The organism is Ruegeria sp. CH10 (genome assembly GCF_056537125.1).
This window is the reverse complement of record NZ_JBQFQY010000002.1, coordinates 167,463-279,180: the sequence shown is the minus strand read 5'-3', so window position 1 is coordinate 279,180 and position 111,718 is coordinate 167,463. Positions and strand designations below refer to the sequence as shown.

General features: G+C 60.2%; 113 protein-coding genes and 1 tRNA gene (1 of these 114 running past the window's edge). 64 read left to right on the top strand and 50 right to left on the bottom strand.

Annotation, left to right across the window (positions count from 1 at the left end; all coding sequences use genetic code 11):
- The 6 genes from fabG to mltG all read left to right on the top strand — a co-directional run bounded on the left by fabG (position 1) and on the right by mltG (position 5,354).
- Positions 1 to 738, top strand: a complete 738-nt coding sequence (gene fabG, locus ACRZ94_RS07680) for a 3-oxoacyl-[acyl-carrier-protein] reductase (protein WP_480797046.1) — start codon at positions 1 to 3, stop codon at positions 736 to 738.
- Between the two features lie 209 nt (positions 739 to 947).
- Positions 948 to 1,181 carry an acyl carrier protein gene (locus tag ACRZ94_RS07675; RefSeq protein WP_008756330.1) on the top strand — a complete coding sequence of 78 codons (234 nt, stop codon included), beginning with the start codon at positions 948 to 950 and terminating at the stop codon, positions 1,179 to 1,181.
- Positions 1,182 to 1,319: 138 nt separating this feature from the next.
- A complete protein-coding gene (locus ACRZ94_RS07670; RefSeq protein WP_480651956.1) occupies positions 1,320 to 1,859 on the top strand; it encodes a GNAT family N-acetyltransferase in 540 nt (179 codons plus the stop codon).
- Positions 1,860 to 1,979: 120 nt separating this feature from the next.
- The gene (locus tag ACRZ94_RS07665; protein ID WP_480651954.1) at positions 1,980 to 2,723 is read left to right on the top strand and encodes a 1-(5-phosphoribosyl)-5-[(5-phosphoribosylamino)methylideneamino]imidazole-4-carboxamide isomerase; all 744 of its coding nucleotides are present in this window, start codon (positions 1,980 to 1,982) and stop codon (positions 2,721 to 2,723) included.
- Positions 2,724 to 2,927: 204 nt separating this feature from the next.
- A complete protein-coding gene (gene fabF / locus ACRZ94_RS07660; protein ID WP_480651952.1) occupies positions 2,928 to 4,193 on the top strand; it encodes a beta-ketoacyl-ACP synthase II in 1,266 nt (421 codons plus the stop codon).
- Entirely contained in the window at positions 4,194 to 5,354 is a 1,161-nt protein-coding gene (mltG, locus tag ACRZ94_RS07655; RefSeq protein WP_480797045.1) for an endolytic transglycosylase MltG, read from the top strand.
- A gap of 38 nt (positions 5,355 to 5,392) precedes the next feature.
- Here mltG and ACRZ94_RS07650 read toward each other — a convergent pair whose 3' ends face one another.
- Positions 5,393 to 6,652, bottom strand: coding sequence for a DEAD/DEAH box helicase (locus ACRZ94_RS07650; protein ID WP_480797044.1), 1,260 nt, complete (start codon positions 6,650 to 6,652; stop codon positions 5,393 to 5,395).
- A gap of 508 nt (positions 6,653 to 7,160) precedes the next feature.
- Between ACRZ94_RS07650 and ACRZ94_RS07645 the strand changes: the two genes are divergently transcribed.
- From ACRZ94_RS07645 to ACRZ94_RS07555, 19 genes are all read left to right on the top strand, one after another.
- Entirely contained in the window at positions 7,161 to 7,505 is a 345-nt protein-coding gene (locus tag ACRZ94_RS07645; protein WP_480651946.1) for a hypothetical protein, read from the top strand.
- Positions 7,414 to 8,784 (top strand): DNA-packaging protein, encoded by a 1,371-nt coding sequence (locus ACRZ94_RS07640; protein ID WP_480797043.1) that lies wholly within the window; start codon positions 7,414 to 7,416, stop codon positions 8,782 to 8,784. Before ACRZ94_RS07645 ends, ACRZ94_RS07640 begins: the two co-directional genes overlap by 92 nt.
- A 163-nt stretch (positions 8,785 to 8,947) precedes the next feature.
- Positions 8,948 to 9,529, top strand: a complete 582-nt coding sequence (locus ACRZ94_RS07635; RefSeq protein WP_480651942.1) for a hypothetical protein — start codon at positions 8,948 to 8,950, stop codon at positions 9,527 to 9,529.
- Between the two features lie 226 nt (positions 9,530 to 9,755).
- Positions 9,756 to 10,916: a phage portal protein gene (locus ACRZ94_RS07630; RefSeq protein ID WP_480797042.1), complete on the top strand. Its 1,161-nt coding sequence runs from the start codon at positions 9,756 to 9,758 to the stop codon at positions 10,914 to 10,916.
- Positions 10,909 to 11,124 (top strand): GTA head formation protein, RCAP_rcc01685 family, encoded by a 216-nt coding sequence (locus tag ACRZ94_RS07625; RefSeq protein ID WP_480797041.1) that lies wholly within the window; start codon positions 10,909 to 10,911, stop codon positions 11,122 to 11,124. The genes ACRZ94_RS07630 and ACRZ94_RS07625 overlap by 8 nt, the downstream gene beginning before the upstream one ends.
- A gap of 26 nt (positions 11,125 to 11,150) precedes the next feature.
- Positions 11,151 to 11,696 carry an HK97 family phage prohead protease gene (locus ACRZ94_RS07620; RefSeq protein ID WP_480797040.1) on the top strand — a complete coding sequence of 182 codons (546 nt, stop codon included), beginning with the start codon at positions 11,151 to 11,153 and terminating at the stop codon, positions 11,694 to 11,696.
- A gap of 36 nt (positions 11,697 to 11,732) precedes the next feature.
- Positions 11,733 to 12,911: a phage major capsid protein gene (locus tag ACRZ94_RS07615; RefSeq protein WP_480797039.1), complete on the top strand. Its 1,179-nt coding sequence runs from the start codon at positions 11,733 to 11,735 to the stop codon at positions 12,909 to 12,911.
- A gap of 173 nt (positions 12,912 to 13,084) precedes the next feature.
- Positions 13,085 to 13,684 carry a head-tail connector protein gene (locus ACRZ94_RS07610; protein ID WP_480797038.1) on the top strand — a complete coding sequence of 200 codons (600 nt, stop codon included), beginning with the start codon at positions 13,085 to 13,087 and terminating at the stop codon, positions 13,682 to 13,684.
- On the top strand, positions 13,681 to 14,019 hold the full coding sequence (locus ACRZ94_RS07605; RefSeq protein ID WP_480797037.1) for a phage head closure protein: 339 nt from the start codon (positions 13,681 to 13,683) through the stop codon (positions 14,017 to 14,019). Before ACRZ94_RS07610 ends, ACRZ94_RS07605 begins: the two co-directional genes overlap by 4 nt.
- Entirely contained in the window at positions 14,016 to 14,429 is a 414-nt protein-coding gene (locus tag ACRZ94_RS07600) for a DUF3168 domain-containing protein (RefSeq protein WP_480797036.1), read from the top strand. The genes ACRZ94_RS07605 and ACRZ94_RS07600 overlap by 4 nt, the downstream gene beginning before the upstream one ends.
- A gap of 20 nt (positions 14,430 to 14,449) precedes the next feature.
- A complete protein-coding gene (locus ACRZ94_RS07595) occupies positions 14,450 to 14,863 on the top strand; it encodes a phage major tail protein, TP901-1 family (protein ID WP_480797035.1) in 414 nt (137 codons plus the stop codon).
- Between the two features lie 4 nt (positions 14,864 to 14,867).
- Positions 14,868 to 15,185, top strand: coding sequence for a gene transfer agent family protein (locus ACRZ94_RS07590; RefSeq protein WP_480797034.1), 318 nt, complete (start codon positions 14,868 to 14,870; stop codon positions 15,183 to 15,185).
- Positions 15,182 to 15,394 carry a rcc01693 family protein gene (locus ACRZ94_RS07585; RefSeq protein WP_480797033.1) on the top strand — a complete coding sequence of 71 codons (213 nt, stop codon included), beginning with the start codon at positions 15,182 to 15,184 and terminating at the stop codon, positions 15,392 to 15,394. Before ACRZ94_RS07590 ends, ACRZ94_RS07585 begins: the two co-directional genes overlap by 4 nt.
- Positions 15,378 to 16,043 (top strand): phage tail tape measure protein, encoded by a 666-nt coding sequence (locus tag ACRZ94_RS07580; protein WP_480797032.1) that lies wholly within the window; start codon positions 15,378 to 15,380, stop codon positions 16,041 to 16,043. Before ACRZ94_RS07585 ends, ACRZ94_RS07580 begins: the two co-directional genes overlap by 17 nt.
- Before the next feature lie 18 nt (positions 16,044 to 16,061).
- Positions 16,062 to 16,694, top strand: coding sequence for a phage distal tail protein, Rcc01695 family (locus ACRZ94_RS07575; protein WP_480797031.1), 633 nt, complete (start codon positions 16,062 to 16,064; stop codon positions 16,692 to 16,694).
- Positions 16,694 to 17,581, top strand: coding sequence for a DUF2163 domain-containing protein (locus ACRZ94_RS07570; protein ID WP_480797030.1), 888 nt, complete (start codon positions 16,694 to 16,696; stop codon positions 17,579 to 17,581). Before ACRZ94_RS07575 ends, ACRZ94_RS07570 begins: the two co-directional genes overlap by 1 nt.
- A complete protein-coding gene (locus ACRZ94_RS07565; protein WP_480651917.1) occupies positions 17,578 to 18,024 on the top strand; it encodes an NlpC/P60 family protein in 447 nt (148 codons plus the stop codon). The genes ACRZ94_RS07570 and ACRZ94_RS07565 overlap by 4 nt, the downstream gene beginning before the upstream one ends.
- Positions 18,025 to 21,990, top strand: coding sequence for a baseplate multidomain protein megatron (locus ACRZ94_RS07560; RefSeq protein WP_480651915.1), 3,966 nt, complete (start codon positions 18,025 to 18,027; stop codon positions 21,988 to 21,990).
- Positions 21,991 to 21,998: 8 nt separating this feature from the next.
- Complete coding sequence (locus ACRZ94_RS07555; RefSeq protein ID WP_480797029.1) at positions 21,999 to 22,280, top strand: DUF7742 family protein; 282 nt, start codon at positions 21,999 to 22,001, stop codon at positions 22,278 to 22,280.
- Here the strand turns inward: ACRZ94_RS07555 and ACRZ94_RS07550 are convergent.
- Positions 22,261 to 22,599 carry a TraR/DksA family transcriptional regulator gene (locus tag ACRZ94_RS07550; RefSeq protein WP_480797028.1) on the bottom strand — a complete coding sequence of 113 codons (339 nt, stop codon included), beginning with the start codon at positions 22,597 to 22,599 and terminating at the stop codon, positions 22,261 to 22,263. The two genes, ACRZ94_RS07555 and ACRZ94_RS07550, sit on opposite strands and share 20 nt — an antisense overlap.
- A gap of 84 nt (positions 22,600 to 22,683) precedes the next feature.
- On the opposite strand from ACRZ94_RS07550, the gene cysE reads away from it, so the two are divergent.
- On the top strand, positions 22,684 to 23,493 hold the full coding sequence (gene cysE / locus ACRZ94_RS07545) for a serine O-acetyltransferase (RefSeq protein WP_480651909.1): 810 nt from the start codon (positions 22,684 to 22,686) through the stop codon (positions 23,491 to 23,493).
- 5 nt (positions 23,494 to 23,498) lie between these two features.
- On the opposite strand, the gene ACRZ94_RS07540 is transcribed toward cysE, so the two are convergent.
- From ACRZ94_RS07540 to ACRZ94_RS07510, 7 genes are all read right to left on the bottom strand, one after another.
- Positions 23,499 to 23,735, bottom strand: coding sequence for a hypothetical protein (locus ACRZ94_RS07540; RefSeq protein WP_480651907.1), 237 nt, complete (start codon positions 23,733 to 23,735; stop codon positions 23,499 to 23,501).
- Between the two features lie 165 nt (positions 23,736 to 23,900).
- Positions 23,901 to 25,202 (bottom strand): pyruvate dehydrogenase complex dihydrolipoamide acetyltransferase, encoded by a 1,302-nt coding sequence (locus ACRZ94_RS07535; protein ID WP_480651905.1) that lies wholly within the window; start codon positions 25,200 to 25,202, stop codon positions 23,901 to 23,903.
- 1 nt (position 25,203) lies between these two features.
- Positions 25,204 to 25,599 (bottom strand): hypothetical protein, encoded by a 396-nt coding sequence (locus ACRZ94_RS07530; protein ID WP_480651903.1) that lies wholly within the window; start codon positions 25,597 to 25,599, stop codon positions 25,204 to 25,206.
- A 5-nt stretch (positions 25,600 to 25,604) separates the two neighbouring features.
- Positions 25,605 to 26,975: a pyruvate dehydrogenase complex E1 component subunit beta gene (locus tag ACRZ94_RS07525; protein WP_480651901.1), complete on the bottom strand. Its 1,371-nt coding sequence runs from the start codon at positions 26,973 to 26,975 to the stop codon at positions 25,605 to 25,607.
- 15 nt (positions 26,976 to 26,990) lie between these two features.
- Positions 26,991 to 27,980 carry a pyruvate dehydrogenase (acetyl-transferring) E1 component subunit alpha gene (pdhA, locus tag ACRZ94_RS07520; protein WP_480651899.1) on the bottom strand — a complete coding sequence of 330 codons (990 nt, stop codon included), beginning with the start codon at positions 27,978 to 27,980 and terminating at the stop codon, positions 26,991 to 26,993.
- Positions 27,981 to 28,157: 177 nt separating this feature from the next.
- A complete protein-coding gene (locus ACRZ94_RS07515) occupies positions 28,158 to 28,457 on the bottom strand; it encodes an FtsB family cell division protein (protein WP_480797027.1) in 300 nt (99 codons plus the stop codon).
- A 122-nt stretch (positions 28,458 to 28,579) separates the two neighbouring features.
- Positions 28,580 to 29,770 carry a phosphoglycerate kinase gene (locus tag ACRZ94_RS07510; protein ID WP_480797026.1) on the bottom strand — a complete coding sequence of 397 codons (1,191 nt, stop codon included), beginning with the start codon at positions 29,768 to 29,770 and terminating at the stop codon, positions 28,580 to 28,582.
- Between the two features lie 135 nt (positions 29,771 to 29,905).
- On the opposite strand from ACRZ94_RS07510, the gene ACRZ94_RS07505 reads away from it, so the two are divergent.
- A complete protein-coding gene (locus ACRZ94_RS07505) occupies positions 29,906 to 30,412 on the top strand; it encodes a peptidylprolyl isomerase (RefSeq protein WP_480651895.1) in 507 nt (168 codons plus the stop codon).
- Positions 30,405 to 30,953, top strand: a complete 549-nt coding sequence (locus ACRZ94_RS07500) for a peptidylprolyl isomerase (protein ID WP_480651893.1) — start codon at positions 30,405 to 30,407, stop codon at positions 30,951 to 30,953. The genes ACRZ94_RS07505 and ACRZ94_RS07500 overlap by 8 nt, the downstream gene beginning before the upstream one ends.
- Before the next feature lie 40 nt (positions 30,954 to 30,993).
- On the opposite strand, the gene aqpZ is transcribed toward ACRZ94_RS07500, so the two are convergent.
- The 6 genes from aqpZ to ACRZ94_RS07470 all read right to left on the bottom strand — a co-directional run bounded on the left by aqpZ (position 30,994) and on the right by ACRZ94_RS07470 (position 36,031).
- Positions 30,994 to 31,680, bottom strand: coding sequence for an aquaporin Z (aqpZ, locus tag ACRZ94_RS07495; RefSeq protein ID WP_480651891.1), 687 nt, complete (start codon positions 31,678 to 31,680; stop codon positions 30,994 to 30,996).
- A gap of 87 nt (positions 31,681 to 31,767) precedes the next feature.
- Positions 31,768 to 32,577, bottom strand: a complete 810-nt coding sequence (locus ACRZ94_RS07490; RefSeq protein ID WP_480797025.1) for a M90 family metallopeptidase — start codon at positions 32,575 to 32,577, stop codon at positions 31,768 to 31,770.
- A 98-nt stretch (positions 32,578 to 32,675) separates the two neighbouring features.
- Positions 32,676 to 33,176, bottom strand: coding sequence for a bactofilin family protein (locus ACRZ94_RS07485; RefSeq protein ID WP_480651887.1), 501 nt, complete (start codon positions 33,174 to 33,176; stop codon positions 32,676 to 32,678).
- Positions 33,166 to 34,491, bottom strand: coding sequence for a DUF5930 domain-containing protein (locus ACRZ94_RS07480; RefSeq protein WP_480651885.1), 1,326 nt, complete (start codon positions 34,489 to 34,491; stop codon positions 33,166 to 33,168). The genes ACRZ94_RS07485 and ACRZ94_RS07480 overlap by 11 nt, the downstream gene beginning before the upstream one ends.
- A 179-nt stretch (positions 34,492 to 34,670) precedes the next feature.
- Complete coding sequence (locus tag ACRZ94_RS07475; protein ID WP_480652881.1) at positions 34,671 to 35,486, bottom strand: ferritin-like domain-containing protein; 816 nt, start codon at positions 35,484 to 35,486, stop codon at positions 34,671 to 34,673.
- Positions 35,487 to 35,569: 83 nt separating this feature from the next.
- Positions 35,570 to 36,031 (bottom strand): peroxiredoxin, encoded by a 462-nt coding sequence (locus ACRZ94_RS07470; RefSeq protein WP_480651883.1) that lies wholly within the window; start codon positions 36,029 to 36,031, stop codon positions 35,570 to 35,572.
- 185 nt (positions 36,032 to 36,216) lie between these two features.
- Here ACRZ94_RS07470 and ACRZ94_RS07465 point away from each other — a divergent pair, with 185 nt between their 5' ends.
- The 4 genes from ACRZ94_RS07465 to ACRZ94_RS07450 all read left to right on the top strand — a co-directional run bounded on the left by ACRZ94_RS07465 (position 36,217) and on the right by ACRZ94_RS07450 (position 42,637).
- A complete protein-coding gene (locus tag ACRZ94_RS07465) occupies positions 36,217 to 39,486 on the top strand; it encodes a YhdP family protein (RefSeq protein WP_480797024.1) in 3,270 nt (1,089 codons plus the stop codon).
- 31 nt (positions 39,487 to 39,517) lie between these two features.
- Positions 39,518 to 40,564, top strand: coding sequence for a tRNA preQ1(34) S-adenosylmethionine ribosyltransferase-isomerase QueA (queA, locus tag ACRZ94_RS07460; RefSeq protein ID WP_480797023.1), 1,047 nt, complete (start codon positions 39,518 to 39,520; stop codon positions 40,562 to 40,564).
- 112 nt (positions 40,565 to 40,676) lie between these two features.
- Positions 40,677 to 41,957, top strand: a complete 1,281-nt coding sequence (locus ACRZ94_RS07455; RefSeq protein WP_480651878.1) for an MFS transporter — start codon at positions 40,677 to 40,679, stop codon at positions 41,955 to 41,957.
- 101 nt (positions 41,958 to 42,058) lie between these two features.
- Complete coding sequence (locus ACRZ94_RS07450) at positions 42,059 to 42,637, top strand: DUF924 family protein (RefSeq protein ID WP_480651876.1); 579 nt, start codon at positions 42,059 to 42,061, stop codon at positions 42,635 to 42,637.
- Here the strand turns inward: ACRZ94_RS07450 and ACRZ94_RS07445 are convergent.
- The gene (locus ACRZ94_RS07445; protein ID WP_480797022.1) at positions 42,634 to 43,260 is read right to left on the bottom strand and encodes a hypothetical protein; all 627 of its coding nucleotides are present in this window, start codon (positions 43,258 to 43,260) and stop codon (positions 42,634 to 42,636) included. The genes ACRZ94_RS07450 and ACRZ94_RS07445 overlap by 4 nt on opposite strands.
- A gap of 23 nt (positions 43,261 to 43,283) precedes the next feature.
- Here ACRZ94_RS07445 and lpdA point away from each other — a divergent pair, with 23 nt between their 5' ends.
- On the top strand, positions 43,284 to 44,678 hold the full coding sequence (lpdA, locus tag ACRZ94_RS07440; RefSeq protein WP_480797021.1) for a dihydrolipoyl dehydrogenase: 1,395 nt from the start codon (positions 43,284 to 43,286) through the stop codon (positions 44,676 to 44,678).
- 137 nt (positions 44,679 to 44,815) lie between these two features.
- Here lpdA and ACRZ94_RS07435 read toward each other — a convergent pair whose 3' ends face one another.
- Entirely contained in the window at positions 44,816 to 46,201 is a 1,386-nt protein-coding gene (locus tag ACRZ94_RS07435; RefSeq protein ID WP_480797020.1) for a M20/M25/M40 family metallo-hydrolase, read from the bottom strand.
- Between the two features lie 320 nt (positions 46,202 to 46,521).
- On the opposite strand from ACRZ94_RS07435, the gene hemA reads away from it, so the two are divergent.
- Positions 46,522 to 47,745, top strand: coding sequence for a 5-aminolevulinate synthase (gene hemA / locus ACRZ94_RS07430; protein ID WP_480797019.1), 1,224 nt, complete (start codon positions 46,522 to 46,524; stop codon positions 47,743 to 47,745).
- Positions 47,746 to 47,873: 128 nt separating this feature from the next.
- Complete coding sequence (locus ACRZ94_RS07425) at positions 47,874 to 49,085, top strand: helix-turn-helix domain-containing protein (RefSeq protein WP_480651867.1); 1,212 nt, start codon at positions 47,874 to 47,876, stop codon at positions 49,083 to 49,085.
- 154 nt (positions 49,086 to 49,239) lie between these two features.
- On the opposite strand, the gene ACRZ94_RS07420 is transcribed toward ACRZ94_RS07425, so the two are convergent.
- Complete coding sequence (locus ACRZ94_RS07420; protein ID WP_480651865.1) at positions 49,240 to 50,136, bottom strand: FkbM family methyltransferase; 897 nt, start codon at positions 50,134 to 50,136, stop codon at positions 49,240 to 49,242.
- 183 nt (positions 50,137 to 50,319) lie between these two features.
- On the opposite strand from ACRZ94_RS07420, the gene ACRZ94_RS07415 reads away from it, so the two are divergent.
- Positions 50,320 to 50,601, top strand: a complete 282-nt coding sequence (locus tag ACRZ94_RS07415) for a hypothetical protein (RefSeq protein ID WP_480651863.1) — start codon at positions 50,320 to 50,322, stop codon at positions 50,599 to 50,601.
- Between the two features lie 39 nt (positions 50,602 to 50,640).
- On the opposite strand, the gene ACRZ94_RS07410 is transcribed toward ACRZ94_RS07415, so the two are convergent.
- Both ACRZ94_RS07410 and ACRZ94_RS07405 read right to left on the bottom strand, forming a co-directional pair.
- Entirely contained in the window at positions 50,641 to 51,399 is a 759-nt protein-coding gene (locus ACRZ94_RS07410) for a DsbA family protein (protein WP_480651861.1), read from the bottom strand.
- Complete coding sequence (locus tag ACRZ94_RS07405) at positions 51,396 to 52,778, bottom strand: M48 family metalloprotease (RefSeq protein WP_480797018.1); 1,383 nt, start codon at positions 52,776 to 52,778, stop codon at positions 51,396 to 51,398. The genes ACRZ94_RS07410 and ACRZ94_RS07405 overlap by 4 nt, the downstream gene beginning before the upstream one ends.
- Between ACRZ94_RS07405 and ACRZ94_RS07400 the strand changes: the two genes are divergently transcribed.
- From ACRZ94_RS07400 to ACRZ94_RS07375, 6 genes are all read left to right on the top strand, one after another.
- Positions 52,777 to 53,940, top strand: a complete 1,164-nt coding sequence (locus tag ACRZ94_RS07400; RefSeq protein ID WP_480797017.1) for a pyridoxal phosphate-dependent aminotransferase — start codon at positions 52,777 to 52,779, stop codon at positions 53,938 to 53,940. The genes ACRZ94_RS07405 and ACRZ94_RS07400 overlap by 2 nt on opposite strands.
- Positions 53,941 to 54,006: 66 nt before the next feature.
- Positions 54,007 to 55,227, top strand: coding sequence for an N-acetylmuramoyl-L-alanine amidase (locus tag ACRZ94_RS07395; protein ID WP_480797016.1), 1,221 nt, complete (start codon positions 54,007 to 54,009; stop codon positions 55,225 to 55,227).
- 95 nt (positions 55,228 to 55,322) lie between these two features.
- Positions 55,323 to 57,809 (top strand): penicillin-binding protein 1A, encoded by a 2,487-nt coding sequence (locus ACRZ94_RS07390; protein WP_480797015.1) that lies wholly within the window; start codon positions 55,323 to 55,325, stop codon positions 57,807 to 57,809.
- 91 nt (positions 57,810 to 57,900) lie between these two features.
- Complete coding sequence (prfB, locus tag ACRZ94_RS07385) at positions 57,901 to 59,025, top strand: peptide chain release factor 2 (RefSeq protein WP_480651851.1); 1,125 nt, start codon at positions 57,901 to 57,903, stop codon at positions 59,023 to 59,025.
- A 167-nt stretch (positions 59,026 to 59,192) separates the two neighbouring features.
- Positions 59,193 to 60,587: an amidase gene (locus tag ACRZ94_RS07380; RefSeq protein WP_480651849.1), complete on the top strand. Its 1,395-nt coding sequence runs from the start codon at positions 59,193 to 59,195 to the stop codon at positions 60,585 to 60,587.
- Positions 60,588 to 60,617: 30 nt separating this feature from the next.
- Complete coding sequence (locus ACRZ94_RS07375; protein ID WP_480651847.1) at positions 60,618 to 61,388, top strand: DUF2189 domain-containing protein; 771 nt, start codon at positions 60,618 to 60,620, stop codon at positions 61,386 to 61,388.
- A 109-nt stretch (positions 61,389 to 61,497) separates the two neighbouring features.
- On the opposite strand, the gene ACRZ94_RS07370 is transcribed toward ACRZ94_RS07375, so the two are convergent.
- From ACRZ94_RS07370 to ACRZ94_RS07360, 3 genes are all read right to left on the bottom strand, one after another.
- Complete coding sequence (locus tag ACRZ94_RS07370) at positions 61,498 to 62,250, bottom strand: helix-turn-helix domain-containing protein (RefSeq protein WP_480651845.1); 753 nt, start codon at positions 62,248 to 62,250, stop codon at positions 61,498 to 61,500.
- 290 nt (positions 62,251 to 62,540) lie between these two features.
- A complete protein-coding gene (gene ilvN / locus ACRZ94_RS07365; protein ID WP_480651843.1) occupies positions 62,541 to 63,101 on the bottom strand; it encodes an acetolactate synthase small subunit in 561 nt (186 codons plus the stop codon).
- Positions 63,102 to 63,168: 67 nt separating this feature from the next.
- Positions 63,169 to 64,920 (bottom strand): acetolactate synthase 3 large subunit, encoded by a 1,752-nt coding sequence (locus ACRZ94_RS07360; protein ID WP_480651841.1) that lies wholly within the window; start codon positions 64,918 to 64,920, stop codon positions 63,169 to 63,171.
- A 424-nt stretch (positions 64,921 to 65,344) separates the two neighbouring features.
- Between ACRZ94_RS07360 and ACRZ94_RS07355 the strand changes: the two genes are divergently transcribed.
- Together ACRZ94_RS07355 and ACRZ94_RS07350 are read left to right on the top strand one after the other, a co-directional pair.
- A complete protein-coding gene (locus ACRZ94_RS07355) occupies positions 65,345 to 66,190 on the top strand; it encodes a HalD/BesD family halogenase (protein WP_480652879.1) in 846 nt (281 codons plus the stop codon).
- Positions 66,191 to 66,235: 45 nt separating this feature from the next.
- Positions 66,236 to 66,619: a bleomycin resistance protein gene (locus ACRZ94_RS07350; protein WP_480651839.1), complete on the top strand. Its 384-nt coding sequence runs from the start codon at positions 66,236 to 66,238 to the stop codon at positions 66,617 to 66,619.
- An 81-nt stretch (positions 66,620 to 66,700) separates the two neighbouring features.
- Here the strand turns inward: ACRZ94_RS07350 and ACRZ94_RS07345 are convergent, their stop codons facing one another.
- Positions 66,701 to 67,339, bottom strand: a complete 639-nt coding sequence (locus tag ACRZ94_RS07345; protein WP_480651837.1) for a response regulator transcription factor — start codon at positions 67,337 to 67,339, stop codon at positions 66,701 to 66,703.
- Positions 67,336 to 68,769: a cache domain-containing protein gene (locus tag ACRZ94_RS07340; protein ID WP_480797014.1), complete on the bottom strand. Its 1,434-nt coding sequence runs from the start codon at positions 68,767 to 68,769 to the stop codon at positions 67,336 to 67,338. Before ACRZ94_RS07340 ends, ACRZ94_RS07345 begins: the two co-directional genes overlap by 4 nt.
- Before the next feature lie 247 nt (positions 68,770 to 69,016).
- On the opposite strand from ACRZ94_RS07340, the gene ACRZ94_RS07335 reads away from it, so the two are divergent.
- The 3 genes from ACRZ94_RS07335 (at position 69,017) to ACRZ94_RS07325 (ending at position 73,520) form a co-directional block, all read left to right on the top strand.
- Complete coding sequence (locus tag ACRZ94_RS07335) at positions 69,017 to 70,099, top strand: TRAP transporter substrate-binding protein (RefSeq protein WP_480651833.1); 1,083 nt, start codon at positions 69,017 to 69,019, stop codon at positions 70,097 to 70,099.
- A 122-nt stretch (positions 70,100 to 70,221) separates the two neighbouring features.
- On the top strand, positions 70,222 to 71,148 hold the full coding sequence (locus ACRZ94_RS07330; protein WP_480797013.1) for a TRAP transporter small permease subunit: 927 nt from the start codon (positions 70,222 to 70,224) through the stop codon (positions 71,146 to 71,148).
- 17 nt (positions 71,149 to 71,165) lie between these two features.
- Positions 71,166 to 73,520, top strand: coding sequence for a TRAP transporter large permease (locus ACRZ94_RS07325; RefSeq protein ID WP_480797012.1), 2,355 nt, complete (start codon positions 71,166 to 71,168; stop codon positions 73,518 to 73,520).
- A gap of 39 nt (positions 73,521 to 73,559) precedes the next feature.
- Here the strand turns inward: ACRZ94_RS07325 and ACRZ94_RS07320 are convergent, their stop codons facing one another.
- The 4 genes from ACRZ94_RS07320 to ACRZ94_RS07305 all read right to left on the bottom strand — a co-directional run bounded on the left by ACRZ94_RS07320 (position 73,560) and on the right by ACRZ94_RS07305 (position 77,058).
- Positions 73,560 to 74,918: a dicarboxylate/amino acid:cation symporter gene (locus tag ACRZ94_RS07320; RefSeq protein ID WP_480651827.1), complete on the bottom strand. Its 1,359-nt coding sequence runs from the start codon at positions 74,916 to 74,918 to the stop codon at positions 73,560 to 73,562.
- 315 nt (positions 74,919 to 75,233) lie between these two features.
- Entirely contained in the window at positions 75,234 to 76,061 is an 828-nt protein-coding gene (locus ACRZ94_RS07315; protein WP_480651825.1) for an arginyltransferase, read from the bottom strand.
- Positions 76,062 to 76,136: 75 nt separating this feature from the next.
- Positions 76,137 to 76,568, bottom strand: coding sequence for an RDD family protein (locus ACRZ94_RS07310; RefSeq protein ID WP_480651823.1), 432 nt, complete (start codon positions 76,566 to 76,568; stop codon positions 76,137 to 76,139).
- A gap of 67 nt (positions 76,569 to 76,635) precedes the next feature.
- Positions 76,636 to 77,058 carry a DUF2852 domain-containing protein gene (locus ACRZ94_RS07305; RefSeq protein WP_480651821.1) on the bottom strand — a complete coding sequence of 141 codons (423 nt, stop codon included), beginning with the start codon at positions 77,056 to 77,058 and terminating at the stop codon, positions 76,636 to 76,638.
- Between the two features lie 186 nt (positions 77,059 to 77,244).
- Between ACRZ94_RS07305 and ACRZ94_RS07300 the strand changes: the two genes are divergently transcribed.
- From ACRZ94_RS07300 to ACRZ94_RS07285, 4 genes are read left to right on the top strand one after another with little or no spacing between them, the layout of a single operon-like run.
- Positions 77,245 to 80,034, top strand: coding sequence for a [protein-PII] uridylyltransferase family protein (locus ACRZ94_RS07300; protein WP_480797011.1), 2,790 nt, complete (start codon positions 77,245 to 77,247; stop codon positions 80,032 to 80,034).
- A complete protein-coding gene (locus ACRZ94_RS07295; protein WP_480797010.1) occupies positions 80,021 to 80,293 on the top strand; it encodes a hypothetical protein in 273 nt (90 codons plus the stop codon). Before ACRZ94_RS07300 ends, ACRZ94_RS07295 begins: the two co-directional genes overlap by 14 nt.
- A 39-nt stretch (positions 80,294 to 80,332) precedes the next feature.
- Entirely contained in the window at positions 80,333 to 81,535 is a 1,203-nt protein-coding gene (locus ACRZ94_RS07290) for an RSP_2647 family RNA methyltransferase (RefSeq protein WP_480797009.1), read from the top strand.
- Positions 81,532 to 82,074 carry an RSP_2648 family PIN domain-containing protein gene (locus ACRZ94_RS07285; protein WP_480797008.1) on the top strand — a complete coding sequence of 181 codons (543 nt, stop codon included), beginning with the start codon at positions 81,532 to 81,534 and terminating at the stop codon, positions 82,072 to 82,074. Before ACRZ94_RS07290 ends, ACRZ94_RS07285 begins: the two co-directional genes overlap by 4 nt.
- A gap of 71 nt (positions 82,075 to 82,145) precedes the next feature.
- Here the strand turns inward: ACRZ94_RS07285 and ACRZ94_RS07280 are convergent, their stop codons facing one another.
- The 6 genes from ACRZ94_RS07280 to ACRZ94_RS07255 all read right to left on the bottom strand — a co-directional run bounded on the left by ACRZ94_RS07280 (position 82,146) and on the right by ACRZ94_RS07255 (position 87,236).
- Positions 82,146 to 82,835 (bottom strand): M48 family metallopeptidase, encoded by a 690-nt coding sequence (locus tag ACRZ94_RS07280; protein WP_480797007.1) that lies wholly within the window; start codon positions 82,833 to 82,835, stop codon positions 82,146 to 82,148.
- Positions 82,836 to 82,889: 54 nt separating this feature from the next.
- On the bottom strand, positions 82,890 to 83,345 hold the full coding sequence (locus ACRZ94_RS07275; protein WP_480651809.1) for a hypothetical protein: 456 nt from the start codon (positions 83,343 to 83,345) through the stop codon (positions 82,890 to 82,892).
- A 132-nt stretch (positions 83,346 to 83,477) separates the two neighbouring features.
- The gene (locus ACRZ94_RS07270) at positions 83,478 to 84,662 is read right to left on the bottom strand and encodes a vWA domain-containing protein (RefSeq protein WP_480797006.1); all 1,185 of its coding nucleotides are present in this window, start codon (positions 84,660 to 84,662) and stop codon (positions 83,478 to 83,480) included.
- 3 nt (positions 84,663 to 84,665) lie between these two features.
- Positions 84,666 to 84,836, bottom strand: coding sequence for a hypothetical protein (locus tag ACRZ94_RS07265; RefSeq protein ID WP_480651806.1), 171 nt, complete (start codon positions 84,834 to 84,836; stop codon positions 84,666 to 84,668).
- Between the two features lie 3 nt (positions 84,837 to 84,839).
- On the bottom strand, positions 84,840 to 86,204 hold the full coding sequence (locus ACRZ94_RS07260) for a DUF2927 domain-containing protein (protein ID WP_480797005.1): 1,365 nt from the start codon (positions 86,202 to 86,204) through the stop codon (positions 84,840 to 84,842).
- Positions 86,205 to 86,390: 186 nt separating this feature from the next.
- The gene (locus tag ACRZ94_RS07255; protein ID WP_480651802.1) at positions 86,391 to 87,236 is read right to left on the bottom strand and encodes an AAA family ATPase; all 846 of its coding nucleotides are present in this window, start codon (positions 87,234 to 87,236) and stop codon (positions 86,391 to 86,393) included.
- Positions 87,237 to 87,608: 372 nt separating this feature from the next.
- Between ACRZ94_RS07255 and dksA the strand changes: the two genes are divergently transcribed.
- Positions 87,609 to 88,031 carry an RNA polymerase-binding protein DksA gene (dksA, locus tag ACRZ94_RS07250; protein ID WP_480651800.1) on the top strand — a complete coding sequence of 141 codons (423 nt, stop codon included), beginning with the start codon at positions 87,609 to 87,611 and terminating at the stop codon, positions 88,029 to 88,031.
- Between the two features lie 71 nt (positions 88,032 to 88,102).
- Positions 88,103 to 89,254: an FAD-dependent monooxygenase gene (locus ACRZ94_RS07245; RefSeq protein ID WP_480797004.1), complete on the top strand. Its 1,152-nt coding sequence runs from the start codon at positions 88,103 to 88,105 to the stop codon at positions 89,252 to 89,254.
- 4 nt (positions 89,255 to 89,258) lie between these two features.
- Here the strand turns inward: ACRZ94_RS07245 and xth are convergent, their stop codons facing one another.
- Both xth and ACRZ94_RS07235 read right to left on the bottom strand, forming a co-directional pair.
- Complete coding sequence (xth, locus tag ACRZ94_RS07240; protein ID WP_480651796.1) at positions 89,259 to 90,038, bottom strand: exodeoxyribonuclease III; 780 nt, start codon at positions 90,036 to 90,038, stop codon at positions 89,259 to 89,261.
- Positions 90,039 to 90,317: 279 nt separating this feature from the next.
- Complete coding sequence (locus ACRZ94_RS07235) at positions 90,318 to 90,641, bottom strand: HesB/IscA family protein (protein WP_480651795.1); 324 nt, start codon at positions 90,639 to 90,641, stop codon at positions 90,318 to 90,320.
- A gap of 76 nt (positions 90,642 to 90,717) precedes the next feature.
- Here ACRZ94_RS07235 and ACRZ94_RS07230 point away from each other — a divergent pair, with 76 nt between their 5' ends.
- Positions 90,718 to 91,860 carry a deoxyguanosinetriphosphate triphosphohydrolase gene (locus ACRZ94_RS07230; RefSeq protein ID WP_480651793.1) on the top strand — a complete coding sequence of 381 codons (1,143 nt, stop codon included), beginning with the start codon at positions 90,718 to 90,720 and terminating at the stop codon, positions 91,858 to 91,860.
- On the opposite strand, the gene ACRZ94_RS07225 is transcribed toward ACRZ94_RS07230, so the two are convergent.
- Positions 91,861 to 92,412: a putative pterin-binding protein gene (locus ACRZ94_RS07225; protein ID WP_480651791.1), complete on the bottom strand. Its 552-nt coding sequence runs from the start codon at positions 92,410 to 92,412 to the stop codon at positions 91,861 to 91,863.
- Positions 92,413 to 92,545: 133 nt separating this feature from the next.
- On the opposite strand from ACRZ94_RS07225, the gene argS reads away from it, so the two are divergent.
- From argS to ACRZ94_RS07195, 6 genes are all read left to right on the top strand, one after another.
- Positions 92,546 to 94,291, top strand: a complete 1,746-nt coding sequence (argS, locus tag ACRZ94_RS07220; protein ID WP_480651789.1) for an arginine--tRNA ligase — start codon at positions 92,546 to 92,548, stop codon at positions 94,289 to 94,291.
- Positions 94,292 to 94,379: 88 nt separating this feature from the next.
- Positions 94,380 to 95,444 (top strand): SPOR domain-containing protein, encoded by a 1,065-nt coding sequence (locus ACRZ94_RS07215; protein ID WP_480797003.1) that lies wholly within the window; start codon positions 94,380 to 94,382, stop codon positions 95,442 to 95,444.
- On the top strand, positions 95,441 to 96,448 hold the full coding sequence (nagZ, locus tag ACRZ94_RS07210) for a beta-N-acetylhexosaminidase (RefSeq protein WP_480797002.1): 1,008 nt from the start codon (positions 95,441 to 95,443) through the stop codon (positions 96,446 to 96,448). Before ACRZ94_RS07215 ends, nagZ begins: the two co-directional genes overlap by 4 nt.
- Positions 96,438 to 97,232 (top strand): segregation and condensation protein A, encoded by a 795-nt coding sequence (locus ACRZ94_RS07205; RefSeq protein WP_480797001.1) that lies wholly within the window; start codon positions 96,438 to 96,440, stop codon positions 97,230 to 97,232. Before nagZ ends, ACRZ94_RS07205 begins: the two co-directional genes overlap by 11 nt.
- Positions 97,225 to 97,875, top strand: a complete 651-nt coding sequence (gene scpB, locus ACRZ94_RS07200) for an SMC-Scp complex subunit ScpB (protein WP_480651784.1) — start codon at positions 97,225 to 97,227, stop codon at positions 97,873 to 97,875. The genes ACRZ94_RS07205 and scpB overlap by 8 nt, the downstream gene beginning before the upstream one ends.
- A gap of 64 nt (positions 97,876 to 97,939) precedes the next feature.
- The gene (locus ACRZ94_RS07195; RefSeq protein WP_480651783.1) at positions 97,940 to 98,116 is read left to right on the top strand and encodes a hypothetical protein; all 177 of its coding nucleotides are present in this window, start codon (positions 97,940 to 97,942) and stop codon (positions 98,114 to 98,116) included.
- 30 nt (positions 98,117 to 98,146) lie between these two features.
- Here the strand turns inward: ACRZ94_RS07195 and ACRZ94_RS07190 are convergent, their stop codons facing one another.
- The 8 genes from ACRZ94_RS07190 to ACRZ94_RS07155 form a co-directional block, all read right to left on the bottom strand.
- Positions 98,147 to 99,226 (bottom strand): 2'-deoxycytidine 5'-triphosphate deaminase, encoded by a 1,080-nt coding sequence (locus ACRZ94_RS07190; RefSeq protein ID WP_480797000.1) that lies wholly within the window; start codon positions 99,224 to 99,226, stop codon positions 98,147 to 98,149.
- Positions 99,227 to 99,287: 61 nt separating this feature from the next.
- A tRNA-Pro gene (locus ACRZ94_RS07185) sits at positions 99,288 to 99,364 on the bottom strand.
- Positions 99,365 to 99,424: 60 nt separating this feature from the next.
- Positions 99,425 to 100,069, bottom strand: coding sequence for a MerR family transcriptional regulator (locus ACRZ94_RS07180; protein WP_480796999.1), 645 nt, complete (start codon positions 100,067 to 100,069; stop codon positions 99,425 to 99,427).
- Positions 100,070 to 100,081: 12 nt separating this feature from the next.
- Positions 100,082 to 100,384 carry an integration host factor subunit alpha gene (gene ihfA / locus ACRZ94_RS07175; protein WP_037316145.1) on the bottom strand — a complete coding sequence of 101 codons (303 nt, stop codon included), beginning with the start codon at positions 100,382 to 100,384 and terminating at the stop codon, positions 100,082 to 100,084.
- A gap of 96 nt (positions 100,385 to 100,480) precedes the next feature.
- A complete protein-coding gene (locus tag ACRZ94_RS07170; protein ID WP_480796998.1) occupies positions 100,481 to 101,452 on the bottom strand; it encodes a beta-ketoacyl-ACP synthase III in 972 nt (323 codons plus the stop codon).
- Between the two features lie 21 nt (positions 101,453 to 101,473).
- Entirely contained in the window at positions 101,474 to 102,562 is a 1,089-nt protein-coding gene (plsX, locus tag ACRZ94_RS07165; protein ID WP_480651775.1) for a phosphate acyltransferase PlsX, read from the bottom strand.
- A 23-nt stretch (positions 102,563 to 102,585) separates the two neighbouring features.
- Positions 102,586 to 102,792: a 50S ribosomal protein L32 gene (rpmF, locus tag ACRZ94_RS07160; protein WP_037316137.1), complete on the bottom strand. Its 207-nt coding sequence runs from the start codon at positions 102,790 to 102,792 to the stop codon at positions 102,586 to 102,588.
- 206 nt (positions 102,793 to 102,998) lie between these two features.
- Positions 102,999 to 103,535, bottom strand: a complete 537-nt coding sequence (locus ACRZ94_RS07155) for a YceD family protein (protein WP_480651773.1) — start codon at positions 103,533 to 103,535, stop codon at positions 102,999 to 103,001.
- An 85-nt stretch (positions 103,536 to 103,620) separates the two neighbouring features.
- Here ACRZ94_RS07155 and ACRZ94_RS07150 point away from each other — a divergent pair, with 85 nt between their 5' ends.
- From ACRZ94_RS07150 to ACRZ94_RS07140, 3 genes are all read left to right on the top strand, one after another.
- Positions 103,621 to 104,097 carry an outer membrane protein assembly factor BamE gene (locus tag ACRZ94_RS07150; protein ID WP_480651771.1) on the top strand — a complete coding sequence of 159 codons (477 nt, stop codon included), beginning with the start codon at positions 103,621 to 103,623 and terminating at the stop codon, positions 104,095 to 104,097.
- A 94-nt stretch (positions 104,098 to 104,191) separates the two neighbouring features.
- The gene (locus ACRZ94_RS07145; protein ID WP_480651769.1) at positions 104,192 to 104,926 is read left to right on the top strand and encodes a GNAT family N-acetyltransferase; all 735 of its coding nucleotides are present in this window, start codon (positions 104,192 to 104,194) and stop codon (positions 104,924 to 104,926) included.
- 68 nt (positions 104,927 to 104,994) lie between these two features.
- Positions 104,995 to 106,803: an ABC-F family ATP-binding cassette domain-containing protein gene (locus ACRZ94_RS07140; protein WP_480651767.1), complete on the top strand. Its 1,809-nt coding sequence runs from the start codon at positions 104,995 to 104,997 to the stop codon at positions 106,801 to 106,803.
- Here ACRZ94_RS07140 and ACRZ94_RS07135 read toward each other — a convergent pair.
- The gene (locus ACRZ94_RS07135) at positions 106,800 to 107,351 is read right to left on the bottom strand and encodes a sugar O-acetyltransferase (protein WP_480796997.1); all 552 of its coding nucleotides are present in this window, start codon (positions 107,349 to 107,351) and stop codon (positions 106,800 to 106,802) included. The two genes, ACRZ94_RS07140 and ACRZ94_RS07135, sit on opposite strands and share 4 nt — an antisense overlap.
- A 9-nt stretch (positions 107,352 to 107,360) precedes the next feature.
- Positions 107,361 to 108,116, bottom strand: a complete 756-nt coding sequence (locus tag ACRZ94_RS07130) for a 3-hydroxyacyl-CoA dehydrogenase (RefSeq protein ID WP_480651763.1) — start codon at positions 108,114 to 108,116, stop codon at positions 107,361 to 107,363.
- 209 nt (positions 108,117 to 108,325) lie between these two features.
- Between ACRZ94_RS07130 and ACRZ94_RS07125 the strand changes: the two genes are divergently transcribed.
- Positions 108,326 to 109,180 carry a hypothetical protein gene (locus ACRZ94_RS07125; RefSeq protein WP_480651761.1) on the top strand — a complete coding sequence of 285 codons (855 nt, stop codon included), beginning with the start codon at positions 108,326 to 108,328 and terminating at the stop codon, positions 109,178 to 109,180.
- A gap of 107 nt (positions 109,181 to 109,287) precedes the next feature.
- On the opposite strand, the gene tyrS is transcribed toward ACRZ94_RS07125, so the two are convergent.
- Together tyrS and ACRZ94_RS07115 are read right to left on the bottom strand one after the other, a co-directional pair.
- Positions 109,288 to 110,532 (bottom strand): tyrosine--tRNA ligase, encoded by a 1,245-nt coding sequence (gene tyrS / locus ACRZ94_RS07120; protein WP_480651759.1) that lies wholly within the window; start codon positions 110,530 to 110,532, stop codon positions 109,288 to 109,290.
- A gap of 90 nt (positions 110,533 to 110,622) precedes the next feature.
- On the bottom strand, positions 110,623 to 111,718 hold the 3' portion of the coding sequence (locus tag ACRZ94_RS07115; RefSeq protein ID WP_480796996.1) for an MFS transporter. Its footprint extends 170 nt past the window's final position; only the last 1,096 of its 1,266 coding nucleotides appear in the window; its start codon lies beyond the right edge, outside the window — the gene reads right to left on this strand; the stop codon is at positions 110,623 to 110,625.

The following is a 111,718-nucleotide window of genomic DNA, read 5'->3' as shown; positions in this document are numbered from 1 at the left end:
ATGTTTGATTTGACAGGTAAGAACGCGCTGATCACCGGCGCCTCGGGGGGGATTGGCGGCGATATTGCGCGTGTGCTGCACGGCGCAGGCGCGGCAGTCGGGCTGTCGGGCACGCGCGTCGATCCTTTGCAGGCGCTGGCGGATGAGCTGGGTGAACGAGCGCATGTTCTGCCCTGCAACCTGGGTGATCCAGAGGCGGTCGCGGCGCTGCCGAAACAGGCGGCGGATGCGATGGGGTCTGTTGATGTTCTGGTCAATAACGCAGGCATCACGCGCGACAACCTGTTCATGCGCATGTCGGATGAAGAATGGCAGAGCGTGATCGACGTGAACCTGACGGCAACTGCCAAGCTGTGCAAAGGCGTACTGCGCGGCATGATGAAGGCGCGCTGGGGCCGGATCATCAATATCTCGTCCGTGGTTGGTGCAACGGGCAACCCGGGGCAGGCGAACTATGCCGCCGCCAAGGCTGGCATGGTCGGCATGACCAAATCGCTGGCCTACGAAGTGGCAAGCCGCGGAATCACTGCCAACGCGGTGGCACCCGGCTTTATCCAAACGGCGATGACCGACAAGCTGAATGACGATCAGAAAGCGGGCATTCTGGGTCAGGTTCCGGCAGGCCGTATGGGCGAGCCTTCGGAAATTGCTGCGGCAGTTCTGTACCTTGCCAGCCCAGAGGCCGGATATGTGACCGGAACAACCTTGCATGTGAATGGCGGTATGGCCATGTTGTGATCGCATACCAGGGCTGGCGCGAAAGCGTTTGCCTTGGGCGTTGTCTGTGCTATAGGCGGCGCATGAATGCAGGGGTCGGCCAAATGGTCGGCCTTCTACTTTCCCGGTATTCGGGAACCAAAACCGCCCGAAACGGGCACATCAAAGCCAGCCTGAGCGGGCAAGGGCAGAACCGGGCGCCACGCCCTGAAATGGAATGAGGAATAGACATGAGCGACGTCGCAGATCGCGTTAAAAAGATCGTTGTTGAGCACCTGGGTGTTGAAGAAGACAAAGTAGCGGAAAACGCTTCCTTCATCGACGATCTGGGCGCAGACAGCCTGGACACCGTGGAACTGGTTATGGCCTTCGAAGAAGAGTTCGGCATCGAGATCCCCGATGACGCAGCCGAAACCATCCAGACCTTTGGCGACGCCGTCAAATTCATCTCGGAAGCGTCCTAATCGCTCTGAAATCGCTAAAAGCGGCGCTTCCGTGCAACGGAGGCGCCGTTTTTTATGCCCTGCCGAAATTCACACTTGCTTGACGCTTTTTCGCTAAGCAGTCTGCGCTATGAGGCAAAATTTCTGAGCGGGCAGGGCATGATACGATCCACCCCGACGATAAATACGGCCCGTTTGATGCTTTGCGGCATGCGGCCAGAGGATTTTAACCGGTTCGCCGAAATTTGGCGCAACCCGTGTATCGTGCGGCATGTCGGTGGCAAACCGCGGTCGCGTGGTGAGGCTTGGGATTCCTTTCTGCGCAATGCGGGGCATTGGCAGATGGCCGGGTTCGGGCAATGGGCCGTTCTACAGCAATCGAATCGGACGATGATCGGCCAGGCAGGGTTTTTCTATGGAAACCGGGCGCTGGGTGACGATTTCGACAGCTTCCCTGAGGCCGGATGGATATTGGTCCCCGAGGCGCAGGGTCAGGGCCTGGGCTATGAGGCCGCGCAAGCTGCGCATGACTGGTTTGATCGCATCATGCCAGGGCCCTTGGTGGCAATGGTGAATTCGGCCAACTCGGCATCTCGGGCTTTGGCTGAAAAGCTGGGCTATGTGCCGATGCGGGAATGCACGTACAACGATACGCCGGTTGTGCTGTTGCGCAGAAACGGGCCGCCCGCCCGCATCTAGTTTCACGTTTTCGCCGATGCCGCAAAATGCCTTCGGTTTGCCGATACTGGTGGTATCAGGCACGCTCCGTATCTGTATGATACAGTGAATTTCAAAGCGATTGGGCTAAGGAGCGTGCTCATGAGGATTTACCCAACTATGGAACTGCAGAACGGCCGGTGTGTTTCACTGGAAAAAGGCCGTTTGGACGAGGCCATGATCTGGCATGTGGACCCGGTAGAGACAGCACGCAGCTGGTCGGCTGCGGGCGCCGAATGGATGCAACTGACCGATTTCGACGCAATCGAAGGGCGCGACACGAATAACGCGTTGGTTGAAGACATCATTCGCTCGGCAGAAATGCCGGTGCAACTGGCCGGTGGTATGCGTACGCGGGAACAGGTTGAACACTGGATCGACAAGGGGGCCGGGCGCATTGTCATCGGTACGCTGGCGGCCTGGGATCCGATCCTGGTTAAGGAACTGGCAAAGCTGTACCCTGACCAGATCGTGCTGGCCGTGGATGTCTGGCAAGGTCAGGTGATGACCGAAGGCTGGCGCAGCCAAAGCGCCTTTACCCCTGACGCCTATATCGAAGCTTTTGCCGACGCGCCTTTTGCGGCAATCCTGGTGACCGATATCGACAGCGACATGGACGATGTTGAGGCTCAGTTGGGGCTGATCTCAGGGCTGGCGGAAAAATCCCGCACCCCGATTATCGCCAGCGGTGTAGTGCGCGCTGCGGACGATATCTCGCGCTTGGCTTACATCCCGAACATTTCGGGTGCGATTGTCGGGCGCGCTTTGTTCCGCAAATCGATCGACCTGTCCGAGGCGCTGCAAATGGCGCAGGCCGCCCACGAGCCGGTCGCGCAGTTCCAATAAGACGTCGGAGAAACTGGTGCCGCCCGTTGTCGCATCTCGGCAGCGGGCGGTTTTGCGTTCAGCCCTTCGGGATGGTTGAAAAAGAGTGATTTCTTTCACATTTGGCGAGATCATGCCGGAGGGGAAGATGCTGTTCCTCTTGCCCCCGGGGCCCGGGCCGGGGTATGAGCGGTTCTCAAATAGGAAGCAGGCAAGAGGCATTTCATGCGCAGAGTCGTTGTAACCGGTCTTGGGTTGGTCACTCCGTTGGCCAGCGGGGTCGAGGAAACCTGGTCGCGGCTGCTGGACGGAGAATCCGGTGCGGGCCCGATCACGCAGTTCGATGCTGAGGCAAGCGGGGTCACCACGACCTATGCCTGCGAAGTGCCGCGCGGCGATGGCACAAACGGGACGTTCAATCCCGACGACTGGATGCCGCCGAAAGAGCAGCGCAAGATCGAGGACTTTATCCTGTATTCCATCGCAGCTGCCGACATGGCCTGTGAGGATGCGGGCTGGATGCCCGAAGACGAAGACGCCCGTCTGCGCACCGGTGTTCTGATCGGGTCTGGCATTGGTGGGCTTGGGTCCATCGCGGAAACGGCGAATTTGATCCGTGACAAAGGCCCGCGCCGCGTGTCGCCCTTCTTTATCCCGGGCGCGCTGATCAACCTGGCCTCGGGTCAGGTCTCAATCCGTCGTGGGTTCAAGGGGCCGAACCATTCGGTCGTGACGGCCTGTTCCACCGGCGCGCATGCCATTGGCGACGCAAGCCGTATCATCCGTGCCGGCGACGCGGACGTCATGGTCGCAGGTGGTGGCGAGGGCTGCATCTGCGAGATCGGCATCGCCGGTTTCAACGCGTGCAAGGCGCTGTCGACCAAGTATGCCGACGACCCCAAGAAGGCGAGCCGCCCTTATGACATTGACCGTGATGGGTTCGTCATGGGCGAGGGCGCAGGCATTGTCGTTCTGGAAGAATACGAACATGCTGTGGCGCGTGGTGCCAAGATTTACGCCGAGGTTCTGGGCTATGGCATGTCCGGTGATGCTTATCACATCACCGCACCGTCCGAGGATGGCGACGGGGCCGAACGCTCGATGAAAGCCGCGCTGCGTAGCGCCGGGCTTGAGCCGAAGGATCTGGATTACATCAATGCGCATGGCACCTCGACCATGGCCGACACGATTGAGCTGGGCGCGGTTGAGCGTCTGCTGGGCGATCATGCGGGCAACGCGACCATGACCTCGACCAAATCGGCCACAGGTCACCTGCTGGGTGCTGCGGGCGCGATTGAGGCGATCTTTTCGATCCTTGCAATCCGCGATCAGGTGGCTCCGCCGACAATCAACCTGGACAACCCTGCGGTTGAGACGCCGATTGACCTGGCCCCCAACGCCAAGCGCGAGCGCGAGATCAACGTGGCGCTGTCGAACTCGTTCGGGTTTGGCGGCACCAATGCCAGCGTGATCTTCGGAAAGGTCAGCTAAATGTGGCGGGCCCTTGCATCGAACGCGCTGACCATTCTGGTGGTCGGCCTGTTCCTGATGGGCGGTCTGATCCTTTGGGGGCAGTCGCAATACAAGTCCGAAGGCCCGCTGGAAACCGCCATGTGCCTGCAGGTCAGGCCCGGGTCGAACATGACCCGCGTCAGTCAGCAGCTGGAGGATCAGGGCGCTGTCAGCAGCGCCATGATTTTCCGCATGGCGGCGGATTACACCGACAAGGCCCAACAGCTGAAAGCAGGGAGCTTTCTGGTGCGCGAAGGCGCGTCGATGGAGCAGATCATCGACGAGATTACCAGCAGCGGCGCCAGCACCTGCGGATCGGAGATCGAGTACCGCATCGGCGTGACGCGGGTTCAGACGCGCGTGCGTGAACTGGACCCGGCCACGCTGGACTTTGTCGAGATCGCGAGCTTTGAGGCCGCAGAAGACGAAGCCCCCGCTGCGTATCTTGAGAAACGTCAGGAAGCCGATACCCGGTATCGCGTGTCCGTGGCCGAGGGCGTCACCTCTTGGCAGATCGTGGATGCGCTGAAGGGGATTGATGCGCTGACCGGTGAGGTGAGCGAAGTCCCGGCCGAGGGCATGCTGGCCCCCGACAGTTACGAGGTGACCCCGGGGGATGATCGGGTGGCGATTTTGCAGGACATGCAGGACAGGCAGCAACTGCGGATCAACGCCGTCTGGGAAAGCCGTCAGGATGACCTGCCGATCAACAACCCCGAAGAGATGCTGATCCTTGCGTCGATCATCGAAAAGGAAACCGGTGTGCCGCATGAGCGCGGACAGGTGGCCAGTGTCTTTGTCAATCGTCTGGAAAAGGGCATGAAGCTGCAGACGGACCCGACGGTGATTTACGGCGTCACCAAAGGGCAAGGTGTGCTGGGACGTGGTTTGCGCCGGAGTGAGCTTCGCCGTGCAACGCCTTGGAATACCTATGTGATTGACGGTTTGCCACCCACGCCGATTGCGAACCCCGGCATGGCGAGCCTGGAAGCTGCCGTGGCACCCGAAGATACGGATTACGTGTTCTTCGTGGCAGATGGCACCGGAGGTCATGCCTTTGCGGTCACGCTGGATGAGCATAACCGCAACGTCGCCAAGTGGCGAGAGATCGAAGCTCAGCGAAACAGCTCGGGCAATTAAGAAAAAGGGCCGCGTCGGAAAACGCGGCCCTTCTTGTATCAGGCGGCAGGACGCCGACGGGGACGCCGCCTTTTGTTGGATGAGGGCTTGGATGCACCGCCGTTCCCACCTTGCGGTTTGCGCGCCCGAAAGCCGCCGCGATTGCGCGGCTTCTTGGGTTCTGCAAACTCCGGCATGGTGCCGCTGGCGACCGGAAGTTCGATCTTCATCAGCTTTTGGATTTGTTTCAGCTGATCCAGCTCATCCGGTGCACAGAAAGCAATGCCTTCGCCCTCGCGCCCGGCACGGGCGGTGCGGCCGATGCGGTGGACATAGTTGTCGGGCACTTCGGGCAGGTCGTAGTTGATCACATACGCAACGCCGGGAATATCGATACCCCGTGCGGCCACGTCCGTGGCGACCAGCACATTGACCTCACCCGCGCGGAACGCCTTGATGGCGCGATCCCGCTGGCCCTGGCTTTTGTTGCCATGGATTGATGCGGCATTGAACCCGTCTTTGACCAGGTCTTTCATCAACCGCTCGGCCCCGTGTTTGGTCCGTGCGAACACAAGGGTCAGGGCGTCTTTGTCTGCCGACAGAATCTCACGCAGTTTCTGCGGTTTTTCCGCCCGGCTGAGGAAGTGGACCGATTGCGTGATCTTGTCGGCGGCCTTGCCCGGAGGCGACACCTGCACCCGCTGCGGGTTGTTCAGATAGGCCTGGCTGAGTTCCTCCATCTGTTTTGGCATGGTTGCCGAAAACAGCATGGTCTGGCGCGGCGTACCCAGCGCGGGCGCGATTTTGCGCAGGGCGTGGATAAAGCCCATGTCCAGCATCTGGTCGGCCTCATCCAGAACCAGATGGCGCACCGAGCTGAGGTCAACCGCCCCACGCTCCATCAGGTCGATCAAACGGCCCGGGGTGGCGACCAGAATATCCGTGCCGCGCGACAGAAACGAAATCTGTTTGCCGATCGATTGACCGCCAACGACGGTGGCGACGCGGAGTTTGGTCTTTTTGGTCAGGTTGCGCAGGCTTTCGGCGATCTGGTTCACCAGCTCACGCGTGGGCGCAAGGATCAGGGCCTTGACGGTCTTGGGCGCGGGTTTGCCCAGCTGGGCCAGCAAGTGGTCGATCAGCGGCAGGCCAAAGGCCAGTGTCTTGCCCGTACCGGTCTGGGCCAGTCCAAGGATGTCATGGCCTTTAAGGGCCAGCGGTATGGCCTGGTTCTGGATCGGTGTGGGTTGGGTAAAGTTGGCGCGTTGCAGCGCGTCATTCAGGGCCGGATCAAGGCCCAGCATATCAAAGTCGAACAAGTATCATTCCTTTTTGGCCCGAGGCGAGGATGCGCACCGGGCAACAGTAGTGGCCACGCCAAAGGCGCAACCGGCAGGGTTTTGCGAAGCCTCCGGGCGCATGGGCGAGTCCCATACGTCTGGCCGTCGCATCAAGAACCCTGCGTGAAGGGGAACCAGGAGAAGTGTCGTGCGCTGTGGGGGCCATTGCGGCCAGAATGCTCACGCGTCAGCGCTGTGTGGGCGGCTGATGCGGCTTATGGACGGGATTGTCAAGCTTTGATGCCTGAGCGGGTCGGTGCGAGGGAAGGCTGCTGTGCGGTTTTGATCGCACCACGCGAAAGGAAATATTAACCGCTGCGCGCGTTGGGCGTTGCGTGTGTGTTGCGCAAATCATTGACTTTGGGCGCTTTTTATCGTACACATTGTGGCATGCTAGAAGAAATGGGCAACGGCCCCGGGGCGAACCGGCGGCCGTTTTTCGTTTCTCTCGTGCGGAGAAAACTCACGCATGAGGTCACAGGCAAACATGACTTTGATTACCCCGGAAGAGCGGATTTCTCAGACGGCCGACTTACTGCAGTCGCTTGAAAGATCCATTCGCGATTTGCGCCAGGCAGCGGAAGAACTGCGCAGGCAGATCGGTGCCGGGGAGGATGCAGACCTTGCCGGAACAGGCAAGCAACTGGGTCAGTTAGAGGGGCTGATCCGAAGTTGCCAGAAAGTGGAGACAAGCTTTGTCGAACAACATCACAGACAAGCCGGAATTGCCCAAGGGGGCTATGCGCTCGACCTTGAGCGCGCTCGATTTGAAATCGGGTGCAGGCTGGCTCGCCTCCGCCGATGCTGCGGTGAGGGACAGATTTCTGAGTGAGATCGGGGAGGGGGGGCTATGTGCCCTCCCTTTCCTGTTTGAGTTCTGGGCGCTGTCGCACCAACTGCCGCCCGAGGGCGACTGGCGGTCTTGGGTCATCATGGGCGGGCGCGGTGCGGGTAAGACGCGTGCGGGGTCCGAATGGGTGCGGTCGATGGTTGAAGGGGCCAAGCCGTTGGATCGCGGTGAAGCCAGTCGGGTGGCGCTGGTGGGTGAGACCTTTGATCAGGTGCGCGATGTGATGATCTTTGGCGATAGCGGGATTTTGCGATGCTCACCGCCGGATCGTCGGCCTGTGTGGAAGGTGTCGGAACGCAAGCTGATCTGGCCCAACGGGGCCGAGGCGCAGGTGTTTTCGGCGCATGATCCCGAAGGGTTGCGCGGCCCTCAGTTCGATGCCGCCTGGGTGGATGAGTTGGCCAAGTGGAAGAAGGCGGGTGAGACGTGGGATATGCTGCAATTCGCCCTGCGGTTGGGGGATCGCCCGAGGGTCTGTGTGACGACGACACCTCGTAATGTGAAGGTTTTGAAGGATTTGCTGACGTCGCCCTCGACCGTGCAGACCCATGCGCCGACCGAGGCGAACCGAGCCAATCTGGCCGACTCGTTTCTGGCCGAAGTGCGCGCGCGTTACGCGGGCACGCGGCTGGGGCGGCAGGAATTGGACGGGGTGCTGCTGTCGGATGCTGAGGGGGCGCTGTGGACAGGCTCGATGCTGGAGGCGGCGCGGATGGACACTGTGCCCGAGTTGGATCGGGTTGTGGTCGCTCTGGACCCGGCGGTGACGGCGGGGTCCAGCGCGGATGCCTGCGGCATCGTGGTCGTGGGCGCGCAGCTACAGGGGTCGCCCGAGCAGTGGCGCGCCTATGTGCTGGCCGACCGGACGGTGCAGGGCGTTGGTCCGGCGGGTTGGGCACAGGCAGCGATTGACGCGATGGACGGCTTCGGGGCCGAGCGGCTGGTGGCCGAGGTCAATCAGGGCGGGCAACTGGTCGAGGAGGTCGTGCGGCAGGTGGACCCTCTGGTCCCGTTCCGGGCGGTGCGGGCGTCACGCGGCAAGGTCGCGCGGGCCGAGCCTGTGGCGGCACTGTACGAACAGGGGCGAGTGAGCCATGTGGCCGGGCTGGACGCGCTGGAGGAGCAGATGTGCCAGATGACCGCGCGCGGGTTCGAGGGGCAGGGTTCGCCGGACCGGGTGGATGCACTGGTCTGGGCGCTGCATGAGTTGATTGTGGGGCCTGCGGGGGCGTATCGGCGGCCTAGGGTGCGGACGCTCTGAATTACTCGAACAGAACGAAGGCAAACGTATGTTCGGGTAAGTGAAGTCCTATTTCGGTCCGCGGGTGACGTTACTAGAATGACCTATTGAAAAGTGCTTCGGTTTGTGACCAAGTTTCCTTTAGTAGCTTTTTCCCGGATTTAAGGCGCTTGTTCATGTTGGAATGATTCAGAACCAGATGCATTTTTCTTGTACTTTTGGATTTCAACTGCGGATTCTTGCACTCGGTTTGATGTGTCAAAGTTGTACACAGGCTATCCAACCGCCCCGAATTTCCTTAGAGGAACGGCAGCCCGTAGAGATTTCGCGGGCAGTAGCGACGTTTGCTGAATTCTGTTATAAAGATGCTCCAAGTTTTGCGGGTGTCGAGAGGAAGGCACTTTCTGGAAATTATAACGAAGCGCCAAACGGTTGGTTGGAGCATCAGAAACTGGCTGTCGATCTGGTCGTACGCGAGCATATAAGCCACAAGACATGTCAAGTAGCGTTTCGTTCAGATCAGTCAGAAAGAGAATTTCTAAATCTGATGCAACACCCATTTAACGCAACGGAATTCTCCGGCGCTGAGTTTAGGTCTCTGTTTTCTTCTGAAACAAGCAGCGTTCCTTTTTTCGAATACATCGAGAAGGCCTTTGTCTCCCGCACAAACTTTGACGGTATTGAAGCGGTATTTTATGGGTTCGTCCTTGATGATCGTACTCAACTTGAAAACCTGACGACCTTTGGCTTGTTACTGCGTATTTGAAAAAAGTGAGTCACGTTCTGCTGCGATAGTTGTTACGGGCTGTTCGCCTACCAATGGCACGTGCGGAAAGTGCTATGCGACGGCTACATCACTCTAAACTAACGGAGCCGCAATTCGGTTTCACCCGTTGCCCAACCGCCGTACGCCCCATTCCCAAGCCTTAAACTTCTTTCCGTCATAACTCCTTTCAACAAGCCGGACACAGCGGCGAAAGAAAGGAGCACAGATGGTATTCGATTTCTTGCGTCGTGGAGCGGCCGGGGAAGCGCCCGAGGCGAAGGCCAGCGCGGCGGGCCCCGTGGTGGCGTGGCAAACAGGTGGGCGCGTGGCGTGGAGCCCTCGGGACGCGGTGTCGCTGACGCGGACGGGGTTTTCGGGGAACCCGGTGGGGTTCCGGTCGGTCAAGCTGATTGCTGAGGCGGCGGCGGCGCTGCCTCTGGTGTTGCAGGATCAGGCGCAGCGTTACGATGCGCATCCGATCATGTCTCTGATGCGTCGACCCAATGCGGCGCAGGGGCGGGCGGAGTTGATGGAGGCTCTGTTCGGTCAGCTGCTGCTGTCGGGTAACGCCTATGTCGAGGCGGTGCAGGCCGAAGAGGGCTTGCCGGTTGAGCTGCACGTCCTGCGCTCGGACCGGATGAGCGTCGTGCCGGGCGCCGATGGCTGGCCCAAGGCGTATGATTACACGGCGGGCGGCAAGACTCACCGCTTTCCGGCGGATGCGATCTGTCACATCAAGTCGTTCCATCCGCAGGACGACCATTATGGTTTCTCACCGATGCAGGCGGCGGCAATGGCGATTGATGTGCATAACAGCGCATCTCGGTGGTCGAAATCCCTGCTGGACAATGCAGCGCGGCCTTCTGGTGCTTTGGTGTGGAAGGGAGACGGCCATGGGGTGATGGCCGAGGATCAGTTCCGCCGCCTGTCCGACGAGATCGAGCAGAACTATCGCGGGGCGCGCAATGCGGGTCGTCCGATGGTTCTGGAAGGCGGGCTGGATTGGAAGCCGATGGGCTTTTCGCCCTCGGACATGGAGTTTCAAAAGACCAAGGAAGCCGCCGCCCGCGAGATCGCGCTGGCCTTTGGGGTCCCGCCGATGTTGCTGGGAATACAGGGCGACGCGACCTATTCGAACTATCAGGAGGCCAACCGGGCGTTTTATCGCCTGACCGTGCTGCCACTGGTGACGCGGGTGGCGGCGGCGGTGTCGGAATGGCTGGTGGGCTATTCTGGTGAGGATTTGGTGCTGAAACCCGATCTGGATCAGGTGCCTGCGCTGTCGGCGGAACGCGATGCGCAATGGGCGCGGGTCAACGGGGCCGATTTCCTGACGGATGCCGAAAAGCGCGCATTGCTGGGGCTGCCGGAGCGTGCGGATGGGTGACTATCCCCCGTTCGACTGTGCGCCGGGCCTGCGTCTGGCCGCGCATGAGCGGGTGGCCGAGATCCAGCACGACCATCTGTGTCGCCGACTGGACCAAATCGAAGAAATGATGGAGCGGCTGGAGAAGCGATTGTGGCTGACGGTCTATGGTGTCGCCGCCGTGATTCTTGCGCAGGTGTTTCAGTCGTTCCTAACGGCAGTGCCGTGAATTCACAGACTTATGAGGAGGTGTTCATGGATTTGGAACACAAGTTCGCACGGTTCGGAGACGGGCTTTCGGTGTCCGAGAATGCGGTGATCGAAGGCTATGCCAGCCTGTTCGGACAGGTCGATCAGGGTAGCGATGTGGTGCAACGCGGGGCATATCGAGGCTCGCTTGGCGGGCTCAAGGCCGCTGGACAACGGGTCAAGATGCTGTGGCAGCACGACCCGGCGCAGCCCATCGGCGTCTGGGATGAGGTGCGCGAGGATGACCGTGGCCTGTGGGTCAAAGGGCGTCTGCTGGAGGCCACGCAAAAGGGCCGTGAGGCAGCCGAGCTGATCCGGGCCGGTGCGATGGACGGGCTGTCGATTGGCTACCGCACCAAGCGGGCCGTGAAGAACGAAAAGGGCCAACGTGTCCTGACCGAACTGGAGCTGTGGGAGGTGTCCTTGGTGACGTTCCCGATGCTGCCCAGTGCGCGGGTGGCGGCGAAGGGCGTTGAGCCTGAAACCGAAAACACCTGGCGCAGTATTGCCGAGGTGTTCAACGACGCCCGGCAGGAGCTGGCGCGGACCTAGCGCGCCTCAACCCCCACCCAAGAAATGGAAGTGCTGATGAGCAAGACCGAAACCCGGGCCTTGACCGGAGAGGGTGCGCCCCTGGTTCAGGAGGTGAAGCAGGCGATGGCTGGCTTCGTGAATGAATTCAAGGGCCTCAAGGCCGAAGTTAAAACCAAACTGCAACAGACAGAAGAGCGACTGACCATGCTGGATCGTAAATCAACCATCGCGGCGCGCCCGCATCTTGCGGCCTCGATTGAGGACGGCGCACCGCACCAAAAAGCATTCGACGCCTATGTGCGTTCGGGCGAGGATGACGGCCTGCGCGGGCTTGAAATGGAGTCGAAATCCCTGTCCAGCGCCGTGAACAGCGATGGCGGCTATCTGATCGACCCGCAGACCGCCGAGATGATCAAGTCGGTTCTGAAATCCACCGCCTCGATCCGGTCGATTGCGTCGGTGGTGAATGTCGAGGCGAACTCGTTCGACGTACTGATCGACCACACCGACGTGGGCGCCGGTTGGGCCGATGAGAACGCCGCCGCGACCGAGACGGCGACCCCGTCTATCGACCGTATCTCGATCCCGCTACACGAGTTGAGCGCGCTGCCCAAAGCCTCGCAGCGTCTGCTGGATGACAGCGCCTTTGATGTCGAAGGCTGGCTGGCGGGTCGTATTGCGGACAAGTTCGCGCGCGCCGAAGCCTCGGCCTTTATCAATGGTGATGGCGCGGACAAGCCCAAGGGTATTCTGAACCACGCCAAGGTCGACAATGACGTCTGGGATTGGGGCAACATCGGCTATGTGCCCACCGGCATCGACGGCGGTGTCGAGGCGGATGCGATTGTCGATGTGGTCTATGCGCTGGGCGCGCAGTACCGCGTGAACGGTACTTTCGTGATGAACTCGAAAACCGCCGGTCTGATCCGCAAGCTGAAGGACAGCGATGGCCGCTTCCTGTGGTCGGATGGTCTGGCCGCGGGTGAGCCCGCGCGTCTGATGGGCTATCCGGTGCTGATCGCCGAGGACATGCCGGATGCGGGCACCGACAGCTTCTCGATCGCTTTCGGTGACTTCCAGGCAGGTTACACCATTGCCGAGCGTCCCGACCTGCGCGTCTTGCGCGACCCGTTCAGCGCCAAACCGCATGTCCTGTTCTACGCAACCAAGCGCGTGGGCGGCGACGTGAGCGACTTTGCCGCGATCAAGCTGGTGAAATTCGGCACCGCCTAACGCGGGCTGAATCCTTGGGGGGTTTCGGCCCCCCAAGGCGGCGGGCGCGGGCCGGGGTGAGATCCCTTGCGTTGTCTAGCTGCTCCCCTCCGTCCGAGCAACGTGGGGCGGCGCGTGCCCGTCAATTTCTGAAGTTACGGCCCCGGAGGGGTCCGAGATTGCGGAGTGTATGGATGATGTTGATCGAAGAAACCGCCATCGCGGATGCGGCGCTGCCGGTGGATCAGTTCAAGGCGCATCTGCGGCTGGGGACCGGCTTTGCCGAGGACAGCGTGCAGGATGAAGTTCTGAAAGGTTTTCTGCGTGCAGCGATTGCAGCGATTGAGGCGCGCACCGGCAAGGTGCTGATCGCGCGCGCGTTTTCGTGGGATCTGAACGGCTGGCGCGATGCAGCGGGTGAGGTGTTGCCGGTGGCCCCGGTCACAGCGATCAGCGCGGTGACTGTGACCGATCCGACCGGTACCGACACGGTCGTGGACAGTGCCCGGTATCGTTTGACCCAAGACAGCCAGCGCCCGCGTCTGCGCCCTGCGGGGACGTCATTGCCGACCATTCCCACGGGTGGGTCGGTCAAGATCGCCTTTACCGCCGGGATGGCTGCGGATTGGGGCGCTCTGCCCGCCGATCTGGGGCAGGCGGTGCTGCTGTTGGCCGCGCATTACTATGAATACCGGGATGAGACGGCGTTGGGCGCGGGCTGTATGCCCTTTGGCGTCACCAGCCTGATCCAACGCTACCGGGTTGTGCGCTTTGGTGCCGGGGTGGCGCAATGAAGACGCCCCGATTGAACAGAAAGCTGGTGCTTGAGGCACCGGTGCGCAGCGCGGATGGGGCTGGTGGGTATACCGAGACATGGGCCGCCGTGGGAACGGTTTGGGCCGAGGTCACGGCCCGCAGCGGGTCCGAGCGGTCTGTGGCTGGCATCCCGGTCTCGCGCGTTGGCTATCGCATCGTGGTGCGCGGCGCGTCCGAAGGATCAGCGATGCGCCCAACCCCGGATCAGCGGTTCTCAGAGGGCACGCGCCGGTTCGTGATCCGTGCGGTGGCCGAGCGTGACCCGCGCGGCCAGTACCTGACCTGTTTCGCGGATGAAGAGGTGGCGGCATGAGTTACGGCGTATCAGCCGCCTTGCAGGCGGCGGTGTTTCAACAGCTGTCGGGCAACGCGCAGGTCAGCACGCTGTCAGGCGGCGCGATCTATGACGCGGTTCCGGCGGGCGCGGTGCCCCAGACCTATGTGACGCTGGGGCCGGAAGAGGTGCGCGATGCCTCGGACCTGTCAGGCGCAGGGGCCGTGCATCGCTTTACCGTGTCGGTGATGTCCGAGGCCGCTGGTTTTGGCGCGGCCAAGACGCTGGCGGGCGCGGTGTGTGATGCGCTGGAGGGCGCGGCGTTAACCTTGGATCGTGGCCGCCTTGTGGGGCTGTGGTTCGAGCGCGCCAGCGCCCGGCGCACCGGAACGGGCGGCGCGATCCGCCAGATCGATCTGAGATTCCGCGCCCGCGTGGAAGACGACTAACCAATCAACGGAGAGAGCACATGGCTGCCCAGAACGGAAAAGACCTGTTGGTCAAAGTGGATATGAACGGCTCGGGCCTGTTCGAGACCATCGCGGGCCTGCGCGCCACGCGAGTCAGTTTCAACGCGGAAAGTGTGGATGTCACCAGCCTTGAAAGTCAGGGCGGCTGGCGCGAGCTGCTGTCGGGGGCGGGGGTCAAATCGGCCTCGATCTCAGGCTCAGGTGTGTTCAAGGATGAAGGTACCGATGAACGTGCGCGACAGTTGTTCTTTGATGGCGAGACGCCTGCGTTTCAGGTGATCATCCCCGATTTCGGCATTGTCGAAGGTGCATTTCAGGTGACCGGCATCGAATATGCGGGCTCGCATAACGGCGAGGCCACCTATGAGATGAGCCTGGCCAGCGCCGGTGCCCTGATCTTTACGGCGCTGTAAGCCGATGGCCAATCCGTGGACGGGTGAGGTGGCATTGGCCATCGATGGCGAGCTGCGGGTGCTCAAGCTGACGCTGGGTGCTTTGGCGGAACTGGAACAGGAGCTGGGCACCGGGACACTGGTGGAACTGGTGCAGCGGTTCGAAGGCGGGGCCTATTCCAGCGGTGATGTGCTGGCGCTGATCGTGGCCGGGCTGCGGGGGGGCGGGGCGGATGTGACCCGCGCCGACCTGCTGCGCGCCGAGATCGAGGGCGGACCGATGGCGGGCGCCCGTGCTGCGGCTGAACTGCTGGCCCGCGCTTTCATGGTGCCGGATCGTTGAGCGGGTTCGACTGGCCCGCCCTGATGCGGGCCGGGATGACCGGCCTGCGTCTGACGCCGGAGCAGTTCTGGCATCTGACCCCAGCCGAGTTGCGGCTGATGCTGGGGCAGGGCGCTGGGATGCCCGCGATGAACCGGGCGGGGCTGGATGCATTGTTGGCGGCCTACCCGGACAAGGAACAAGGAGAGCGTAATGACGACGGATCGTGACGGGTTGGACGACCTGCAGGAACGGGGCGAGGCGCTGGGCGACTCGCTGGGGGATGCGGCGTCTATGGCTGCAGCGTTTGACGGCCAGATGAAGCGGATCAAGCAAGCGTTTGAAGAGACAGGCAAAGATGTGGCGACGCTGGAGCGCGGTATGTCGGGCGGTTTGCGCAAGGCATTTGACGGCGTTGTGCTGGACGGGATGAACCTGTCGGACGCGCTGAATGTGCTCAAAGATTCGATGATCCGCACGGCCTATTCGGCAGCGATCAAGCCGGTGACGGATCATTTCGGAGGGATGCTCGCCAATACAGTCGGCGGGTTGGTGCAAGGCATTCTGCCTTTCGCAGATGGCGGCAGTTTTTCCCAGGGACGTGTCATGCCCTTTGCCAATGGCGGTGTGGTCAGTGGGCCCACGACTTTCCCGATGCGCGGCGGCACCGGCCTGATGGGTGAGGCTGGTCCCGAAGCGATCATGCCGTTGGCTCGTGGTTCGGACGGCAAACTGGGCGTGCGCACCTCGGGCGGGGGACGGGCGGTGAACGTGGTGATGAATATCACCACGCCTGATGTGCAGGGGTTCCGCCGCAGTCAGGGGCAAATCGCTGCACAGATGAGCCGCGCCTTGGGCCGTGGCAATCGCAACAGATAATTCAGGGAGCAGCAGGTCATGAATTTCCACGAAGTCAGATTTCCCGCCAGCCTCAGCTTTGGCTCGGTCGGCGGCCCGGAAAGACGCACAGATATTGTCACGCTGGCCAACGGTTTTGAAGAACGCAACACGCCATGGGCGCATTCTAGACGCCGGTATGACGCCGGGCTGGGGATGCGGTCGCTGGATGATATCGAGACGTTGATCTCGTTCTTCGAGGCGCGCCAGGGTCAGATGTTCGGCTTTCGCTGGAAAGACTGGTCAGACTACAAGTCCGGCGCTGCGACTGCCGAGGTCAGCCAGCGCGATCAAGTTATTGCCCGAGGCGACGGCACGACAACGACGTTCCGCTTGGTCAAGACCTACAGCTCGGGCGGGTTCAGCTATGTCCGGCCAATCGTCAAACCTGTCCAGGGAACGGTAAAGATTGGCATAGAACAGGACCAGATGCGCGAGGGCGTGGATTTTGAGGTCGATTTGGCGACGGGCGCGATCTCGTTCACCGCGCCGCCGCCCGAGCAGGTGGAGATCACGGCCGGGTACGAGTTCGATGTACCGGTGCGGTTTGACACCGACAAGATCCAAACCAGCGTGGCGAGTTTCCAGGCCGGCGACGTTCCCAGTGTTCCCGTGGTTGAGGTGCGTGTGTGATGAGCGGCGACAAACAGGGATTACAGGCGCATCTGCAAAACGGGCTGACAACGACTTGCCGCTGCTGGATGATCCGGCGCGCGGACGGACAGGAATACGGGTTTACCGACCACGATATGGAACTGCGCTTTGACGGGATGACCTTCACGGCCAGTTCCGGCCTGACCGCGTCGGCGATTGAGCAGGCGACGGGCCTGTCCATCGACAATTCCGAGGCGATGGGCGCGTTGTCGGACGCAGCCGTCACCGAAGGGGATATCGAAGCGGGTCGTTTCGATGGTGCCGAGGTTCGTGCCTGGCTGGTGAACTGGACTGATACCGATCAGAGGATGCTGCAGTTCCGCGGCTCGATCGGAGAACTGCGGCGCGCGGGTGGGGCGTTTCATGCCGAACTACGCGGGCTCACGGATTTACTGAACCAGCCGATGGGGCGCATTTACCAGAAGCCATGTACGGCGGTTCTGGGGGATCGGGCGTGCAAGTTCAAGCTCGACACGCCGGGCTATCAGGCCGACGTCGAAGTGGTGGAGCTGACGGCGGGCAGCAATCTGTTACTGAAAGGCGCGGGTGGCCGCGACAATGGTTGGTTCAAACGTGGCAGGCTGGATGTGCTGACCGGACAGGCTGCCGGGCTTTGGGATGTCATCAAACAGGACAAACGCGTTTCCGGCGGGCGGAACGTCACGTTGTGGTCCGGTATCTGCGGCGGTTTGGCCGTCGGCGATCGGGTCAGGCTGACTGCCGGATGCAACAAAAGCATGTACACCTGTCGGCTGAAGTTCAACAACCTTCTGAACTTTCAGGGATTTCCCGACCTTCCCGGTGAGGATTGGATGATGGCCGTGCCCAAGCAGGGTAATCCCAACACCGGAGGGAGCAGACGATGAGCACCCGCAGACAGGATATCGTGACCGAAGCCCGCAGTTGGCTGGGAACACCCTATGTTCATCAGGCGTCGGTCAAAGGCGGCGGCACGGATTGTCTGGGCTTGCTGCGCGGTGTGTGGCGGGCCCTTGTCGGTCATGAACCCGAAGCAGTGCCCAGTTACAGCATGGATTGGTCTGAACCGCAGGGTGACGAACGGATGTGGGCCGCGGCCCGCCGCCATCTGGTTGAAAAGCCACAAGATCAGGCTGCAATGGGTGATGTTCTTCTGTTTCGCATGCGTCAAGGGCGTGTCGCCAAACATGTCGGGATCGTCAGCGAAACAGGGGCCGTACCGCGCTTTATCCATGCCTATTCCGGCCATGGCGTCGTTGAAAACACGCTGAGTGATCCCTGGCGCCGCCGGGTGGTCGCCTGTTTTGAATTCCCTCTGGAGGATAAGTAAATGGCGACAATAGTTCTGTCCGCAGCGGGGGCTGCAGTTGGCGGCGCGATTGGCGGTACGGTTGCGGGGCTATCAACGGCTGTCATTGGCCGCGCAATCGGCGCGACTTTGGGCCGTGTGATCGACCAGCGACTCATGAGCCAGTCAGTCATGGGAGGCGGTAGCGAGGTTGTCGAAACCGGACGCCTGGATCGGTTTCGCCTGACTGAAACAGGGGAAGGTGCCCCGGTCGCGACGGTCTTTGGGCGGATGCGTGTGGGTGGTCAGGTGATCTGGGCCTCGGACTTTCTGGAGACCAAATCCACAAGCACGACGACCCAAGGGGGCGGGGGTGGCGGCAAGGGCTCTCCCAAAGCGCCGGAGGTGACCACAACCACGCATAGCTACAGCTATTCGATCTCGCTGGCCATTGCATTGGGCAACGGCGTGATTTCGGATGTTCCTCGCATCTGGGCCGACGGAGAGGAGCTGGAACGCGCAAACCTGAACATGCGGTTTTATCGCGGCGACAACCAACAGCTGCCCGACCCTTTGATCGAGGCGGTCGAAGGTACGGGCAAAGTGCCCGCCTATCGCGGGACGGCTTATGTTGTGATCGAAGACTTGCAACTGGCTCAGTTTGGCAACCGAGTGCCGCAGTTTTCGTTCGAGGTCGTGCGACAGGAGCAGCCGGGTTTGCCTGATACTCCGAGCGCTTTGTCCCGAACTATCCGGGGTGTGGCGTTGATGCCGGGCACCGGTGAATACGCGTTGGCCAGTGAACAGGTCAACTATACCAAAGGCGCTGGGCAAAGCTGGGCTGCAAATGTGAATTCGGCCTCGGGCAAGCCTGATCTTGTGACTGCAACACGCGCGCTGCGGACCGAGCTGAAATCCTGCGGTGCTGCATCCCTTATCGTGTCATGGTTCGGGAACGATTTGCGGTGCGGGTCGTGTCAATTGCGGCCGAAGGTCCTGCGCAAGGACATCGAAGGTGAGAACATGCCCTGGCAGGTCGCCGGGGAAATACGTCATTCGGCCCAGCAGGTCCGTTATCAGAACGACCGGCCAGTCTATGGTGCTACACCTTCGGATAAGGCCGTAGTGCAGGCGATCCGCCATTTAAAAAGCACCGGTAAACGCGTCATGTTTTATCCGTTTATTCTGATGGATCAATTGGAGGGCAACGGTTTGCCCGACCCATGGTCCGATGCTGGCAACCAGCCGCATTTGCCGTGGCGCGGTCGTATCACGTTAAGCGAGGCGCCAGGGCGCGCGGGCTCTCCGGATCAGACAGCCGCCGCTGATACGCAGGTTGCCGCGTTTTTCGGTTCGGCCCGCGCCAGCGATTTTGTCGTGAGCGATGGAACTGTCACCTATACCGGCCCACAGGAATGGGGGCTGCGTCGGTTCATCCTGCACTATGCGGCCCTGTGTAAATCCGCAGGTGGCGTGGCGTCTTTCTGTATTTCATCCGAGATGCGTGGATTGACTCAAATCCGGGGTCTTTCCGGGTTCCCGGCGGTCGCGCAATTGCGCCAGCTGGCAGCAGAGGTTCGGACCATTTTGGGGCCGGATACCAAGATCGGTTATGCAGCTGATTGGAGTGAGTATTTCGGCTATCAGCCCAATGATGGGTCCGGTGACCGGTATTTCCACCTCGATCCGTTGTGGGCCGATGACGATATCGATTTCGTGGGTATCGACAATTACATGCCGCTGTCGGACTGGCGAGATGGCGTGGACCATCTGGATGCCCAATCCGGTGTAGATGCGATCTATGATCTGGAATACCTGCGGGGCAATATCGAGGGCGGCGAGGGCTATGAGTGGTACTACGCCTCGCCAGAAGAGGCCAAAGCGCAAATTCGCACACCCATCGAAGACGGCGAGCATGATGAGCCATGGGTCTGGCGTTACAAGGATCTGCGCAACTGGTGGTCGAACCGTCATCACGAACGGGTGGGCGGTGTGCGCCGCGCAAACCCCACGAATTGGGTTCCGGGGTCGAAACCGATCTGGTTCACCGAGCTTGGCTGCGCGGCGATCGACAGGGGGACCAATCAGCCGAACAAATTCTTGGACCCGAAATCATCGGAATCCAGCCTGCCGCGTCATTCCAACGGGATGCGTGATGATTTCATGCAGGTGCAGTACCTCAGGGCGATGCTGGGCTATTGGTCCGATCCGGCCATCAACCCGAAATCCGATCAGTACAGCGGCCGTATGATCGACATGTCCAACGCCTATGTCTGGGCCTGGGACGCACGCCCGTTTCCCACTTTTCCAAATCTGCGCAGCCAGTGGAGCGATGGTGCAAACTATCCGCGCGGTCATTGGCTGAACGGACGGTCGGGCAGCCGCACTCTGGCCTCGGTCGTCACCGAGATTTGTTATGGGGCCGGGGTAACCCATATCGATGTGTCGCGCCTGTACGGTGTGGTGCGCGGTTATGCGATCGAAGATGTCACAACCGCCCGGGCTGCCTTGCAACCATTGATGTTGCGATACGGCTTCGACGCGATTGAGCGGGACGGCATTTTACGCTTTCAGATGCGGGATGGTCGCAAGGCAATTGAGCTGGACACTGACCTGCTGGCGGACAGCGCCGATATCGAAGGACGCGTGGAACACCGGCGTGAGGCTGAGGCCGAACTGACGGGCCGTGTTCGTCTGCGCTTTGTGCAGTCTGATGCTGACCATGACGTCGTCTCGGAAGAGGCCGTTCTGCCGGACGCGCGCACCCATGCGGTCTCGGTCAACGAAGTGCCCTTGTCGATGACCCGCGCCGAAGGCCGCCAGACGGTGGAACGGTGGTTGAGCGAGGCGCGTGTTTCACGCGAGACGACGCGCTTTGCGCTGCCGCCCTCGATGCTGCATGTGGGGGCAGGCGATGTCGTCACCTTGGCCCAGGACGGGCAGGGTGCGCGGTATCGCATCGACCGGGTAGAGCAGGCCGATCTGCAAATCGCGGATGCCGTTCGGATTGAACCGGGCGTCTATGCGGCCTCGGACCTGCCCGATGATGAGGTAAGCGAAAAACCGTTTGTCGCCCCGGTTCCCGTTTTGCCAGTGTTTCTGGACCTGCCGCTGCTTACCGGATCAGAGGCGCCGCACGCGCCCTATGTGGCGGCCTCGGCAAATCCATGGCCCGGCAGCGTTGCCGTATATTCAGCTGCCCAGGACGAAGACTATGCTTTGCAAGAGGTCATCGCGGGCCAGGCGGTCATAGGATTCACCGAAACACCATTGCGGCGGGCCAGTGCGGGTCTGTGGGACGAAGGTACGCCCCTGCGCGTCAATCTAATCGATGGGGTACTGGAATCCCGCCCGCGCGAGGCGCTTTTGAACGGAGCCAACCTGGCGGCGATAGGGGACGGGACGCCGGGGAATTGGGAGCTGTTCCAGTTTGCCGACGCGACATTGCAGGACACTGGTGTTTACACCCTGTCCGGGCGTTTGCGTGGTCAGCTGGGAACCGATGCTGTGATGCCGGACGTATGGCCGGACGGGTCGATGTTTGTTCTGCTGGATCAGCGCATCTACCAAACCGGGCTGTTGCGCTCGGAACGGCGCGTCGCCAAGCATTACCGGATTGGACCGGCGACACGGGGCTATGATGACCCTTCCTTTGTGCATTTGGTTCAGGCGTTCGATGGCAACGGCCTGCGCCCCTATGCGCCGGTGCATCTCAGGTCAGTGCAGCACGCCTCGGGCGACCAGCTGATCTGGACACGTCGCACGCGGCTTGATGGCGATGACTGGGCCGGTCTGGACGTGCCTTTGGCAGAGGAGAACGAAACCTACCTTGTCCAAATCCGCCAAGGCGGTTCGCTTGTGCGCGAGCAGGTGGTAAGCGAAGCTAGTTGGTACTATTCGACGGTTGCAAAGGCGGCAGATGGGGTGAGCGGGCCTTATGACATTCAGGTGGCGCAAGTCTCGGCCAGCTATGGGCCGGGTCTGTTCGCCACTCTGACGGTGGAATAGTCGCTGCGATGCGCCCCGTTCTGCATGGTGACATCAGTGCCGCCGCCCGCGCTTTGCTGGCGGCACCGGCGACCGAACGAGAGCGTCTCTGTTCCCGGATGATTTATGAGGCGGAGATGGCCGACAAATATGTCGGCCACACCGGACGGCTGCACCCGCTATTTGGCAACGGATCATTGATGGCGGCGGCTCGCAACCGGCGCCTGGCAGATGAGCCGGGCTTTGATGATCTGCAATATTGTCAGTGTTTCGAGATGGTTCTGCACCATCTCATCCGGTTGCACAGCTGACACATCTGGTGGCGGCAAGATCAAGCGCCAGGCGACCGTGCGGAATTGTGTCTCCGCAATCTTCGCAATAGCCGTACTCGCCTTCGTCGATACGGATCAGAGCGGCCTGCAAACGCCTGGTTTCGATGTCCCTTTGGGCTTGTTGCGCCTTGGCCATGGCTTGGTTTTGCAACGCATCCATTCGGCTGAGGCGTCCAACGGCCTGCTGATCCAGATCCACAATCGCCTGCGCGTCTTTTCCGGCAGCTGACTGACCTGCTATCTCGGCCAAACGCGCCTGAATTCGGGCCGCAAAATCCTTTGTTTCGGCGTCATTCATTTTTGTTACCCTGTCGATCACGGGTTTGCGTTTGGTGTTTTTACAACTAAATGGCATTCTAGGCGCAGCAAAGGAAGAAAAGCCATGTTGGAAAAGCGCAGTCACGTGACACCGGTTGATCCGGTCTGGACCCGTATCACAACCGAAGCTCAGACCGCCGTTGAAGATGAGCCGCTGATGGGCGGCCTGGTTCACGCCTGTATCCTGCACCATCGCAGCCTTGAGCGGGCCTTGTCGTACCGTGTGGCGGCCAAACTGTGCTCGAATGAAATGTCCATGATGGTCCTGCGTGAAATCGTGGATGAGGCTTATGCCGACGATCCTTCGCTGGTCGAAGCTGCCCGTGCCGACCTGATGGCAGTGTATGAGCGGGACCCGGCCTGCCACCGGTTGTTGCAGCCGATCCTCTATTTCAAAGGGTATCAGGCGATGCAGGCGTATCGCGTGGCCCACTGGCTGTGGAACAAGCGCAGGTATGATCTGGCCTATTTTTTCCAGATGCGCTCGTCCGAGATTTTCGGGATCGACATTCATCCCGCCGCGAAAATCGGCAAAGGGATCATGATCGATCACGCCCATTCCATCGTGATCGGGGAAACTGCCGTGGTCGGTGACAACGTGTCAATGCTGCATTCCGTGACGTTGGGCGGAACCGGCAAGGAAGAAGAACAGCGTCACCCGACGATTGGTGACGGGGTTCTGATCGGGGCCGGGGCAAAGGTTCTCGGCAATATCCAGGTTGGTCATTGCAGCCGTATCGCCGCCGGATCGGTGGTGCTGCAAGAGGTCCCCGCCTGCACGACCGTCGCCGGCATTCCGGCAAAGATCGTGGGGGAGGCGGGGTGCGACCAGCCGTCGATCTCAATGGATCACATGCTGGGTAAAGACCAGTAACGGGGTCAGTTCAGGCGGTTGTCCTTTTTGGTCTGCCGCTTGAGCCGCCGTTCTTCACGGCGTTTCTTTCTCTCTTCTATACGCTTCGCGCGATCTGCCTCCCATTTTGCGACAGCGCTTTTCGAGTTGAATTTCGAGTTTTCACCGGGATAGCTGTTGGGCTTGGAATAGGCATCGGCTGGCGCGATTGCGGCCAGCATCAGGAAAACCACAAACATTCTGGACAGGCGAGTAAGGGTCATTGGGCACCTCTGCATCTGTGATGGGCGTGTACAGAGTGTGGGGGTCCGTCCGGGATTGAACAAGCATTGGGCCGCTCACGCTGGCTCACATCCCGGCAGGTCCAAAAAGAAAACCGCGCCGGAATTCACCCGGCGCGGCAAAACATGGGTTGGTTCGTGGCTGGGTCAGGCCAGCATGACCATCGGGTTTTCCAGATTGTCCACGATGGCTTGCAGCAACTCAGCCCCCAATGCGCCGTCAATCACGCGGTGATCAACAGACATTGTAACGGACATAACGGTGGCGACCGTCAGCTCTCCGTCATCGCCCACGACCGGTTTCTTGACCCCGGTGCCCACGGCCAGAATACCTGCATGGGGCGGGTTCACGATGGCGTCGAAATTGTCGATGCCGAACATGCCGAGGTTCGAGATCGCAAAGGTCCCGCCCTGATATTCATGCGGGGCCAGTTTCCGTTCACGGGCGCGACCGGCCAGGTCCTTCATCTCGGTCGAAAGCGCGGACAGCGATTTGGTGTCGGCATCCTGAAGGACCGGGGTGAACAGGCCGCCTTCGATGGCGACCGCGACGGCCACGTCCGACGGTTTCAGTTGCAGCACCCGATCGCCGGCCCAAACCGCGTTACAGGCCGGAACCTGTTGCAGTGCGTTTGCCACGGCTTTGATGATGAAGTCATTGACGCTGAGCTTGACGCCCCGACCTTCCAGCTGTTTGTTCAACTGGCTGCGGAACTTGAGCAGCGCATCCAACTTGATGTCACGACGCAGGTAGAAATGCGGGATCGTTTGCTTGGCTTCGGTCAGGCGCGCAGCAATGGTCTTGCGCATGCCGTCGAGCTTGATTTCCTCGTAGTCCCGGGTTTCGTACATCTTGGCGACTGCGTCTGCAGATGGGCCAGCCGGTGCTGAAGCTGCCGGGGTGGCGGCTGCAGGTGCGGGTGCTGCCGCCGGGGCAGTTGCTGTTGCGCCTTCCACATCCGCTTTGACAATACGGCCATGCGGGCCAGAGCCGGTGATCTGCGCCAGATCGAGGCCCTTTTGCGCGGCAATCCTGCGGGCCAGCGGAGAGGCAAAGATACGACCGCCATCGGCCTTGACCGGGGCAGCCGGGGCAGGGGCAGGCGCCTCGGACGCCGCTGGCGCGGCGGCCTCGTTGTCTGCGGCGGTTGCGGGTGCAGCCGCGGGGGCTGTGGCAGGCGTTGCGCCAATATCATCCGCGCTTTCGCCATCTTCCAACAGAACCGCGATGGCGGTGTTGACCTTGACCCCTTCGGAGCCTTCGGGGATCAGGATCTTGCCGATGGTGCCTTCGTCAACAGCCTCGAACTCCATCGTGGCCTTGTCGGTTTCAATCTCGGCCAGAAGGTCACCGCTTGATACGGTGTCGCCTTCCTTGACCAGCCATTTGGCAAGCGTACCTTCCTCCATCGTGGGCGACAGGGCGGGCATCAGAATTTCTGTGGGCATTTTAGTTCACTCCCTCGTCCTTGCAGCCATCGGATTTCAACCGAGCGCAATGGGCTTGAATTTCGGAAACGTTTCCGTCCTGCAATCGAATAAATACAGGACCAGCAGCGAAACCTTCGCTGCCTTTTGCAAAGTCAAAAACATCAAGTGACTGGAGCCGATCCTTGGCTTCTTCGGCAGACATTCCCTTCCAATGAGTTTCCGCCATAGCTTTCAGAACGTCACTTTCAGCGCGCAAGTTTTCTTGCTCAGAATAAAGGTGTGTGAGAGTGATGCTATGGTCCAGAGCTTGGTAAGAAGCAGTCATTGAGTTTTTGAGCCAATCCAATGAATCACCGGTGAGGAAGCCCAAGACGAACCCTGCTACTACCAGAAGAGATGTCTTGAGCTTTGTCATGCTCCTTACCGGTAGGTCACTTGTTTGACGGCGGCGATCACCTCATCGGTGGTGATCAGGGCCAGTTTTTCGAGGTTCGCGGCGTAAGGCATCGGAACATCCTTGCCGGTGCAATTGATGACGGGCGCGTCGAGATAATCGAACGCCTCCTGCATCACGACCGAGCTGATGTAGCTGCCGACCGAGCCTTGCGGCCAACCTTCTTCGACGGTCACCAGACGGTTGGTTTTCATCACCGAGTTGATGATCGCGCCGGTGTCCATCGGACGGATGGTGCGCAGGTCGATGACCTCGGCGCTGATGCCGTCTTCGGCCAGCTTGTCGGCGGCTTCCAGCGCGTATTGCATGCCGATGCCAAAGCTGACGATGGTCACGTCCGAGCCTTCACGCCAGATACGCGCCTTGCCCAGAGGGACGGTCAGGTCATCCACTTGCGGTACGTCGAACGTCCGTCCGTAGAGGATTTCGTTTTCTAGGAAGATCACCGGGTTGGGATCGCGGATTGCCGATTTCAGCAGGCCTTTGGCGTCGGCTGCCGAGTAGGGCATGACGACTTTCAGGCCGGGGATTTGCATGTACCACGCCGCATAGTCTTGGGAGTGCTGCGCGGCCACGCGGGCGGCGGCACCGTTGGGGCCACGGAAGACGATGGGGCAGCCCATCTGACCACCGGACATATAGAGCGTCTTGGCGGCGGAGTTGATGATCTGGTCAATCGCCTGCATGGCGAAGTTGAAGGTCATGAATTCGACGATGGGTTTCAAACCCCCAAAGGCCGAACCAACCGCGATACCGGCAAAGCCGTGCTCGGTGATCGGGGTATCGATCACGCGCTTGGCGCCGAACTCGTCCAGCAGGCCCTGACTGATCTTATAAGCCCCCTGGTATTCTGCGACTTCTTCGCCCATCAGGTAGACATCGTCGTCGCCGCGCATTTCCTCAGCCATCGCGTCGCGGAGCGCTTCGCGGACGGTTTCGGATTTCATTTCAGCGTCCGCCGGCCAATCAGGCGACAGGTCGACTACCGGTGCAGCAGGGGCGGCTGCAGGAGCGGGGGCCTCAACCGCCGCAGGGGCGGCCTCGGTCACCGCTGCGGCTGCGGGCGCAGCCGCGGGCAGGGCAGAGGCGTCTTCGCCTTCCTCCACAAGGATCGCGATAGGGGTGTTCACCTTCACCCCCTCGGTCCCTTCTTCGATCAGGATCTTGCCGACGATGCCTTCATCGACAGCTTCGAACTCCATCGTCGCCTTGTCGGTTTCGATCTCGGCCATGATATCGCCCGAGGATACGGTGTCGCCTTCCTTGACCAGCCATTTGGCCAGCGTGCCCTCTTCCATCGTGGGCGAAAGGGCGGGCATGAGAATTTCGGTTGCCATGTCTTATTCGTCCTCTCAGGCGTAAATGTCAGTCCAGAGCTCTTCAACGGAAGGCTCGGGGCTTTCTTTCGAGAATTCGGCGGCTTGATTGACGACCTCTTTGATCTCTTTGTCGATCGCCTTCAGGTCGTCCTCGGTCGCGTGTTTGCCGGTCAGCAGCAGCTCGCGCACATGTTCGATGGGGTCGCTTTGTTCGCGGACCTTCTGAACCTCTTCGCGGGTGCGGTACTTGGCCGGGTCAGACATCGAGTGGCCACGGTAGCGGTAGGTTTTGACCTCAAGGATGTATGGGCCCTTGCCAGCCCGGCAGTGGGCGACGGCTTTTTCGCCGGCGGCTTTGACCGCAAGCACGTCCATGCCGTTGACCATTTCGCCCGGGATGCCGAAGGCTTGACCGCGGTGATAGATATCTGCCGAAGAGGTCGAACGCGCCTGTGCCGTACCCATGGCGTATTGGTTGTTCTCGATCACAAAGACCACGGGCAATTCCCAAAGAGCCGCCATGTTGAACGTCTCATAGACCTGACCCTGGTTGGCCGCACCGTCCCCGAAATAGGTGAAGGTGACGCCACCGTTTTCCTTGTACTTGTCGGCAAAGGCCAGACCTGCCCCCAAAGGCACCTGCGCACCGACGATGCCGTGACCGCCGTAGAAATGCTTCTCTTTCGAGAACATGTGCATGGAGCCGCCCTTGCCTTTAGACAGACCGCCTTCGCGCCCGGTCAGTTCGGCCATCACGCCGCCCGGATCCATGCCGCAGGCCAACATATGGCCGTGATCGCGATATGAGGTGATACGTTTGTCGCCTTCCTGTGCTGCGGCCTCTAGACCCACAACAACGGCTTCCTGTCCGATATAGAGGTGGCAGAACCCCCCGATCAAACCCATACCATAAAGCTGACCGGCCTTTTCCTCGAATCGGCGGATCAACAGCATCTCGCGGTAGTAGGTTTTTAGCTCTTCTGCAGAAACATTTGGTTTCTTTGTGGTTTTTCGCGCAGCCATCGTGGCGATCTCCCCCTTTTGGACAGATAGTTTAGCGTTAAACTATCTCTTAAAGCATTTCCGGCTTTCTGGCGAGTGTTAATGTGACGCAGCGTCCGTTCGTGCGGAAGCTGACCGAAAACGCAACGGTTTCCGTGATGCGCGATAGATTTTTCGTCGAAAAATCTTGGCTCTTGATCAGCGGATGACAATCTCGTCCGAGCGGATCATGCCCAGAACGGAACGCGCCTGCTGATCTAACAGGTCGAGGTCCAGGTAAGTGTCTGAAAGGCGGCGGGTCAGGTTTTCCATCTCGGCGATCTCAGCCTCAAGCTTACCCAGGTCGCGCGACAGGGCGTCCCGTTCCGCTGCAATCTCGACCCGTCTGAACAGGCCATAGTCGCCCTGCACGGCGGCGAAGGTGAAATACACACCCAGCATAAATGCCACCATGAAGAAAACGACTGCGCCCAAACCGGGCCGATGGGAACGGGACACTCTGTTTACCGCCGTATGAAACGCCTCAATAACGGGCCCTTTGCGAGCCTCTGAACACACTATGTCACAGGCGATTCGGGTTGTGAATCCCCTGATTCGAAAAAACCGCGAATGCGGGCGTTTTATTGATCCAGCGCGGCAACGCCCGGCAGGGTTTTGCCTTCCATCCATTCCAGGAACGCGCCGCCAGCCGTCGAGATATACGAGAAATCCGCCGCTGCGCCCGAGGCGTTCAGCGCGGCAACCGTATCACCGCCACCTGCGACCGAAACCAGTTGGCCCGCGCGGGTTAACTCTGCGGCTTTCAGGGCGGCGGCATTGGTGGCCGCATCGAAGGGTGCGATTTCGAACGCGCCCAAGGGACCGTTCCAGATCAGGGTCTGGCTGTTGCCAAAGATCTCGGAAATTGCGGCGACGCTATCCGGGCCAGCGTCCAGGATCATACCGTCCGCGGTGCATTGATCGGCCGGCAAGACCTGATGTGGCGCGCCTGCTTCGAACTTCTCCGCAACCACGATGTCCGAGGGGAGGACAATGGTGCAACCCGCGCTGTCGGCCTTGGCCAGAATTTCGACCGCCGTGTCTTTCATCGCCGTTTCAGCCAGCGATTTACCGACGTTCACGCCTTGGGCAACGAGGAACGTGTTGGCCATGCCACCGCCGATCACCAGGTAGTCCACCTTGTTGATCAGGTTGCCCAGCAATTCCAGCTTGGTCGAAACCTTTGCGCCACCAACCACAGCGGTTACGGGGCGTTTGGGGGCGCTCAGTGCGCCCTCCAGCGCCTCAAGCTCGGCCTGCATCAGACGGCCCGCACAGGCGGGCAACAGACGGGCGATGGCCTCGGTCGAGCTGTGGGCGCGGTGCGCGGCTGAAAAGGCATCATTGCAATAGACATCCCCCAGCTTGGCCATGCCGGCGGCAAGGTCCGCGTCGTTCTTGGTTTCTGCTGCATGGAAACGGGTGTTTTCCATCAGCAGAACCTGACCGGGCTGCAGCGCCTCTGCGGCGGCCTCAGCGTCGGGCCCGACACAATCGGGGGCGAACTGGACAGTGGTGCCAACGGCGGCCTCAAGGGCGGGGACCAGTTGTTGCAGCGACAGGTCCATCTTGCGCTCACCGCCGGGACGGCCGAAATGGGCCAGCAGGATCGGCTTGCCACCCGCGGCCTGGATATCGCGAACGGTCGGCACGATGCGCTGAATGCGGGTGTCGTCGGTGACTGCCCCGTCCGCGACCGGCACGTTGATGTCGACGCGTACCAGTACGCGTTTGCCGTTCAGGTCCATGTCGTCGAGTGTTCTCCAGCCCATCGCGCGATCCCTCAGAAATGTGAAACAGATTTAGGCGGTTCTTTTCCTGCATTTTGCCCTCAGGTCAATGCGTCACTTGGCATTCACGCCCATGCCGCATAGGTATTTGCGCAAGACAAACGACAGGAGGGCCTCATGGCCGAGATCAAGGATCCCGAAAACACCATCATCATCGAGCTGAAAGGCGGCAATGTCGTCATCGAGCTGCTGCCCGACGTGGCCCCTCAGCACTCGGCCCGTATGAAGGAACTGGCCCGTGGCGGCGAATACGATAACGTTGCCTTCCACCGTGTGATCGACGGTTTCATGGCGCAGACCGGCGATGTGCAGCACGGCGACATGGAAGACGGGTTCAACATCCGCATGGCGGGCACAGGTGGTTCTTCGCTGCCGAACGTTCCGGCCGAATTCTCGAAACTGCCGCATGACCGGGGCACGCTGGGCGCGGCCCGTTCGCAAAACCCGGATTCGGCCAACTCGCAGTTCTTCATCAACTTCAAGGACAACCACTTCCTGAACGGTCAGTACACTGTTTATGGCCGTGTCATCGACGGGATGGAGCATGTGGACGCGATTGTTCGTGGTGAGCCGCCTGCGAACCCCGATCGCATGATCAGCGTTAAGGTGGCGGCCGATGTATAAGCTGGCCGCAGCTTTTGCCCTGCTGGCCAGCCCGGCGCTGGCGACCGGGCTGCAGATCGAAATCGAAGGTGAGGGCGCCAATGGCACCGTCACCGTCGACCTGTTCGAAGACCTTGCCCCCAACCATGTCGAGCAAATCAGCGCTCTGGCCGCCGAAGGCAAATACGATGGCGTGGTGTTCCACCGCGTGATCGACGGCTTCATGGCACAGACCGGTGATGTCGAGTTCGGACGCATCGGCAGCGATATGCGCCGCGCGGGTACTGGCGGGTCGGACCGTCCAGACCTGGCGGCTGAGTTCTCGGACTATAACTATGACCGTGGCGTCATTGGTATGGCGCGGGCTCAGGATCCCAATAGTGCCAACTCGCAATTCTTCATCATGTTCGCCCCCGGTCCGTTCCTGAACGGCGAATACACCGTAGTGGGTCAGGTGACCGGCGGTATGGACGTTGTCGATGCCATCAAGCGGGGCGAAGGCCCCAACGGTGCCGTCATCGGCCAGCCGGACGTTATGAAAACGGTGACTGTCACTGACTAAATCAAAAGGCCCCGAGGCACGCCACCTCGGGGCTTTTTCTTCAATCGTCTCCCATCGCCTTCCAGATCAGCGCGCCGATTGCGCCGCCGATCAGCGGGGCGACCCAGAACAGCCACAGCTGCGACATAGCCGGAGCATCGGCAAACAGGGCAACCCCGGTAGAGCGGGCCGGGTTGACCGATGTGTTCGTCACCGGGATTGAGATCAGGTGGATCAGCGTCAGGCACAGGCCAATCGCAATCGGGCCAAACCCCTGTGGTGCAAAATTTGATGTGGCCCCCAGGATAACCACAAGGAAAAAGGCGGTCAGGACGATCTCGATCACAAGGGCCGACATCATCGAATAGCCCTCGGGCGAGGCCGCGCCGTACCCGTTTGAAGCAAAGCTGCCCACGCCTTCGAATTCCGGCGCGCCGCTGACAATCAGGTATAGAACCGCGGCGGCTGCGATGGCACCGACCACCTGAGCGATCCAATAGGGGATCAGGTCTTTGGCGGGAAAGCGCCCTCCGATCATCAATCCCAAACTGACTGCGGGGTTAAAGTGACCGCCGGAGATATGCCCGACCGCATAGGCCATGGTCAGAACCGTTAGGCCAAAGGCAAACGAAACGCCTAGCCAGCCGATGCCCACGTCAGCAACACCCGCTGCCAATACGGCGCTGCCGCAGCCGCCCAGCACCAGCCAGAATGTGCCGAAAAACTCGGCCAATAGTTTTGATGACATGAAAAGCCCTCCTGAAAACAATGAGTTTAGTGTAATTCAAAAATGTAATTTTGTGAAATCATTGGAGAATTGCCAAAGCAACCTGCGTCAGTTCCAACTGGCAGGATCAAGTCGGAACAGCTTGGAGAGCTGCTCATAGACGCTTGGGACCGAGGTTTTCAACTGCTGCGGCTGTTCAAAGAATACCTCGACGGATACGGCAAAAAACTCTTCGTGGCCGGTTGCGCCATAAGGGTCGATGACCGTGTGCTGACCGCGTTCAACCGCTTGGACATGGGCGTCATAGGCGGTCAGGAACACGCGTTCCCATTCCGCGAAACTCTGCCCGTCACTCAGGATCGGAACGCCGTTCGTGCCGCCTGACAGATCATCGACCTGATGCGCGAATTCGTGCAGGACCACGTTCTGACCGTCGTGATCATTCGCGGCACCTTGCTTGCTGTGGGACCAGGACAGGATGACCGGCCCACGATCCCAGCTTTCGCCGGTGCGGATGATTTCCTTTTCGCTGACCACATAGCCGTCTTGCCGGCGCTGACGAGATTTGAAGGCAGTGGGGTAGATCAGAATGGTCGTCAGGTGATCATACCAGAGATCACTGTTGACCAGCAGCAGGCTTGCCTGTGCTGCGATGGCCAGCTCCATCTCTTCGGTGACCTCCAGACCGTCGCAGCCGTGGAACTGAACCTGATCCAGAAACAGGTTCACCTTACCGTCCAGTTTCGCCCGCAGGTCGGGGGGCAGGCGGCGGATCAGCGGAACCTGCTGTTCGATCACGCGGCGCTGATGGTCCGTCAGCGGTGTCGCCAGCAACTGTTGCCGCGCCTGGGATTTGGCCCAGTGGCGGTACAGAAAAAAGCCCGCGACCAACAACAGGATAAGGAAAAGGATCACCATACGGGAAGCTTATCGCCGTCAGGCCAGGCAACAAGGGGAAAAGAAAAACGCCGCAGGCATGGCCCGCGGCGTTTGTTCCTTTCGGTATGAGGTCAGGCTTACTGCTTGACCTCTGCCGCCGGGTTCGCGCCCGACTTGGCGCTGCGGCCGGGATTCAGCGGATCGTCCTGACGCTGGACCGAGCCTTCGAAATGCGCGCCGCTTTCGATGGCGATGGTCTTGTGGATGATGTCGCCTTCGACACGCGCGGTCGAGGTCAGGCGCACCTTCAGGCCACGCACGCGGCCCACGATGCGACCGTTGATCACGACGTCATCGGCGGTCACTTCGCCCTTGATGGTTGCGGTTTCGCCAATGGTCAGCAGATGCGCGCGGATGTCGCCTTCGACCGTGCCCTCAACCTGAATATCGCCCGAGGTTTTCAGGTTCCCCGTGATGTGCAGGTCAGAGGACAGAACCGACGCCGGAGGCTTGGGCTTGGGCGCGGTGCTGGCCTTTTTTTCAGCAGGTGCAGGGGTCGCCGGGCTCGCCGGAGCAGCAGGCTTTGCTGTCTCGGGCGCGTTGGATGCGGGCTCATTGATTTTGCTCTTAGAAAACATTTCTCGCAGCCTTAATATAGTCCATTGGATTTCTGGGTACACCGTCAACGCGCACCTCATAGTGCAGATGCGTCCCGGTAGACCGACCAGTGCTACCCATATCAGCAATATGATCCCCGCGCGAGACCCTTTGACCAACCTTCACCAGGATCTTGGTGTTATGAGCGTAAAGTGTCTCAATTCCGAAGGCATGCTTGATTTTTACCAATCTGCCGAACCCGGACTGCCATCCCGCATGGGTTACAACACCGTCAGCCGTGGCAAAGATGTCTGTTCCATGGGCACCTGCAAAATCGGCGCCGTTATGCATGCGGCGACCGCCGGTTTTGGGATCGCGGCGGGTGCCGAAACCGCTGGTATAACGCACGGCGGCGCGCACCGGGCTGGCAAAGGGGGCCTTTTCGGCTGCGATGCGATACAGGTTCAACTGATCCATCTGCTGCAGCAGGACATTGGCGCGGATTTCGTCCGCGGTAAGATCTTCACCGCGCGTACTGAACGAGATCGGGGTCAGGGGGCCGCCCATACCGCTATAGCCGCGGCGGACCTCTTCAATGATGCGGTCGGTGGGCATGCCCGCCTGACGGAACATCTTGTCCAGCGGCTCGACCGAGATCACCATCGCCTCTTCCAGTTGGCGGAAAATCTCGTCGCTGCGTTCCTGCATCAGGCGGATTTCCAGCTCAAGCTCATCCCGCTGGTCCAATGCGTCCCGCGCATCCGAGGCGATCTGATCGCGTTCCTGCGCCGTGCGGGCGAGGGCGTCGGTCATAAATGTCATCTGTTCGGGGGCGGCCATGGCGGTCAGGTAGACATCGCCTTCACCGGTTTCGGCCTGCATGTTCGCCAGCTCTGTGCGTGCCTCTTCGCGCTGTTTCATAGTGGCGCGCAAGGTGGTCTGGATCACCTCGATCCCGGTCTCAAGCTCGCGCCTGCGATTCTCCGACGCCAGCAGTTCCGATTGCATGGCTGAAATCTGCTCCAGCGCGGCATTGAACCGGTCCTGCGCCATCAGCGCTTCTTCGGCGCGCATGTCGCGCTCGGCTGACAGGATGTTCAGACGTTCCTGATAGGTTGCCTGATCGCGTTTTGCCTGCTCGCGGAAATTGCCTGATCCGATGCTGTCCATCAGCAGGATCGCCGTGGCCACAGCGGTCCAGCCGACGATCACCGCAACGCCCGCAACGGCGACCACCTGAGTTTCCGAGCTGAGTCGGATGAACCGCGTGTCATTATCAGATTTCAGGAAAACCCGGCGCTCCGGGAAATGCCGTTCAAGCAGTGAGTGTAGTTTGATTGCCAGACGAGTTCGCACGCGTCTTCACCTCTCATCCCCAAGATCGGGACCGGTCGTGAGTGATAGCCGTCCCTTGGGCGAAGTGCATAGAGGGCGCGAATGCTTTGGGCAAGTTTGTTAACCAGTTCACACAAGAAACGGGTTTTTTACCGCCCATTCTCGGCGGGAATTTGCCGATAACACCGATTTGAGCATGCTTATTGCGCAGCACCAGGCAGGGGGAGGTCTTCGGTCAGGGGCCAGTAAAAATCGGGTGGCAGCCCCGCCTCGGCGCGTTTTTCTTCGTTGAACGGGGGTTTGAGAACGCCGTGGAAATAGCGGCGCACCAGATTGTGAAACACATCCTTGGGATCGGCATTTTCGCGCCCGCACAAAAAATGGAACCATTTCGACCCGTAGGCGACATGCCCGACTTCTTCGGCATAGATCACCTCAAGCGCGGCGATGGCCTTTTCGTCCTTGGCCTTTCGGAAGATGTCGATCATGCCGGGCGTCACGTCTAGCCCGCGTGCCTCAAGGACCATGGGCACAACGGCCAACCGGCCCATCAGATCCTCGGCCGTGTCCTCGGCCGCGCGCCACATGCCCGCGTGGGCGGGCAGGGCGCCGTAATGGCTGCCCATCGCTTCAAGGCAGTCGCAGACCATCTCGAAATGGCGCGATTCTTCTTCGGCGCATTTGACCCAGTCGTCGTAGAAACCAATGGGCATGGGCACATGTCCGAACCGGGCGATGATGTCCCAATGCAGGTCCACCGCGTTCAGCTCAATATGGGCGACGGCATGCAACAGGGCGATGCGCCCCGCCTCGGTCCCCGGTTTGCGCTTTGGCACTTCGCGGGGGGATAGCAGTTCAGGCCGATCGGGGCGGGCAGGTTGCAGCGGCGGTTCTGCGGTGCCGACCTCAATCGCAGGGGCGTCGCCCTTGCGTGCCGCGAACCACGCAGCGGCATGGCGTTTGGAAAGGGCGGTCTTGGCCCGCCCATCCGCCGTGGTCAGAACTTCGGTCGCCATCTGGGTCAGTGTCAGGGGCACTGTTTCTCTCCGCCTAATCCGTTCTGCGGGTCATAGATCGGATGGCGACCGTGGAAAAGGGGTTACAGGCCGCGCACGGCCTCAAGTACCTCATCCACATGACCGGGCACTTTGACCTTACGCCAGACGCGGGCGATCTTGCCCTCGGCATCGATCAGGAATGTGGACCGCTCAATCCCCATCGATTTGCGCCCGTACATGTTCTTTTCGACCCACACGCCATAGTCCTCGCAGACTGTCGATCCCTCATCCGAGAGCAGCGGTGTGGTCAGGCTGTGCTTGGCGACAAACTTGTCATGCTTGGCCACGCTATCGCGCGAGATGCCGTAAACGTGAGCGCCCGCATCTTCAAAGGCTTGAAGTTGTTCCGAGAAACCGATGGATTCCTTGGTGCAGCCCGGCGTATCATCGCGGGGATAGAAAAACAGAACGACGGCACCGCCGCGCAGGGAAGACAGTGTTACCTCGCCGCCGCCGTCACGGGGCAGGGTAAAATCAGGGGCGATGTCTGAGACGTCGGGCATTGGATACTCCGCTAAAGTTTTTTAAGGGCTGCCCGAGATCATAGGGCGGTGCAAGCGGGTTGGAAGGCGTGGATAAGAAATTGGTGCAGCACGACAAAAAAAGTGCGACCGAATCCAGGAAACCCCGGCGTCGCCGGTCACGTCGTCGTATTGCTGCGCATTTTTCTGTTTGGTCGGTCCTGTCGATGGCCCTGCTGGTGTTTCTGGGCTGGTTCTTTTTGTTCGGGCAAAACCTGCACGCGCCGGAATGGCTGCGCCACAGGGTCGAACAACGGCTGGGGCAGAGCCTGGGGGGCCTGAAATTCAGCTTTGGTGACGCAAGTTTCATCGTCAATGAGGATTGGCGCCCCCGTCTGCGGCTGACGGATGTGACCATCAGCGACGCGGCAGGGCAGCAGATCGCGCGGGTGTCGGATCTGCGCACGCGGTTGTCCATGCGCGGATTGCTGCGGGGGCAAATCCGTCCCCGCCGTATTGCCGTGCGGGGCGCGCAGTTCGACCTGACCCGGGGCAAGGACGGGGCACTGTCCTTGTCTGTCGGCACTGGCAGCGCCCCGGTGCAAGAGGCCCCGGACCTGGCGCAACTGATCGAGGAATCGGATGATGTGTTCCTGTCGCCTCTTTTGTCCGGGCTACGTTCGATCGAACTGCAATCCCTGACGCTGGACTATCAGGATTTGCGCTTGGGCCGCGCCTGGGTGTTTGATGGCGGCCATATCACGATCACCCGCGACGGTGACGAGATGCGACTGGCCACGGGGTTCTCGGTTCTGACCGGACGCGATTACGCCAGTTCCATCGAAGCGAATTACACCAGCGTTCTGGGAACGCCCGAGGCCAGCTTTGGCGTCGCCATTACCGACCTGCCTGCCGAAGACATTGCCGGGCAGACGGTGGCCCTCTCGTGGCTGCAAGTGCTCAGGGCTCCGATCTCGGGCGCTTTGCGCGGCAGCGTGGACGGCAATGCCGCACTGGGTCCGGTCTTTGCGACACTGAACCTTGGGACCGGCGCATTGCAGCCCACTCAGGAAACCCGCCCGATCCCCTTTGAATCCGCCAGAACCTATTTCACTTATACTCCCAACCGTCAGGAGCTGGACTTTAACGAAGTGTCGGTGGTCTCGGCCTGGGGCGCGTTTCAGGGCGAAGGCAAGGCGTATCTGAACGGGATTGAAAACGGCACGTTGGACAGCCTGACCTCGCAGCTGAGTTTCAGCAGCATCAATGTCAATCCGGCCAATCTGTTCCCCGAGTCGCTGAAACTGGAACGGGCCGAACTGGACATGCAGATGAAGCTTGCCCCGTTTGACCTGCGTTTGGGCCAGATCATGATACAGGATGCCAATTACCGGCTGCTAGGGACGGGGAGACTGAAGGGAGAGGCCGATGGCTGGGCGGCGCAGGTAGACGCGCATCTGGACAGTATGGGCGCGGATCAGCTGTTGAACTACTGGCCTGACCTTCTGGCCCCCAAGCCGCGCCTGTGGGTGGAACAGAACCTTAAGGCGGGTCATTTCTCGGATGTCGATTTTGCGCTGCGGCTGCGTCCCGACACCAAACCAGACATCTATCTGGACTTTGGGTTCGATAGCGCCACGATCCGGTTTGCCAAGACATTGCCGCCATTGGTGAATGCGCAAGGCCAGGCCAGCCTGATCAACCGTCGCTTTACCGCCACGGCCGAGGCCGGTGTCGTTGTCGCCGATCAGGGCGGTGAAATCGACGCAACGGGGACGTCTTTTATCATTCCGGACACAAGTATCAAAAAGGAATCGCCCTCAATCACGCGGATCATAGCCAAGGGCAGCGCCACCGCCGCCTTGTCACTACTGGACCGGCCGCCGTTGCAGTTGCTGACCAAGGCAAACCTGCCTGTCGATTTGGCCGAGGGTGAGGTCAGCCTGACCGGCACGCTGTCTTTGCCCATGAAGAAGGGCCTGAAATTCCAAGAGGCCGAGTTCCACTTTCTGGGCGATATCGACAACGTCCAAAGCGACAAGCTGGTGCCCGGATTCGAGGTCAGCGCGCCGCGTCTGAAACTGGATGGCGATCAGACACAGGTTTCGGTGTCCGGGGATGGGCTGTTCGGCGATGTTCCGTTGCAGGCCACATGGCGTCAGCCCATCGGTGGAACCGAGCCGCAGCGCAGTGAGTTGACGGGGCAGATCGAACTTTCGCCGCGCCTGATGACCGAGCTGAAGGCCGGGCTGCCGCAAGGTATGCTGACCGGTCAGGGCATCGCCGATATTGCGCTGGGCATCGGGGCGGGCGAGCCGCTGAAACTGACGGCAAATTCGGACTTGTCGGGCGTGGTATTGTCAGTGCCTGAACTGGGCTGGCGCAAAGGGGCGGGCACGACCGGGTCATTGACCGTGGATGCCACACTCGGCGAAAACCTGCGCGTGGACGAGCTACAGCTGGACGCTGCAGGGCTGCGCACCACCGCGTCGATTTCATTCAACAACGGAGAGTTTGAGCGCGTCTCGTTCAGCTCATTCGATCTGGGAAATTGGTTGGCGGTACCAGCGGAACTGGTCAATACAGGCGGGGCGGTGCCGGATATCCGGGTGCTGGGCGGGGTCATGAATCTGGGCCGTGCAACCTTTGGCAGCAGCGGAGGCGGCGGAGGTGGTGCGTCCGGTGCCAGCCCCCGGCTGGACGTGTCGCTGGATCGTCTGCAGGTGACTGAAAGCATCGCTTTGACCGGGTTTACAGGCGCGTTCCAGACCGCCGGAGGCGTGAACGGTGCCTTTACCGCCAGCGTGAACGGCGGCGCCCCGGTGCGGGGACAGGTCTCGCCCCGTGCGGGTCGCAGTGCGGTGACCCTGCTGTCGGACGATGCGGGGCAGGTATTGCGGTCGGCAAACATGATTACTCAGGCGCGGGGCGGGTCGATGAACCTGCAGCTGGAACCGGTCGCGGGCCCCGGCAATTACGATGTGGACCTGAAAATCTCGAATACACGTATCCAGGACGCCCCGGCCATGGCCGCGCTGCTGAACGCCATCAGCCTTGTTGGCCTGCTGGATGAGATGGCAGGGCAGGGCATCTTTTTTGCCACAATCGAAAGCCGGATGCGTATCACACCAACCGAGGTCAAGGTTCTCAGCGGCAGCGCGGTCGGGCCGTCCATGGGCCTGTCCTTTGATGGTACGGTTGATATCGTGTCCGGTATGCTGAACCTGCGCGGGGCGATTTCCCCGATCTACCTGCTGAACGCAATCGGCAGCGTCTTTACCAAAAAGGGCGAGGGCGTGATCGGCTTTAACTATACCCTGACCGGCCCGTTGCGAGAGCCGAAAGTGTCGGTCAATCCGCTGTCTGGGCTGGCCCCGCTGTTTCTGCGCAACCTACTGCGGGCCCCGGCACCCACGGTGACGGATGGGCCCAACGCGACGCCACCCCGTCCGGACGCTGCGCAACGAACCTCGGGGTCGCGGGCAGAGGAGCGTTGAACTGGCGCGACGAGCGCGTTATGGCGCGGCCATGAAACTCAGCGATTTTGATTTCCACCTGCCTGAAGACCTGATTGCCACGCGGCCCGCCAGCCCGCGATCCTCGGCACGATTGCTGGTGGCCAAGGGCGACATTGTGTCGGATGCGCATGTGTTCGATCTGCCCGACTGGTTGCAGCCCGGGGATCGGCTGGTGCTGAACGACACCCGTGTCATCCCAGCCCGCCTGAACGGCCGCCGCCACCGCGACAGCGCCCAGGGCCCGGTGTCAGCCGCGATCGAGGCGACGCTGCTGGACCCGCAAGCCGATGGCACATGGGCGGCCCTGATCAAACCGCTGAAAAAGGTAAAGCCGGGCGAAGAGATACGGTTCTCTGACGCCCTAAGCGCCACGCTTGAACGGGTCGAGGACGGGCAGGCGCACCTGCGGTTCAACCTGACGGGCGAAGATTTCGACGCCGCGCTGGAACAGGCCGGTGCGATGCCTTTGCCACCCTATATCGCCGCGAAACGCGCAGCGGATGAGCAGGACAAAACCGACTATCAAACGATCTGGGCGCGCAATTCGGGGGCGGTCGCCGCGCCCACGGCCTCCCTTCATTTCGACGAGGCGCTGATGCAGGCGCTTGCCGCGCGCGGTGTCACGCTCAGCTATGTGACCCTGCATGTGGGCGCGGGCACCTTCCTGCCGGTCAAGGTCGAGGACGTCACCACCCATAAGATGCACGCCGAATGGGGCCAGGTCAGCGCGACGGTCGCCGCCGAGATCCGCGCCACCAAGGCCGCAGGCGGGCGCGTGATCCCGGTGGGGACCACAGCGCTGCGCCTGATCGAAAGCGCCGCGCGGTCAGGTCAGATCGAACCGTGGGAAGGCGAGACGGACATCTTCATCTATCCCGGTTTTCAGTTCCACGTGACCGATGCGCTGATGACCAATTTCCATCTGCCCAAGTCCACGCTTTTGATGCTGGTCTCGGCCCTGATGGGTCAGGATCGCATGCGCGACGTCTATACGCATGCGATTGCACAAAACTATCGTTTCTTTTCTTACGGCGATGCGTCGCTTTTGATCCCATAAGGGGCGCGATGTCGGGATCATTCCTTGGCGATGTCGTAGACAAGCGCGAACAAAAGCGGTTTCCATACCAAAACGAATCCAACTACCAAGTCGGCATCTAACGGAGTCCCCAATGATCCAGGTCCTGTCCAGCGCATGGGCGCTTTTGCTCGGTATGGGCCTGTTGATGGTCGGCAACGGCCTGCAGGGCACGATGCTGGGTGTTCGAGGTGAGATCGAGGGCTTCTCGACCCTTGAGATGTCGGTTGTCATGTCCGCCTATTTCATGGGCTTTCTGGGCGGATCGCGGCTTGCCCCTGAAATGATCCGCAGGGTCGGGCATGTGCGGGTCTTTGCGGCGCTTGCCTCGTTCATTTCGGCGGTCATGATCCTGTATCCGCTGATGACCAACCCGGTCATCTGGATTCTGGGCCGCTTTGTCATCGGCTTTTGTTTTTCCGGCGTGTATGTGACCGCTGAAAGCTGGCTGAATAATGCGGCCAGCAACGAAAATCGCGGCCAGGCGCTGTCGCTTTACATGATTTTTCAGATGATCGGCATCATCAGCGCGCAAGGGCTGGTCCTAGTGGGCGACCCGGCCGGGTTTGACACCTTTGTTGTCGCCTCGATCCTTGTTTCGATTTCCTTCGCGCCCATTTTGTTGTCGATCTCTCCCACGCCGGCCTTTGACACGACCAAACCCATGACGCTGCGCGAGCTTTTCGGGTATTCCCCGTTGGGCTGTGTCGGGATGTTTCTGCTGGGCGGAGTCTTTTCGGCCCAGTTCGGCATGGCGTCGGTTTACGGCGCGCGTGCGAACCTTTCGCTGGCCGAGATTTCGACCTTTGTGGCGGCGTTCTACGTCGGAGCGCTGGTTCTGCAATACCCGCTGGGATGGATGTCCGACCGCATGGATCGCCGCTTTCTGATCATGCTGGTGGCGGGCGTCGGGGCCTGTTCGGCCACAGTGGGTATGTTGTTCGGTGCGGCCTTTCCTGTTCTGCTGGGGGCGGCCTTCGTCATCGGCGGGATGTCGAACCCGCTCTATTCCCTGCTGATCGCCCATGCCAATGACTTTCTCAACCATGAGGACATGGCAGCCGCCTCAGGCGGTCTGCTGTTTATCAACGGTCTTGGGGCGATTGCCGGCCCGCTGATCACCGGTTGGCTGATGGGGGATAAGGTATTTGGCCCTCCGGGCTACTTTCTGTTCATCGCGGCGTTGCTGCTGACAATGGCGGTCTATGCGCTGTATCGCACCACACAGCGTGCGGCAATTCCGGTCGATGAGACAGGCACCATGTCCACGGTTTACCCAACCGCATCGCCGGTTGCCTTTGAGGTTGCTCAGGAAGTGGCGATCGAAGCCGCCGAAGCCGAGCAAGAAGCGCAAGATGTTGCCAAGGACACATGATTATGTCGCAAATGTTGCAAATCTTTACTGTCACAAATCTGTAAAACACCCTTAAATGACGTTACGTCCCTGGGGAGGGCAACACGACGGAGTTTAGGGCAATGGCAGGGCCTGAAGACGTATTGAGTTTTTGGTTGGATGAAGTTGGTCCCAAGGGGTGGTATCTACAGGATGACACTCTGGACACAGACATTCGCAACCGTTTCTTGACCACCTGGGAAGCCGCGAATGAGGGTAAATTCTCACTTTGGCTAACCTATCCAAGCGGGGCTTTGGCCTACATTGTTCTGATGGATCAGTTCCCAAGGAACATGTTCCGCGGCAGCGCGAAAGCATTCGCCTCAGACCGCGCCGCTCTTACAGCCGCAAAATGCGCGGTGGACAAGGGATGGGACCTCAAGATCGATGAACCCGCGCGGCAGTTCTTTTACCTTCCGATGATGCATTCGGAAAACCTGTGCGATCAGGAACGCTGCGTGCGTCTGATGTGCCAGAACATGACTCAGGACAGCGAAAGCAACCTGTTGCATGCCCGCGCCCATCGCGAGGTGATCCGCAAATTCGGACGGTTCCCCTATCGCAACGAAGCGCTTGAGCGTCCGATGACAGCCCCCGAAGCCGCTTATGTCGACATGGGCGGATATGGCTCGACAGTGCGTGAGCTACAGGCGGCGCGTTAAGACGCGGGAACGCATCCACGAATTGCGACAATGTGGTCGGCGGCTTCGCCGGCCGCTTTTTCTATGGCCGCGTCAAGCAGCAGTTCAGGGGCCTCGGTCAGCTCAGCGATGCGCGATTGCGCAGCTTGTAATTGCGCTTCAAGATTGTCCAGTTTCACAAGGGCGGTGGACATTTGCAGCTTCTCTGAAATGTTCGCGCCTGTATTCTCTTGTTGAATTGCAGCAAGGTCGGTGCGTAGTGCGACAAGCTCACCCCGAATGCCGCGTATTTCGTCCTTCAAAGGCGCGACAATCTGCACTTTTTCTGCAAACCCGGTGGTGATGTCATCCACAGTTGAAGCCAGTTTCCACCCCAGAAACAGGCACAGGGCGACAAGGATCAGCGTGGCATTGAGCAACGCAAGCAACAGGTCTTTGAGCGTTTTGGCCATGGTAAGCCTTTCGAATAACTTGTGTTTAAGAAAGATCACGTCTGCAGGATAGCAATATCCTAGCCTTTGTGAAATCTCGGGTATAGGCTGAAAACCGCGAAAACAGAGGCCATTGACCCTGCGTCGCATTTGTCGCGGGTCCGGTCTGTTGATGCGTTGAGAAAAGTAGTTTAATGGTAAACTAATTTTCATTCGACCTGTGCCGAGAGGAAAACATGGCTGCACAATCTTTTGATCTGATCGTAATCGGCGCTGGTCCTGGCGGCTATGTGGCGGCAATCCGCGCGGCTCAGCTGGGTCTGAAAACCGCCGTTGTCGAACGCGAACACCTGGGCGGCATCTGCCTGAACTGGGGCTGTATCCCGACCAAGGCGATGCTGCGGTCGTCGGAAGTGTTCCACCTTATGGAACGCGCCAAGGACTTTGGGCTCAAGGCCGAAAAGGTCGACTACGATTTGGATGCAGTGGTCAAACGTTCACGTGGGGTCGCGGCGCAGCTTTCGGGCGGAATCGGCCATCTGCTGAAAAAGAACAAAGTCACCGTGGTGATGGGGGAGGCAACGATCCCGGCCAAGGGGAAGGTCTCGGTCAAAGCCGACAAGGGGACTGAGGAACTTACTGCCAAGAACATCGTGCTGGCCACCGGGGCCCGGGCCCGTGAATTGCCGGGGCTTGAGGCCGATGGCGATCTGGTCTGGACCTATAAACACGCTCTGCAGCCGCCGCGGATGCCCAAGAAATTGCTGGTCATCGGTTCGGGCGCGATCGGGATCGAGTTTGCCAGCTTTTACAACACGCTGGGCGCGGATACGACCGTGGTCGAGGTCATGGATCGCGTGCTGCCAGTCGAAGACGCCGAAATCAGCGCCTTTGCCAAGAAAGCCTTTACCAAACAGGGCATGACCATCATGGAAAAGGCGATGGTAAAACAGCTGGACCGCGCCAAAGGCAAAGTCACCGCGCATATTGAGGTGAAGGGCAAGGTCGAAAAGCATGATTTCGACACTGTCATTTCGGCTGTCGGCATCGTGGGCAATGTCGAAAACCTGGGGCTGGAAGCTCTGGGTGTCAAAATCGACCGCACCCATGTGGTCACAGATGAGTTCTGCCGCACGGGTGTCGAGGGGCTCTATGCTATCGGCGACATCGCCGGTGCGCCGTGGCTGGCGCACAAGGCAAGCCACGAAGGTGTCATGGTGGCCGAACTGATCGCGGGTAAACACGCCCATCCGGTGAAACCCGAAAGCATTGCAGGCTGCACTTACTGTCAGCCGCAGGTGGCCTCGGTCGGGTATACTGAGGCAAAGGCCAAAGAACTGGGCTATGACATCAAAGTCGGTCGCTTCCCCTTTATTGGCAATGGCAAGGCCATCGCTTTGGGTGAGCCTGAGGGCATGATCAAAACCATCTTTGACGCCAAAACCGGCGAACTGCTGGGCGCACACATGATCGGTGCTGAAGTGACCGAGATGATTCAGGGCTATGTGGTGGGTCGTCAGTTGGAGACCACGGAAGAGGACCTGATGAACACCGTCTTCCCGCATCCGACGCTGTCGGAAATGATGCATGAAAGCGTTCTGGACGCTTACGGCCGCGTCATTCACATGTGATCTGCGTGGGGTGGGGGCTCTGCCCCCGCCGCCCTGCGGGCGACTCCCCCGGGATATTTATAGACAGATGAAGCAGGGGATCCTCACTTCATCTGTCCGAAAATGTCCCGGAGCGCGAGGCAGAGCCTCGCAAAAAATCAGCGCGTCAGCGCGTCCAGAATGCGGGCCCAGGACCGGATACCCTTGTGGAAGCTTTTGACGTCATATTTCTCATTTGGGGAGTGGATGGCGTCATCTTCGTTGGCAAAGCCAACAAGCATTGAATCCAATCCCAGCTCGGTCTTGAAATAGCCCACGACCGGAATCGATCCGCCCATTCCGGTGAAGACGGCCTCACGCTCCCATTCATCAGACAATGCGCCACGGGCGGCTTCGAATTCGGGGCGGTCGAGGTTCATCACCGAGGCGGGTGAGCCTTCGAGGTCATTGTCCCATTCGATCTTTATGTCGGGCGAAAGGCGGTCTTCCACATGTTTGCGGAGTTTGGCGCGCAGCGCGTCCGGGTCCATGTCGCCGACAAGGCGGCAGGTGATTTTGCAATGCGCCTGCGACGGAATCACGGTTTTTGATCCAGCCCCGTTGTAGCCGCCCCACAGGCCGTTCACCTCAAGCGTGGGGCGCGCCCATTGCTGTTCCAGAGTGGAATAGGCTTTCTCGCCATGGGGTTGTGTGTATCCGGCGTGGCTGAGGTATTCCTGCTCGTTGAAGCCGCATCCTTCCCATTGGCGCAGCTGTTCAGCGGGCACGTCGTGCACGCCTTCATAGAACCCGTCGACCGCGACGCGGCCCGTTTCGTCATCGTAGAACGAGGCGACGATCCTGGAGAGTTCACGCAGAGGGTTCAGGGCGGGGCCGCCGTAGTGGCCCGAATGCAGGTCGATGCGCGGGCCGATGATGGTGAATTCATCCTTGAGCATGCCGCGCAGTTGGGCGGCGATGGAGGGCACGCCACGCGATACCATCGAGGTGTCGCAGACCAGGGCCAGGTCCGCCTTCAGCTCGGCGGCGTTTTCCCGCAGGAAAGGCACCAGTGAGGGAGAGCCCGATTCCTCTTCGCCTTCGAAGAAGAAAGTGATGCGGCAGGGCAGGGTGCCGTGCACGGCTTTCCACGCGCGACAAGCTTCGACAAAGGTCATCAGCTGGCCTTTGTCATCCGATGAACCGCGCCCCCGAATGACAGGGCCGTTTTCGGTCTCTTCGATGGCCGGATCAAAAGGATCGCGATTCCACAGGTTCAGCGGGTCGACGGGTTGCACGTCGTAATGGCCGTAGAACAAGACATGGGGGGCATCGCTGTCTTCTCCGACATGGCCCACAACCATCGGGTGGCCCGATGTCTCGCGTTTTTCTGACGCGATACCGATCTGTTTCAAATCCGCGACCAGCCAATCAGCGGCCTGATCGACCTGCGCATTATAGGCCGGATCGGTCGAGATCGATGGAATGCGCAGCAATTCCATCAGGCGGTCGATTGATGTTTGAAGGTCGGCGTCAATGCGGTTCAGGACAGCGTCCAGTGACATGAGAGTCTCCTGATATTGAGATTTGGCCAGACCCTAGCAGCGCCGTCAGCGTCGTCCAGTGCGGTTTGATCGGAAAAAGCGCGCGAGGGTGGAAAAGAAATCCGGCACCTGCGTCGTTTCCCCGCGTCTTATAGACGTAAGTTTACTTGTCGCAGCAAAGGTGAAGGGATATTTGATGCAAATCAAATGAGCGATTTCAATGTGGTCTATACCTGAGGACCACAGGGAAACGCGGCGGTGCGACACGGATTCGGTCTGTAGCTGTACCAAGTAAGATGCCCGATCGTGCCAGTCTTGGTCGGGTAGGTAAGGAGAAACTGGTGGACTATACTGCTCAGCTCGATCAAGCGATTGCCAGGCTACATGATGAAGGACGGTATCGGACTTTCATCGACATAGAACGCCGGAATGGGCATTTTCCGCATGCTGTGCGGACGCGCCCGGACGGGTCGCAGCAGAATATAACCGTTTGGTGTGGCAACGATTACCTCGGTATGGGCCAGAACCCGGTTGTTCTGGACGCCATGCATGAGGCTGTGAATGCCGCCGGGGCAGGCTCGGGCGGGACGCGCAACATCTCGGGCACCACGGTCTATCACAAGCAGCTTGAGGCCGAACTGGCCGATCTGCATGGCAAAGAAGCTGCCCTGCTGTTCACCAGCGCCTATATTGCCAATGACGCAACGCTCAGCACGCTGCCCAAGTTGTTCCCGGGTCTGATCATCTATTCCGATGCGCTGAACCATGCCTCGATGATCGAAGGTGTGCGCCGCAATGGTGGCGCCAAGCGTATTTTCCGCCACAATGACGTTGCCCATCTGCGCGAACTGCTTGAGGCCGACGATCCCAAAGCGCCCAAGCTGATCGCGTTCGAGTCGGTCTATTCCATGGATGGCGACTTTGGCCCGATCGAAGAGATCTGCGATCTGGCCGATGAATTCGGCGCGCTGACCTATATTGATGAGGTTCACGCGGTTGGCATGTACGGCCCACGCGGCGGTGGAGTGACCGAGCGTGACCGTCTGGCGCATCGTATCGACATCATTAACGGCACACTGGCCAAGGCTTATGGCGTGATGGGCGGCTATATCGCAGCCAGTGAGAAAATGTGCGACGCTGTCCGCTCTTACGCGCCGGGCTTCATCTTTACCACGTCGCTGCCGCCTGCGGTTGCTGCGGGGGCCGCCGCATCGGTTGCGCATTTGAAAACAGCGACCGAGCTGCGCGAACAGCATCAGACCCAGGCCAAGATCCTCAAGCTGCGGCTGAAAGGGCTGGGCCTGCCCCTGATTGATCATGGCAGCCACATTGTGCCTGTAATTGTTGGTAACCCGGTGCATACCAAAATCCTCAGCGACCGCCTGCTGGATGACTTTGGGATTTACGTGCAACCGATCAATTTCCCGACCGTTCCGCGCGGCACCGAGCGCCTGCGGTTCACCCCGTCGCCCGTGCATGGCCCGGATGAAATGAATCGTCTGGTGCAGGCGATGGACGAACTTTGGTCACATTGTGCGCTAAATCGCGCCGAACTTGCGGGATAATCTCTTCTCAAAGTGTGCATTGTGTTTAGCACGTGTTACACTTGCTCTAATAAAAACAACGGGCGAATCGTCAATGGGGCGATTCGGCGTTGGCGCGAAACACGCGCAGGCAGAATGGGGCAGCAGGGATGATTGGGCGCAGATCTCAGCGCGATTCCGAAGAGGATACCGACATCAGACCCAAAGGGTTTGATGACTATGAGGTACGGCTTGGCGACCGGATGCGCGGCGAACGCGCAACGATGGGCAAGTCTCTTTTGGATGTTCAGCGCGAGCTGCGGATCAAAGCCAACTACATAGCTGCCATCGAAGACGCCGACCCCGATGCGTTTGACACACCCGGCTTTATCGCCGGGTATGTGCGGTCTTATGCGCGGTATCTGGGTATGAATCCCGATGACACTTTCGCGGATTTCTGCAAGGAAAGCGGCTTTGAGGTCGCGCATGGCATGTCGGCCGAGGCGTCCGTTGTGCGCAAGCCAACGGGGCGGGTGGCCGCGCGTGGGCCGATGGGGTCTGATCCGTTTATCTCGCCGAACACCCCCTACATCCCGGGCAAGGAATCCTTTGTCAGCCAGATCGAGCCGAGGGCGATTGGTTCCTCTCTCGTGTTGGTCGCTGTGATTTGCGGCATCGGATATGGCGGCTGGTCAGTTCTGAACAAAATTCAGCAGGTTCAGGTCAGCCCGGTTGAACAGGCACCCGTGGTGGTGTCCGATCTTGATCCGCTGGACGCCGCGCGCAACCGTGCTGAGACTGAGGTCGCTGCGGTTGAAGCCCCAAGTGCCGAAGCGCTGGATCGGCTCTATCGCCCTCAGGCGCTGGATGTACCGGTGCTTGTGGCGCGGGACGCGCCGATTTCCACACTTGATCCGCGCACGGTGGGCACCTTCCAACCGCAGGCTTTGCCGCAGGTCGAAGTGGCCGAGGTGCATACAGTTGAACGCCCGGCCTTGCCGCAGGTGGTTGAAAAGATCGATACGACCCTCAAGATCGTGGCCATTAATCCGGCCTGGATGCGGGTCACAGCAGCCGATGGCAGCGTGATTTTCGAAGGCACGCTGGGTACAGTTGAACAAGGCAGCGTGTTCGAAGTCCCGCTGACCGAAGAACCCCCCTTGCTACGCGCAGGTGCCTCAGGCTCTGTGTTCTTCTCGATGAATGGCGAACATTTCGGACCGGCAGGTGCGCCGGGGACTGTGGCAAAGGGCGTCGTTCTGTCTAAGGACGCTGTTGCCGAGACATATGCTGTGGCCGATCTTGAGGCCGAGCAGAACACGGTTATCACCCAATTGGTGGCTGAGTTTCAGGCCCAGGATGCCGACGAAGCCGTCGAGTAAACCGGAATTTGGTACGCTCTTTCAAGTCAGCTGAGTTTAAACGAAGCAATCGTTGATTGTGTCATCGGCATGCGCTTTCGCTACTGAGAACTGTAAGGCAGCCGAAATCAAAACGAATTGCTGTGCGCCTGCCGACAGGGGCAGCTGATCGAGTTTACTTTATGGATGAATGCTTTGCGTGCAGATCAAACCAGCCAATGACAGCGGCGAAAAGGTTTTCCGGGGCGCTCTGCGTTGCAAGGTTCAGCCCTTTTTGCACTTTCATTGCGTCGTCATAGGACAACCAATCGCCTGGCAGATCTTCTCCAAAGAGGCCGGAGGCACCGTAAGGGAATTGGTGATCAATAACTTTTCCATGCCGGGATCGCGGCGGAATGGTCTGATATTCCACATATTTCTGGTTCGAGAATTTGAAGCGGTCATAGCCGTTCTGATGCAGCGTCTCAAGCAGGTGGGAACTGCCATTTTCGACCGAAAGATATGGCGGCAAATGCTCCAACGACATGATTTGTGACACGGCAACACTGTCGAACCCTTCAATGTCGATCTTGATATAGCGGATTCTGCGCGCGACATCCCGCAGGATGCTGGACACATCAATCGCAGGAACAACGATCTGTTCAGACCCTTCCGCGCGGCTTCCGAATTGCTCGTCGACTGAACTCCACTCGGTGTTGAACTTGTTCACATGGAATGTAACTTCGCTTGTCTTTCCGTCAGTGACGGCAAAGTTCTTGATGTCGATGCCGTAAATGCCAAGATCAGTCAGTTTTGCAGAGACTTTTGCGCAAAGGTCAGGAATCGCCTCAACCGAAATGACCTGAAACCCTCGTTTGCGATAGTAGATCGTGTCCGTGCCGTCATTCATGCCGATATCAACGACAATGCCTTGATCCGCCGCAGGAAGGCGCGTTTTTGACAACGTTTCAAATGCGGGCGAGATGTCCACTGATTTGGTTTTGCGCGAGGTTTTCTTGCCTCGGATCACCCGACCGGCATGACGCACTTTGGCGGCCGCGCGGGACAATCCAGATTTTTGGTTGTTGCTCATTCGTGTCTCGGCCGTTGGATCAAAGGCTTTTGTTCCATCAATGCCTGAGACAAGGGTCGCATTCAACAGAAAGTGTCTGGACGTTGCAGTCACCAAGCCTGGGCGTTCTGGAAAAGCTCCGATTTTCGCATCTGACCCACGCACTATGGGCACCTTCCCGATGCAGTCGCCATTGGTGAAGGAATGGGCCTGACCTTCACCTCGGAAGAGGCATTCGAATGGGTCAATGAACAGCACACGATGCAGCAGGTTGGTGAGCTATCAAAAATGCAGCTTGAATTCGTTGCAAGTGGCAAAAGCAATTCGTCCAAGGCTGAAGCGTTTTCAGGTGCTTTGGGCTGTGAGGCAGCCGGCACTATGATCCTGAGTGGCGTTGCGGCCTGCGCGACCGGCGTTGGCGCTGCTGCGGGTGTCAGTCTGATTACAGGCGGCTCGGCCGTCGTTGTGGCCACCAACAAAACCTAAACAAAAGCGTTTGGGGCGGCGCATGGCCGCCCCGAGACGTTAACTCTGCTCTTCACGCACGCCATTTGCGATCTGCAGCATCTGATCGGCAGGCAGAAAGCCACGCAGCATTTCAGTACCCAGCACAAAAGACGGCGTGCCCGAGATGTTCATCCGCTGCGCCAGCGCTCGGGTTTGCGAGATTTCCTCGGTGACCTCATCGCTGTCCATCGCGGCAACGATGGCGTCACTGTCCAGCCCCAGACCATCTGTAATACGGCGCAACGTGACTTCGTTGGGTTCGCCGCTAAAGGCAAGCAGGGCGTCATGCACCTGTTTATAGGCGTCGTCGCCCGCCACATGTTTGGTCGCAATGGCAAAGCGTGATGAGACGACCGATGCATCGCCCAAAATGGGCAGTTCCTTGATCACCAGCCGGATGTTGCCGTCGGCCTCCAGCAGGGTGGCCACTTCGGGCACGGCACGGCGGCAATAGCCGCAACGGTAATCCATGAACTCGACCAGAGTGATGTCGCCGTCGGGGTTGCCACCCACCCAGCTATAACCGTCCTCGAACAGCTCATCCGCGTTGGCTTTGACCAGTTCTTTGTCGGCTGCGGCCTCGGCCACGGCGTTGCGCTGTTCCAGCACATTGATCGCTTCGATGATGACTTCTGGATTTTCCAGCAGATACTCGCGCACCTGTGCGCCAAACTCGGCCTTTTCCGCATCGCTCATCGCGTTCAGGTCCAGCGCCTGTACCGGGCCACTTATCAGGGAAAGCCCCAGAAGGGCGGGGGCTGCATGTCTGAGGATCATTTCCGTTTCCTTTTCGATTTTTCGGCGCGCTCTGAGGCAATCAACACATCCTGAGCCCGTTGCCAACCCGGAGACCCTTCGGGCAATTGCCGGATCGCGCGTTTCGCGTGGATGCCTGCATCGGCCATCTTGCCTTGCAGTGCATATCTTTCTGCGGTCACGGCCGAGGCCATGCCGGTATTGCCGACCTGCGCATATGCGACCCCAAGGTCCTGCATCAGACGGAGATTTCGATGGTCCCGGGCGCGTGCTTTTTCAAGTACTTGCAGGGCGTTCTTTGTGTGACCTTGTGTCAGCAGGGCGCGACCATACCCGGCAAGGATCAGGGCATCGTTCGGGGCCATATCGACCGCGTCGGAATAGGCGGTGACTGCCTCTTTGAACTGCCGGTTTTCAAGCAGGATCTGGCCCTTGAGCTCGTAGTAGAACGGGTCCTCTGGGCGAACCGCGATGGCTGCATCAATGGCCGCACGAGCCTGGGCGAGGTTGCGGTTTTGATGATGTGCCGCGGCCTCTCGCATCAGGCGAATATCTCGGGCGTCTTCTTCTTTCGCACGGCGCAGGGTCCAGCCCGGCGCGCGCAGGAACGCGGACAATTTCCCCTTGATCCGGGCAAACCAGTAATCGGCATTGGGGTTCGGCTGGGCCAGATCCTCGAATTGTACCATGAACGACTGGGCTGCCCTCAGACGCTCGCGGCTGGTGGGGTGCGAGCGCATGTAGGGGTCTTGGTTGACCACGCTCAGCAATTCCTGACCTGCGAATTTCTGATGCAGGGCCACCATGCCGCTGGGTGAAATGCCCGCCGCACGCAGGTAGCTGGCTGCGCTGCGATCCGCCGAGGCCTCTTCGGCGCGGGTGTGCCCCAGAAAATCGCGCATCGCGGCACTTTGGGTGCCTGCGGCGATACCGGCAGCGGCCTCACCGCCGCCCGCAGCCGCGGCAATCAGGGCAAGCGCTGTGCCAAGACCGGCATTGCGCTGCGCCTGCCGCAGGTTTTCCACCCGGCGCGACAGGTGGCCATTGGCGATATGGGCGGCCTCATGGGCGATCACGGCCTGCAGCATTTCGGGGCTTTCGACTGTCAGGATCAGGCCATAGTTCAGATAGATCGCGCCATAGTCGATGACGAAGGCATTAAAGGTGCTGTCGTTGACTACCAATATCTTAACGCGGTTGGTGTTCAGCCCGGCGGCACGCAGGACAGGAAAGGCCAATTCGCGCAAGCCGTATTCAATATCGGGATCACGGATCAGGCTTTGCGCTTTCAGCGGCGCAGCGGCAGACAGCCATGTCACTGCAACCAGCAACAAAGCCGGGATTGACGCCAGCCTGGATACGCGTTCAAAAGCCATGGCTGCAACATGGGAGATGGGCATGAGAAACTCAACCCGGTCCGGGGTCGATCCTTTCATTGTGATGGACGTGATGGAGGCTGCGCGCCGCGCCGAAGAGGCCGGGCGTCACATCATCCATATGGAGGTCGGCCAGCCCGGAACAGGGGCCCCAAAGGGTGCGACGGCAGCGCTGGCCAAGGCGATGGAGCAAGGCCCGCTGGGCTATACGGTCGCCCTGGGCCTGCCCGCACTGCGGCAACGGATCGCGCAGCTGTATGGTGAGTGGTACAATGTCGACCTGAACCCTGACCGGGTGGTGATCACCCCCGGGTCATCGGGCGGGTTCTTGCTGGCTTTTACGGCGCTGTTTGACAGCGGCGACCGGGTCGGGATCGGCGCGCCGGGTTATCCCTCGTATCGTCAAATTCTCAAGGCGCTGGGATTGGTGCCGGTCGATCTGCCCACCGCAACGGAAAACCGGCTGCAACCTGTGCCTGCGGATGTCGCCGGGATGGACCTGCAGGGCCTGATGGTGGCTTCGCCCGCCAACCCGACAGGCACGATGCTGGATCACGCTGCAATGGGGGCTCTGATTGATGCCGCACACGGGCAGGGCGCGTCCTTCATCAGTGATGAGATTTACCATGGGCTCGAATATGAGGCCAAAGCCGTCACCGCGCTGGAGTTGACGGATGAGTGCTATGTGATCAACTCGTTTTCCAAGTATTTCTCGATGACCGGCTGGCGCGTGGGCTGGATGGTCGTGCCCGAGGATCAGGTGCGCGTGGTCGAGCGCATCGCCCAGAACATGTTCATTTGCGCGCCCCATGCCAGCCAGGTGGCGGCGCTGGCCGCGATGGATTGCGAGGATGAATTGCAAGCCAACCTAGACGTTTATCGCCGCAACCGCGCGCTGATGCTGGATGGGTTGCCCAAGGCAGGGTTCACCAAAATCGCGCCGCCGGATGGGGCGTTTTATGTTTATGCCGATGTCTCGGACCTGACAGATGACAGCCGCGCCTTTGCGGCTGAGATTCTGGACAAGGCCGGTGTGGCGGTCACGCCCGGTCTGGATTTCGACCCGGCGCGGGGACACCACACGCTGCGCTTTTCCTACGCACGATCGTCGGCTGACATCGAAGAGGGGTTGCAGCGCCTGCGCCGTTTTATGGCCGAGCGCGGGGCGATCACAGAACCGGTCTAGGGCGTTCACAAAACCGCTTGGGTCAGATAGGGTCATCGTCAAACGATCTCGGGAAAACTTGAGGCCATGAGCAGGATTTTCTACGCCATCGCGCTGATCTGGGCGCTGAGCTGTGCTGCGTTTGCGCAGGATTTCAACGCGCTCGCCCGCGTTCTGCCCGCCGAAAGCCGGATCACCGATGATGGCCGGTCCGGTGTACGGATTGATCTGGGCCTCAGCCAGGGGGTGCCGTACCGGGTATTCACCCTGCAGGATCCGTATCGCATGGTTCTCGACTTTCAAGAGGTCGACTGGACCGGGTTGGACCCTCAGACGCTTTTGCAGACCGACCGGATCAGCGGCGTGCAATTCGGAGCCTATGTTCCAGGCTGGTCGCGCATGGTGCTGGAGCTTGGCGCGCCCTTGTCGGTGGAAACCTCAGATCTGCGGGTCGATCAGGTCAGCGGTCAGGCGCGTCTGTCCCTTGGGCTGATGGGCACCGATTTCGACAGTTTCGCGGCCAGCGCCGGTGCCCCGCGTCAGGCAGGATGGGACCTGCCGGAACCGGCGGTGACACCGGTTGTGCCCGGCAATGGCGGAACGCGCCCTTTGGTGGTGATGCTGGACCCCGGCCATGGTGGCATTGACCCGGGGGCCGAGGCTGGTGGAACCAATGAGAAAACCCTGATGCTGACTTTTGCGCGGGAATTGCGCGAAACCCTATTACGGTCAGAGGGTTATCACGTGGTTCTCACGCGCAATGATGACTATTTCGTCAGTCTGGAACGCCGCATCGCGCTGGCGCATCGGGCGCAGGCGGATGTGTTCATTTCATTGCACGCCGACATTCTGCTTGAGGGGCGCGCGCATGGGGCGGCGGTGTATACCCTGTCCGAAGAGGCGTCGGATGTCGCCAGCCAAAAACTGGCCGAGCGTCATGACCGGGGCGATCTGATCTCGGGCGTTGATCTGAACGGCGCCGATGATGAGGTAACTGACATTCTGCTGGACATCGCCCGTCAGGAAACCAAACCGCGCACCGATGCTTTGGCGCAATCGCTGGCCGGAGGAATGGCGCAGCAGGGCGGGCCGATGAACAGCCGACCGCTCCGCTCGGCCTCGTTTTCGGTGCTCAAGGCCGCAGACATCCCCTCGGTGCTGATCGAGCTTGGATTTCTCTCCAGCCCCAGAGACCTGAAAAACATCAAAGACCCCGAATGGCGCAGGGGCATGGCGGTTGGCATCGTCAACGGGCTGGAGCAATGGCGGCAGGACGATCTGGTCAAAAGGTCGCTGATTGGTCAGTGACCCTGCGGCGCAAATCGGCTAAAGTAAGCTAACGTGTTTTGACCCGGCGCCGGGGCATCCCTATATAGGCGGCACCGCGAGTAAAAGGCAGTAACGTGATCCGTTTCATTCTTTCGATTTTCGGGGCGATCTTCAGCCTCGTCACACTGGGTATCTTCATGGCCGCGCTGGTGATTGGCGCGATCTTCTGGATGTATGGGCGCGACCTGCCCAGCCATGAATCGCTGGCGCAGTACAAGCCGCCGACGATCAGCCGGATTTATTCCGGCGAGGGTCAGCTGATCGACGAATTCGCGCAGGAACGCCGTCTGTTCACGCCGTCCGAGGAAATCCCCGATCTGGTGAAACAGGCGTTCATCTCGGCGGAAGACAAGAATTTCTACACGCATCAGGGCTATGACCCGCGCGGTATCATTGCGGCCGGTGTTGAGGCGGTGAAATCCAAGGGTGAAAACGTGCGCGGTGCGTCCACGATTACCCAACAGGTGATGAAGAACTTCCTGCTGTCCGGTGACCGCCGCGCCGAACGCAAGATCAAGGAAATCATCCTCGCCACCCGGCTTGAGGATACGCTGGACAAGGAACAGATCCTCGAACTCTATATGAACGAGATCTTTTTGGGCCAGAACTCCTACGGTGTGACCGCAGCGGCCCAGACCTATTTCAATAAAACGCTGCAGGAACTGACCCCGCACGAAGCCGCGACGCTGGCCGCCATGCCGAAGGCGCCGTCGGATTACCATCCGGTCCGGCAAAAGGAACGCCTGCTGGCGCGCCGGGACTATGTGCTGCGCGAGATGCGCCAGAACGGCTATATCGATCAGGCCACTTTTGACGCTGAGGTCGCGCAGCCGCTGCGCTCGGTCCAGAACGGGGATTTCGAAAGCTTCCGCACCGCGCTGCCGCCGCGCGACTATTTCACCGATGAAATTCGCCGCCAGCTGAGCGAGGATTTTGGTGAGGGTGAGTTCTTTACCGGCGGCTTCACCGTCCGCGCCTCGGTCGATGAAGAGATGCAGGTTGAGGCCGCCAAGGCCCTTCGGACCGCCTTGCAGAAATACGATCGTTCCCGCGGGAAATGGCGCGGCACGGGCGAGGTGATCGCCGAGGACAATCTGGCGGATGAGGCGCAATGGCGCGAGGCGCTGTCGATCATGGAAATCCCCCGTGACGTGGTGCTGCCGACGCAATGGTATCCGGCGGTGGTGCTGAACGTGGCCGACCAATCCCTGACCGTAGGGGTTGAGGGCGGCCCGGCCGATGGCATCGTCCCACGCTCGGACATCCAGTGGATGCAGGGCAATTTCCAGGACAATTTCAAACGCGGCGACGTCATTCTGGTGATGGCCGGCGAAGAGGGCCAATGGTCCGCCCGTCAGGTGCCCGAAGTGCAGGGTGGCTTTGTTGCGATGGACGTGAACTCGGGCCGTGTTCTGGCGATGCAGGGTGGGTTCTCGTATCAGGATTCGGTGTTCAACCGCGCCACGCAGGCACAACGCCAGCCGGGCTCCAGCTTTAAACCCTTTGTCTATGCCGCCGCGCTGGACAGTGGCTATAGCCCCGCCACCATCGTTGTGGACGCCCCGATTGAGGTGAACACGCCGCAGGGCCTGTGGCGGCCCAAGAACTCATCGAACAAGTTCTACGGCCCGACACCGCTGCGCACGGGGATCGAACAGTCGCGGAACCTGATGACCATCCGCCTGGCGCAAGAGGTCACGATGCCGGTGGTCGCAGGCTATGCCGAACGGTTCGGCGTCTATGACCGAATGGGCGCGTTTCTGGCCAACTCATTGGGGTCCGAGGAGACGACGCTCTATAAGATGGTCGCTGCCTATGCGATGTTCGCCAATGGTGGCGAGCGGGTTGAGCCCACGCTGGTCGACCGTATTCAGGACCGCTTTGGCAAGACGATCTATCGCCATGATGATCGGCAATGCGTCGACTGTAACTCGGCCTGGCTGGAACCGGATGAATCGCCAACCATCGTGACCGACCGCTGGCAGGTGATGGACGCGATCACGGCCTATCAGCTGACCTCGATGATGAAAGGCGTTGTTGATCGCGGCACGGCGTCTGCCCATGTGAAGCTGCCGGTTCCGACGGCGGGTAAGACCGGCACGACCAACGAATCCAAGGATGCGTGGTTCATCGGCTTTACCTCGAACATCGTGGCAGGCTGCTATATCGGCTATGACCGCCCGCGTCCGATGGGGCGGGGGGCCTATGGCGGCACTATGTGCGGCCCGGTCTTCCAAAGCTTTATGGAAAAAGCCGTTGAGAAATACGGCGGCGGTCCCTTTGAAGTGCCCGAGGGGGGCCATTTCATCAAGATTGACCGGTTCAGCGGTGCGCGCCTGCCTGCGGATGCAAGCGGTGACTATGTCGTGGCCGAGTATTTCCGCGATGGCGTCGATGGCTTTATCGACCGTGTCTATGATGGTGGCTTTGCCGTCGGGTCCGACCTGCCGCTGTTCGAAGAGGTCAACACTGGCCGCCAGGTCACCACATCGACGGGCAATACTGTGACCGTTGGACCCAATGCCAGCCAGGGCGATCTGTCAACCGGCGGTCTTTACTGACACCTGACATGTTTTGCGGCCACCGCTGTCTTGTGGTGGCCTGAACCTCTTGCTATCACGCACACCTGATTGAGAATGTTGGGACAAGACCATGCGCGCCGAAACCCAGAATACCGTGGCGGAAATCGAAAAGTCGCTGGAGCTGCTGGCGCAGCGCATGGACTATGAAACGGCCCCGCACCGGCTTGAGGAATTCAATGCGCGGGTTGAGGATCCCAACCTGTGGGACAACCCCGAAAACGCGCAGAAACTGATGCGCGAGCGTCAGTTACTGGTTGATGCAATTGAGACCTACGAGTCCATCAAGACCGATCTCAGCGACAATATTGAGCTGATCGAACTGGGCGAGATGGAAGAGGACGAAGAGGTCGTCACTGACGCCGAAGCGGCGATCAAGTCGCTGCAGGCAAAGGCCGCCAAGAAAGAACTTGAGGCGCTGTTGGATGGCGAGGCGGATGGCAATGATACGTTCCTCGAGATTAACTCGGGCGCGGGTGGAACCGAAAGCTGCGACTGGGCCTCGATGCTGGCGCGCATGTATGTGCGGTGGGCCGAGAAAAAAGGCTATACGGTCGAGCTGCAATCCGAGACAGCAGGTGAAGAGGCCGGGATCAAATCCGCAGCCTACAAGATTTCCGGCCACAACGCCTATGGCTGGCTGAAATCCGAAAGCGGTGTGCATCGTCTGGTGCGAATCTCGCCCTATGACTCGGCGGCCAAGCGGCATACCTCGTTCAGCTCGGTATGGGTCTATCCGGTGGTCGACGACAATATCGAGATCGAGGTGAACCCCTCGGACATTCGGATCGACACCTACCGGTCGTCCGGTGCGGGCGGTCAGCACGTGAACACCACGGACTCGGCTGTGCGGATTACGCACATCCCGACGGGTATCGTCGTGACAAGCTCTGAGAAATCGCAGCACCAGAACCGCGATATTGCGATGAAAGCGCTGAAATCGCGGCTGTACCAGCAAGAGCTGGATCGCCGGAACGCCGACATCAACGCCGCGCATGAGGCCAAGGGCGATGCGGGCTGGGGCAACCAGATCCGATCTTACGTCTTGCAGCCTTATCAGATGGTCAAGGATTTGCGGACCAATCATGAGACCTCGGACACCAAGGGTGTGTTGGACGGCGATCTGGATGGTTTCATGGCGGCAACGCTTGCGTTGAATGTGGCGGGCAAAAGCCGGTCCGAGGCGCAGGGCGACTAAGGTCGGGCAGGGGGCTCTGCCCCCGCCGCGGCAAGCCGCGACTCCCCCGGGATATTTATGGCCAGATGAAGCGGATCCCGCGATTCTGACGGCCGAAAAGATACATCTAAACAGTGGGTTTAAATGGCGTGAGGCCCCGGCTAGGCTGTCTCTGAAAAGGGGATGGGATGGAGCTGGGCCGAACAACTGCAATTGAGTTGCTGGATGCGATTGCCGCCGGGCGCGTGTCGGCGGTTGAGGTGATGCAGGCCACGTTGGATCGGATTTCGGCGGTCAACGGGTCGGCCAATGCCATTGTTGCCTTGCGCGATCCCGAGGATTTGCTGGCAGAGGCCCATGCGCTGGATGACGGGCCGCACCGGGGTGCGCTGCATGGTTTGCCAATTGCGGTCAAGGATCTGGTCAACGTGGCCGGGGTTGTGTCGTCGCAAGGCTCGCCGATTTTTCGGGATTTTGTACCAGAGCAGGACGATCTGATTGCCGCGCGGATGCGGGCGGCTGGGGCGATCCTGATCGGCAAGACCAATACGCCGGAATTCGGTTTGGGGTCGCACACGTTCAACCCGGTCTATGGAGCGACGCGCAACCCTTATGATCCGGCCCGGACCTGTGGTGGGTCCTCGGGCGGGGCAGCGGTTGCGTTGGCTACTGGGATGGTGGCTCTGGCCGATGGGTCTGACATGATGGGCAGCCTGCGCAACCCTGCGGCCTGGAACAACGTCTACGGGTTTCGGCCCAGCTGGGGACGGGTGCCATCTGAGCCGGTTGGTGATGGGTATCTGCATCAGCTGTCCACGCTGGGTCCGATGGCGCGCAGCCCCGAGGATTTGGGTGTCTTGCTGGATGTGATTTCGGGGCCTGACCCGCGGCATCCCCTAGCGCAGGCCAGCCCGCCGGTTTCCCCGATACAGGCTGCTGACATGCGGGGCGTTCGGATCGGTTGGCTAGACGATTGGGGGGGCGCCTACAGGTTCGAAGATGGGATTCGCGACCTGTGCAACGACGCTTTGGCGGTTTTCACCGAGTTGGGGGCCGAGGTCGTTCCGGTTGCGCCACCGTTTCCGTCTGAGAAAATCTGGGACAGTTGGGTCACATTGCGATCCTGGAGCGTGGCCGCAGGGCTTGCGCCTTTGCGCGATCAGAGGGCTGCGTTGAAAGACACTGCGCAATGGGAGTTGGATCAGGGTTTGGCGCTGTCCGCGATGCGGGTGCATGAGTCGAGCGTTGCACGTTCAGACTGGTTCCGCCGTGCGGCTACCCTGTTTCATGAGTTTGACGCGTTGGTCCTGCCCTCGGCACAGGTTTGGCCGTTCCCGATTGAAACACCGTACCCGACACAGATCGCCGGGACGCAGATGGATACATATCACCGCTGGATGGAGGTCATGGTGCCGGTCAGCCTGATCGGCGTGCCATGCCTGTCGGTTCCCGTCGGCTTTGGGCAAGAGGGGCTGCCAATGGGCATGCAGGTGTTTGGCGCTCGGGGGAGCGACGCGCAGATCCTGTCCATCGGGGCCGCGTATCATGCCGCAACCGGGTGGCCACAACAACGCGCGGCCTGAATGCAGGGCTGGTAAGGGAGGAAAGTTAACATGGACAAACCCTTTGGTGTTCCGCAAATGGGGACAGTGACAACTGAGATGTTGCGCGAAGCCCTGCGCAGGGCCTGGGTCGATTTCCGCAGGGCACCGGTGTTCGGGCTGATCTTCGCGGCCTTTTACGTGTTGGCCGGATGGGCCATCGCCTGGGTCACGCTGCAGACGGGAACGTCTTATTGGCTGGTGTTGGCCGCCATTGGCTTTCCGCTTCTGGGGCCCTTTGCTGCGGTGGGCATGTATGAAGTGTCTCACCGGCTGGAACAGGGAGAACCGCTGGACTTCGGCGCGATCTTTGGGGTTGTGGTGCAGCAGGGGCGGCGTCAGTTACCCTCGATCTGCGCGATTATCGTCGTGATGTTTCTGTTCTGGTTCTTTCTGGGGCACATGATCTTTGCTCTGTTCATGGGGCTGTCGACCATGACCAACGTCTCTACCTCGCTTGAGGTTTACATGACCGCCAATGGTCTGACGATGCTGGCCGTGGGCACTGCGGTCGGGGCGGTGTTTGCCACTGTTTTGTATATGATTACAGTGCTTTCCATCCCAATGTTGTTGGACCGGGAACTGGATTTCGTATCTGCAATGATCGCCAGCTTTGCCTATGTCCGAGATCATTTTGGGGTGATGCTGCTATGGGGCGGTTTTATCGCCGTGTTGACCTTTGCGGCGATGATCCCGTGGTTTTTGGGTTTGCTGGTCGTGCTGCCCTTGTTGGGGCATGCCAGCTGGCATCTTTACCGGCTCATCACTGAAAAAACGGATTGAACACTAGAGTGTTTCGGTTTTTTTACCTGAATCACTCTGTGACACGAATGTCCCGAGAACGCCGCAGGCGTGGCAGGGTGTTCGTGTCTCAAATTAAACCCGAAACGCTTTAGCTTATAAGCTGTGGCTCACGCCGCTCTGAATGGCGCGCGGTACGTGCTGCCGCCAGCACAGCCGAGGGATCACCCCCCAGATGTCGTAGCAGAATGCGCCTGGTTGTTGTCGCACTGGCGGTCGTTTTCGACAGGCAGATAGCGACACCGCGCCAGCGGTCGGCATTTTCGTCAGTTCCGCGTGTGATCAGATAGATGCGACTGTTCTGCGAGCCCCGGCTGGACATCAGGATGTAGATCTGGCGGCCGGCACAGGCAGCGATCCCCTGCACCTCTCGATCCGTGGGCGTTGCACCGGGCATGCCGGGGCGGGGTTCGTAGCCGCGCACCAATGTGCATTGCGGCAATCGGCGCGCGTGAAACAGCCTGTGGCGGGATGGCTGAGTTTCTTCGATCTCGGTTTCCGTTGCGTAGTAAAAGCCGGCGGGAAACAGGGTCTCGGTTAGGGTCGATGGGCCAGAGCCCAGGAATTCGGTCAGGGCCGAGGCCGCCGGGTGCGCGGGTGCCTGATCGATTTCATCCAGCGGCCGCAGCAGAATGCGGGCATCCACGTCGAAAAAACGGCAGATACGATCCAGCACATCGGGCCGGGGAAAGCTCTCGCCGCCAAGATACCGGTTGAATTGCGTTCGATTGATGCCCAACTGGCGGCACAATTCCGAAACCGACGTGTAGGGCTGCGCAAGAAGTCTGAGATTGGCGCCAAACATGCGGCGTAATTCGTCCGGGCTACGGAGGTTCTTCGTCATTGATGTCCCAGGTTCTCGCGACTTGTTTTTAATACGCAACATGTCCGGCCTTTTGGCCGGAACGCTTTCGCAATCGTACAAATGACACTCGCGGGCGCATCCCATCGCCACGCGATATCCTGAGGCTAACGTTGATTGTCACAAAGGCAATAGGCTTTATGCTGTTTTGTGTGATCTTTTTCTGCGAAATTGCGCAAAGAACAACCAGAAGAAAAACGGCTGGCAAAAACTGCCAGCCGCATCAGTGGGATCCCAATCCGCAAGGATCAGATCGATAGTGAAAGAACGGGTTACTCGCCGCGCAGCAGGGCCGCGACGCCGGTGCGGGCCACTTCGACCAGACCCAACGGGCGCATCAGATCGGCAAACGCGTCGATCTTGTCCGGCGCACCGGTGATTTCAAAGATGAACGAGTTCAGCGTGCTGTCGACCACATTGGCGCGGAAGATATCGGCCAGACGCAGCGCCTCGACCCGTTTATCGCCTTCACCGACAACCTTGATGATGGCCAGTTCACGCTCAACCGCCGCGCCTTCGACGGTCAGATCGTGGACGTCGTGCACAGGCACAATACGGCCCAGCTGCGCTTTGATCTGTTCGATCACCTGCGGCGTGCCGGTGGTGACGATGGTGATGCGGCTTAGATGGCCGGTATGATCGACTTCGGCCACGGTGAGGCTTTCGATGTTGTAACCACGGCCCGAGAACAAGCCGATCACGCGGGCCAGAACGCCGGGTTCGTTCTCGACCAGAACGGCGATGGTGTGACGTTCCTGCACGTCCGAGAAGGTGGGCCGTAGGTTGTAGGCCGAATGGCGGGTTGCGCCTTTTTTGATATGTAGGGCAGACATTTATGTCCCTTTCATCATCCTGCGAAGGTCGGGCACCGGAGCGCCCGACAAAATTCGACGAATTTTGTTAAACCAGAACCGAACCTTTGGAGTCGATCACGCCCTGCGTTTCGGCCTCGCCCAACAGCATCTCGTTATGGGCCTTGCCCGACGGGATCATGGGGAAGCAGTTTTCGTGCTTTTCAACCAGACAGTCAAAGATGACCGGGCCGTCATAGTTGATCATCTCCATGATCGCGTCATCAAGGTCTGCAGGGTCCGAGCACAGGATGCCCTTGGCACCAAACGCCTCGGCGAGCTTGACGAAATCGGGCAGGGCCTCGGACCAGGAATGCGAGTACCGCTCACCATGCAGCAGTTCCTGCCACTGGCGCACCATGCCGAGGCGTTCGTTGTTCAGAATGAACTGTTTCACTGGCAGGCGGTATTGGACGGCGGTGCCCATTTCCTGCATGTTCATCAGCCACGACGCCTCACCCGCCACGTTAATCACCAGCGCATCGGGATGGGCCATCTGCACGCCGATCGAGGCCGGAGTGCCGTAGCCCATCGTACCCAGACCGCCCGAGGTCATCCAGCGGTTGGGGTCTTCAAAGCCCAGGTACTGCGCAGCCCACATCTGGTGCTGACCGACTTCGGTCGTGATGTAGCGGTCGTACTTTTTGGTCAGTTCTTCAAGACGTTGCAGCGCATATTGCGGTTTGATCGTCTTTTCGCTGTTGGTATAGGCCAGACAATTGACCTTGCGCCAATCCGCGATCTGTTCCTGCCATTTGGCAACCGATGCCGCATCGGTTTTGCGACCGCGTGATTTCCAGACCTTGAGGATGTCCTCCAGCACATGGGCCACGTCGCCGACAATCGGGATGTCGACGCGGATCACCTTGTTGATCGACGAAGGATCGATGTCGATATGCGCTTTTTTCGAGTTTGGCGAGAACGCGTCGATCCGCCCGGTGATCCGGTCGTCGAACCGCGCGCCGATATTGATCATCAGGTCGCAATCATGCATCGCCAGGTTGGCCTCATAAAGACCATGCATCCCCAGCATCCCCAGCCAATTCTCACCCGACGCCGGGTAGGCCCCCAGACCCATCAGGGTCGAGGTGATCGGGAAACCGGTGCTGTCAACCAGCTCGCGCAGCAACTGGCTGGCTGCCGGGCCTGAGTTGATGACGCCACCGCCGGTGTAGAAGACCGGCTTTTTCGCGGTTTCCATTGCGGCGACCAGTTCGGTGATCTCTTCCAGATCGCCTTTCAGAACCGGTTGGTAATGCGAGGTTGACGGTTTCGGGCTGGAATACTCGCCCGAGGCAAACTGAACGTCCTTTGGGATGTCGATCAGCACCGGACCGGGACGGCCCGAGGTGGCGACATGGAACGCCTCGTGCAGGGTTTCCGCCAGCGAATCCGTGTCCTTCACCAGCCAGTTGTGCTTGGTGCAGGGGCGGGTGATGCCCACTGTGTCAGCCTCCTGAAAGGCGTCCGAGCCGATCATGAAGGTTGGAACCTGGCCGGTCAGAACAACAATCGGGATCGAATCCAGCAACGCATCGGTCAGGCCGGTCACCGCATTGGTGGCGCCGGGCCCCGACGTCACAAGGGCCACGCCCGGCTTGCCGGTCGAGCGCGCATAGCCTTCGGCTGCATGTACGGCCCCCTGTTCATGACGCACCAGAATGTGGCGAATGTCGTTTTGCAGAAAGATCTCATCATAGATCGGTAGGACAGCGCCACCGGGGTATCCGAATACCGTGTCCACGCCCTGATCCTTGAGGGCCTGAACCACCATCTTTGCGCCGGTCATTTCACCTGTCATCTGCTTTGCTCCGTTCGCGACATGTGTCTTGCGTATTGCCAAAAAAAAGCCCCCGAGGTTTTCGGAGGCGCATGGGTTCGATTATGGTTTTCCGTTACCGGCCCATGCGCGTTGTTCCTACGATTACGACTAGCGTTTTCATCGCCAGAGGCTCCTCTTTTTGCGTGCAGGGACATTATGAGCGGTGCGACGGGGCGTCAACAGGCAATCGCACCAATTTTGTAATCAGAATGGCGGTTTTTGCGACATTTTGTTGCGCAGATTGCCGCAGGTTGGGAATTTCCGTGAAATGAGGCCCGCCGCAGAGGGGAGAATCTGGATTTCAACTTGTCAGATTGCGTCAGCGCAATGTCTGAAACGGACATGAGGCGGGTTTGCGTCTGAGGCACGCTGATCCTCAGGAGTGGCTATCGTGGAGCGTTTGATGCTGGCGGATTTGGTTGACCTTGGTCGGTATCCCATCGATCGCCCGGACTCGCGTGCCTATGTGCAGCTGATTGGGGATTTACGGCGGGAACTGGACCAGGACGGCTGCGCCGTGTTGCCCGGCTTTGTTCATGAGGCGGGGCTTGAGAAGCTGGTGAGAGAGGCAGACCGCGTTGCGCCCAAAGCGCACCGCTCTTTCAATCGCACCAATGCCTATTTTACTAAAGATGACCCCAGCTATGGTATCGGCCACCCGATCCGTCGGTTCTTTGACCGCTCAAACGCGTTTGTTCCGGCAGATAATTTCCGCGCCAAAGGACCGTTGCGTCGTATCTATGAGTTCGAAGGGTTCATGCCCTTTGTACGAGACGCTTTGAATGAGCCGGAGGACCGGTTCTTTCGCTATGACGATCCGCTGGCCGATGTGATCATCAACGTGGTGGAAGAAGGGCAGGGGTTCCCATGGCATTTCGACACGAACAACTACACTGTCACTCTGGCCATCCAGAACGGTGAGGCGGGCGGGGCATTTGAATATGTTCCGAACCTGCGCACCGCCGAGGATGAGAATTTCAAAGGTGTGGCCTCGGTTTTGAGCGGAAACATGTCCAGGGTTCGCGAACTGGACTTGCAGCCGGGCGATTTGCAGATTTTCAAGGGGCGCTATGCGCTGCATCGGGTGGCCCCGGTCAAGGGAGAGCGCCGCCGGTATGTTGGCATATTCTCATTCGTTGAGGCTGAGGGGATGTGCGGTGGGGTGGAGCGGACACGCCAGCTTTATGGTCGGGTGCTGCAGCATCACCACGATCGCGAAGGAAACAGAAATGATCAATTGCTGGATTGAAATCTGTTAGGCTGAGGTTGGATACAGTCTTACCCGGAGGCGCCCGTGCCCAAGATATTGCAGCTTACGCCCTTTGTTTTGTGCTCATCTTTGCAAAATCAGATTGATTTCTATTGTGACCGGCTGGGGTTTTCCTGCGGGTTTCGGCAGGACAATTATGCGTTCCTGTCTTTGGGATCTGTAGCGATCAGGCTGTTGGAATGCCCGCCGCGCGAGGATGGGCGGCAATTGGGCGAGGAGCAGTCGTTTTACATCGATGTGGATGATGTGGATGCGCTGTACGAAAGCCTGCGTCCGGGGCTTGAGGACCTGCCCGAGGGGCGTGTGCGTGCGCCCTTTGATCAGCCCTACTTGCAGCGAGAATTTCATGTCCTTGATGAAGATGGCACGCTGGTGTTCTTTGGTCAGGACATTCGACCAAGGGCGTGACCTCTCCCGCCCGTTGTCAATGCGCCTGCGGCGCATCTCCGCCTGTTGGGCCGGGCAGCGCGTGCCGCGCTGCGGGTGGGTTCAGAAGCCGGGGCTGGTGCCCTGAAGCACGCCGTGTTCCAGCGCATAGCGGGTCAGCCCGGCGGTGGAGGAGATGCCGAGCTTGCGTTTGATATTCTTGCGATGGGTTTCCACGGTGCGGACCGAAATCTCAAGCGCGATGGCAACTTCTTTGTTCGATTTGCCCTGCGCCAGTTCCAGCAGGATCGTCTGTTCGCGCCCGGTCAGCGCCTCGCGCGTGCTGTCGCCTTTGGGCTCCAGCGAACCGCTTGCCCCGGTGCACAGATATTGCTCGCCCCGCATGACTGCGTCGATGGCCTGTTTGATCTCATCGGTGGGGACGTCTTTCAGAACATAGCCTTTGGCCCCATGGCTGAGCGCGGTTGAGATATATTCGGGGCTGTCATGCATCGACAGGATCAGGATGCGCGTGTCGGGCAGGCGTTCCAGGATCAGTTCCGTCGCGCTGAGCCCGCCGAGGCCCGGCATGTTCAAATCCATAAGGATCACATCGGGGGAGAGATCAGTGGCCTGATCGACGGCCTCTTGGCCGGTGCCCAAAGTGCCCACGACGGAGATGTCGGGGTAACTTTCCAGAATGGACTGAATCCCTTCGGCGACCATCGGGTGGTCATCGACGATGAGAACGCGGATTGTCATGTTCCGGCCTTTCGGTTCGGCGGTGAATCTTCCTGCGGTGGCAGCAGGTGGCTGAGGGGCAGGCTGACCTCGATCACGGTGCCGCCGCGTGGTGCGCGGGATGACAGGATGCGCAGGGTGCCGTCAAGCTGTGCGATCCGCTCTTCCATATTGCGCAGGCCGATCCCGGTATTCACCTGATCCTGCCGACCGGGCAGACCCCGGCCGTTATCAGTGATGCGCATGGTTGCCCCATTCTTGTGGCCACGCAAATCGATGGTAACACGGGTTGCGCCGGAATGGCGTTCAATATTAGTCAGTGCTTCCTGAGCGATGCGATACAGCGCGATCTTGCTGTCCTGATCCAGACGGTTGCGGAAGACGACCGTCGTGAACTCGGTTTCGATCCCGGTGCGGTCCCGGAAATCGTCGGTCAGCGTTTTCAGCGCAGGGCCGAGGCCCAGATCATCCAGCACGCCGGGGCGCAGGTCGCGGCTGATGCGGCGCACCTCGGTGATGGCGGTGCCCAGGTGGTCGATCCCTTTGCCCAGCGGATCGCGGGCCCCGTCATCGTCGCCGCGTTCCAGCCGCCGCCGCGCGTTGTCCAGCGCATAGCGGACGCCCACCAGAATCTGGCTGATCCCGTCATGCAACTCGCGCGCCACGCGGCCTCGCTCTTCCTCTTGCGCGTCAAACACGCGCTGGGTCAGTTCCTTGAGCTTGGCATCGGCCAGACGCCGCTCGCGGACGTTCAGCAACATGCCCGAGGCGAAAACGATCAGCACAGCGGCCAGAACGATGCCGCCGATATACCGAAAGGTGCGCTGCACGCGGGCTTCGACCTCGGCGCGGGCGGTGGCGACAGTGGCGACGATATCGTCGATGAACACACCTGTGCCGACCGCCCATTGCCAATCCTGCAGGCCGACCACATAGGCGATCATCTGCGCCTCTTCCCCGGTCGAAGGCTTTTGCCACATAAAGCTGTGCCAGCCCGCACCTTGCCGGGCGAGGCGAATGAACTCATCCACGACCGGGGTACCGTCGCTGTCGGTCAGACCTTCCCAGTTGCGGTTGATGAACTGGGTCTGGCGCGGGCTGACCAGATTGGTGCCGTCGTAATCATAGACGAAAAAGAACCCGTCTTTCCCGTAGATCATCGCCGACAGGATTTGCGTCACAAGATTCTGTGCAACCGCATCATCCGGCGAGGCGCGTCCATAGATATAGGCAAACCCGTTGCGGGCCTGTGTGACGTAGTTCTTAAGCTCTTCTTTCTTGGCTTCGATCAGGCGGCGTTCGAGGGCCTGAATTTCGCGTTCGGCGGTGGCGCGGGATTCGTGGGCGACAAGCAGGGCAATGGCCGCGACCGCCGCGACCAGCGGAATCGCGGCGATCAGCGACAGTTTCTGGCCGTAGGTCAGCGAAATCAGATGTCGGAATCCCCTCATGGTCGAATCGATACGCAAGCGGGGCGGAAAATGCAAAATTTTTGGGCCGGAACCTGCGATTGTGCGCCCTGCGGGCCGAAATAGCTGGATGTTTTCCAGTTTTTGCCGCGTGGCCCGCCAAAAAACGCGGTCGCCTACGTAGTAGTAGGTATTCACATTCAAATCTTGGTCATTAGGCTGGCCCGCACTGAAAACGACTACCCCGGCAGGACCGGGGGATTGGACTATGTAGGGGAGGAACACTCATATGGATCGTCGTTCATTTCTAAAAACTTCTGCTTTGGGCGGTTCGGCTGCTGCGGCCACCACGCTGGCGGCTCCGGCCTATGCGCAGGGCAAGCGCACCCTGACCATGGTGACCTCATGGGGTCGCGGTCTGGCAGGCGTGTTCGACAGCGCACAACGCTGCGCCGACAGCATCACCACGATGTCCGATGGCAACCTGACCGTTGACATCAAGGCTGCCGGTGAACTGGTTGGCGCATTCGAAGTATTTGACGCGGTGTCGTCCGGTCAGGCCGACATGTACCACGCGGCAGACTACTACTTTGTGGGTCAGCACCCGGGTTACGCCTTCTTCACCGCTGTTCCGTTCGGCATGACCGCGCAGGAACTGGTGAACTGGTACTACCACGATGGCGGCATGGAGCTGCATGACGAGCTGGGCGAAATCTTTGGCCTGAAATCCTTCCTGGCCGGGAACACCGGTGCGCAGGCGGGCGGCTGGTACTCGAAAGAGATCAACGGCCCTGAGGATTTCCAGGGCCTGAAGTTCCGTATGCCGGGTCTGGGTGGTCAGGCGCTGGGTAAACTGGGCGCATCGGTTCAGAACATTCCGGGCTCGGAAGTGTATCAGGCGCTGTCGTCTGGTGCGATTGACGGAACCGAGTGGATCGGTCCGTGGGCCGACGAAAAAGCTGGTTTCCAGGAAATCACCAAGACCTACTACACCGCGGGCTTCCACGAGCCAGGTGCGGGTCTGTCGCTGGCGACCAACCGCGATGTGTTCGACGAACTGACACCGGCGCAGCAGAAGATCATCGAGATCGCAGCCGCCGAAGCGCACCAGTGGAACTTGGCGCAGTTCCTGGCCAACAACGGTGCCGCGCTGCAGCGTCTGCAGTCGGGTGGTGTGAAGGTTCTGGAATTCCCCGACAGTGTTTGGGACGCTTTCGGCGCAGCCAGCCAGGAAGTTCTGGACGAGAACATGGGCGACGAGCTGTTCAAGAAAATCCACGACAGCGCAATGTCGTCGATGGCAGCGTCCTCGGCGTGGAACAACCTGTCGTCGGGTGCCTACACCACGCAGCGCGACCGCGTTCGCGGTTAAGCCTAACGCTTACGACCAAACGGTTTCCCCGCCACGTGCGGGGAAACCTTTCCCGTTGCACATGCGTGGTTCGGACACACCCGCAAGACCAATAGGTGCAACTGACGCGACCTGGGGACAACATGCAGGACGAAAACGGTATCTCGTTCTTCGGCGCCCTGTGGAATGGGCTGATATGGTTCATCCAGAACATTGCCGAAGCCTTCTATAATTTCGGATACGCCATCACGCATCCGCAGCTCTGGCTGAACTGGTCGGACAAAGAAGCCATCATGCGCTTTGTCTATTATGGCGGCTCGGTCGAGTTCTTCTTTGTGGTCTTCACCTTCTTTCTGGTTCTGACCGCCATCGGGCTGTACTACCGCAGCTTCATGTGGGGGATGGTGCGGGTTCTGGAAGGGTTCGCCAACACGACAGGTCGGTTCTTTGCCTGGGCGGGCCTGCTGATGGTGATCCAGCAGATCGTCATCGTGTTTATGCAGCGGATATTCACGCGCCCCGACATGTCCTTTGGCCTTGGTATCGCCTTGCAAAAGGATATCAGCTGGTATGCTGAAGAGCTGAAACTCTATAACGCCATGGTGGTCTGCCTGTGCTGCACCTACACCTTTGTGCAGGGCGGGCACGTGCGCGTTGACCTGATCTATGCCGGGATCAGCCACCGGGCTAAACGTGTCGTCGACATGTGTGGTGCAATGCTTTTCATGATGCCGATGGCCGTGCTGACATGGATGTATGGTTGGTACTTTCTTTGGCGGCATCTGATTTTGCCAAAACCTTCCGCTAGTGATCAGTTGGATCGTCTTTTGACAAAGTCCCGCGCCTTCCGTTGGAATGTCGAAACTATTGGGTTCAGCACGAACGGCTTTAACGCCTACTTCCTGTTCAAAATTCTGCTGGTGGCCTTTGCTGCCATGGTGTTCCTGCACGCCGTCGCGTTCCTGTACCGCTCGTACCTGGAATACGTCGAAGGGCCTGAGAGCATTGGAAAAAACCTCGACAAGGACAGCCTTGGTGAGGGTGAAGAAGCCTACGAAGGCGCGCATTAGGGACGGAGACCCAGACTATGTTATTCGGACTTGATGGCGTCGAGATAGGCCTCATTATCGTATTTTTCTGCCTTTTCGGAGGCATCCTTTCCGGCTTTCCGGTGGCCTTCGCCATCGGTGGCGCGGGGATCATTTCCTTCGGGATCATCGCAGCGCTGGACAGTGCCGGACTGCTGATCCATCAGGCGATTGATACCAGTTCACAAGCCTACCGAGACCTTGTGAATTCAGGTGTCAAACCCGACTCGGTGTCGGTGTTCCGCTTCCCGGACCTCCCAAGGATAGCCGAGCCGGTGTTTGTGCAGGGCTGGGAAACCGCGCTGGACCGGAACGTTTCTTTCATCGTGAACCGGATCAACGAACGCGTTCTGGCCGGTCAGTCGATTGAAACCCTGCTGGCCGTGCTGATGTTCGTCCTGATGGGCATCACGCTGGAACGGTCCAAGATCGCAAACGACCTGTTGACCACGATGGCGCGCGTCTTTGGCCCGCTGCCCGGTGGTCTGGCCGTGTCGATTGTGGTTGTGGGTGCGTTCCTTGCGGCCTCGACCGGGATTGTGGGCGCGACTGTAGTCACGATGGGCCTGCTGGCCCTGCCGACCATGTTGCGCAACAATTATTCGCCGGAACTGGCGACCGGTGTGATCGCGGCCTCGGGCACGTTGGGGCAGATCATTCCGCCTTCGATCGTGATCGTTCTGCTGGGCACGCTGGCCGGAGATCTCTATTCCACCGCGCAGGAAACCCGCGCGCAAGAGGCTGGGTGTACCGACGCGCTGACCTATCTGGGTGAGCCTGCTGTGGTCTCGGTCGGCACGCTGTTTCAGGCGGCTTTGCTGCCGGGGATCATGCTGGCCTTACTTTACGCGCTGTATGCCTTTGGCTATGCGCTGCTGAACCCGGATAAGGCACCCGCCGTGGAAATGGGCGAGGGCGGGGGTGAGCCGATCACCCGTGCCGAAGGTCTGACCTGGTTGCTGGGTGCGCCTGTTGCGCTGATTGTCGGTGCCGTGGTTCTCAGCAGTGCGGGCGTGATCGGCAGCCAGAACATCAACGTCTCGGCATTCTCCGACATTGGCGAGGGCGCGTCGCTGCGCACCAACGTCTCGGAAGAGTGCAAGGTGTCGATGATCGATCTGCATGGCCAATCCGCCTGGGATCAGGCCGTGGCCGAGCAGGAGGCCATCGATGCCGCAGGCGGCGCGGCCGAGTCGACCCGCCTGACCGAGGAAGAACTGGCCGCCGCGCGCGAAGCCAAGATCGCGTCGGCAGCACCGATTGGCACCGGCGTTGCCGTGATGATCGTGTTGCTGGGCCTGACGCTGGTGATGGGCCGCGGCATCGCGCCGTCCAAATCGACGCAGCCCTTGATCGTGGGGGCCATCGGTCTGTTGCTGATGGGTCTGGTCGATGTCCTGTTCATTGCGCCGACCACCTCGTCAGGTCTGACCTTTGTGCTGTTGGCCGCGCCATTTGCCCTGGCGATCTATGGCTGTAAACACGCGGCGGCGCGCTGTGCCACCAATGATCTGATCCGTGTGGTGTTCCCGCCGCTGGTTCTGATCATCGCGGTTCTGGGCTCGATCCTAGGCGGTGTGACCAACCCGACACCAGCGGCGGCGCTGGGTGCGGGTGGTGCAATCATGCTGGCCGCCTATCGCAAGCTGCAGGATCAGGGACGGTCGGGTAAGATCATCATCTGGGCCACCTTGGCGGTGATCATCGCGTTGCTGATGGGTGTGAACTTTGACCTGCGTATCAATCAGAACACGGTCCCGTTTGAAACTTGGGTGGCGTTTTTCGTCGCCTACGGTGCTTATCTGTTTGCGCTGTTCGGGTTGCTGTACGGGTGCTGGGTTCTGTTCACCAGCGGCGTGCTGACCCCGGTGGTGCGCGAGACGGCCAAGGTGACCTCGATGGTGTTCACCATTCTGATCGGATCGCAGCTGCTGAACCTAGTGGTGATCTCGTTCGGGGGTGAGCATTACATCCAGCAGTTCCTCCGCAGCTTTGACAACGAGTTCACGGTCTTCCTGATCGTGATGCTGGTGTTGTTCATTCTGGGCTTTGTGCTGGATTTCCTTGAGATCATCTACATCGTGATCCCCATCGTGGGCCCGGTGATCTATGGCGGGTCGTTCGATCCGAAATGGGTGACGATCATGGTGGCAGTGAACCTGCAGACCTCATTCCTGACGCCGCCCTTTGGATTTGCGCTGTTCTACCTCAGGGGTGTTGCGCCCAAAGAGGTGACGACCGGGCACATCTATCGCGGGATCATCCCCTTTGTGCTGATCCAGGTGGTTGGGATCGGGATACTCTGGTTCTTCCCGACGATCGTGACCATTGTTCCGGACCTGATCCCGAACTGATCGGAAAAAACGGCGGCCTCAGGGGCCGCCGTTTTACTTTTACGCATCCGCTTGCTTGTGGGTGATACTGGCGAACTCAGCCTCTGCCTCATGATCAACATCCAAAGCAGACGGCGCAAACGCACCTGCGTCGGGGTCATTGAACACGGCACGGTCCAGCTTGCCCACCTTTTGCGCCACGATAGTCGTAACCACCGCATCCCCGGTGATGTTCACAACCGTGCGCATCATGTCCAGGATACGGTCGACGGCCAGAATGATCGCGATCCCGTCCAGCGGCATGCCCAGCTGGTTCAGAACCATGGCCAGCATCACGATCCCCACACCGGGAACCCCAGCCGTACCGATCGACGCCAGAACCGAGATCGAAATGATCGTCATATAGCCGCCCAGCCCCAGATCCATGCCATAGACATTGGCCAGAAATACAGTCGCGACCCCGTGCATGATGGCTGTGCCGTCCATGTTGATCGTGGCCCCCAGCGGAATGCCAAAGGATGCGACAGACCGGTCAACGCCGATGCGCTGGGTGACACACTGCATGCTGGCCGGGATCGTCGCGTTCGAGCTTGAGGTCGAGAACGCAAACACTTGGGCCGAACGCATTTTGCGCAGGAATTCACGCGGGCTGAGACCGGTAAACACATAGAGCAGCAGCATCAGCGTGACGCACAGATGGAAAACCAACGTCAAGCTGATCGTGGTCAGATAACCGATCACCGGCGCGAACAGGCTGAACCCCTCCAGCGCAAAGGTTCTGGTGATCAGGCAAAAGACACCGATCGGGGCAAATGCCATGACGATCTGTACGATTTTCATCGCCAGTTCATTCATGAAGGTGCAGCCTTCGACAAAGCCTTTGGCGCGGTTTCCGATCATCAGAACCGCTATGCCGACAACAATGACGTAGAAGATGATTTGCAACATCTCGCCATTGGCCAGCGCATGTATCGGGTTCTTTGGAACGATATTGGCCAATACGTGCCATGCGGTCTCTGCCTGGGCGACCGAGACGGATTGGTCCGCCAAGTGAAGGCTGGTGAATCCAGTGCCCGGATTGATCAGGTTGGCAAAGAAAAGGGCAGTGGCCAACGCCATCGCCGTAGTCGCCACGTAGATCACAAAGGTCAGCCCGCCGACACGGCCCAAAACCCTGAGATCGCCGATCCCGACCACGCCGCACAGCAATGAGAAAACGACCAGCGGAACCACCAGCATTTGCAGACCGTTCAGGAACATTTGCCCGATCATCAAGAACAGACCGTTGACCAGATGGTCCTGCACAAACGGTAGGTCGAAATAGTTCAGGGCGACGCCGAATGCTGTCCCCACCACCAGTGCGGTCAGGATTTGCGTCGTAAGGTTCGCAGCAAAAAGTCTGCGCACGGCATATGTCATCGGTCTTCCCCTCTGGCCATGACCAACGCAACAGACCGGGGGATCTGTTGTGCCACTCGTTACGTTTTCTTGACCCCGGGAAACCGAAATACCGTGGCGGATTGCGCGGGGTCTCAGATATTTGGTGACGTAAGGTAAGTATTCAACCGCATAATTTTTGTGCGATTATTACTTTTTGTTTAACTTTTGTGCGGCTTCGGATCTCAAAAGAGAAAACTTATGATTTGTCAGCGGGTTAAGGCCGATCAGCTCTTTGCCGGTCAACGCGACGAACCGCCCAGAGTCCGGGCGGGCTTCGGGCGAATAGGCGCGCTGTCAGCTTTTCTTGGTGGGGTGACGGTCGGGCAATTGTATCCCGGCCACCTGTTCGGCAATGGGGGCTGTGGACAGCGGGTGGTGGCTGGCATCCACCATGTCTTTGGGGTTGTCGATGCTTTTCCAGCCGCCCTGCATATAGACCTCAAGCCCCGAGAAACGGGCCTTGTAGCCCATCTTGGGGCTGCCGGGCACCCAGTAGCCCAGATAGACATAGGGCAGGCCCGCCTCGCGCGCGATATCGATATGATCGAGGATCATATAGGTCCCAAGGGAATTCTGCGGCTGGTCCGGGTCGTAGAAGGAATAGACCATGCTCAGACCGTCATCCAGAACGTCGGTCAGGCTGACCGCGATCAGCGCGCCCGTTTCGGGGTCGGCATATTCGACAACACGGCTGCGGATCGGAGTTTCCTCGATCATCGCGGCGAATTCGAAGACATCCATATCGGCCATCCCGCCATCGGCGTGACGGGTATCCAGATAGCGGCGGAACAGCTCATACTGCTCATCCGTCGCCCACGGAGAGTTCGCCCGCCGTTGCAAGTACGAATTCCGCCGGGCGGCGCGTTTCTGGCTTTTGGTGGGGCGAAAGGCGGACACGTTGATGCGCGCCGACAAACACGCCGCGCAATCGGTACACGAGGGGCGGTAGAGCACGTTCTGAGATCGCCGAAACCCTTGCTGAGACAGGGAATTGTTCAGCTGATCCGCGCCTTCGCCCTGCAGCGCAGTGAACAGCTTACGCTCCATCCTGCCCTCAAGGTAAGGGCAGGGTTGAGGGGCCGTCACATAGAATTGCGGCGCAATTGGCAGCGTGTGTCGCATGAAGGTTCCGTGTTTCCTGAAACCGGATGATAACAACGGTTCCTTAGGTCGCCAAGTGATTCAATGCGCTGATTTTCAGGCCCGCTGGTTGATCATTACCGTGCCCAGAAACGCATCCGACAGGCCCTGTCCGCGCGAACTGGTCAGCATCATGATGACCGAGATGATCTGGATCACGAACACCGCCATGCTGACGAAATACCCGGCCGTATGGGCGATGGCCTTGCCCATATCCATGCGGGCCCCGAAGGCGTCGCGCAGCTCGATCCCCATGAACCGCATGCCCAGTGTCGCCGACCCGTTCGAGATCGTGACAACCCGGTACACAAAGCTGATGACGCCATAGATCAGCGGCAAAAAGAACAGCCCTGCGCCGAAGGTCAGGAAAACAGGGATGATACACAGCAATGAGATAAAGGCGATGTCGAACAGCCACGCGACAAAGCGTTTGGTGGTCACCGACTGATAGAACTCAGGCTGGTTGTCGGGATCGGGAAGGTGGGTCATTCAGAGTGTTCCGGGTGGTTGATATGGGGCACCCTGTCCCGAATGGCGGGACAGGGCAAGGTCTGGATCAGGCGCGGGCGCCGTCTTCGGCTTCATCGCTGTTGTCGCGGGCGCGTTCGTCCATGAACTGGTCAAACTCGGCCTTGTCCTTGGCGTCGCGCAGACGGCGCAGGAAGGCTTCGAAATCCTGCTGTTCGCGCTCCAGCCGGGCCAGCGTATCGGCCTTGTAGGCGTCAAAGGCGCTGTTGCCCGAGGGCTTCATCGCGCTCATGTGGCTGCTCCAGGGTTTGCGGTGGCTGCAGGATTTGCTGAACATGCGTTTGCTCCAGATCATATAGGCCAGAAGGGCCAGACCGACGGGCCAGAAAAAGATGAATCCAAGGACCATCACGGCGATCCAGGCACCTTTGCCTTTGTCGTCCAGCCAGGTCTCGATACGATGCAGCCAACCCGGATTTTCTGGGACGGCTGGGTTGGATAATGCGGTCATTTGGTCTCTCCGGGGTTGATGTAAATCGTTTTCACATTGTTAAGATGGGAAGCGCCTGGCGGGTTGCAAGGGGTGGATGTGAAAATGTTTTACATCGCTGTGTGCAGGTGTCGCATAAGAGCAGTTTCCGCTTGTGCAACCCTTTGAAATCAGGCCATCTCTGAACAGTGTAGTGCGGGGGCTTGCATGACAGACGCTTTGACGATCCACCGAATGCCGCGTGCCTTTGATGCCGGGTTGGGGGCTGAGGCGCGCGAGGCCGTGCCCGATCTGACCCCTGAACAGGGTGAGTTGATCGCCGGGGCAGCGGGGTCCAGCCCCTATCTGAAGGGGTTGATCGAACGCGAACGCGACTGGTTGGCCCCGGCCTTGCAGCAGCCCGATCAGGCGCTTGTGGATGTGATGCAGGTGGCCCGTGCTTTGCCTGCGGATCAGTTGAAGCCCGGTTTGCGGCAGGGCAAGCGGCGGATGGCCCTGCTGACCGCTCTGGCCGATCTGGCGGGTGCATGGCCGCTGGAAAAGGTTACCGCCGCGCTGACGGATTTCGGGGCGCTGGCGGCGGATGTTGCCGCCAAGGCCGAGATCGCGGCCCTGATCCGGCGCGGCAAACTGCCGGGTATGACCGAGGAGGATGTCGAAACGGCCGCCGGGATGATCATTCTGGCCATGGGCAAGATGGGCGCGCATGAGCTGAACTACAGCTCGGATATCGACCTGATCGTGCTGTTTGACGAGACCCGGTTCGATCCCGATGATTTCTATGATGCGCGGCATGGAATGGTGCGGGCGACGCGGAATTTCTGCGCCACGCTCAGTGACAAAACCGCTGATGGTTATGTGTTCCGCACCGATCTGCGCCTGCGCCCCGATCCGGCGGTGACGCCGGTCTGTATGGCGGCTGAAGCGGCCGAGCGCTATTATGAAAGCCTTGGCCGCACTTGGGAACGCGCAGCCTATATCAAGGCGCGCCCCTGTGCGGGGGACATCGCGGCCGGGCAGCGGTTTCTGGATGCGCTGCGCCCCTTTGTCTGGCGGCGGCATCTGGATTTTGCCGCCATTCAGGACGCCCACGACATGCGACTGCGCATCCGCGAGAACAAGGGCACCGGCGGCGCGCTGATCATACCGGGCCATGACATGAAGCTGGGGCAGGGCGGTATTCGCGAGATCGAGTTCTTTACCCAGACCCGCCAGTTGATTGCCGGGGGCCGCGACCCCGATCTGCGGGTGCGTGGCACGGTGCCGGGTCTGGCCGCGCTGGCTGAAAAAGGCTGGGTGCCGCCCGAGGTTGCCGAGAAGCTGACCGATCACTACCGCGCCCACCGTGAGGTCGAACACCGCATTCAGATGGTCCACGACGCCCAGACCCACAAGGTGCCGCAATCCGAAGATGGTCTCGCGCGGGTCGCCTGCCTGATGGGCACCGACAGCGCCGCGCTGACCGCCGACCTGACCCGCCGCCTGACCGAAGTGCATGAACTGACCGAAGGTTTCTTTGCCCCCGGTGCCCCGACACCGGCCCCCACCACCGGGGCCGAGTTCGACCAAAGCGTGCTGGCCCGCTGGTCCACGTATCCCTCACTGCGGTCCCAGCGCGGTGCGCGGATTTTCGAACGGCTCAAGCCCGAGCTTCTGACGCGCTTGTCGAAGACCGCGAAACCCGACGAGGCCCTGCTGGCGCTGGACGGGTTCCTGTCGGGCCTTCCCGCCGGGGTGCAGCTGTTTTCGCTGTTCGAGGCCAACCCGCATCTGATCGACCTGCTGGTGGATATTGTCGGCACGTCCCACGCGCTGGCCGGGCATCTGTCGCGCAATGCCTCGGTCTTTGATGCGGTGATCGGCGGCAGTTTCTTTACCGATTGGCCGGGCCAAGCCGCCCTGCAGGCCGAGCTGTCAGCGGCGCTGGAGCAGGAAGCAGACTATGAAACGCAGCTGGATTTCGCCCGCCGCTGGTGCAAGGAATGGCATTTCCGCATCGGCGTGCACCACCTGCGCGGGTTGATCGATGGGGCGCAGGCCGGGCAGCAATATGCTGAACTCGCCTGCTCTGTCATCGCTGCTGTTTTGCCCTGCGTCACCGATCAGTTCGCCCGAAAACACGGGCCCGCACCGGGGCGCGGGGCGGCGGTGCTGGGGATGGGTTCGATTGGGGCGGGGCGCATAAACTCGCAATCCGATCTGGATATGATCGTGATTTACGATCCACTGGATCAGGACATGTCAGATGGCCCGCGCCCCCTGGCCACGCGCACATATTATGCCCGTTTCACGCAGGCTTTGATCACCGCGCTGAGTGCGCCGATGTCACAGGGGCGGCTCTATGAGGTCGACATGCGCCTGCGCCCATCCGGCAATCAGGGACCGGTTGCAACCAGTTGGGCCAGCTTCACCAATTACCAGCAGAACGAGGCTTGGGTGTGGGAACACCTCGCCCTGACCCGTGCCCGCGTGATCGCGGGCAACGCAGGGCTGGCGCAGGATATCGAAGGTTTTCGCGCCGCTTTCCTTCAGCAACCCGAAGACCGCAATAAGGTCCTGCACGAAGTGGCCGAAATGCGCGCGCGGCTGGCGGCGGCCAAATCCCCGGCGGGCATCTGGGACGCCAAGAACGGCCCCGGTCGCATGATGGATATCGAACTGCTGGCCCAGACTGGGGCGCTGCTGTCCGGGGTCACGCAACGCGACGTGCAGGCGGGATTGCAGGGTGCTGTCGCTGCCGCGTTGCTGGATGTCGCTCAGGCGCAGACACTGCAAGAGTGCTACGATTTATGCTGGTCGGTGCAATGCGCGGCCCGGCTGCTATCGGGCAAAGTGATCGAGGCCGACAAGATCGGCGAGGGCGGGGCGGCATTCTTGTGCCGCGCCACCGGGTTCGAACAGGTCGAACAGCTTCAGGCCGCGCTGCAAGAGAGCTATGACACCGCTGCCGAGATCATCGGCCGCGTGATCCAAGGGGGGCAGGATGCCGCGCAGTGACGATCCCAATGATCACAAGGGCCTGATCCGAGAGGCCTATCGCATCGACGGTATCACCTTGCCCGAATGCCGCAGCATCTTTCTGGACTGGGCGCTCAGCCTGCCGGGCGACCGTGATCAGGCGCAGGCTTTGGCCGCTTTGCACGCCCTTTATTCCGCGCAAGAGCCTGACCACCCGATGACCGAGGTGCTGACCGAGGGGCTGCAATCGGTCAAAGCGCCCAAGCGACGCGGCGGCTGGCGGTCCCGTCCGCGCTAGGGCTTTCCCCCCGCCGCGTTCACCACTAAGAGGGGCGACATGACCCAAAGCCCTGATCGCCCCCGTATCCGACTGAAGCCCAAAGCCAACGCGCGCGGCCTGCGCCACGGCTTTCCTTGGGTATATGCCAACGACATCGTCACCGACCGCCGGACCCGCAAGATCCCGGCAGGCGCTTTGGCCCTGTTGGAGGACGAAAACCGCGCACCCATCGCGCTGGTCGCTGTGAACCCCGAGTCCAAAATCATGTGCCGCGTGCTGGACCGTGATCTGGACGCTGAACTGAACGCTGCGTGGTTCGAAACCCGCCTGCGTCGTGCGCTGGAGATGCGCGCGGGCCTATTCGATGCCCCCTATTACCGTCTGATCCATGCCGAGGCCGATGGCTTTCCCGGCGTGATCATCGACCGCTTTGGCGACGCCTGCGTGATCCAGCCCAACGCCGCCTGGGCCGAGGCGCATCTGGACATCCTCACCGAGGCTTTGGTCAAAGTGACAGGCGTGACCACGGTGCTGAAAAACGCCTCGGGCCGGACCCGTGGGCTTGAGGGTTTGGACGATGTCAACCTGACCCTGCGCGGAACGGCGCCTGATGCACCCCTGCCGGTGCCTATGAACGGCGCAACCTATATGGCCGATCTGACCGGCGGTCAGAAAACCGGGTTGTTCTATGACCAGCGCCCCAACCACGGCTTCGCGGCCCGACTGGTGCAGCCCGGCGCACAGGTACTGGACGTGTTCAGCCATGTGGGCGGGTTCGGTCTTGCCATGCTGGCCGGAGGGGCAGGTCAGGCACTGTCCGTCGATGGCTCGGCCGCTGCGCTGGAACTGGCGACCCAAGGCGCGCAAGCCTCGGGATGCGCCGACAAGTTCCAGACTCGGCAGGGCGACGCCTTCGATGTGCTGACCCAACTGGGCGAAGAGGGCGCGCAATTCGATGTGGTGATCTGCGACCCGCCCGCCTTTGCGCCCTCGAAACAGGCGCTGGACGCAGGGCTGCGCGCTTATGAGCGTATCGCCCGGCTTGCGGCGCCCTTGGTCAAACCGGGCGGCTATCTGGGTCTGTGCTCGTGCTCGCATGCCGCCGATCTGGGCCGCTTCCGCGACGCGTCCTCGCGCGGGATCGGCCGGGCAGGGCGACAGGCGCAACTGATCCACACAGGATTTGCCGGCCCGGACCACCCGCAACTGCCGCAACTGGCTGAAAGCGGTTACCTCAAAGCCGTGTTCTACCGGCTGTGAAGGCGGTTCTGGATACCTGCGTCATCTACCCCACGGTGATGCGAGAGATGCTGCTGGGCGCAGCTAAGCTCGGCCATTTCGAACCCATCTGGTCCGCGCGTATCCTCGAAGAATGGGCCCGCGCCGCCCGAAAACTGGGCCCGATGGGTGAGGCGCAGGCCCGCGCCGAAATCGCCATCGCCCAATCCCACTGGCCAAATGCCGAACGTGTCCCCGCGCCCGGCATCGAACAACGCCTGTGGCTGCCGGACAGCGCCGACATCCACGTATTGGCAACGGCAGTCGCCGTCTCGGCTGACATCATCGTCACCGTCAACGCCAAGGACTTCCCGCGCAATGTCCTGTCAGAAGAGGGGCTGGAACGCCAAGACCCCGACAGCCTGCTCCATGGTTTCTGGCTAAATGACCCCGAAGGTATGACCCAGACAGCCAACCGCGTTCTCGCCGAAGCCAACCGTCTGTCCGGCGACCAATGGACCCTGCGCGCGTTGATGAAAAAAGCCCGCCTCCCAAGGCTTGGCAAAGCCCTCAGCACCTAAACCCGTCCCGCTCTTCTTCTTGTTGCAAATACGGCGGGGAGCGCGAGGGGCTGGCCCCTCGCGGCGCAATCCTATCCGCCCGTGCCCCAACGCTGCTCAAGCGCCTCAAGCGCCGCGATCCGCTCATCGGTCTTTGGATGGCTCATCAGCCACGCAGGCGTGACGCCCGCACGCTGCTGGGTCAAATCCTCAAGCTTGTGAAACAGGGATTTCTGCGGCCCAATCCCGATCCCCGCCTTGGTCAGTAATGCGGCGGCATATTCATCCGCCTCATACTCATCGCTGCGCGACAGGCGCGAGGCCAGAAGATGCGTCAGCATATTGGCAATCCACGCACCGATGAACGGAATGAACCGGTTCAACAACATCATCAGCGCCGCCCGCAGCGCGTTCTGGCCGGAAAAATCAATCATCCGCCGCCGGGCATGGCCGAGGGCCACATGCCCAAGCTCATGCGCAATCACGCTGGCCATTTCCTCGGCCGAGACCTCTCCATTGCGGAACTTGCGATAAAACCCGCGCGTGATGAATATCCGCCCGTCGGCAGCCGCCAACCCGTTCACCGGGTCGATCTCGTAGATATAGACCGGCACCCGATCGATCCCCAGCGCTGCGGCCAAACGGTCGGTCATGCGTTTCAGGGCGGGATCGGCCAATTCGGTTGATTTCGCGTCCAGCTCCCGATGGGTGCGCCAGACCGAGACGCGGTACATCACGAGTGCATAGGCAATGGCCAAGAGGATCGGGGTCAGGCGAAGCATGGGTTAGATATGGGACTATGACGATGTATCGGCAAGCAGAGTACAAGGGCTTAATTAATTTGGGCGTTGGATTTCGTGATGTGTTACTTGAACCAAAGCACCGCGGTAATCATGATCAAGCGCATCAAATAAGAAATGAGCATTTCGCTCAAATGCGGAAAGTACTCTATGCGTTTCTAAATCTACGTTAATCGGGTTTTTCTTTTCAATTTTGAAGTGATTTTTGATCGAAAAAGGGTTCCAAGCCTTCCCGTTCATAAGCAGGAATTCGTCGTGCGGCAAAAATAGCCAGCTTTCTGTCCATTCAGCTGCAGTTGTTGGTAGTTCGTCAATTGAAGCGAAACCAAAACTGTTCTTGCTTTGGGTTACACTGAACCGAAATGAGCGATCTGAAGGTGAGAAAGAGACGCTGAATTGTTCAATGAAATTGGTGACTTCTTTACGGATTAATTCACCCTGATACACTTGGTTCGAAGGATCCCACTGAGCATTGTAGATCGGATGCGCCACGAAGCCCCATGGTTCGGAATAGGCTGCTACGCTATTGAATACGTTTAAAAAAAGCTTCTTGTTTGGCCTCAAAATCAACACTCCAAAGATCAATGAGTTAGGGCAATGCTATTGTCTGAAAGCTAGCTACTCTTACCGCGTTAATTCCCGCATCCCCTGTTCCAGCCCGGCCAGGGTCATCGGCACCATGCGGTCCTCGAAAATCTCGCGGATCATGCCGATGGAATGGGTGTACTCCCAGTATTTCTCGGGCACCGGGTTGATCCAAAGGTTCGATGTCCACTGGTCCCGCGCGCGTTGCAGCCAGGCTTGTCCGGCCTCTTGGTTCCAGTGCTCATTGGCACCACCGGGATAGGCGATCTCGTAGGGGCTCATCGAGGCGTCGCCGACAAAGATGCATTTGTAATCGGGGCCGTAGGTGCGCAGCACCTCATGGGTGGGGGTTTGCTGATCCCAGCGGCGGGCGTTGTCGCGCCAGACGCCTTCGTACAGGCAATTGTGGAAATAGTAATATTCCAGATGCTTGAACTCGGTCCGCGCGGCCGAGAACAGTTCTTCGACCACCTTGATATGCGGGTCCATCGATCCGCCCACGTCCAGAAACAACAGCACCTTGACCGCGTTGTGACGCTCGGGCCGGGTTTTGACGTCGAGATAGCCGTGTTCGGCAGTGGCGCGGATGGTACCGTCCAGGTCAAGCTCTTCGGCGGCACCTTCGCGGGCCCAGCGGCGCAGGCGTTTCAGGGCGACTTTGATGTTGCGCGTACCCAGTTCAACCGTGTCGTCTAAATTCTTGAATTCACGCTTATCCCAGACTTTGACGGCGCGTTGGTGGCGGCTTTCCTTCTGGCCAATGCGCACCCCCTCGGGGTTATAACCATAGGCCCCGAATGGAGACGTCCCGGCGGTGCCGATCCATTTATTGCCGCCCTGATGGCGACCTTGCTGTTCCGCCAGCCGCTCGCGCAGCGTGTCCATCAGCTTGTCAAAGCCGCCCATGGCCTCGATCTCGGCCTTTTCGTCCTCGGACAGATGCTTTTCGGCCATTTTGGCCAGCCAGTCGGCGGGAATATCGACAGCTTCAAGCACCTGATCAAAACTGATCTGCTCAAGCCCTTCGAAACTGGCGGCAAAGGCGCGGTCGAACTTGTCGATATTGCGCTCATCCTTCACCATCGAGACGCGGGCGAGGTAATAGAACGCCTCGACATCATAGGTGACCAGACCCTTTTTCATCCCCTCCAGAAAGGTCAGGTATTCACGTAAGGATACGGGAATGCCAGCTTTGCGGAGGTTTTCGAAAAAGGGTAGAAACATCGGCTATACTACAAACCTGACCAGAATAAGCGACAGCGCCAGCCCGATCAGGGCAAAAGCGATGCCATAACCGGCGGCATATTGGGCCATGTCGGCGCGGTTGCCATTTCGTTTGCGCGCCGCCAGTACCCCCAGGATAACCCCCAGAAGCGCCATTCCCAAAACCACGACCATGCCTTATCCGCCCCTGTTGTTGGTCGGTCCTTCAGCCACATCGCGCATCAGCGACCGGACCACCGTTTCCGAGCCGAACCCGTAGCGCGCCCATCCCAGACTGTCCAGCCTGACGGAACGTGCCTCGGTGCTGCGGCCCGCCTGGTTGAGGGCCTCGGATTTCAGCAGAAGCAGCGTCGCCAATTGCGAGGCGTTTTCGGCACGGGTCATCACGTTGATGGCCTTGTCCAGTTCAGGCAGAAAGGCGGGGCCTTCGCCTTGTGCCAGCGCAAAGGCGGCAAGTTGGGTTGTAACATAGGCCTGATGCACTTCGGTCCCCGGGGTGGAGCGCAGGTATTGCAAGGCAATCAGATAGTTATCCAGTGCCTCTTGTGGTTCGTCGAACTGTCCCATGCGCCCCATCAGGTAATAGGGATAAGCGCGGCGGTGATCGGTCCAGCCCTCTTCTGCGCCAATTCGTGCCGCCTTTTGCGCCGCCCGCATCCGACTTTGCGTGCGCAAAGACGGGCGCAGAGAGCGTTGAACCGCGTTGATCCAATCGCGAGGCGTTTCGGTCAGCGGTTGCGCGGGCAGGGCGTCGCCACGAGGGTTCAGGCGGGACAGGATGGCGGGTAGGGCGGCCTCGACCTGTTCCCGGCTCATGCCGTTGCGCAGGGCCGGGTCATAGGCGGTGCGCAGGATCAGCATGTCGAACCCGGTCAGAACCGTATGGATGTTGTCATCGTTGAAAACGGAATCTGACAGGTGATAGAGGTCATTCAACGGCCCCAGGGCCTGCGCAATTTCTTCGTGCAGGCAGTCGCGCTTTTCCTGCGGGCTGGCGTCGTAGGGGATGAAGATGCCCAGCCTCTCGCGGCTGTTCAGGCGGGTCCAGCTGCTTTTCTGTTTGCGCCGGTCGCGGCGATATTCCTCAAAGCTTGAGGCGTTGGGTACCACGAAACAGGCCGCTTGGGGCAGGATTTCGTGGATCTGCGCCTGGCTGACGGCTTCGACGGTGATGTTTGCAGGGCCTTCTGTTACCTGGCGAATGTCAATTCCGGCCTCACTGCGCAACCGGTTCAGCAGGCGGGTCAGGTCGCGCTGCATCGACGGGGTCGGCGCGCCCGTCAGTTGCAAGGTGATCGGCGCTTCAAACCGTGTGAAAGCTGGCAGTTGTGTGCCACCTTCCAGCGCGAAATGAAGCGTGACGAAATCAGCGGCGATATTCACATTCGACCGGCCCGCGGGCGTGGGTGCCGGTCGCGAGAATGATTTTGCCGGGGGTAAGGTCTCTTCGATCACGCGCACACGGGTCGACACCTCGGTCGGTTCGACCGTTGTACAGCCCGCTATGGCCACAGCGGCGAAAAATGCAGCCCAACACTTCATGGCTGATCAGGTCGCATCAGCTTCAGCCGCCTGTCAGCGCCGCCCCCGTGTGTGGTCACAATGTCAGCCAATCAGATTGCCCCGCCTTGCCCAAAGCCGCCACGCCTGAACGGGTCGGGCGGCCTTGCCAATGCTGACAGGCCGCGCCGCGCATGGCAAGCGACGATCACCGGATGTTCAACACCGTCACCGTTTGCTGCGCGCCATAAAGGCCAGACGTTCGAACAGATGCACATCCTGTTCGTTCTTCAACAGCGCGCCGTGCAGCTTGGGCAGCGCATTCGCGCCATCGCGTTTCAGATCCTCGGCGCTCAGGTCCTCGGCCAGCAGCAGCTTGAGCCAGTCCAGAACCTCAGAGGTCGAAGGTTTTTTCTTCAGCCCCTGCGTGTCGCGGATTTCATAGAACTGGGTCAGCGCAGTGGTCAGCAGCGCGTCCTTGATGCCGGGATGGTGCACCTCGACGATGCGGCGCATCGTGGCCTCATCGGGAAAGCGGATATAGTGAAAGAAACAGCGGCGCAAAAACGCGTCGGGCAGTTCTTTTTCGTTGTTCGAGGTGATGATCACGATGGGGCGGTTTCTGGTCTTGATCGTCGCGCCGGTCTCATAGACATGGAACTCCATCTTATCGAGTTCCTGCAGCAGATCGTTGGGAAACTCGATATCAGCCTTGTCGATCTCATCGATCAGCAGCACGACCTTTTCATCGGCCTCAAACGCCTGCCACAGCTTGCCCTTGCGGATATAGTTCGACACGTCATGCACACGTTCATCACCCAGCTGACTATCACGCAATCGGCTGACGGCATCATATTCGTACAAACCCTGCTGCGCGCGGGTGGTGGATTTCACGTTCCACTCGATCATCTTCAGACCCAGCGCACCAGCCACCTGTTTGGCCAGTTCGGTCTTGCCCGTGCCGGGTTCGCCTTTGACCAGCAGCGGACGCTCCAGCGTCACGGCGGCGTTCACGGCAATGGTCAGGTCATCTGTGGCAACATATTCTGCTGTGCCTTGGAAACGTGCGGTCATTGGCCCCTCATGATGTGTCACGCGACATGTGGCACCGGGGTTACAGAGTGGCCGGGATTTTTACAACCCGGCACGCTGCGTCGGCAGGTGCCGAATTGCCTAACGAGTCCAATAACTTTGAATGATTCGAGCGCTAACACGACGTTCGGTAACTTTGGCAGCGCCATAAAAAGGCCCGCAGGTTTCCACAGAAAAACAAGGATTTGTTGTTAGATGTCTCACATTTAGACCACGCAAGTTCACACATCACGGGCGCGACGTTTGCATAGTGACAATCCCCGCGCCGTCAGATAAACGCTGCGCAGAAGGGAATGCCTCATGTCTGGTGAAGAGAGAGCACTCGGCGTTGCAGGCCACACCGAGGGAGCAAAGATGAAGCAGGAAGTATTTCTGCCCGAAGATTATCGTCCGGCCGAAGACGAACCATTTATGAACGACAGGCAGCTCGAATATTTTCGTCGTAAGCTGCTAGAATGGAAGAACGAGCTTCTGGCAGGCAGCCGCGACACGATCGAAGGGCTGCAGGACAACACCCGTAACATTCCGGACGTCGCAGACCGCGCCAGCGAAGAAACCGACCGCGCGCTGGAACTGCGCACCCGTGACCGTCAGCGCAAGCTGGTGGCCAAGATCGACTCGGCCCTGCGCCGGATTGACGAGGGTGAGTACGGCTATTGCGAAATGACCGGCGATCCGATCTCGTTGAAGCGTCTGGATGCGCGCCCGATCGCGACCATGACGCTTGAGGCGCAGGAACGGCACGAACGCCGCGAAAAGGTCCACCGCGACGATTGATCGCTGGACGAGAGCAAAATTCTGAAACGCCGGGGCCTGTCGCCTCGGCGTTTTTGCGTTAAGGCAGTGCCATGAAGATCGACGGTTTGAAATTCACTGTTATAGGCGGCGGAATAGGGGGGCTGTCGGTCGCGCTGGCGCTGCGACAGCGCGGGGCAGAGGTCACCGTGCTAGAGCAGGCGCCGGCTTTGACCGAGGTTGGGGCCGGATTGCAGATCAGCGCCAATGGCATGGCGGTGCTGAGGGCGCTGGGTGTGGCTGACGATGTACCGGAAGCGGGACAATTGTCCTATGGAACCGCGTTACGTGACTATCGCCGGGGCCGCGTCATCAGCCGGGTGCCCGCGCCAGCCGCTGGTCCGACCTATTATTACCACCGCGCCGACCTGCTGGACCTGCTGCACCGCGCCGCGTCCGAAACTGGCGTCGATATCCGTCTGAACGCCCGCGTGGCGAAGGTGATCAACCATCCCGCCGAGGCCGAAGTGGTGTTGGAAAACGGCGAACGGATGCGCTCGGAATGCGCCATCGCTGCCGATGGCGGACGCAGCGCGATCCGGCCGATCCTCAACGGCGACGAGGCGCCCCAATTCACCCACCAGATTGCGTGGCGCGCGACTGTGCCCTGGTCGCAGCGCGAAGAGATGCCGTGTGCCTCGCTGACCATGGGGCCGGGGCGTCATGTGGTAACCTATCCCCTGCGTGACCAACGACTGATGAACCTGGTCGCGATCGAGGAACGCTCGGACTGGCAAGAGGAAGGTTGGCGTCTGACTGGTGACCCCGATGACCTGCGCGCTCGGTTTTCTGATTTTGGTGGCCCGGTACGCGAGATTCTCGCGCAAGTGACCGAAACCAACCTATGGGCGCTGTTCCTGCGCCCGGTTGCGCAAAATTGGCAAAACGGGCGTTTGGCATTGTTAGGTGATGCGGCACACCCGACGCTGCCCTTCATGGCGCAGGGCGCGTGTCTGGCGCTGGAAGATGCTTGGGTTCTGGCCCGCGCTTTTGAGGACCAATCCGGCGTCACGCAGGCGTTGGCGGCTTACGAAGCCAAGCGCCGCCCCCGGGCCATGCGCGTCGTCGCAGCAGCCGGAGCCAATGCGCGCAACTTCCACCTGCGTGGGCCGATGCGCTTGGCAGCCCAGATGGCTCTGATGGTGATTGGCCCGCAAATGGCGAAGAAATACGAGTGGATCTACGGCTACGACGCTACCGCGTGAACGGTCACAGGTCGAGATCGACCCAGACCGGAACGTGATCCGACGGTTTTTCATGCCCGCGCACAGCCGCATCGATCTGGCAATCGCGCATCAGATCGGCAGCTTGCGGTGTCAGCAGGAAGTGGTCGATGCGAATGCCGTCATTCTTGTTCCATGCCCCGGCCTGATAATCCCAAAAGGAATAATGCCCGGGCCCTTGCGTGCGTGCGCGAAACGCCTCGGTAAACCCCAAGTTTAGGATTTTTCGATACGCGGCGCGGCTTTCGGGGCGGAACAATGCGTCCTCGCGCCAAACATCCGGGCGGGCGGCGTCCTCGGCTTGCGGAATGATATTGTAATCGCCCGCCATCAGCGCGGGCTCCTCACCGGCCATCAGGTCGCGGGCGCGGTCGTAAAGCCGCTCCATCCAGGCCAGCTTGTAGTCATATTTCGGCCCGGGCGCGGGGTTGCCGTTGGGCAAATACAACCCGCAGATACGCAGGGCCTTTTTGCCAATCACAGTGGCTTCGATCCAGCGCGCCTGTTCGTCCGTATCGTCGCCGGGCAAACCACGGGTCACATCTTCCAAAGGCAGCTTCGACAGAATCGCGACACCGTTGAAACTCTTCTGCCCATGTGTTTCGACGTTGTAGCCGCGCTCTTCGAAGATCTCACGCGGGAAGTTCTCGTCGACCGATTTGATTTCCTGAAGCAGCGCGACATCCGGCTGCGCCTCGTCCAGCCACCGGGGCAGAGCCTCGGCCCTTGCCTTGATACCGTTGATATTGAACGTGGCGATTTTCATGGGCGACCCTCCGAGGCTGTTGGCAACCTATCGCGCAGAATGAACCCAGCGGCAAGTGGCGGCGGCGGATGCGAGGCTCTGCCTCGCGCTCCGGGATATTTTTGGACAGATGAAGAAACGGATCCTTAACCAATTTGTTCGAAGTAGGGGGAGCGGTACAGGCGGGGACGCCGATGACCGCGACAGGTGAAGCTCTCCGGTGCAAAGGCCGGGGAGCGGATCCCTGCTTCATCTGTCCAAAAATATCCTGGGGGTGTGGGGGTAAAGCCCCCACCGGCGCTACATCGAGAAAGATGTGCCGCAGCCGCAGGAGGAGGTGGCGTTCGGGTTCTCGATCACGAACCGGGCACCGATCAATTCCTGCGTGAAATCGATCACCGCGTTTTCGAGAAAAGGCAGGGAGACCGAGTCCACGATGACCTTTTGGCCTTTGCCTTCCAGCACAAGATCATCCGCTTTCGGTTGATCCAGCGCGATTTCGTATTGAAAACCGGAACATCCGCCGCCTTCCACGGCGACGCGCAAGGCCTGCCCTTGATCCGCCGCGCCGATTTCGGCGAGTCGGTCAAAGGCGCGTTCCGTGACTGTGGGGGGCAGATTCATGCCAGACTCCAAAGGTTTATTTCCTGATCGCACTACAATATATGTAACCTGACGACAGGCGACAAGGACAAGACCTTTGAACAGAGCGGGTTTTGCCTCGGACCCCGGCCGCGCAAGGGGGCGGTTGGTGCCAGAGGAAGAGAGCAGTTTCCGATCATGCTTTCAGCGCGATCGGGACAGGATCATCCATGCCAGCGCCTTTCGGCGGCTTAAGCACAAGACACAGGTTTTTGTCGAGCATGAGGGCGACAGCTATCGCACCCGTCTGACACATTCCATCGAGGTCGCTCAGGTTGCGCGCACCATTGCGGGCGCTTTGGGGCTGAACCCGGAACTGACCGAAGCAGTGGCTTTGGCGCATGATCTTGGGCACACGCCGTTTGGGCATACGGGCGAGGATGCGCTGCACGCATTGATGCAGCCCTATGGCGGGTTTGATCACAACGCGCAGGCCATTCGCATCGTGACGCGGCTGGAACGCCACTATGCCGAATTCGATGGCTGCAACCTGACCTGGGAATGTCTGGAAGGGATCGCCAAGCATAACGGCCCGGTGACTGGCGAATTGCCTTGGGCTCTGGCCGAGTGCAACGCGGGATTTGATCTGGAGCTGCACACTCATGCCAGTGCCGAGGCGCAGGTGGCGGCCCTGTCGGATGACATTGCCTACAACAACCACGATCTGTTGGACGGGCTGCGGGCTGATTTGTTCACGGATGAAGAAATCCAGCAACTGCCTATCGTTGGCGATTGCTATGCGGACGTGGACCGGAAGTACCCGGGCCTCGATCCGTATCGCCGCCGGCATGAGGCGCTGCGTAGGGTGTTTGGTGTCATGGTTTCGGACGTGATCGACACTTCGCGTGATTTGATCGCAGGTTCAGGGGCGCAGACGGTCGAGGATATCCGTCATCTGGGCCATCCGGTGGTTCAGTTCTCAACCGGGCTATGGGCGCAGCTCAAGGAAATCCGCGCGTTCCTCTTCACCCGTATGTATCGCGCGCCCAGCGTGATGCAGGTGCGCGCCGAGGTGAGCAGAGTCGTCGAGGAGCTGTTTCCGATCTACCTGAGCGACCCCAAGCAGATGCCCGCGCGCTGGCACGAGGATATTGAGGCGGCGCAGGATGAAACCGCGCTGGCCCGGATTGTGTCGGACTATATCGCCGGGATGACGGACCGGTTTGCCTTGCAGGATCACAAGCGACTGACGGGCGGCTAGTTACTCGATCCCGATATAGGCCAGAGCCCAGACCTGTTGTCCGGCCTGTGTCTGCGCCAGTTCGACATCGCCTGTTGCGGGGAACACGATCATGGTGGGGCCATAGCCGCCGATGCCCATCGGTGCGCCATCCGCATGAGTGGCCACGATTGGCTGGTGGTCGGTGATGCTCTCCCACTCGATTTCCGACTGATAACCATCCAGCGCCATGGGGCGGGCCGTTTTGCCCGCAGCCCCGGCCATCGTCATCACGTCCGATAGCAGCGGGCCGGAAAAGGCGATGTCACGTTTGTTGTCTTCGGGGCCGTAGGTGATGGTGATCTCGACCTGCGGCAGCCCGTCCAGCATGGCGGCGTCGAACCCGGCGGCGCCGTCGTGCTGAACTTCAAGATAGCCCAGAAGACCGCCGTCATTTTCCCCACGGGCTGGCAGGTTTGTTTCGGTGACCGCACCACCCAGTGTCAGCAGAACGTGCCCCGTGGGTGCCGGAATGTCCGCAAAAGCGGGCAGGGCAGTTGTCAGCAGCAGGGCAAAGGGCAGGACAAGGCGCATCAGTGGTTCTCCGGCAAAGGTAATTGCGCCGACATTACCGGGGATGGACGCGAAACCAAGCGCAAATATTAGGCGTGCATTGACCTTGCCGCGTTGCGTGGTAAACCGCCCGGCAAGCAAAAGGACATCCGTAATGAACCTGTTTTCCGAGATCCGCGGCCTGGTACTGGACGCGCTGGCGCAGATGCAGTCCGAAGGCGCGCTGCCCGAGGGGCTGAGCTTTGACAATGTCGCCGTGGAACCTCCGCGCGATGCGGCGCATGGCGACATGGCCACGAACGCGGCGATGGTGCTGGCGAAACCGGCCAAGATGAAGCCGCGCGATATTGCCGATGTGCTGGCCGGGAAACTGGCTGCCGATGACCGGATCACCAGTGCCGAGGTGGCGGGGCCGGGGTTCCTGAACCTGCGTCTTGCGCCGTCCGTTTGGCAAGGTGTGCTGGCGGCGGTGCTGGAGCAGGGCACTGATTATGGCCGCTCGACCATGGGAGCCGGGCAGAAGGTGAACGTGGAATATGTGTCGGCCAACCCCACTGGTCCGCTGCATGTGGGTCATACGCGCGGTGCGGTGTTTGGCGATGCCTTGGCAAGCCTGCTGGCCTATTCCGGCCATGATGTGACCCGCGAGTATTACATCAACGATGGCGGTGCACAGGTGGATGTGCTGGCGCGGTCGGCCTATGAACGCTATCGCGAGGCCAATGGCCTGAGCCCCGAGATCGCCGAGGGTCTATATCCCGGTGACTACCTGATCCCGATCGGTGAGGCGCTGAAAGAAAAGTATGGCGACAGCCTGATCGACAAGCCCGAAAGCGAATGGCTGGAAGAGCTGCGCAATTTCTCCACCGACGCGATGATGGACCTGATCCGCGCTGACCTGAAGGCGCTGGGCGTTGAGATGGACGTGTTCTTCTCGGAGAAATCCCTCTACGGCACGGGCCGGATTGAAGCCGCACTGCAGTCGCTGACCGACAAGGGCCTGATCTATGAGGGCGTGCTGGAACCGCCCAAGGGCAAAAAGCCCGAGGATTGGGAACCGCGTGAGCAGACCCTGTTCAAATCGACCGAACATGGCGATGACGTCGACCGCCCGGTGAAGAAATCGGATGGCTCGTGGACGTATTTCGCGCCTGATATCGCCTATCACTATGACAAGGTGAGCCGTGGTTTTGACGCGCTGATCGATGTGTTTGGTGCGGACCACGGCGGTTACGTTAAGCGGATGAAGGCCGCCGTTTCGGCGCTGTCTGACGGCAAAGTGCCGCTGGATATCAAGCTGACGCAGCTGGTGAAGCTGTGGAAAAATGGCGAGCCGTTCAAGATGTCCAAACGGGCGGGGAACTTTGTCACCCTGCGCGACGTGGTCGATCAGGTTGGGCCGGATGTGACCCGTTTCGTCATGCTGACCCGCAAGAACGACGCGCCGCTGGATTTCGATTTCGACAAGGTTCTGGAACAAAGCCGGGAGAACCCAGTGTTTTACGTGCAATATGCCCATGCCCGGGTCATGAGCGTGCTGCGCCGTGCGGCTGAGGCCGGGATCGCAACCGATGACGCGACGCTTGCCGCTGCGGACCTTGGTAAGAACGATCATGCCTCGGAACTGACAGTGGCCAAGAAGCTGGCCGAATGGCCGCGTCTGGTCGAAATCGCCGCCCGCACGAATGAGCCGCACCGCGTTGCGTTCTACCTCTATGAATTGGCCGGGGACTTCCACGCGCTGTGGAACAAGGGCAATGACGAAACCCAGCTGCGGTTCATTCAGGATGGCGATGTTGCCACAAGCCAGTCAAAAATCGCATTGGCCCGTGCCGTTTCTGTTGTGATTTCAGCGGGCTTGGGTATTCTTGGCGTTACCCCGGCGCAGGAGATGCGGTAACAAACACCGCCCGACGCACCGGTTCGAGGTAGGCAAGAAATGACCCGCGCGCCTTATTTCCCGGCGCGAAACGGGCGGTGAGGCGGACATGGCAAGTTACGATTACGCGGGGCAGATGCGCCCCGAGCAGATGCATTACACGAATCAACCGCACCCTCAGGATGGGTGCGCGTATCCCGACGACATGCACGGGTATGAACAAGCCCCGCGTGGCGCAGGTTTGGGCCGGATCGTCAATGTGATGGGGGCGGTCGCCTCGCTGGCGCTGGTCGCCGGGATTGGCGTGTGGGGCTACAAGCTGGTGATGCGCGATGTCAGCGGCGTGCCGGTCGTGAAAGCCATCGAAGGACCGATGCGCATTCAGCCGGAAAATCCCGGCGGAACGCCTGCCGATCATCAGGGGCTGGCCGTGAATGCCGTGGCCGCGGTTGGAACCGCTGCGCCACCTGCCGATCGCCTGATCCTTGCGCCGCGCCCGGTATCCTTGACCGATGAGGACACTCCGGTCGAACCGCTACAGGCCACCCCGGCCGTACATGTGGTGGAAGAAGAGATTTCGAACCAGGAGGCCGCGCAGCTGCGTCAGGGTTCTGTTGACGCTCTGGTCGCTGAACTGGCCGGTGAGGCCGCTGTGCTGGACACGCCCACGCAAGAGGGTGTGCAACTGGCCTCTCTGGTCACGCCCGAGGAAGAACCCGCGATTGATCCCGCCGATCTGGCCGCACAACTGCCTGACCCGGAATTGGCGGCACTGCCCGGCGTGCGCCGGTCGCTGCGCCCGATCACCCGCCCGGCACGCTCCACACCCAGCGGTATCACTGCCAATAGCGGCACTGAGGCGGCGATCAATGCCGCGGTCAAAGCGGCCGTTGGTCTGGATGTGGATGCTGACGCATTGTCCAAAGGCACCCGTATGGCGCAGTTGGGGGCTTATGAAAGCTCGGACGTGGCGCGTGCGGAATGGGATCGTCTGAATGGTCGGTTCGGTGAGTACATGGATGGAAAACAACGCGTTATCCAGAAAACCTCACGCGGTGGTCGAACCTTTTACCGTCTGCGCGTATTGGGGTTTGACGACCTGAGCGACTCGCGCCAGTTTTGCGCCGCGCTTGAGGCGCAGGGCGCCGATTGCATCCCGGTGGCTGCTCGGTGACGTTTGGCGCGGCGATCACTGACGCCGAGGGCCTGCGCCTGACGCCACAGGAAAAACGACTGTTTCGCGACATGAACCCGTTCGGGTTCATTCTGTTTGCCCGCAATATCGAGACCGAGGATCAGGTCCGCGCCCTGTGTGACGAATTCCGCGAGGCTGTGGGCCGCAATTGCCCCATCACCATCGATCAGGAGGGCGGGCGCGTGCAGCGCCTGCGTGCGCCCATCGCGCGGGAATGGCTGCCGCCACTGGATCATGCCGAACGGGCGGGGGATCAGGCGGAACGCGCCATGTATCTGCGCTATCGCCTGATTGCACAGGAATTGTTCGAGCTGGGCATCGACAGCAACTGCGCCCCGATGGTCGATCTGGCGCGGGATGAGACGCATGTTTTCCTGAAAAACCGTTGCTATGGCTCTGATCCCAAAGCGGTTTCCAAGATCGGGAAAGCCGTCGCCAAGGGCCATTTGGATGGCGGGGTTCTGCCGGTGGTCAAACACATGCCGGGGCATGGGCTTTCGACGCTGGACAGCCACCATGACCTGCCGCATGTGGACCTGACGCAGGAGGCGCTGGAACAGGCCGATTTCGCCACCTTCCGCGCGTTGAACGATCTGCCGATGGGGATGACGGCGCATCTGGTCTATGACCGGATCGACCCGCAACCAGCGACGATCTCGGCCACGATGATTGGTCTGATCCGCGACACAATCGGGTTCGACGGGCTGATCATGACTGACGACATCTCGATGAAAGCCCTGTCCGGCGCACCCGAGGAGATTGCGCGTCAGGCGCTGAACGCCGGGTGTGACGTGGTTCTGCACTGTAACGGCACCTATGAGGCCCGCGCCAAAGTGCTGGACACAGCCGGAGAGATGACGCCACAGGCGCAAAAACGCGCCGAAAAGGCATTGTCGATGCGGCAAAAGCCTGAGGAACTTGACATCGAAGCCGCCGAGGCGGAACTATCTGCCCTAATGGGCGGGCAGGTATATGAACGATAACCTTTTCAGCGAAGACCCGGTCTCGGTCGCGGATCGACTGGCCGCTGAGGCCCTGATCGTTGACGTAGACGGGTTCGAGGGCCCGCTGGACGTGCTGCTGACCCTGTCGCGCACGCAAAAGGTTGATCTGCGTAAAATCTCGGTTTTGGCGCTGGCGCAGCAATATCTGGCCTTTGTGGAAAAGGCCCGGGCGCTGCGGATCGAACTGGCTGCTGACTATCTGGTGATGGCGGCCTGGCTGGCCTTTCTGAAATCCCGCCTGCTGCTGCCACCCGACCCGGATGATGAGGGACCGTCGGGCGAGGAACTGGCCGCGCATCTGGCGTTCCAATTGGAGCGCCTGCAGGCCATGCGCGATTCCGCCGCGCGTCTGATGGCGCGCGATCAGTTGGGGCGCGATTTCTTCAAGCGCGGGCAGGGTGAGGACATCACCCGCATCCGCACGGTCACCTATTCTGCCACGCTGCTGGATCTGATGCAGGGCTATGCGCGAATCCGCACCCGCGACGAATTCCGGCCCTTTGTTATGGATCGCGATGCGGTGTTCACCATGGAGCAGGCATTGGAACGCATGCGCCCCCTGATCGGGTTCGCGGGCGCGTGGACGGATATGGAGACCTACCTGCCCGATGGCTGGGATGCCGATCCCGTGCGCCGCCGGTCGGCCACTGCGGCGACCTTTGCGGCCTCGCTGGAACTGGTGAAAGAAGGACATATGGAGATACAGCAGAGCGAGACCTTTGCCCCGATCCAACTGCGTAAGAGGACAGAAACACGTGACTGACGCCCCCGAAGACGAAGGCACCGGCACCCTGTTCGAAGCGCCGCCCTTGGCGGAACAGGAACGTATGGTCGAAGCCGTGCTGTTCGCCAGCGCTGAACCTGTAACGATTGCTGACCTTGAGGCCCGGATGCCCCATGGCAGCGAGGCGGCGCAGGCCATTGAAATGCTTCAGAAACGCTATGAGGGGCGCGGTGTCCGTGTCGTCCGCGTGGGTGAGGCGTGGGCAATCCGCACCGCCCCCGATCTGGGTTTTCTGATGCAAAAGGAAACGGTTGAGACCCGCAAGCTCAGCCGCGCCGCGATCGAGACATTGGCTATTGTCGCCTACCACCAGCCCTGCACCCGGGCCGAGATTGAGGAAATCCGCGGTGTCTCGGTTTCGCGCGGGACCATCGATCAGTTGTTGGAAATGGAGTGGATCAGGCTGGGCCGCCGCCGGATGACACCGGGCCGTCCGGTGACATTTGTTGTGACGCCGCAGTTTCTGGACCATTTCGGGCTGGAAAATGCCCGCGACCTGCCGGGGCTGAAAGAACTGCGCGCGGCTGGGTTGCTTGAGAACCGGCCCCCGCCGGGCGTCATGCCGATGGGAGATGGGCAGGAAGAAGAGGACGACCAAACCGAACTGTTCGAAGAAGAGTGATCGGGCGGCCCTTTTGTTGCCGCAGAAATCACCTATGTTGAGGCTCAGAAAACGGAGTTGAGCAATGAACGCTAATCAGATCATCAATATGATCGTGCGCCAGGTCATGCGCCGCCTTGTCAACGGCGGCATAAACAAGGGGTTTGATGTGGCCGGTCAGATGGGGCGCAAAGTCAGCAAACCGTCGCCTCGGCAAGATGACCCGGATGCGGGGCGCAGAAACTCTGACAATCGCGGCTGAACTCTGGGTCGGTGCGTTGGGCGCCCGACCTTAACCGACCGCTTTGAAATGCTTGGACAGTTTCAGACCCTGTCCCTGATAGTTCGAGGCAATGCCCGCGCCATAAAGCTGCGTGGGCATTTCTGACATCTGCTCATAAACCAGCCGCCCGACGACCTGCCCGTGTTCCAGCACAAAGGGGGCTTCGTGGCAGCGCACTTCCAGAACACCGCGTGATCCGGCGCCGCCCGCGGCGGCATGGCCGAATCCGGGGTCGAAAAACCCGGCATAGTGCACACGGAATTCACCAACCATGGCCAGATAGGGGGCCATTTCGGCTGCGTACATGGGCGGGATGTGCACTGCCTCGCGGCTGACCAGAATATAGAACGCACCGGGGTCCAGAATGATGCGCCCGTCGCGCGTGCGCACCTCTTCCCAGTATTCTTGCGGGTCATATTCCCCAATCCGATCCAGATCGATCACGCCCGTATGGGGCTTGGCACGATACCCCACCAGATCGGTGTCGGGCAGTTGCAGGTCAACCGAAAAGCCCAGCCCGTCCTGAATCACGGCGGGACCATCGACCAGCGGTGTTTCAGCGTGCAGCGCCAACAGTTCGGAATCAGACAAGACGGCCTGACCCTGACGGAATCGAATCTGGTTCAGGCGCATTCCCGGACGCACCAGAACCGAGAAAGAGCGCGGGCAAATCTCGGCGTAGATCGGCCCGGTATAGCCCGCAGGCACGCGGTCAAACTCGGCCCCGCCATCGGTGATGGTGCGCGTCAGCAGGTCCAGCCGCCCGGTTGAGCTTTTGGCGTTGGCCACGGCGGTGACGCTGTCGGGCAGGGCCAGTGATTCCATCAGCGGCACCAGATAGACGCAGCCTTTCTCAAGCACCGCGCCGTCGGTGATGTCGATGCGATGCATCTCAAACTCGGCCAGACGATCCGCGACCGAGCGCCCTTCGCCCGCCAGGAATGAGGCACGGACCCGGTAAGCCACTGTTCCCAATCGCAAATCAAGGCTGGCAGGTTGAACTTGTGCCGGAATGATCGCAGGGCTGGCGGTGATTTCACCACGCGCCATCATGCCTTCGATCTGCTGGTTTGGGCATACACCTGTCATTCCGATCCCCCCTGATGCCAGAGCGGGATCTGGCCTGTCTGCCATAAACGTCGGTGTGATTTGGTCGGGCTAGCAGGACTCGAACCTGCGACCTTCCGTCCCCCAGACGGACGCGCTACCAGGCTGCGCCATAGCCCGACGTTGGAGTGTTCATAACGGTTTTCCCGGCAGGGGCAAGAGGAAAACATTGCCTTTTTCTTATCCCGCCGTCCTGTTTTCGATACGGTCCAGAACCGCGCGCAAATCCTTTGCCACGGGGGCGATTTGTTTCAGTAACTCGGCGTCGAAATCGGTCTTGCTCCAGGCCTGGCTTGCGATTCCGCCAAGCAGGGGAGCCTCATCTATATAGTCCTCGGTTGCAGGCTGGGGTGTTTCAGGCTCTGTCTGCGCGGCGGCAGGTTGGGCTGGTTCCGGCGTTGCCGCAGGCTGTTGCGGGGCCGGCGGGCTCGCGTCACCCAGATCCAGCGTAATCTGTTCGCTGGCCGCGGTTGGTTTTGAGGCGAAAGGCACCACAACGCTGTCATCTTTCGGGGGCTGCGCTTCTGTCACCACGGGGTCCGCAGGTTCGTCCAGCGACGGAGACAGCGAGGCGACATAAGCCACACCCTGTTCACGCAGGATGCGCTGAACGCCCTTTATGGTGATGCTATCTTCGTGCAGCAGCTTTTTGATACCGCCCAACAGCCGCATGTCGTTGGGACGATAGTATCGCCGCCCTCCGGCCCGTTTGACCGGTTTGACCTGCGCAAAGCGGCTTTCCCAGAATCGCAGGACATGAGCCTGAACGCCCAGCCAGTCCGCAACTTCACTGATTGTGCGAAAGGCGTCGGGGGACTTGCTCATGATGCCCAGACCTTACTTACGGTTCCCGGCGGCGACGCGATCCTTCATCAGGTGCGACGGGCGAAAGGTCAGCACGCGGCGGGGCTGAATCGGAACCTCTTCGCCGGTTTTGGGATTGCGCCCGATGCGAGCGGTCTTGTCCCGAACACTGAACGTCCCGAAAGACGAAATCTTTACCTGTTCGCCCCGCACCAGCGCGTCAGACATGTGGTTCAGAACGCTTTCTACCAGCTGCGCACTTTCGTTGCGTGACAGGCCAACCTCGCGGAAGACGGCCTCGCTCAGATCCATTCGGGTCAGTGTTTTGTCGCTCATACCATTTCCCCTGTTGATACCAAAGAATATGGCGGACGGAAATTCGCTGTCAATATCAATGAATTGCGGGCCTGTGTGTAAGCCGTTTTGCGCCGGTTACCAGCGCAGGACCACGGCACCCCAGGCCAGACCGCCGCCAATCGCCTCGGTCACGATCAGGTCGCCTTGCTTGATCTGACCGCGTTGCTTGCCGACAGACAGGGCCAACGGGATCGATGCAGCCGATGTATTTCCGTGATCCTGAACGGTGACGACGACGTTTTCCATCGGCAGGCCCATTTTCTTGGCGGTGCCCTGAATGATGCGGATATTGGCCTGATGCGGTACGATCCAGTCAACATCGGTGCTGCCAAGACCAGCGCGTTCGAGCGCGGTTTCCGCAGTTTTTGCCAGTTTTTCAACGGCATGGCGGAAGACCTGATTGCCCTGCATGCGCAGATGGCCGGTCGTTTGCGTCGACACGCCGCCATCCACATACAGAAGGTCCTTGTACCGCCCGTCCGAGTTCAGGTCGGTGGCCAGGATGCCGCGATCCTGCGCGGTGCCGTCGCCCTCTTGCAGCTCAAGAACCAACGCACCGGCCCCATCGCCGAACAGAACGCAGGTCGACCGGTCGGTCCAGTCCATGATTCGCGAGAACGTCTCGGCCCCGATGACCAGAACCCGTTTGGCCTGACCCGATACGATCAGCGCGTTGGCATTGCTGAGCGCAAAGACGAATCCGGCGCAGACGGCCTGGACGTCGAAGGCAAAGCCCTTGGTCATGCCCAGCCGAGCCTGCACCATGGTTGCGGCCGAAGGGAAGGTCAGATCGGCAGTTGAGGTGGCCAGAACGATGGCATCGATGTCGTCCGCGCCTAACCCTGCGTCTGCAAGGGCGGCCTCGGCTGCCCGGGTGGCCAGATCCGAGGTCGATTCCCCGTCGGCGGCGAAATGCCGGCGTTCGATACCTGAGCGGCTCTTGATCCACTCATCCGTTGTATCGAGCGTCTTTTCGAACTCGGAATTCGGAACGATGCGCTCAGGCAAATAATGTCCGACACCTACGACAACTGCACGGCCTGCCATTCTGAGGTACTGCCTTTTTTGTTATTCGCCAGCCTTGGGCTGGGGGTTGACGGCATCTTGTGCAAGCTCAGCTGTTGATGCAACCCGTGCTGCCAATTTTTCGGCGAAACCGGACTGGGCCAGGGTAAAGGCCAGCTTGACGGCTGCCGAAACTCCGGTGGCATCGGCGCCACCGTGGGATTTGACGACAGTGCCGTTGAGGCCAAGGAATACCCCGCCATTCACCCGGCGCGGGTCGATCCGCTTTTTCAGGCGATTCATCGAGGTTATCGCCAGGATCGAGGCCAAACGCGAGAGCGGCGTGTATTTGAACGCCTCGCGCAGAAGATCACCAATCAGGCTGGCGGTGCCTTCGCCGGTCTTGATCGCGACATTGCCGGTAAACCCATCAGTGACAATGACATCTGCCTTGTCACCGGGGATATCACTGCCTTCGACAAAGCCGACAAATTCGAAATTCGCCTGATCTGCAAAATCTGAGATCAGCGCATGCGCCTCTTTCAACTCGGCGCGGCCCTTGTGTTCTTCGGTGCCGACATTCAGCAACCCGATCCGAGGGCGTTCCAGCGCCATGCCATTGCGGGCATAAGACGCTCCCATCAGCGCAAATTGCAGCAAATCCTTGGCGTCGGCGCGCACATCCGCACCCACATCCAACATCACGTTGAACCCCTGCGGGTTGCGCGATGGCCACAGAATCGCGATGGCCGGGCGGTTCACACCCGGCAATTTGCGCAGCCGCATCATCGACAGCGCCATCAGCGCGCCGGTGTTACCGCAGGACACCGCGCCATGGGCTTCGCCCTGACGTACCGATTCCAGCGCCGACCACATCGAGGTCTGCTTGCCGTTGCGGACAACCTGGCTGGGCTTGTCCTCCATCGTGACCACATCCGGGCAATCACGAAAAACGACGCGCCCGTTCAGGACACGCCGTTTTGCGACAAGTTTCTGCAGCACCTGTTCAGGCCCGTGCAGGATGAACGCGATGTCGGGGTTCTTGTTCGCCGAATTGGCGATGCCCGCAACAACGGTTGCGGGCCCCGAATCTCCGCCCATAGCGTCAACCGAGATGGTAGTCCGTCCGGCGTGCGTGGGCTGTTCTGTCATGCCGTGCCTGCGCTTTTGTTAGCTTAGGCCGCGTCTTCGTCCAGATCGATTTCGTCGGCCTGAGCGACGACTTCGCGATCATCATAGTGGCCGCAGGACGCGCACACGTGGTGGGGGCGCTTCAGCTCACCACAGTTTGCGCATTCGTTCGGGTTTGCAGCAACCAGAGCGTCGTGTGCGCGGCGGTTGTTGCGACGCGACTTGGAAACTTTGTTCTGTTGGACGGCCATGGTCTCAACCTTTGTCTACTGAGGGTCAGCAGATTCGCCGCCGACCGGGTTTCATTCTTCGTTTTTCTCGTGGTTTGACGCGCGTTTGGGGTACGATCCCCACGGTGTCCAACCCAAATTCCAATGAGCGCGCGAAAATACTGCGATTCTCGACATGTTCAAGCAATTTTTCTGAGCGCCTGCTATGACAGGAAATATATCCCCTGTCACTCGTCTTTTTTCAGTGCATCGCGCAAACCGGCCAGCCCGGCAAAGGGTTTGGCATCTTCGTCGGTCATCGCCTGTTTTCCGGGTTCGGTAAAGTCGGCCTGTTCCAGCGCGGCCCCGTCCTTGCGCGGGTATTGGGGCAGGGCCAGCGACAGCGCCTCGATCATCACCAGCGCCGGGTCGATCTCTGGGCCGAGTGGCTCAGATTCGTCACCTTCGGGGATTTCGAACTCTTCCTCATCCGGGTCCGACCAATCCGCAATGAATATCCGTGAAACGGGAATATCGATGCGGGTTGTTACCGGTTCCAGTGTGACCACGCAGGGCTGTGTCACTGTCGCGCCCAGTTTGCCGGTCAGTGCCCAGTCGCGCTTGCCTTGTGCCCTTACGTCACCCTCAAAGCGGAGCTTGCGCAGGCCGAGCAGGCCAAGATCGTCTCGGATCGCGTCCAACGCCTTGCCTTCGGGGCGCAGATCAAAGGGGGTGGGGGCGTTCTGGGGCAGGTCGGCCACCCGCAGAGATGTCTGGTTGCTCATTCGTGACCCTTTCCTGTGTTGAACCGGGGCTGCGGTTTGATGTAAGCGGATAGGGCCCGGACGGGGCCAAGGCAAGAGGGTGTAAATGTTGAAGGTTGTGAACAGGTTGAAACCGGCGTCCAGAACGCTTGTCTTTGCGGCCTGTCTGGCGGCGGTGGCATGTACGCCCGTATTCAGGAATCACGGGTATATCCCTCCGCCGGAAGACCTGGCCGAGATTCAGGTGGGTGTGGATACGCGTGACACGGTGATGGAGGCGGTCGGCGCGCCCAGCTCATCGGGTGTGGTGCGCGATTCCGGGTTCTACTATGTACGTTCGCGCATCCGTCACTATGGGCCCAAGAAGCCCGAGGTCGTCTCGCGCGAATTGGTCGCGATCAGTTTTGATGACCGGGGCGTTGTCCGCAATATTGAACGGTTCGGGCTGGAGGATGGCGTCGTCGTGACGCTGGATCGCCGCATCACCGAGTCGACGATTCAGGGCCAGGGCTTTATCCGTCAGCTGCTGGGTAATATCGGCAACTTCAACCCGGCCAACATTCCGGGCGCGAGCCAACAATAACCGCCACGCCTTGCGACGGTCACATGGCAGTCACATGTTGTGTGTTAGGGAAACGGCAAGAGACAACCGGTCAGCAACCGCGGAGGGGGCGACCATGGCACTATTGCTTGGCAAAGGCCGATACCGGGCCCGTCTGGCCCGGTCAGCGCAGGATGTGACGGCGGCCCAAGCCCTGCGCACGCGGGCCTTCGGGACCGCGCAGCCCGACGCCGATGTGTTCGATTCTGTCTGTGCACATATTCTGGTTGAGGATATGCGCGCGGGCGAAGACCTTGTCTGTTGCTTTCGATTGCTGACGATGGAAAGCGGGGCCGAGATTTCCCGCAGCTATTCCGCGCAGTTCTATGACCTTTCGGCGTTGCAGGGGTTCCAGGGGCGGATGGTTGAGATGGGGCGCTTTTGCATTCATCCCGACCGGTCCGACCCGGACATCCTGCGGGTCGCCTGGGGGGCGATGACAGCTTATGTGGATCAGAACAATGTCGAGATGCTGTTTGGCTGTTCGTCCTTTGCGGGGACTGAAACGGATGAATATCTGGATGCTTTTGCCATGCTGAAACACCGGCATCTGGCCCCCAAACGCTGGCTGCCGCGCGTCAAGGCGCCGGATGTTTTTCGTTTCGCTGCCCGTTTGCGGCGGCGGCCCGATGCGAAACAAGCGATGCTGCGGATGCCGCCGTTGCTGCGCACCTATCTGATGATGGGCGGTTGGGTCAGTGATCATGCGGTGGTCGATCGGCATATGAACACGCTGCATGTTTTTACCGGGCTTGAGATCGGGTCGATTCCCCCGGCACGGAAACGTCTGCTGCGGGCGGTGGCCGGGTAATTCCGTATTTTTGACGAGAAGAAGGGGTGGGCGTTGACGCGCAAGCCCTGCCGGTTTAGCTGGCGGGCATGGCGAGAATTCCTTTGTTGCAGATGTCCGGCATTTCCCTGACCTTCGGGGGTGATCCGGTGTTTTCCGAACTTGATCTGGTGGTTCAGCCCGGCGACCGTGTGGCGCTGGTGGGGCGGAACGGGTCCGGTAAGTCGACGCTGATGAAAGTCATGGCTGGTCTGGTCGAACCGGATCAGGGCGACATCGTGGTGCCGCCGGGCAAGTCGGTTGGGTACATGGAGCAAGACCCGGGCATGGAGGGGTTTGCCACGCTGGGCGACTATGCCTCAAGCGGGTTGGAGCCCGGAGAGTTGTACAAGGTTGAGCGCGCGGGCGAGGGGTTGAAGTTCGACCCGTCCCGCGCGGTTGAGACCGCCTCGGGTGGCGAACGCCGCCGTGCGGCGCTGGCCAAGCTGATGGCCGAAGCGCCGGATTTGATGCTGCTGGACGAGCCGACCAACCATCTGGACATCGAAGCAATCGCCTGGCTGGAGCGTGAACTTGGATCAACCCGCGCGGCCTATGTGCTGATCTCGCATGACCGGGTCTTTTTGCGGGCTTTGACCCGCGCGACCCTTTGGATTGACCGGGGCGCGGTGCGGCGACAGGAGCAGGGGTTTGATGCGTTTGAGACATGGCGGGACAAGATCTGGGACGAAGAGGATCAGCAGCGGCACAAGCTGAACCGTCTGATCAAGTCCGAGGCGAAATGGGCCGTGGAAGGTATCAGCGCCCGGCGTAAGCGCAATCAGGGCCGGGTGCGTGCGTTGCAGGCTTTGCGGGCCGAAAAGGCGGCGCAGATCAAACGGCAGGGTTCGGCCGCAATGACGCTGGAGGCGGGGCCGAAATCCGGGCGCAAGGTGATTGAGGCCAAGGGCTTGGCCAAATCTTTCGGCACCCAGCAGATCGTTCGGAATTTTGACTTGCTGGTGCAACGCGGTGACCGCGTGGCCTTTGTTGGACCCAACGGTGTGGGCAAGACCACGCTGTTGAAGATGCTGCTGGGGCAGGAACAACCTGACGAGGGTGCGGTGACACTGGGTACCAATCTTGAGGTTGCTGTCTTCGACCAGACCCGTGCCCAACTGGACCCCGAGATGAGCCTGTGGGACAGCCTGACCGGCGATCCCGAAATGCGGGTCTCGGGCAAGGCCGATCAGGTGATGGTGGGTGGTCAGCCCAAGCATGTGGTCGGCTATCTCAAGGAGTTCCTGTTTGACGATGCACAGGCAAGAGCGGCGGTTAAGTCCCTGTCAGGTGGGGAGAAAGCGCGGTTGTTGCTGGCGAAACTGATGGCTAAATCGTCGAACCTTTTGGTGCTGGACGAACCGACCAACGATCTGGATGTCGAAACGCTGGACCTACTGCAAGAGCTGTTGGACGACTACGATGGCACCGTTCTGCTGGTCAGCCACGACCGGGACTTTCTGGACCGCGTCGCCACCACGACCATCGCCATGGAAGGCAATGGTCGCGCCACCGTCTATGCGGGCGGATGGTCGGATTACATTGCGCAGCGGGGCGACCTGTTGCCCAAGAAAGAAGAGAAATCAAAGCTTTCGAAGCCGAAGATTAAGCAAGAGAGCCAGCCGAAATCGGGACTTTCCTTCTCGGAAAAGCACCGGCTTGAGAAACTGCCCGCCGAGATGGAACGCCTTGAGGCCGAGATCGGCAAACTGGAAGAACTGATGTCCGACCCCGAGCTGTTCACCCGTGAGCCAGTGAAGTTCCAGAAAGCGACCGAAGCCTTGGTCGAGCGGCAGGAAAAACTGGCCGCCGCCGAGGAAGAATGGCTGATGCTTGAGGAAAAGGCCGAAGGTTCCTAGCGGCGGGTGATCACGCGGGCAGGGTTGCCCGCTACGGTTTCGCCAGCGGCAACGTGTTTGGTCACGACACTGCCCGCGCCGATGATTGCATCGTCGCCGATCGTGATCCCAGGCATCAGGATCGCCCCTCCGCCGACCCAGACGTTCCGGCCAATGGTGACAGGCAAGCCGATTTCCAGACCCTGTGCGCGTTCTGTCGGGTCTTTGGCGTGCTGGGCGCAATAGATCTGAACCTGTGGGCCGAACATCGTTCCATCGCCCACCGTGACCGGCGCAGTGTCCAGAACCGTACAGCCCGCGTTGAAATAGACCCGGTCGCCAAGGTGAATGTTCAGGCCATAGGCGCAGTGAAACGGGGCCTCAACGAAACAGCCGTTCCCGGTTTTGACGAACAGGGCGCGTAACGCGTCGGCCATCGCGCCGCGCGTGTCGGGCGGGCAGATGTTATGCGCATGAACTGCGCGCCGGGCCTGCGCACGCAGCGCATCCAGCTCGGGGTCCAAGCAGCAATACCATTGCCCCGCCTGCATCTTTTCCCGCTCGGTCATTGGGCAGGTTTACCGCATCCGAAGGGCTCCGTCGATGCGGATGACCTCTCCGTTCAGGTAGCCCATCTCGACGATGAAGCCGGCCAGCCGACCGTATTCCTTTGGGTCGCCCAGACGGGCGGGGTTGGGGACGTCGGCCGCCAGTTGCTCTTGTACCTCTTCCGGCAGTCCGGCCAGCATCGGGGTCATGAAGATGCCCGGAGCAATCGCCATGACCCGAATGCCGGTTGAGGCCAGATCGCGCGCCATGGGCAGGGTCATGCCCACCACGCCACCTTTCGAGGCCGCATAGGCCGCCTGTCCCTTTTGCCCGTCAAACGCAGCGATTGAGGCAGTGTTGATGATCACCCCGCGCGCGCCATCGGGTTCGGGATCGTTCTGCGCCATCTCGGCAGCGGCCAGACGCGAGACGTTGAACGTACCAACCAGATTGATGTCGATCGTGCGTTGGAACGCGTCCAGAGGATGCGGGCCGTCGCGGCCCACGGTCTTGGCCCCGATGGCGATTCCGGCGCAGTTCACGGCGGCGGTGATCCGGCCCATTTTCTGTTTGGCCATGGCAATCGCAGCAGCGACCGAGGTTTCGTCCGTGACATCGGTTTGCGCGAAGTACCCGCCAATCTCGTCCGCGACCCGGGGGCCGCGCTCTGCATCTCTGTCCAGAATCGTGACCTGCGCGCCCTGTGCCGCGAAATAGCGGGCAGTTGCCTCACCCAGGCCGGACGCGCCTCCGGTGATGATGGCGGAGGTGGTTGAGAGTTCCATGGCAGTTCCCTTTTCCAGAGATATGAACGTTTGTTCATTTAACCCGAGGGTTTACGGCCTGTCCATGATTTTGCGTTGGATTTTGACGGAAAACAGGCGTTTCTCAAGGATTTCTCAGAACACCTTTAACCAAGCTTAATGCGCAAGTCTCACATCGAAGGCAGGAAAAAACCTGCGCCAATAGGGCGTTGTTGAAGGAGTTCATCGGTATGATCAAAGGTATTAGGGCCGGGTTTCCGGCGCTGGTTGCAGCGCCTCTTCTGGCCATGATGGCAACCAGCGGAGCGGCGGCGACGCCCGAAGTCTGTAACTGGAAAACCGCGCGCGACGCGGCAAATCGCGGGGATTATCAGGCCCTTTGCGATTGTCAGCAGGTCACGCCCAGCTTTTTGCAACGCCTGCAGTCCCGCTCGGATTTTGCGACGACCTTGCGCAACACAACGGCCCAATGCCCCGGCTTGGCAGCCCTGCTGACGGATCAGCCAACGGGATCTATCGCCGCGGCGAGCAACCCGGGTGAGGATCGCGGCAGCGAGCAGTTCGCCGGGAATACGAGTGGGTCCGGCGGTGACGGCGGTGGTCCCGGTGATGGTGGCGGTGGTCCCGGTGATGGCGGCGGCGACCCCGGTGATGGTGGTGGCGACCCCGGTGATGGCGGTGGCGATCCCGGCAACGGTGGTGGTGGCGGCAACGGCGGCAACAATGGCGGCGGCAACGGCGGCAACAATGGCGGCGGTAACGGTGGCAACAATGGCGGCGGTAACGGTGGTGGTCACGGCGGTCCCGGCAACGGGAACGGCAACGGTGGAAACCCCGGAAACGGCGGCGGCAATAACGGAGGATCGGGCCCCGGAACCGGAAATGGCGGCGGCAATAATGGCGGCGGCAATGGGTCGGGTAACGGCGGCGGCGGTCACGGTAATGGCGGCAGCAATGGCGACGGAAAAGGTGGCGGCAAAGGCGGCCATGGTGGCGGCAAAGGCAGCGACGGCAAAGGCGGTGGCAAAGGTGGCCACGGCGGCGGCAAGGGCGGTCACGGTGGGGGCCACGGCGGCAAGCGGTAACGTGTTGCGCGCCCGCACAGATCAAACGAAAGCGGCCACCCTTCTGGGTGGCCGTTCTGCATTCGGTGTGTCGCGGCAACGGCTCAGACGCGCCCAAGCCGCATTGATCAGCCCAGTTGAACCAACGCGTGCCGCTTTTTACCCGCGCTCAGCTTGATCGGAGACGACAGAGCGCCCGCATCGATCATCAGACCCGCATCCGTCAGGGCAGCGTCATCCAGCTTGGCCCCGTTTTCCGAGATCAGACGCTTGGCCTCTTTGCCCGATTTCGCCAGCCCCGACTTTACGATCAGTTGAACGATGGACACCGGAAGGTCGGCCTGGCTGAGCGTGAGCGTGGGCAGATCATCCCCAATCCCGCCTTTTTCAAAAACCTCACGCGCGGTGGCCTCGGCGGTGGCGGCGGCCTCGGCCCCGTGCAGCAGGGTGGTGACTTCGTTGGCAAGGCGGATCTTGGCCTCGTTGATCTCAGACCCTTGCAGCGCGGCCAGACGGTCGCATTCATCCACCGGCAATTCGGTGAAGATTTTCAGGAACCGGCCCACATCGGCGTCAGTGGTGTTGCGCCAGAACTGCCAGAATTCATAAGAGCTCAGCATATCGCCATTCAGCCAGATAGCACCGCCCTGCGACTTGCCCATCTTGCGGCCGTCGCTGGTGGTCAGCAGCGGCGTGGTCAGGCCATAGATTTCCTGATCCAGCACCCGGCGCGTCAGGTCGATGCCGTTGACGATGTTGCCCCACTGGTCGCTGCCGCCCATCTGCAGAACGCAGCTATAGCGGCGGTTCAGCTCAAGGAAGTCATAGGCCTGCAGGATCATGTAGTTGAATTCGAGGAAGCTCAGCGATTGTTCGCGATCCAGCCGCGATTTCACGGACTCGAAAGACAACATCCGGTTGACCGAGAAATGCCGCCCGATATCGCGCAGGAAATCGAGGTAGTTCAGACTGTCCAGCCATTCGGCATTGTTCAGCATCAGCGCGCCGGTGTCGCTGTCGTCATAGGACAGGTACTTGGCGAATACTTTCTGCATACCCGCGATATTGGCGTCGATCTGTTCGGGGCCCAGCAGGGGGCGCTCGTCCGACCGGAACGAGGGGTCGCCCACCTTGGTGGTGCCGCCGCCCATAAGGGTGATCGGCTTGTGACCGGTCTTTTGCAGCCAGCGCAGCACCATGATGTTCATCAGGTGGCCCACATGCAGCGACTGCGCCGTCGCGTCATAGCCGATATAAGCCGTTTGCACCCCGCTGATCAGCGCCTCGTCAAGGCCCTGATAATCGGTGCAGTCGGCGAGAAAGCCGCGCTCGATCATCGTGGCGATGAAATCCGATTTGGGGTGGTAGGTCATATCGTGCCCTTTGGGTTTGTGTTGCGCGGCACTGTATAGGCGGCGCGCAGGCCAAGGAAAAGGCACGTTTTGTACGAAAGCCCGCGCGCTTCAGCTTTTGGTGGGGGGCAGGCGAAACGCATAAAGCATTGCAATCACGTTCAGCACCGCCAGCGCGATGATCGGCGTGACCGGATCATGCAGATGCGCCACCGCGCCCAGTATGGCGGCAAAGACCATCCCGATCAGTCCCGCAGAGACATCCCCGAGCGCTACCAGATAGGGGCGTTCTTTTTCGTTGGTCATCTCGATGATGTAGAGATAGCGCCCATAGATCACCCCATTCCCGCCCAGCGACAGCAGCAGAATGACCAGAGCATAGGCCCAGACGTTCTGCGCATAGCCCGCAAAGGTAAAGCCAAGCGCCAGAATTGCTGAAACCGCCGAGATCAGGCACCCCAGCCACATCACCGGCTTGACGGAAATCCGCCCGCTGAGCCACCCCCAAAGAACCGACCCGATCACCATCCCAAGGCTGGCGGCGATCACGAAATAGCTGAGCGAGTGTTTGGTCCCCACGTGAAAGGTCGCTGCGTGAATGGTGTAGAAGGGCATGGCCAGTTCGACCGAGACAAAAATCAGCCGCGCGGTCAGGAACTTGCGATACCAGGGATAGGCCATGCCGGTCTTGAACCCGGTGACCAGTTCGGCCAGCGGTTTGGGCTTTGCCTCGGGTGTGGGCCTATGGGCCTGTTCCTCTTCCAGCAGGCGCACACCGGCAAAGCTGACGCCTGCGGCAAACATGGCAACGACTCCGCACCACAGAACCACGATGTGCCGCTGCATCGGCTGGTCCGAGGCCAGCAGGTCGCGGGTGACCCAGACGATTAAAATCGCCAATGCACCCGAGACAGTCGCCTGCGCAAATACCATCCGGTTGCGTTTGGCGTTGGGGATCGAGATGCCATAAATCTGACTTGTGCCCAGGCTGGTAATGCCCTGGCACAGGCCCATGATCAACGCGGTCGTCAGGAACAGCAGGACGATCATCACATTGGGCAGGTTGGTCGCAAACAGCGCGACGATGGACAGAATGGCAGCGGTCAGGATGTTGGGTGCGTAAACCGCCAGCTTCGCCCGCGTCACCCGGTTGATGAAGGGTGAAACGAAAATCTCGGCAATCAGCCGCGACCCGGTGACCATCGGC

Bases quoted from the DNA above. Each gene is read 5' to 3' on its own strand.
- ACRZ94_RS07335 (WP_480651833.1), top strand. From the start codon at position 69,017: ATGGATCGTCGTTCATTTCTAAAAACTTCTGCTTTGGGCGGTTCGGCT.
- ACRZ94_RS07235 (WP_480651795.1), bottom strand. From the start codon at position 90,641: ATGAATCTGCCCCCCACAGTCACGGAACGCGCCTTTGACCGACTCGCC.
- ACRZ94_RS07130 (WP_480651763.1), bottom strand. From the start codon at position 108,116: ATGGAACTCTCAACCACCTCCGCCATCATCACCGGAGGCGCGTCCGGC.
- aqpZ (WP_480651891.1), bottom strand. From the start codon at position 31,680: ATGTCATCAAAACTATTGGCCGAGTTTTTCGGCACATTCTGGCTGGTG.
- ACRZ94_RS07280 (WP_480797007.1), bottom strand. From the start codon at position 82,835: ATGCTTCGCCTGACCCCGATCCTCTTGGCCATTGCCTATGCACTCGTG.
- ACRZ94_RS07590 (WP_480797034.1), top strand. From the start codon at position 14,868: ATGGCCAATCCGTGGACGGGTGAGGTGGCATTGGCCATCGATGGCGAG.
- ACRZ94_RS07355 (WP_480652879.1), top strand. From the start codon at position 65,345: ATGCTGGCGGATTTGGTTGACCTTGGTCGGTATCCCATCGATCGCCCG.
- ACRZ94_RS07270 (WP_480797006.1), bottom strand. From the start codon at position 84,662: ATGTTTCTACCCTTTTTCGAAAACCTCCGCAAAGCTGGCATTCCCGTA.
- pdhA (WP_480651899.1), bottom strand. From the start codon at position 27,980: ATGGCTGCGCGAAAAACCACAAAGAAACCAAATGTTTCTGCAGAAGAG.
- ACRZ94_RS07550 (WP_480797028.1), bottom strand. From the start codon at position 22,599: ATGAATGACGCCGAAACAAAGGATTTTGCGGCCCGAATTCAGGCGCGT.
- ACRZ94_RS07410 (WP_480651861.1), bottom strand. From the start codon at position 51,399: ATGATCCTCAGACATGCAGCCCCCGCCCTTCTGGGGCTTTCCCTGATA.
- ACRZ94_RS07455 (WP_480651878.1), top strand. From the start codon at position 40,677: ATGATCCAGGTCCTGTCCAGCGCATGGGCGCTTTTGCTCGGTATGGGC.
- ACRZ94_RS07575 (WP_480797031.1), top strand. From the start codon at position 16,062: ATGAATTTCCACGAAGTCAGATTTCCCGCCAGCCTCAGCTTTGGCTCG.
- ACRZ94_RS07345 (WP_480651837.1), bottom strand. From the start codon at position 67,339: ATGACAATCCGCGTTCTCATCGTCGATGACCACCCGATGGTCGCCGAA.
- ihfA (WP_037316145.1), bottom strand. From the start codon at position 100,384: ATGAGCGACAAAACACTGACCCGAATGGATCTGAGCGAGGCCGTCTTC.
- ACRZ94_RS07665 (WP_480651954.1), top strand. From the start codon at position 1,980: ATGAGGATTTACCCAACTATGGAACTGCAGAACGGCCGGTGTGTTTCA.
- ACRZ94_RS07325 (WP_480797012.1), top strand. From the start codon at position 71,166: ATGTTATTCGGACTTGATGGCGTCGAGATAGGCCTCATTATCGTATTT.
- ACRZ94_RS07190 (WP_480797000.1), bottom strand. From the start codon at position 99,226: ATGACAGGTGTATGCCCAAACCAGCAGATCGAAGGCATGATGGCGCGT.
- ACRZ94_RS07670 (WP_480651956.1), top strand. From the start codon at position 1,320: ATGATACGATCCACCCCGACGATAAATACGGCCCGTTTGATGCTTTGC.
- ACRZ94_RS07420 (WP_480651865.1), bottom strand. From the start codon at position 50,136: ATGAGCAACAACCAAAAATCTGGATTGTCCCGCGCGGCCGCCAAAGTG.
- ACRZ94_RS07245 (WP_480797004.1), top strand. From the start codon at position 88,103: ATGAAGATCGACGGTTTGAAATTCACTGTTATAGGCGGCGGAATAGGG.
- ACRZ94_RS07305 (WP_480651821.1), bottom strand. From the start codon at position 77,058: ATGACCGCATTATCCAACCCAGCCGTCCCAGAAAATCCGGGTTGGCTG.
- ACRZ94_RS07315 (WP_480651825.1), bottom strand. From the start codon at position 76,061: ATGCGACACACGCTGCCAATTGCGCCGCAATTCTATGTGACGGCCCCT.
- ACRZ94_RS07610 (WP_480797038.1), top strand. From the start codon at position 13,085: ATGATGTTGATCGAAGAAACCGCCATCGCGGATGCGGCGCTGCCGGTG.
- ACRZ94_RS07625 (WP_480797041.1), top strand. From the start codon at position 10,909: ATGGGTGACTATCCCCCGTTCGACTGTGCGCCGGGCCTGCGTCTGGCC.
- ACRZ94_RS07370 (WP_480651845.1), bottom strand. From the start codon at position 62,250: ATGACGAAGAACCTCCGTAGCCCGGACGAATTACGCCGCATGTTTGGC.
- xth (WP_480651796.1), bottom strand. From the start codon at position 90,038: ATGAAAATCGCCACGTTCAATATCAACGGTATCAAGGCAAGGGCCGAG.
- rpmF (WP_037316137.1), bottom strand. From the start codon at position 102,792: ATGGCCGTCCAACAGAACAAAGTTTCCAAGTCGCGTCGCAACAACCGC.
- ACRZ94_RS07415 (WP_480651863.1), top strand. From the start codon at position 50,320: ATGGGCCTGACCTTCACCTCGGAAGAGGCATTCGAATGGGTCAATGAA.
- ACRZ94_RS07630 (WP_480797042.1), top strand. From the start codon at position 9,756: ATGGTATTCGATTTCTTGCGTCGTGGAGCGGCCGGGGAAGCGCCCGAG.
- argS (WP_480651789.1), top strand. From the start codon at position 92,546: ATGAACCTGTTTTCCGAGATCCGCGGCCTGGTACTGGACGCGCTGGCG.
- ACRZ94_RS07170 (WP_480796998.1), bottom strand. From the start codon at position 101,452: ATGGCAGGCCGTGCAGTTGTCGTAGGTGTCGGACATTATTTGCCTGAG.
- ACRZ94_RS07360 (WP_480651841.1), bottom strand. From the start codon at position 64,920: ATGACAGGTGAAATGACCGGCGCAAAGATGGTGGTTCAGGCCCTCAAG.
- ilvN (WP_480651843.1), bottom strand. From the start codon at position 63,101: ATGTCTGCCCTACATATCAAAAAAGGCGCAACCCGCCATTCGGCCTAC.
- ACRZ94_RS07450 (WP_480651876.1), top strand. From the start codon at position 42,059: ATGGCAGGGCCTGAAGACGTATTGAGTTTTTGGTTGGATGAAGTTGGT.
- ACRZ94_RS07640 (WP_480797043.1), top strand. From the start codon at position 7,414: ATGCGCTCGACCTTGAGCGCGCTCGATTTGAAATCGGGTGCAGGCTGG.
- ACRZ94_RS07600 (WP_480797036.1), top strand. From the start codon at position 14,016: ATGAGTTACGGCGTATCAGCCGCCTTGCAGGCGGCGGTGTTTCAACAG.
- ACRZ94_RS07490 (WP_480797025.1), bottom strand. From the start codon at position 32,577: ATGGTGATCCTTTTCCTTATCCTGTTGTTGGTCGCGGGCTTTTTTCTG.
- ACRZ94_RS07540 (WP_480651907.1), bottom strand. From the start codon at position 23,735: ATGACCCTTACTCGCCTGTCCAGAATGTTTGTGGTTTTCCTGATGCTG.
- ACRZ94_RS07215 (WP_480797003.1), top strand. From the start codon at position 94,380: ATGGCAAGTTACGATTACGCGGGGCAGATGCGCCCCGAGCAGATGCAT.
- ACRZ94_RS07150 (WP_480651771.1), top strand. From the start codon at position 103,621: ATGTTGAAGGTTGTGAACAGGTTGAAACCGGCGTCCAGAACGCTTGTC.
- queA (WP_480797023.1), top strand. From the start codon at position 39,518: ATGAAACTCAGCGATTTTGATTTCCACCTGCCTGAAGACCTGATTGCC.
- ACRZ94_RS07560 (WP_480651915.1), top strand. From the start codon at position 18,025: ATGGCGACAATAGTTCTGTCCGCAGCGGGGGCTGCAGTTGGCGGCGCG.
- ACRZ94_RS07580 (WP_480797032.1), top strand. From the start codon at position 15,378: ATGACGACGGATCGTGACGGGTTGGACGACCTGCAGGAACGGGGCGAG.
- ACRZ94_RS07500 (WP_480651893.1), top strand. From the start codon at position 30,405: ATGTATAAGCTGGCCGCAGCTTTTGCCCTGCTGGCCAGCCCGGCGCTG.
- ACRZ94_RS07470 (WP_480651883.1), bottom strand. From the start codon at position 36,031: ATGCCCGACGTCTCAGACATCGCCCCTGATTTTACCCTGCCCCGTGAC.
- ACRZ94_RS07565 (WP_480651917.1), top strand. From the start codon at position 17,578: ATGAGCACCCGCAGACAGGATATCGTGACCGAAGCCCGCAGTTGGCTG.
- ACRZ94_RS07595 (WP_480797035.1), top strand. From the start codon at position 14,450: ATGGCTGCCCAGAACGGAAAAGACCTGTTGGTCAAAGTGGATATGAAC.
- plsX (WP_480651775.1), bottom strand. From the start codon at position 102,562: ATGACAGAACAGCCCACGCACGCCGGACGGACTACCATCTCGGTTGAC.
- ACRZ94_RS07405 (WP_480797018.1), bottom strand. From the start codon at position 52,778: ATGCCCATCTCCCATGTTGCAGCCATGGCTTTTGAACGCGTATCCAGG.
- ACRZ94_RS07645 (WP_480651946.1), top strand. From the start codon at position 7,161: ATGACTTTGATTACCCCGGAAGAGCGGATTTCTCAGACGGCCGACTTA.
- fabG (WP_480797046.1), top strand. From the start codon at position 1: ATGTTTGATTTGACAGGTAAGAACGCGCTGATCACCGGCGCCTCGGGG.
- ACRZ94_RS07475 (WP_480652881.1), bottom strand. From the start codon at position 35,486: ATGGCGACCGAAGTTCTGACCACGGCGGATGGGCGGGCCAAGACCGCC.
- ACRZ94_RS07465 (WP_480797024.1), top strand. From the start codon at position 36,217: ATGGCCCTGCTGGTGTTTCTGGGCTGGTTCTTTTTGTTCGGGCAAAAC.
- ACRZ94_RS07510 (WP_480797026.1), bottom strand. From the start codon at position 29,770: ATGGGCTGGAGAACACTCGACGACATGGACCTGAACGGCAAACGCGTA.
- ACRZ94_RS07570 (WP_480797030.1), top strand. From the start codon at position 16,694: ATGAGCGGCGACAAACAGGGATTACAGGCGCATCTGCAAAACGGGCTG.
- ACRZ94_RS07155 (WP_480651773.1), bottom strand. From the start codon at position 103,535: ATGAGCAACCAGACATCTCTGCGGGTGGCCGACCTGCCCCAGAACGCC.
- ACRZ94_RS07255 (WP_480651802.1), bottom strand. From the start codon at position 87,236: ATGACCGCACGTTTCCAAGGCACAGCAGAATATGTTGCCACAGATGAC.
- ACRZ94_RS07675 (WP_008756330.1), top strand. From the start codon at position 948: ATGAGCGACGTCGCAGATCGCGTTAAAAAGATCGTTGTTGAGCACCTG.
- ACRZ94_RS07535 (WP_480651905.1), bottom strand. From the start codon at position 25,202: ATGCCCACAGAAATTCTGATGCCCGCCCTGTCGCCCACGATGGAGGAA.
- prfB (WP_480651851.1), top strand. From the start codon at position 57,901: ATGCGCGCCGAAACCCAGAATACCGTGGCGGAAATCGAAAAGTCGCTG.
- ACRZ94_RS07485 (WP_480651887.1), bottom strand. From the start codon at position 33,176: ATGTTTTCTAAGAGCAAAATCAATGAGCCCGCATCCAACGCGCCCGAG.
- ACRZ94_RS07140 (WP_480651767.1), top strand. From the start codon at position 104,995: ATGGCGAGAATTCCTTTGTTGCAGATGTCCGGCATTTCCCTGACCTTC.
- ACRZ94_RS07310 (WP_480651823.1), bottom strand. From the start codon at position 76,568: ATGACCCACCTTCCCGATCCCGACAACCAGCCTGAGTTCTATCAGTCG.
- ACRZ94_RS07145 (WP_480651769.1), top strand. From the start codon at position 104,192: ATGGCACTATTGCTTGGCAAAGGCCGATACCGGGCCCGTCTGGCCCGG.
- ACRZ94_RS07125 (WP_480651761.1), top strand. From the start codon at position 108,326: ATGATCAAAGGTATTAGGGCCGGGTTTCCGGCGCTGGTTGCAGCGCCT.
- ACRZ94_RS07330 (WP_480797013.1), top strand. From the start codon at position 70,222: ATGCAGGACGAAAACGGTATCTCGTTCTTCGGCGCCCTGTGGAATGGG.
- ACRZ94_RS07380 (WP_480651849.1), top strand. From the start codon at position 59,193: ATGGAGCTGGGCCGAACAACTGCAATTGAGTTGCTGGATGCGATTGCC.
- ACRZ94_RS07505 (WP_480651895.1), top strand. From the start codon at position 29,906: ATGGCCGAGATCAAGGATCCCGAAAACACCATCATCATCGAGCTGAAA.
- ACRZ94_RS07445 (WP_480797022.1), bottom strand. From the start codon at position 43,260: ATGAAAATTAGTTTACCATTAAACTACTTTTCTCAACGCATCAACAGA.
- ACRZ94_RS07225 (WP_480651791.1), bottom strand. From the start codon at position 92,412: ATGCGCCTTGTCCTGCCCTTTGCCCTGCTGCTGACAACTGCCCTGCCC.
- ACRZ94_RS07615 (WP_480797039.1), top strand. From the start codon at position 11,733: ATGAGCAAGACCGAAACCCGGGCCTTGACCGGAGAGGGTGCGCCCCTG.
- ACRZ94_RS07555 (WP_480797029.1), top strand. From the start codon at position 21,999: ATGCGCCCCGTTCTGCATGGTGACATCAGTGCCGCCGCCCGCGCTTTG.
- ACRZ94_RS07400 (WP_480797017.1), top strand. From the start codon at position 52,777: ATGAGAAACTCAACCCGGTCCGGGGTCGATCCTTTCATTGTGATGGAC.
- ACRZ94_RS07525 (WP_480651901.1), bottom strand. From the start codon at position 26,975: ATGGCAACCGAAATTCTCATGCCCGCCCTTTCGCCCACGATGGAAGAG.
- ACRZ94_RS07375 (WP_480651847.1), top strand. From the start codon at position 60,618: ATGGACAAACCCTTTGGTGTTCCGCAAATGGGGACAGTGACAACTGAG.
- dksA (WP_480651800.1), top strand. From the start codon at position 87,609: ATGAAGCAGGAAGTATTTCTGCCCGAAGATTATCGTCCGGCCGAAGAC.
- tyrS (WP_480651759.1), bottom strand. From the start codon at position 110,532: ATGACCTACCACCCCAAATCGGATTTCATCGCCACGATGATCGAGCGC.
- ACRZ94_RS07195 (WP_480651783.1), top strand. From the start codon at position 97,940: ATGAACGCTAATCAGATCATCAATATGATCGTGCGCCAGGTCATGCGC.
- ACRZ94_RS07260 (WP_480797005.1), bottom strand. From the start codon at position 86,204: ATGAAGTGTTGGGCTGCATTTTTCGCCGCTGTGGCCATAGCGGGCTGT.
- ACRZ94_RS07135 (WP_480796997.1), bottom strand. From the start codon at position 107,351: ATGACCGAGCGGGAAAAGATGCAGGCGGGGCAATGGTATTGCTGCTTG.
- fabF (WP_480651952.1), top strand. From the start codon at position 2,928: ATGCGCAGAGTCGTTGTAACCGGTCTTGGGTTGGTCACTCCGTTGGCC.
- ACRZ94_RS07530 (WP_480651903.1), bottom strand. From the start codon at position 25,599: ATGACAAAGCTCAAGACATCTCTTCTGGTAGTAGCAGGGTTCGTCTTG.
- ACRZ94_RS07265 (WP_480651806.1), bottom strand. From the start codon at position 84,836: ATGGTCGTGGTTTTGGGAATGGCGCTTCTGGGGGTTATCCTGGGGGTA.
- ACRZ94_RS07320 (WP_480651827.1), bottom strand. From the start codon at position 74,918: ATGACATATGCCGTGCGCAGACTTTTTGCTGCGAACCTTACGACGCAA.
- mltG (WP_480797045.1), top strand. From the start codon at position 4,194: ATGTGGCGGGCCCTTGCATCGAACGCGCTGACCATTCTGGTGGTCGGC.
- ACRZ94_RS07340 (WP_480797014.1), bottom strand. From the start codon at position 68,769: ATGAGGGGATTCCGACATCTGATTTCGCTGACCTACGGCCAGAAACTG.
- ACRZ94_RS07180 (WP_480796999.1), bottom strand. From the start codon at position 100,069: ATGAGCAAGTCCCCCGACGCCTTTCGCACAATCAGTGAAGTTGCGGAC.
- ACRZ94_RS07205 (WP_480797001.1), top strand. From the start codon at position 96,438: ATGAACGATAACCTTTTCAGCGAAGACCCGGTCTCGGTCGCGGATCGA.
- ACRZ94_RS07425 (WP_480651867.1), top strand. From the start codon at position 47,874: ATGATTGGGCGCAGATCTCAGCGCGATTCCGAAGAGGATACCGACATC.
- ACRZ94_RS07395 (WP_480797016.1), top strand. From the start codon at position 54,007: ATGAGCAGGATTTTCTACGCCATCGCGCTGATCTGGGCGCTGAGCTGT.
- lpdA (WP_480797021.1), top strand. From the start codon at position 43,284: ATGGCTGCACAATCTTTTGATCTGATCGTAATCGGCGCTGGTCCTGGC.
- ACRZ94_RS07300 (WP_480797011.1), top strand. From the start codon at position 77,245: ATGACAGACGCTTTGACGATCCACCGAATGCCGCGTGCCTTTGATGCC.
- ACRZ94_RS07605 (WP_480797037.1), top strand. From the start codon at position 13,681: ATGAAGACGCCCCGATTGAACAGAAAGCTGGTGCTTGAGGCACCGGTG.
- ACRZ94_RS07435 (WP_480797020.1), bottom strand. From the start codon at position 46,201: ATGTCACTGGACGCTGTCCTGAACCGCATTGACGCCGACCTTCAAACA.
- ACRZ94_RS07295 (WP_480797010.1), top strand. From the start codon at position 80,021: ATGCCGCGCAGTGACGATCCCAATGATCACAAGGGCCTGATCCGAGAG.
- ACRZ94_RS07635 (WP_480651942.1), top strand. From the start codon at position 8,948: ATGATTCAGAACCAGATGCATTTTTCTTGTACTTTTGGATTTCAACTG.
- cysE (WP_480651909.1), top strand. From the start codon at position 22,684: ATGTTGGAAAAGCGCAGTCACGTGACACCGGTTGATCCGGTCTGGACC.
- ACRZ94_RS07620 (WP_480797040.1), top strand. From the start codon at position 11,151: ATGGATTTGGAACACAAGTTCGCACGGTTCGGAGACGGGCTTTCGGTG.
- ACRZ94_RS07290 (WP_480797009.1), top strand. From the start codon at position 80,333: ATGACCCAAAGCCCTGATCGCCCCCGTATCCGACTGAAGCCCAAAGCC.